General features: G+C 71.2%; 104 protein-coding genes, 2 tRNA genes and 1 pseudogene (1 of these 107 cut by a window edge). 39 read left to right on the top strand and 68 right to left on the bottom strand.

From position 1 onward, the window contains the following. Positions 1–591, bottom strand: partial view of a cell wall hydrolase gene (locus G4G93_RS12025; RefSeq protein WP_165084500.1) — the 5' portion only. The gene continues 126 nt to the left of window position 1, outside the view; the window shows 591 of its 717 coding nt (coding positions 1–591); the start codon lies at positions 589–591; the stop codon falls past the left edge of the window. Positions 592–815: 224 nt separating this feature from the next. Then, a complete protein-coding gene (locus tag G4G93_RS12020; RefSeq protein ID WP_165084498.1) occupies positions 816–1,175 on the bottom strand; it encodes a DUF1127 domain-containing protein in 360 nt (119 codons plus the stop codon). Between the two features lie 172 nt (positions 1,176–1,347). Here G4G93_RS12020 and G4G93_RS12015 point away from each other — a divergent pair, with 172 nt between their 5' ends. Next, entirely contained in the window at positions 1,348–2,067 is a 720-nt protein-coding gene (locus G4G93_RS12015; protein WP_165084496.1) for an ArsR/SmtB family transcription factor, read from the top strand. Positions 2,068–2,175: 108 nt separating this feature from the next. Here G4G93_RS12015 and G4G93_RS12010 read toward each other — a convergent pair whose 3' ends face one another. From G4G93_RS12010 to G4G93_RS12000, 3 genes are all read right to left on the bottom strand, one after another. Next, entirely contained in the window at positions 2,176–2,490 is a 315-nt protein-coding gene (locus tag G4G93_RS12010; protein ID WP_165084494.1) for a hypothetical protein, read from the bottom strand. A 49-nt stretch (positions 2,491–2,539) separates the two neighbouring features. Further along, positions 2,540–3,163 carry an acyl-homoserine-lactone synthase gene (locus tag G4G93_RS12005; protein WP_165084492.1) on the bottom strand — a complete coding sequence of 208 codons (624 nt, stop codon included), beginning with the start codon at positions 3,161–3,163 and terminating at the stop codon, positions 2,540–2,542. Between the two features lie 93 nt (positions 3,164–3,256). After that, positions 3,257–3,985, bottom strand: coding sequence for an autoinducer binding domain-containing protein (locus G4G93_RS12000; RefSeq protein WP_165084490.1), 729 nt, complete (start codon positions 3,983–3,985; stop codon positions 3,257–3,259). A gap of 374 nt (positions 3,986–4,359) precedes the next feature. On the opposite strand from G4G93_RS12000, the gene G4G93_RS11995 reads away from it, so the two are divergent. Then, positions 4,360–4,833, top strand: coding sequence for a hypothetical protein (locus tag G4G93_RS11995; RefSeq protein ID WP_165084488.1), 474 nt, complete (start codon positions 4,360–4,362; stop codon positions 4,831–4,833). Positions 4,834–5,077: 244 nt separating this feature from the next. On the opposite strand, the gene G4G93_RS11990 is transcribed toward G4G93_RS11995, so the two are convergent. Next, on the bottom strand, positions 5,078–5,749 hold the full coding sequence (locus tag G4G93_RS11990; protein WP_165084486.1) for a substrate-binding domain-containing protein: 672 nt from the start codon (positions 5,747–5,749) through the stop codon (positions 5,078–5,080). Positions 5,750–6,017: 268 nt separating this feature from the next. On the opposite strand from G4G93_RS11990, the gene G4G93_RS11985 reads away from it, so the two are divergent. Together G4G93_RS11985 and G4G93_RS11980 are read left to right on the top strand one after the other, a co-directional pair. Next, on the top strand, positions 6,018–7,316 hold the full coding sequence (locus G4G93_RS11985; RefSeq protein WP_165084484.1) for a solute carrier family 23 protein: 1,299 nt from the start codon (positions 6,018–6,020) through the stop codon (positions 7,314–7,316). Between the two features lie 173 nt (positions 7,317–7,489). Beyond that, positions 7,490–8,914: an adenylate/guanylate cyclase domain-containing protein gene (locus tag G4G93_RS11980; protein ID WP_165084482.1), complete on the top strand. Its 1,425-nt coding sequence runs from the start codon at positions 7,490–7,492 to the stop codon at positions 8,912–8,914. Positions 8,915–8,958: 44 nt separating this feature from the next. On the opposite strand, the gene G4G93_RS11975 is transcribed toward G4G93_RS11980, so the two are convergent. Then, positions 8,959–9,117, bottom strand: a complete 159-nt coding sequence (locus tag G4G93_RS11975) for a hypothetical protein (protein ID WP_165084480.1) — start codon at positions 9,115–9,117, stop codon at positions 8,959–8,961. Between the two features lie 792 nt (positions 9,118–9,909). Here G4G93_RS11975 and G4G93_RS11970 point away from each other — a divergent pair. Further along, positions 9,910–10,191, top strand: a complete 282-nt coding sequence (locus tag G4G93_RS11970) for a hypothetical protein (protein ID WP_165084478.1) — start codon at positions 9,910–9,912, stop codon at positions 10,189–10,191. A gap of 443 nt (positions 10,192–10,634) precedes the next feature. Here G4G93_RS11970 and dapA read toward each other — a convergent pair whose 3' ends face one another. The 4 genes from dapA to G4G93_RS11950 form a co-directional block, all read right to left on the bottom strand. Continuing rightward, positions 10,635–11,582 (bottom strand): 4-hydroxy-tetrahydrodipicolinate synthase, encoded by a 948-nt coding sequence (gene dapA / locus G4G93_RS11965; RefSeq protein ID WP_165084476.1) that lies wholly within the window; start codon positions 11,580–11,582, stop codon positions 10,635–10,637. After that, a complete protein-coding gene (locus G4G93_RS11960; RefSeq protein WP_165084474.1) occupies positions 11,579–11,794 on the bottom strand; it encodes a hypothetical protein in 216 nt (71 codons plus the stop codon). The genes dapA and G4G93_RS11960 overlap by 4 nt, the downstream gene beginning before the upstream one ends. 370 nt (positions 11,795–12,164) lie before the next feature. Further along, a complete protein-coding gene (locus tag G4G93_RS11955; protein WP_165084472.1) occupies positions 12,165–12,707 on the bottom strand; it encodes a winged helix-turn-helix domain-containing protein in 543 nt (180 codons plus the stop codon). A gap of 593 nt (positions 12,708–13,300) precedes the next feature. Beyond that, positions 13,301–14,398, bottom strand: a complete 1,098-nt coding sequence (locus G4G93_RS11950; protein ID WP_165084470.1) for a replication protein RepA — start codon at positions 14,396–14,398, stop codon at positions 13,301–13,303. A gap of 917 nt (positions 14,399–15,315) precedes the next feature. On the opposite strand from G4G93_RS11950, the gene mazG reads away from it, so the two are divergent. The 6 genes from mazG to G4G93_RS35880 all read left to right on the top strand — a co-directional run bounded on the left by mazG (position 15,316) and on the right by G4G93_RS35880 (position 19,994). Continuing rightward, positions 15,316–16,119: a nucleoside triphosphate pyrophosphohydrolase gene (gene mazG, locus G4G93_RS11945; protein WP_165084468.1), complete on the top strand. Its 804-nt coding sequence runs from the start codon at positions 15,316–15,318 to the stop codon at positions 16,117–16,119. Between the two features lie 170 nt (positions 16,120–16,289). Further along, positions 16,290–16,886 (top strand): helix-turn-helix domain-containing protein, encoded by a 597-nt coding sequence (locus tag G4G93_RS11940; protein WP_165084465.1) that lies wholly within the window; start codon positions 16,290–16,292, stop codon positions 16,884–16,886. An 11-nt stretch (positions 16,887–16,897) separates the two neighbouring features. Next, positions 16,898–17,413 carry a GNAT family N-acetyltransferase gene (locus G4G93_RS11935; RefSeq protein WP_165084463.1) on the top strand — a complete coding sequence of 172 codons (516 nt, stop codon included), beginning with the start codon at positions 16,898–16,900 and terminating at the stop codon, positions 17,411–17,413. Positions 17,414–17,528: 115 nt separating this feature from the next. Then, positions 17,529–18,533, top strand: coding sequence for a catalase family peroxidase (locus G4G93_RS11930; protein WP_165084461.1), 1,005 nt, complete (start codon positions 17,529–17,531; stop codon positions 18,531–18,533). 244 nt (positions 18,534–18,777) lie between these two features. Then, positions 18,778–19,737 carry an MFS transporter gene (locus G4G93_RS11925; protein ID WP_246736714.1) on the top strand — a complete coding sequence of 320 codons (960 nt, stop codon included), beginning with the start codon at positions 18,778–18,780 and terminating at the stop codon, positions 19,735–19,737. Further along, the gene (locus tag G4G93_RS35880) at positions 19,683–19,994 is read left to right on the top strand and encodes a hypothetical protein (RefSeq protein ID WP_246736713.1); all 312 of its coding nucleotides are present in this window, start codon (positions 19,683–19,685) and stop codon (positions 19,992–19,994) included. Before G4G93_RS11925 ends, G4G93_RS35880 begins: the two co-directional genes overlap by 55 nt. 15 nt (positions 19,995–20,009) lie before the next feature. Here the strand turns inward: G4G93_RS35880 and G4G93_RS11920 are convergent, their stop codons facing one another. From G4G93_RS11920 to dusB, 9 genes are all read right to left on the bottom strand, one after another. Further along, the gene (locus G4G93_RS11920; protein WP_165084459.1) at positions 20,010–21,149 is read right to left on the bottom strand and encodes an AAA family ATPase; all 1,140 of its coding nucleotides are present in this window, start codon (positions 21,147–21,149) and stop codon (positions 20,010–20,012) included. Positions 21,150–21,382: 233 nt separating this feature from the next. Beyond that, positions 21,383–22,765: a GTPase HflX gene (hflX, locus tag G4G93_RS11915; protein ID WP_246736712.1), complete on the bottom strand. Its 1,383-nt coding sequence runs from the start codon at positions 22,763–22,765 to the stop codon at positions 21,383–21,385. A gap of 263 nt (positions 22,766–23,028) precedes the next feature. Continuing rightward, positions 23,029–23,283, bottom strand: a complete 255-nt coding sequence (gene hfq, locus G4G93_RS11910) for an RNA chaperone Hfq (protein WP_048429571.1) — start codon at positions 23,281–23,283, stop codon at positions 23,029–23,031. Positions 23,284–23,555: 272 nt separating this feature from the next. Continuing rightward, entirely contained in the window at positions 23,556–24,926 is a 1,371-nt protein-coding gene (locus G4G93_RS11905) for a sigma-54 dependent transcriptional regulator (protein ID WP_165084454.1), read from the bottom strand. A 125-nt stretch (positions 24,927–25,051) separates the two neighbouring features. Beyond that, positions 25,052–27,361: a PAS domain-containing sensor histidine kinase gene (locus G4G93_RS11900; protein ID WP_165084452.1), complete on the bottom strand. Its 2,310-nt coding sequence runs from the start codon at positions 27,359–27,361 to the stop codon at positions 25,052–25,054. Positions 27,362–27,654: 293 nt separating this feature from the next. Beyond that, on the bottom strand, positions 27,655–28,092 hold the full coding sequence (locus G4G93_RS11895; RefSeq protein WP_165084450.1) for a MucR family transcriptional regulator: 438 nt from the start codon (positions 28,090–28,092) through the stop codon (positions 27,655–27,657). A gap of 866 nt (positions 28,093–28,958) precedes the next feature. After that, positions 28,959–30,416 (bottom strand): nitrogen regulation protein NR(I), encoded by a 1,458-nt coding sequence (gene ntrC, locus G4G93_RS11890; RefSeq protein WP_165084448.1) that lies wholly within the window; start codon positions 30,414–30,416, stop codon positions 28,959–28,961. Positions 30,417–30,421: 5 nt separating this feature from the next. Further along, the gene (locus tag G4G93_RS11885; protein WP_395413245.1) at positions 30,422–31,582 is read right to left on the bottom strand and encodes a two-component system sensor histidine kinase NtrB; all 1,161 of its coding nucleotides are present in this window, start codon (positions 31,580–31,582) and stop codon (positions 30,422–30,424) included. Beyond that, complete coding sequence (gene dusB / locus G4G93_RS11880; RefSeq protein ID WP_165084444.1) at positions 31,579–32,574, bottom strand: tRNA dihydrouridine synthase DusB; 996 nt, start codon at positions 32,572–32,574, stop codon at positions 31,579–31,581. The genes G4G93_RS11885 and dusB overlap by 4 nt, the downstream gene beginning before the upstream one ends. 503 nt (positions 32,575–33,077) lie before the next feature. On the opposite strand from dusB, the gene G4G93_RS11875 reads away from it, so the two are divergent. Beyond that, entirely contained in the window at positions 33,078–34,343 is a 1,266-nt protein-coding gene (locus G4G93_RS11875; RefSeq protein WP_206289715.1) for a bifunctional 2-C-methyl-D-erythritol 4-phosphate cytidylyltransferase/2-C-methyl-D-erythritol 2,4-cyclodiphosphate synthase, read from the top strand. Further along, positions 34,340–34,840 (top strand): CinA family protein, encoded by a 501-nt coding sequence (locus G4G93_RS11870; protein ID WP_165084815.1) that lies wholly within the window; start codon positions 34,340–34,342, stop codon positions 34,838–34,840. The genes G4G93_RS11875 and G4G93_RS11870 overlap by 4 nt, the downstream gene beginning before the upstream one ends. Before the next feature lie 127 nt (positions 34,841–34,967). Here the strand turns inward: G4G93_RS11870 and G4G93_RS11865 are convergent, their stop codons facing one another. The 5 genes from G4G93_RS11865 to G4G93_RS11845 all read right to left on the bottom strand — a co-directional run bounded on the left by G4G93_RS11865 (position 34,968) and on the right by G4G93_RS11845 (position 39,462). Beyond that, a complete protein-coding gene (locus G4G93_RS11865; RefSeq protein WP_165084442.1) occupies positions 34,968–35,903 on the bottom strand; it encodes a helix-turn-helix domain-containing GNAT family N-acetyltransferase in 936 nt (311 codons plus the stop codon). A 48-nt stretch (positions 35,904–35,951) separates the two neighbouring features. Then, a complete protein-coding gene (locus G4G93_RS11860) occupies positions 35,952–36,314 on the bottom strand; it encodes a response regulator (protein ID WP_312891943.1) in 363 nt (120 codons plus the stop codon). Positions 36,315–36,327: 13 nt separating this feature from the next. Beyond that, positions 36,328–37,872, bottom strand: a complete 1,545-nt coding sequence (locus tag G4G93_RS11855) for an ATPase domain-containing protein (protein ID WP_165084438.1) — start codon at positions 37,870–37,872, stop codon at positions 36,328–36,330. A gap of 87 nt (positions 37,873–37,959) precedes the next feature. Then, positions 37,960–38,784 (bottom strand): sensor histidine kinase, encoded by an 825-nt coding sequence (locus G4G93_RS11850; RefSeq protein ID WP_246736711.1) that lies wholly within the window; start codon positions 38,782–38,784, stop codon positions 37,960–37,962. A gap of 189 nt (positions 38,785–38,973) precedes the next feature. After that, the gene (locus tag G4G93_RS11845) at positions 38,974–39,462 is read right to left on the bottom strand and encodes a hypothetical protein (protein ID WP_165084433.1); all 489 of its coding nucleotides are present in this window, start codon (positions 39,460–39,462) and stop codon (positions 38,974–38,976) included. 845 nt (positions 39,463–40,307) lie between these two features. Here G4G93_RS11845 and G4G93_RS11840 point away from each other — a divergent pair. After that, entirely contained in the window at positions 40,308–41,960 is a 1,653-nt protein-coding gene (locus G4G93_RS11840) for an MFS transporter (RefSeq protein WP_165084813.1), read from the top strand. A gap of 271 nt (positions 41,961–42,231) precedes the next feature. On the opposite strand, the gene G4G93_RS11835 is transcribed toward G4G93_RS11840, so the two are convergent. The 6 genes from G4G93_RS11835 to G4G93_RS11810 form a co-directional block, all read right to left on the bottom strand. Beyond that, the gene (locus G4G93_RS11835) at positions 42,232–42,495 is read right to left on the bottom strand and encodes a hypothetical protein (protein WP_165084431.1); all 264 of its coding nucleotides are present in this window, start codon (positions 42,493–42,495) and stop codon (positions 42,232–42,234) included. Between the two features lie 335 nt (positions 42,496–42,830). Beyond that, a complete protein-coding gene (locus G4G93_RS11830; RefSeq protein ID WP_165084811.1) occupies positions 42,831–44,045 on the bottom strand; it encodes an MFS transporter in 1,215 nt (404 codons plus the stop codon). Positions 44,046–44,218: 173 nt separating this feature from the next. Next, complete coding sequence (locus G4G93_RS11825) at positions 44,219–44,560, bottom strand: DUF6883 domain-containing protein (RefSeq protein ID WP_165084429.1); 342 nt, start codon at positions 44,558–44,560, stop codon at positions 44,219–44,221. 54 nt (positions 44,561–44,614) lie between these two features. Further along, on the bottom strand, positions 44,615–45,385 hold the full coding sequence (locus G4G93_RS11820; protein ID WP_246736710.1) for an ATP-binding cassette domain-containing protein: 771 nt from the start codon (positions 45,383–45,385) through the stop codon (positions 44,615–44,617). Further along, the gene (locus G4G93_RS11815; protein WP_165084427.1) at positions 45,376–46,110 is read right to left on the bottom strand and encodes an ABC transporter permease; all 735 of its coding nucleotides are present in this window, start codon (positions 46,108–46,110) and stop codon (positions 45,376–45,378) included. The genes G4G93_RS11820 and G4G93_RS11815 overlap by 10 nt, the downstream gene beginning before the upstream one ends. Before the next feature lie 18 nt (positions 46,111–46,128). Further along, the gene (locus tag G4G93_RS11810; protein ID WP_165084425.1) at positions 46,129–47,127 is read right to left on the bottom strand and encodes an ABC transporter substrate-binding protein; all 999 of its coding nucleotides are present in this window, start codon (positions 47,125–47,127) and stop codon (positions 46,129–46,131) included. 161 nt (positions 47,128–47,288) lie between these two features. Here G4G93_RS11810 and G4G93_RS11805 point away from each other — a divergent pair, with 161 nt between their 5' ends. Further along, entirely contained in the window at positions 47,289–47,657 is a 369-nt protein-coding gene (locus G4G93_RS11805; RefSeq protein WP_165084423.1) for a 4a-hydroxytetrahydrobiopterin dehydratase, read from the top strand. A gap of 3 nt (positions 47,658–47,660) precedes the next feature. Here G4G93_RS11805 and G4G93_RS11800 read toward each other — a convergent pair whose 3' ends face one another. The 8 genes from G4G93_RS11800 to G4G93_RS11765 form a co-directional block, all read right to left on the bottom strand. After that, on the bottom strand, positions 47,661–49,157 hold the full coding sequence (locus tag G4G93_RS11800) for a GGDEF domain-containing protein (protein WP_206289714.1): 1,497 nt from the start codon (positions 49,155–49,157) through the stop codon (positions 47,661–47,663). Between the two features lie 173 nt (positions 49,158–49,330). Then, the gene (locus tag G4G93_RS11795) at positions 49,331–49,582 is read right to left on the bottom strand and encodes a hypothetical protein (RefSeq protein WP_165084421.1); all 252 of its coding nucleotides are present in this window, start codon (positions 49,580–49,582) and stop codon (positions 49,331–49,333) included. 324 nt (positions 49,583–49,906) lie between these two features. Then, positions 49,907–50,758, bottom strand: a complete 852-nt coding sequence (locus G4G93_RS11790; protein WP_165084419.1) for a metallophosphoesterase — start codon at positions 50,756–50,758, stop codon at positions 49,907–49,909. Between the two features lie 6 nt (positions 50,759–50,764). Continuing rightward, the gene (locus tag G4G93_RS11785; RefSeq protein WP_165084417.1) at positions 50,765–51,802 is read right to left on the bottom strand and encodes a DNA polymerase III subunit delta'; all 1,038 of its coding nucleotides are present in this window, start codon (positions 51,800–51,802) and stop codon (positions 50,765–50,767) included. Then, positions 51,792–52,505, bottom strand: a complete 714-nt coding sequence (gene tmk, locus G4G93_RS11780) for a dTMP kinase (protein ID WP_312891912.1) — start codon at positions 52,503–52,505, stop codon at positions 51,792–51,794. Before tmk ends, G4G93_RS11785 begins: the two co-directional genes overlap by 11 nt. Further along, a complete protein-coding gene (locus tag G4G93_RS11775; protein ID WP_165084415.1) occupies positions 52,502–53,743 on the bottom strand; it encodes a D-alanyl-D-alanine carboxypeptidase family protein in 1,242 nt (413 codons plus the stop codon). The genes tmk and G4G93_RS11775 overlap by 4 nt, the downstream gene beginning before the upstream one ends. Before the next feature lie 244 nt (positions 53,744–53,987). After that, positions 53,988–55,232 carry a septal ring lytic transglycosylase RlpA family protein gene (locus G4G93_RS11770; protein ID WP_246736709.1) on the bottom strand — a complete coding sequence of 415 codons (1,245 nt, stop codon included), beginning with the start codon at positions 55,230–55,232 and terminating at the stop codon, positions 53,988–53,990. A gap of 245 nt (positions 55,233–55,477) precedes the next feature. Continuing rightward, positions 55,478–58,639, bottom strand: coding sequence for an efflux RND transporter permease subunit (locus G4G93_RS11765; RefSeq protein WP_165084410.1), 3,162 nt, complete (start codon positions 58,637–58,639; stop codon positions 55,478–55,480). Positions 58,640–58,885: 246 nt separating this feature from the next. Between G4G93_RS11765 and G4G93_RS11760 the strand changes: the two genes are divergently transcribed. Next, entirely contained in the window at positions 58,886–60,130 is a 1,245-nt protein-coding gene (locus G4G93_RS11760; RefSeq protein ID WP_165084408.1) for an efflux RND transporter periplasmic adaptor subunit, read from the top strand. Between the two features lie 194 nt (positions 60,131–60,324). Next, the gene (locus tag G4G93_RS11755) at positions 60,325–60,801 is read left to right on the top strand and encodes a hypothetical protein (protein ID WP_165084406.1); all 477 of its coding nucleotides are present in this window, start codon (positions 60,325–60,327) and stop codon (positions 60,799–60,801) included. Here G4G93_RS11755 and G4G93_RS11750 read toward each other — a convergent pair. The 6 genes from G4G93_RS11750 to G4G93_RS11725 all read right to left on the bottom strand — a co-directional run bounded on the left by G4G93_RS11750 (position 60,789) and on the right by G4G93_RS11725 (position 68,170). Beyond that, entirely contained in the window at positions 60,789–61,535 is a 747-nt protein-coding gene (locus G4G93_RS11750; RefSeq protein WP_312891910.1) for a DUF2459 domain-containing protein, read from the bottom strand. The two genes, G4G93_RS11755 and G4G93_RS11750, sit on opposite strands and share 13 nt — an antisense overlap. A gap of 31 nt (positions 61,536–61,566) precedes the next feature. Continuing rightward, positions 61,567–64,278: a valine--tRNA ligase gene (locus G4G93_RS11745; protein ID WP_165084404.1), complete on the bottom strand. Its 2,712-nt coding sequence runs from the start codon at positions 64,276–64,278 to the stop codon at positions 61,567–61,569. Between the two features lie 211 nt (positions 64,279–64,489). Further along, positions 64,490–65,158 (bottom strand): PopZ family protein, encoded by a 669-nt coding sequence (locus G4G93_RS11740; protein ID WP_246736708.1) that lies wholly within the window; start codon positions 65,156–65,158, stop codon positions 64,490–64,492. 145 nt (positions 65,159–65,303) lie between these two features. Then, complete coding sequence (locus G4G93_RS11735; protein WP_165084394.1) at positions 65,304–66,716, bottom strand: TolC family outer membrane protein; 1,413 nt, start codon at positions 66,714–66,716, stop codon at positions 65,304–65,306. A 545-nt stretch (positions 66,717–67,261) separates the two neighbouring features. Next, a complete protein-coding gene (locus G4G93_RS11730; protein WP_165084392.1) occupies positions 67,262–67,915 on the bottom strand; it encodes a protein-L-isoaspartate O-methyltransferase in 654 nt (217 codons plus the stop codon). A 181-nt stretch (positions 67,916–68,096) separates the two neighbouring features. Then, positions 68,097–68,170: transfer RNA gene (locus G4G93_RS11725), tRNA-Cys, on the bottom strand. 227 nt (positions 68,171–68,397) lie between these two features. Here G4G93_RS11725 and G4G93_RS11720 point away from each other — a divergent pair. Together G4G93_RS11720 and G4G93_RS11715 are read left to right on the top strand one after the other, a co-directional pair. Beyond that, positions 68,398–68,473: transfer RNA gene (locus G4G93_RS11720), tRNA-Asn, on the top strand. A 215-nt stretch (positions 68,474–68,688) separates the two neighbouring features. After that, positions 68,689–68,865: a DUF1328 domain-containing protein gene (locus tag G4G93_RS11715; RefSeq protein WP_048431004.1), complete on the top strand. Its 177-nt coding sequence runs from the start codon at positions 68,689–68,691 to the stop codon at positions 68,863–68,865. A 76-nt stretch (positions 68,866–68,941) separates the two neighbouring features. Here G4G93_RS11715 and G4G93_RS11710 read toward each other — a convergent pair whose 3' ends face one another. Further along, a complete protein-coding gene (locus G4G93_RS11710) occupies positions 68,942–69,184 on the bottom strand; it encodes a hypothetical protein (protein ID WP_165084390.1) in 243 nt (80 codons plus the stop codon). Between the two features lie 542 nt (positions 69,185–69,726). Between G4G93_RS11710 and sseA the strand changes: the two genes are divergently transcribed. After that, on the top strand, positions 69,727–70,569 hold the full coding sequence (sseA, locus tag G4G93_RS11705) for a 3-mercaptopyruvate sulfurtransferase (RefSeq protein ID WP_165084388.1): 843 nt from the start codon (positions 69,727–69,729) through the stop codon (positions 70,567–70,569). A gap of 98 nt (positions 70,570–70,667) precedes the next feature. On the opposite strand, the gene G4G93_RS11700 is transcribed toward sseA, so the two are convergent. The 4 genes from G4G93_RS11700 to G4G93_RS11685 all read right to left on the bottom strand — a co-directional run bounded on the left by G4G93_RS11700 (position 70,668) and on the right by G4G93_RS11685 (position 74,997). Beyond that, entirely contained in the window at positions 70,668–71,492 is an 825-nt protein-coding gene (locus G4G93_RS11700) for an amino acid ABC transporter ATP-binding protein (RefSeq protein ID WP_165084386.1), read from the bottom strand. A gap of 8 nt (positions 71,493–71,500) precedes the next feature. Then, positions 71,501–72,652 (bottom strand): amino acid ABC transporter permease, encoded by a 1,152-nt coding sequence (locus tag G4G93_RS11695; RefSeq protein WP_165084383.1) that lies wholly within the window; start codon positions 72,650–72,652, stop codon positions 71,501–71,503. Positions 72,653–72,659: 7 nt separating this feature from the next. Continuing rightward, positions 72,660–73,871, bottom strand: a complete 1,212-nt coding sequence (locus tag G4G93_RS11690) for an amino acid ABC transporter permease (RefSeq protein WP_165084381.1) — start codon at positions 73,869–73,871, stop codon at positions 72,660–72,662. Between the two features lie 103 nt (positions 73,872–73,974). Next, a complete protein-coding gene (locus G4G93_RS11685; RefSeq protein ID WP_165084379.1) occupies positions 73,975–74,997 on the bottom strand; it encodes an amino acid ABC transporter substrate-binding protein in 1,023 nt (340 codons plus the stop codon). Positions 74,998–75,276: 279 nt separating this feature from the next. Here G4G93_RS11685 and metC point away from each other — a divergent pair, with 279 nt between their 5' ends. Next, a complete protein-coding gene (gene metC / locus G4G93_RS11680; protein ID WP_165084377.1) occupies positions 75,277–76,464 on the top strand; it encodes a cystathionine beta-lyase in 1,188 nt (395 codons plus the stop codon). Positions 76,465–76,816: 352 nt separating this feature from the next. Here the strand turns inward: metC and G4G93_RS11675 are convergent, their stop codons facing one another. Beyond that, positions 76,817–77,410, bottom strand: a complete 594-nt coding sequence (locus G4G93_RS11675) for a pyridoxamine 5'-phosphate oxidase family protein (RefSeq protein ID WP_165084375.1) — start codon at positions 77,408–77,410, stop codon at positions 76,817–76,819. Positions 77,411–77,517: 107 nt separating this feature from the next. On the opposite strand from G4G93_RS11675, the gene G4G93_RS11670 reads away from it, so the two are divergent. Beyond that, positions 77,518–77,880, top strand: a complete 363-nt coding sequence (locus tag G4G93_RS11670; protein WP_165084373.1) for a hypothetical protein — start codon at positions 77,518–77,520, stop codon at positions 77,878–77,880. Here the strand turns inward: G4G93_RS11670 and G4G93_RS11665 are convergent. After that, entirely contained in the window at positions 77,835–78,575 is a 741-nt protein-coding gene (locus G4G93_RS11665; protein WP_165084371.1) for a gamma-glutamylcyclotransferase, read from the bottom strand. The two genes, G4G93_RS11670 and G4G93_RS11665, sit on opposite strands and share 46 nt — an antisense overlap. A 144-nt stretch (positions 78,576–78,719) precedes the next feature. Here G4G93_RS11665 and G4G93_RS11660 point away from each other — a divergent pair, with 144 nt between their 5' ends. Both G4G93_RS11660 and G4G93_RS11655 read left to right on the top strand, forming a co-directional pair. Then, entirely contained in the window at positions 78,720–79,034 is a 315-nt protein-coding gene (locus G4G93_RS11660) for a hypothetical protein (RefSeq protein WP_165084369.1), read from the top strand. A 94-nt stretch (positions 79,035–79,128) separates the two neighbouring features. Then, positions 79,129–79,413 carry a hypothetical protein gene (locus G4G93_RS11655; protein WP_165084367.1) on the top strand — a complete coding sequence of 95 codons (285 nt, stop codon included), beginning with the start codon at positions 79,129–79,131 and terminating at the stop codon, positions 79,411–79,413. A gap of 69 nt (positions 79,414–79,482) precedes the next feature. Here G4G93_RS11655 and G4G93_RS11650 read toward each other — a convergent pair whose 3' ends face one another. Together G4G93_RS11650 and G4G93_RS11645 are read right to left on the bottom strand one after the other, a co-directional pair. Then, a complete protein-coding gene (locus tag G4G93_RS11650; protein ID WP_165084365.1) occupies positions 79,483–80,214 on the bottom strand; it encodes an alpha/beta hydrolase family protein in 732 nt (243 codons plus the stop codon). A gap of 77 nt (positions 80,215–80,291) precedes the next feature. Next, a complete protein-coding gene (locus tag G4G93_RS11645) occupies positions 80,292–80,768 on the bottom strand; it encodes a hypothetical protein (RefSeq protein WP_165084363.1) in 477 nt (158 codons plus the stop codon). A 297-nt stretch (positions 80,769–81,065) separates the two neighbouring features. Between G4G93_RS11645 and G4G93_RS11640 the strand changes: the two genes are divergently transcribed. Next, positions 81,066–82,457, top strand: coding sequence for a GDSL-type esterase/lipase family protein (locus tag G4G93_RS11640; protein ID WP_165084361.1), 1,392 nt, complete (start codon positions 81,066–81,068; stop codon positions 82,455–82,457). Between the two features lie 115 nt (positions 82,458–82,572). Here the strand turns inward: G4G93_RS11640 and G4G93_RS11635 are convergent, their stop codons facing one another. The 3 genes from G4G93_RS11635 to G4G93_RS11625 form a co-directional block, all read right to left on the bottom strand. Then, entirely contained in the window at positions 82,573–83,028 is a 456-nt protein-coding gene (locus tag G4G93_RS11635; protein WP_099952508.1) for a type II toxin-antitoxin system RatA family toxin, read from the bottom strand. 4 nt (positions 83,029–83,032) lie between these two features. Beyond that, a complete protein-coding gene (gene lipA / locus G4G93_RS11630) occupies positions 83,033–83,995 on the bottom strand; it encodes a lipoyl synthase (protein WP_165084359.1) in 963 nt (320 codons plus the stop codon). A gap of 239 nt (positions 83,996–84,234) precedes the next feature. Further along, on the bottom strand, positions 84,235–84,522 hold the full coding sequence (locus G4G93_RS11625) for a GlsB/YeaQ/YmgE family stress response membrane protein (RefSeq protein ID WP_165084357.1): 288 nt from the start codon (positions 84,520–84,522) through the stop codon (positions 84,235–84,237). Positions 84,523–84,745: 223 nt separating this feature from the next. Between G4G93_RS11625 and G4G93_RS11620 the strand changes: the two genes are divergently transcribed. Continuing rightward, positions 84,746–85,186, top strand: a complete 441-nt coding sequence (locus G4G93_RS11620; RefSeq protein WP_165084355.1) for a PRC-barrel domain-containing protein — start codon at positions 84,746–84,748, stop codon at positions 85,184–85,186. Between the two features lie 201 nt (positions 85,187–85,387). On the opposite strand, the gene G4G93_RS11615 is transcribed toward G4G93_RS11620, so the two are convergent. From G4G93_RS11615 to G4G93_RS11600, 4 genes are all read right to left on the bottom strand, one after another. Beyond that, positions 85,388–85,714, bottom strand: coding sequence for a lipid-A-disaccharide synthase N-terminal domain-containing protein (locus G4G93_RS11615; protein WP_165084353.1), 327 nt, complete (start codon positions 85,712–85,714; stop codon positions 85,388–85,390). 4 nt (positions 85,715–85,718) lie between these two features. Further along, entirely contained in the window at positions 85,719–86,465 is a 747-nt protein-coding gene (locus G4G93_RS11610; RefSeq protein WP_165084351.1) for a glycosyltransferase family 2 protein, read from the bottom strand. A gap of 26 nt (positions 86,466–86,491) precedes the next feature. After that, positions 86,492–88,222, bottom strand: a complete 1,731-nt coding sequence (locus tag G4G93_RS11605) for a glycosyltransferase family 39 protein (RefSeq protein WP_165084349.1) — start codon at positions 88,220–88,222, stop codon at positions 86,492–86,494. Positions 88,223–88,481: 259 nt separating this feature from the next. Continuing rightward, positions 88,482–88,871 (bottom strand): hypothetical protein, encoded by a 390-nt coding sequence (locus G4G93_RS11600; RefSeq protein ID WP_165084347.1) that lies wholly within the window; start codon positions 88,869–88,871, stop codon positions 88,482–88,484. Positions 88,872–89,096: 225 nt separating this feature from the next. Between G4G93_RS11600 and G4G93_RS11595 the strand changes: the two genes are divergently transcribed. From G4G93_RS11595 to G4G93_RS11585, 3 genes are all read left to right on the top strand, one after another. Next, positions 89,097–90,167, top strand: coding sequence for an ABC transporter ATP-binding protein (locus G4G93_RS11595; protein ID WP_165084345.1), 1,071 nt, complete (start codon positions 89,097–89,099; stop codon positions 90,165–90,167). A gap of 111 nt (positions 90,168–90,278) precedes the next feature. Further along, positions 90,279–91,292: an extracellular solute-binding protein gene (locus G4G93_RS11590; protein ID WP_395413822.1), complete on the top strand. Its 1,014-nt coding sequence runs from the start codon at positions 90,279–90,281 to the stop codon at positions 91,290–91,292. A 120-nt stretch (positions 91,293–91,412) separates the two neighbouring features. Beyond that, entirely contained in the window at positions 91,413–93,074 is a 1,662-nt protein-coding gene (locus G4G93_RS11585; protein ID WP_206289724.1) for an ABC transporter permease, read from the top strand. 170 nt (positions 93,075–93,244) lie between these two features. Here G4G93_RS11585 and G4G93_RS11580 read toward each other — a convergent pair whose 3' ends face one another. Further along, a complete protein-coding gene (locus G4G93_RS11580) occupies positions 93,245–94,669 on the bottom strand; it encodes a PHB depolymerase family esterase (RefSeq protein ID WP_246736707.1) in 1,425 nt (474 codons plus the stop codon). Positions 94,670–94,695: 26 nt separating this feature from the next. After that, positions 94,696–95,115: a CopG family transcriptional regulator gene (locus G4G93_RS11575; RefSeq protein WP_165084339.1), complete on the bottom strand. Its 420-nt coding sequence runs from the start codon at positions 95,113–95,115 to the stop codon at positions 94,696–94,698. A gap of 224 nt (positions 95,116–95,339) precedes the next feature. Here G4G93_RS11575 and G4G93_RS11570 point away from each other — a divergent pair, with 224 nt between their 5' ends. The 8 genes and pseudogenes from G4G93_RS11570 to G4G93_RS11535 all read left to right on the top strand — a co-directional run bounded on the left by G4G93_RS11570 (position 95,340) and on the right by G4G93_RS11535 (position 104,020). Next, positions 95,340–96,665 (top strand): adenylate/guanylate cyclase domain-containing protein, encoded by a 1,326-nt coding sequence (locus G4G93_RS11570; protein WP_165084337.1) that lies wholly within the window; start codon positions 95,340–95,342, stop codon positions 96,663–96,665. Between the two features lie 11 nt (positions 96,666–96,676). After that, entirely contained in the window at positions 96,677–97,597 is a 921-nt protein-coding gene (locus G4G93_RS11565; RefSeq protein WP_165084335.1) for an amidoligase family protein, read from the top strand. A 196-nt stretch (positions 97,598–97,793) separates the two neighbouring features. Further along, positions 97,794–98,798, top strand: coding sequence for a tryptophan--tRNA ligase (trpS, locus tag G4G93_RS11560; RefSeq protein WP_165084333.1), 1,005 nt, complete (start codon positions 97,794–97,796; stop codon positions 98,796–98,798). 190 nt (positions 98,799–98,988) lie between these two features. Then, entirely contained in the window at positions 98,989–100,014 is a 1,026-nt protein-coding gene (locus G4G93_RS11555) for an LLM class flavin-dependent oxidoreductase (protein ID WP_165084331.1), read from the top strand. A gap of 117 nt (positions 100,015–100,131) precedes the next feature. After that, the gene (locus tag G4G93_RS11550) at positions 100,132–101,253 is read left to right on the top strand and encodes a metallophosphoesterase (protein WP_165084796.1); all 1,122 of its coding nucleotides are present in this window, start codon (positions 100,132–100,134) and stop codon (positions 101,251–101,253) included. Positions 101,254–101,405: 152 nt separating this feature from the next. Further along, the gene (locus G4G93_RS11545) at positions 101,406–102,023 is read left to right on the top strand and encodes a glutathione S-transferase family protein (RefSeq protein WP_165084329.1); all 618 of its coding nucleotides are present in this window, start codon (positions 101,406–101,408) and stop codon (positions 102,021–102,023) included. Positions 102,024–102,057: 34 nt separating this feature from the next. Next, positions 102,058–103,020: pseudogene (locus G4G93_RS11540) on the top strand (pyridoxamine 5'-phosphate oxidase family protein); the annotation flags it as partial. A 121-nt stretch (positions 103,021–103,141) separates the two neighbouring features. Continuing rightward, positions 103,142–104,020: a LysR family transcriptional regulator gene (locus G4G93_RS11535; protein WP_165084325.1), complete on the top strand. Its 879-nt coding sequence runs from the start codon at positions 103,142–103,144 to the stop codon at positions 104,018–104,020. A gap of 221 nt (positions 104,021–104,241) precedes the next feature. Here the strand turns inward: G4G93_RS11535 and G4G93_RS11530 are convergent, their stop codons facing one another. After that, a complete protein-coding gene (locus tag G4G93_RS11530) occupies positions 104,242–107,340 on the bottom strand; it encodes an ATP-binding protein (RefSeq protein WP_165084323.1) in 3,099 nt (1,032 codons plus the stop codon). Positions 107,341–108,290: 950 nt separating this feature from the next. Between G4G93_RS11530 and G4G93_RS11525 the strand changes: the two genes are divergently transcribed. Together G4G93_RS11525 and G4G93_RS11520 are read left to right on the top strand one after the other, a co-directional pair. Further along, positions 108,291–109,298: a TRAP transporter substrate-binding protein gene (locus G4G93_RS11525; protein ID WP_165084321.1), complete on the top strand. Its 1,008-nt coding sequence runs from the start codon at positions 108,291–108,293 to the stop codon at positions 109,296–109,298. Positions 109,299–109,397: 99 nt separating this feature from the next. Then, positions 109,398–110,252 carry an alpha/beta fold hydrolase gene (locus G4G93_RS11520; protein ID WP_165084319.1) on the top strand — a complete coding sequence of 285 codons (855 nt, stop codon included), beginning with the start codon at positions 109,398–109,400 and terminating at the stop codon, positions 110,250–110,252. Positions 110,253–110,268: 16 nt separating this feature from the next. On the opposite strand, the gene G4G93_RS11515 is transcribed toward G4G93_RS11520, so the two are convergent. From G4G93_RS11515 to G4G93_RS11500, 4 genes are all read right to left on the bottom strand, one after another. Next, positions 110,269–110,598 (bottom strand): hypothetical protein, encoded by a 330-nt coding sequence (locus tag G4G93_RS11515; protein ID WP_165084317.1) that lies wholly within the window; start codon positions 110,596–110,598, stop codon positions 110,269–110,271. A gap of 4 nt (positions 110,599–110,602) precedes the next feature. Continuing rightward, a complete protein-coding gene (locus G4G93_RS11510) occupies positions 110,603–110,872 on the bottom strand; it encodes a hypothetical protein (protein ID WP_165084315.1) in 270 nt (89 codons plus the stop codon). 39 nt (positions 110,873–110,911) lie between these two features. Further along, entirely contained in the window at positions 110,912–111,487 is a 576-nt protein-coding gene (locus tag G4G93_RS11505) for a glycoside hydrolase family 108 protein (RefSeq protein ID WP_165084313.1), read from the bottom strand. Positions 111,488–111,561: 74 nt separating this feature from the next. Continuing rightward, the gene (locus G4G93_RS11500; RefSeq protein WP_165084311.1) at positions 111,562–112,176 is read right to left on the bottom strand and encodes a hypothetical protein; all 615 of its coding nucleotides are present in this window, start codon (positions 112,174–112,176) and stop codon (positions 111,562–111,564) included. Positions 112,177–112,333: the final 157 nt, after the last annotated feature.

Raw genomic sequence — 112,333 nt, 5'->3', positions numbered from 1 at the left:
GCTGCCGGCCGAGCCGGACTGGAGCTGGGCGAGCTGGGTCGCGGCGGCGGGCGTCCGGCGCGCGGTCATGCCCTCGCGGTCGTACCACGGGCGCTTCTCGTAGAAGGCGTTGCCGCCGGCGAGCGCGACGTAGTGCATGTTGCGGTAGGAGAAGGTGTAGCCGGCGGTGTGGAAGAACATCGCGCCGCCGACCTTCTCGTGGCGCTCGCCGGCCAGGATCGCGTCGGCGACCTGCACGGCCTTCTCGCGCTCACGATCGCGCATCGGCTTGTGCAGCACGCCGGCGGCGAACTGGCGCTTCTGGCCGACCACGCCGCAGATCGTGTTCGGGTAGGCCGGCGCCTCGAGCCGGTTCATCACCACGGTGCCGACCGCCAGCAGGCCCTCCTCGCTCGAGCGGTTGGACTCGAAATACATCGCCCGGGCGAGGCAGTCCCGGTCGGCGCTGGTGACGGCGGCGAGCTGCTTGCGGTCCGGAAGGCTTCCCGTCGTCTCGACCCCGCCCGGCATCATTCCGCAGGCCCCGAGCTGGGGCGCCGTGGCGAGAACCGCGAGGGCGGCGGTGATGGGGAAAGTCCGGTTCCGCGTCATGCAGGCCCCTCTCGTTGCATTGGCCGAGCCCGGCCGGAACGGCCGCGCTCCAAGTCAAGCTTGGGGCGGAATGTGGCGAAGACGGGGCACGGATACGGTTCGTAAACCAATCCGCGAGCGTGGCAGTCAGATACCGGGGGCGTGGTGCAAACGGGAAACACCGCCGGCTCGCCGCCACGATGTCGCGCGCCTTGGGTGAAGACGGCGGCGCGATCACGGCCCGATCATGGCCGGTCGATGGCACCGTGGCGTTGCGACGAAGTCGCGGCGGGCCCGGCTCCGGACAGGGTCCGGCAGTCGCCGGAGGCCGGCGCAAGCTTTGCCGTGGCGGCCGGATCGGCGGATGACAGGGGCACGAAGTCGAGCCCGGATACGGAGACCTCGCGCCGCAATCCCATGTCGCGCAGCAACCGGTCGTCGAGGCCGGCCAATCTGGTGCGGTCGCAGGCCTGCCGCAGCTGTCGCGCCCACGCGCCCTCCCCGGGCGGGCCGCCCGCAGGCCTGCGCGGGCGGAGACGCGCGAGGAGGCCGCGAATCAGCGGCACCTTGGCGAGGGTCTCGATGAGGGTCTCGATGAGGGTCATGGCGGGGTCGTCCGGTTGCGGCTGGGACGACCCTCGCCCAGGCTCCGGGCCCCGTGCTTCGGCGCAGGCCGAAGCACGGCCTCTCAGGCTTCGGCGTCGGCCGAAGCGTCGGACGACGCGCCGGCCTATGCTGCACGACCCGAGGGACATGCCGCCCGAGAGGAGAGCCGCCATGGTGACCGTGACCGCGCTGGCCCGCACCGCCGCCCTGGTGGGCGATCCGGCCCGCGCCGGCATGCTGGCCGTGCTGATGGACGGACGGGCGCTGACCGCGTCGGAACTCGCCCGCGCCGCCGGCGTCACGCCGCAGACCGCGAGCGGCCATCTCGCGCAGCTGACCGAGGCCGGCCTCCTGGCGGTGGCGCGCCAGGGGCGCCACCGCTACCACCGCCTCGCCTCCCCGGCGGTGGCGCGGATGCTGGAGGGCGTGATGGCGGTGGCGGCGGGCCCGGATCCCGTCCGCGCCCCTTCGCCCCGTTTCCCCCGCGACGCCGCCCTGCGGGAGGCCCGCACCTGCTACGACCACCTCGCCGGCCGCCTCGCCGTCGCGATGGCGGATGCGCTCGTGGCGCGCGGCGCGGTCGAGCTCGGGGCCGATGGCGGCGCCGTCACCCCGGCGGGCGAGGCGTTCCTGCGCGGGCTCGGGGTCGATCTCGCCGAGTCCGCCCGGACCGGCTCGTCCCGCCGGCGGGTGTTCTGCCGCCCCTGCCTCGACTGGAGCGAGCGCCGGCCCCACATCGCCGGCACCCTCGGAGCGGCCCTGCTGGCGACCTGCCTCGATCGCGGCTGGCTGCGCCGGAACGAGGGCAGCCGGGCCGTGACGGTGACGCCCGGCGGGCGCCTCGCCCTCAGGCACGCCTTCGGGCCGGGCTGCGCCTGCGGGGAGGCCTGATACGCCTTCCGGGAGAGTCCGTCCGGAAGGCGTATCACCAGCCCGCGCGGTCCTTGAGCGGAGCCGGTTTCCGCGTCGCGAGGCGATCGGTCGGAAATCGGATGACCCTCACGCCGCCGGCATGGCCTCGTCCAGGGTCCCGCCGGCGATCCCGCCGTCGCCCCGGTCGAGGGACGGCAGGGGCACGCTGCCGCGGCCGGTGCGGCGGCGCGCCGTCGCCTCCTGCATCATCGCGTGGGCGTACTCGGTCAGGGTGTGGCCGAGATCGGCCAGGGTGTCGGCGGTGCTCTCCTGGACGTTGGTGGCGTGGCAGGCCACGTCCACCAGGCCCTCCATCATGTCGACGATCTCGCCCAGCGCGCGGACCAGGGGCGGCAGGATGTCGGCCATCTCGTCGATGGTGGGTGGGGGGCGGCGGCTCATGATCTCTCTCATCGTCTTCACTCGCAGGATGGTTCGGGCGACGACCGGCTCAGGCCATCAGGTAGGTCGGCGAGGTCGGGGCCAGGACCGAGGCGCTGGTGCCCCGGATCTCCCGCAGCTTGCGCAGGGTGCGGGCGTCGAAGCGGGCCTCCACGGCGATGATCCGCTCGCCGTCGATCTCCGCCGGCACGCCGAGCGGCACCGCCCGGAAATGCAGCTGGAGGACGTGCAGCAGGTAGACGATCGGCATCTGGGCGAGGAAGCAGGTCACCCCGTTCTCCAGGCCCCATTCGACGATGCCGGTCATCACCTCGAGGGAGACCGGGTGGTTCTTGCCGCGGGTGCGGCGGCTCGGCGCCACCGCCTGGCGGGTCCATTCCCAGATCTGCGGGCCGACCGGCCGGTCGCCCTCGCACAGTTCCGGCAGCACGTCCGAGAGCAGGTGCGGCCGGGTCGTCGGCAGGAGGCGGCTGTAGCCGATCACCTCGCCGTCCTCGATCGCCAGGAAATGGGCGGCGTGGGGCGTGTCGAACTGGTCGATCTCGCGCCCGTCCGGCCGGCGCAGGGCGGTCCAGCCCTTCTCCTCGACGAAGACGCGGTGGCGCAGGCGCCACACCTCCTCCATCTCCGCGGCGTAGCGGTCCTGGTTGGCGGCGGTGACGACGTGGATCATGGGAAAGGGCTCCTGTTTCGGGACCCTTTCTCCATGCTCTGACGGCTCGGCCGTACTGGGGAATTCCCTAGCCCGGGCCCCGCTTGTGAGATCTTACGAGATCAGCCCGCGCCGGAGCGCCACCGCCACCGACTGGGTGCTGTTGAGCGTGCCGAGCTTGTCCCGGGCCGAGCGCAGGTGGTGCTCGACGCCCTTGGAGGAGATCGACAGGATCTCGCCGACCTCCCAGTTCGTCTTGCCCTCGGCGACCCATTGCAGCACCTCGCGCTCGCGCGGCGACAGGCGGATCTCGGCGCCGGCCTCCGAGCGCAGCAGCACGAGCTGGGCGAAGGCGTAGGTCGCCACGAGCTGCAGCGTGCCGAGATCCTCCGGCGAGACCTCGATCCGCGCGCCCGAGAAGCTGAACCCCGCGAGCTGCCCGTCCAGGGTCAGGAGCGGCACGGTGACCCCGTGGCGCAGGCCGTGCTCGCCGGCCTCGTCCATCACCCGCAGGGCCGCCGGGTCCTCGCGGTAGCGCTCCGCGACCTCGGTCCAGGCGAAGGGCGCGTTCGTTCCGGGAAGGTGGCGCACCGTGGCGTCGCGGAAGAGGTAGCCGCGGGACAGGTAGCGGGTCTTCCAGTCCGGCGGCATCGCGTCGAGCAGGGCGTGCTCGTATTGCTGCCGGGGCTTGGCGCCGATGATCGGCAGGGTTCCGGCCAGCGCATGCTCGATGCCGAAGCGGCCGAGGAGCTTCAGCAGCAGCTCGGACACGTCCTGCGCGCTCGCCGTCCGGTCGAGGGAGCGCAGGAAGGCGAGGGTCAGGTCGAGGCGCTTGCGGCTCATGCAACCTGACTAGCGCGTTGAGACATCCGGTGACATCGATGGTTGTGGCCGCGGGCCGGGAGACACAGTGTCGCGGATCCCGGGGCGGGGGGCAAGATCCGCCCCGCCCGTGTCCCGGCGTCCGGGCCCGCCTGCCCGCGCGAGGCCGCCGGCGGCTTCCCTGCGTCACCCCGTCCGTCCGGCCGCGGCGACGGTCCGGAACCTTGCGGAACGTCGACGGGCGACTGGGGAACCGGCGGCAATCGATCCTCCGGCAAGAGATCCTGCGGCAAGAGATCCTGCGGCAAGCGATCCTGCGGCAAGGCCTTGAAGATCCGGCGCAGGCCCGCCACCTGCCGGTTGCGCCTGCGGTTGGGCGCTCTTCGGAGAAGATCATGCCGCACCACGACACCACGGCCCTCTCGGGCACGATCCAGCACGTCTTTTCGCATCGCTTCACCCTGGAGGCGGACGGCGCGGTCCACCTCGCCGATCTCGGGCCGAAGGGCGCGGAGGCCTTTCCCCTCGCCGCCGGCCTGCAGGTGACCCTCGAGGGCGAGCGCCGCCCCTCCGAGATCAAGGTCACGCGGATCGCCGCCCCGGGACGCGAGCCGGTCGAGATCCACCACAAGAAGCCGCACCATCCGGGCAAGCCGCGCCGGGACGCGGTCCATCCCGACCTCGCCCTCGCCGCCGTCACGGCGGCGGGCTGGACGCCCGCAGGCGCGCCGTTGCGCAAGCCCAAGCACGCCGAGGTGCTGGCGCGCCGGGGCGACGGGGCCTGGACCGAGCTCCACGTCGATGCCGCCGGCACGATCACCAGGGAGACGGCGCCCGACACCGAGAAGTGGGGCCCTGCCCTCGCCTGATTCCATCGGGGGCCGCGCCCGGGCGCGGTCCCTCATGCGACATCCGGCCGGTCGCTTCCGTCGATCCGACCGGATCGCTCTCGCAAGGCGAATTTCGGCGAATTCCGGCTTCGCTCAGGCGCCGCGCGGGCTTTGGCGCCGTTGCCGGACGTCATCGTCCGGAAACCGCATCACCCCCGCGCGACCGGCTCCATCCCGGTCCGCCGGATCGCCGCCGCCGCCTCGCCCGAGACGAGGTGGGCGATCAGCCGCCCGCCGGTTCGACCGCACCCGAGCCCGCGACCAGAGCCGCCGTGAAGGTCTGGACGAGCTGGACCTCGTCGGGCAGCGGCCCGACCACGTCGATCCCCGGCACGTCGACGAGTTCGCTCACCGGCCCGAGGGCGAGGTCGGCCTCGCCCGCCGCCAGGGCGGCGGCGGAGTCGGTGCCGCGGGGCAGCATCGTCACCCGCGCCGCCCCGGCGAGGCCGAGCCGGGGCAACACGCTGTCCCGGATGAACAGGCCGCTGGTGCTGCCCGGCATCACGATGCGGCGGGCTTGCGCCAGGGTGCGGGTCAGCGCCGCGACGGTGCCGATCGCCGGCCTCGCGGCACCGGTCCGCACCGCGGCGGCGAGCGGGGCGGTGGCAAGCTCGACCGCCGACCCCGCGACGATCCTTCCGTCCTCCGTCAGCTCGTGCAGGCCCTCGTTGGAGAGGATCACCACGTCGACGCGCGCGCCGTGGGCGAGCTGGTGGCGGATGGTCCGCGGCCCCTGCCCCTGCGAGGCGCCGGACAGGGTCCGGACCGCGAGCCCCGTGGCGCGCCCGAAATCCGGCAGCACCGCCCGATAGGCCAGCGCGAAACCGCCCGAGATCATGACGGTGAGGTCGGCGGTCCCGTCATGCGCAGCAATCCCGTCACTCGTAGCAATCATGCCGCGCCCCCCGATCTTTTCCCATCATCGGCCTGCCGAGGACCATCCGCCGCCAAGGACAGTCGCGGGATCCCCTCTCCGGGCGATCCCGGGATCGCCCGCGGGGATCGCCCGGAGAGGGGAACGGCGCTCGACCCGGACGCGGCATCTGGCTCGGACGCGCGCATCCGCGCAAGCTCAGGGCACGATCGGCGCCCCGCTCCTATTCCCGGACCCGTACCGGATCCTCTAAGGCCCTCCCCGGACGACACGATCGGGGGGAGACACGATGGAACCGGCGGAACGGATGGAGGAGCGGGGCTTTCCCCGCTGGCGGCTCGCCCGCGGGGCGGTGGTGCTGCCGGACGAGCGGCCGCCGCTCGGGCAGGCCGTGGTGCTGGCGCTCCAGCACGTGGTGGCGATGTTCGGCTCGACCGCGCTCGCCCCCCTGCTGATGGGCTTCGACCCCAACCTCGCGATCCTGTTCTCAGGGCTCGCGACGCTCCTGTTCTTCGTCGTGGTCGGTGGGCGGGTGCCGAGCTATCTCGGCTCCAGCTTCGCCTTCATCGCCGTGGTGATCGCGGCGACCGGCTACGCGGGCAGCGGCCCGAACCCGAACCTGCCGGTCGCCCTCGGGGGCATCGTGGCGGCGGGCGCGGTCTACGCCCTGATCGGGATCGCCGTGATGCGGGCGGGCGATGCCTGGATCGGCCGGCTGATGCCGCCGGCCGTCACCGGGGCGATCGTCGGGGCGATCGGCCTCAACCTCGCGCCGATCGGCGTGAAGGGCATCTCGGGATCGGGCCTCGACATCGGGGTCGGGCTGTTCACGGTGCTGGCGGTGGGGCTCAGCGCCTCCTACCTGCCGGGCGCGGCGCGGCGCCTGCCGCTCCTCATCGGGGCATTGGCCGCCACCCTGCTCTACGGCGTGCTGGCGAACGGGCTCGGGCTGGCCAAGCCCCTCGATGTCGGGCGGATCGCGGCGGCGCCTTGGTTCGGCTGGCCGCATGTCACCGCGCCGGTCTTCGAGCCCTCCGCGATCTGGCTGATCGCCCCCGTCGCCCTGGTGCTGGTCGCCGAGAATCTCGGCCACGTGAAGGCGATCGGGGCGATGACCGGGCGCAACCTCGACCCGTATCTCGGCCGCGCCTTCCTGGGCGACGGGCTCGCCACGATGCTGTCGGGGTTCTTCGGCGGCACCGGCGTGACCACCTACGCCGAGAACATGGGCGTGATGGCGGTGACCCGGATCTACTCGACCCTGGTCTTCGCCTTCGCCGGGGTGGTCGCGATCCTGTTCGGGCTGTCGCCGAAATTCGGCGCCGCGATCCTGGTGATCCCCGGCCCGGTGATCGGCGGCCTGTCGGTGGTGGTGTTCGGGCTCATCACCGCCGCGGCCGGGCGGATCTTCGTCGAGAACCGGGTCGACTTCTCGCGCAGCCGGGTCCTGCTCACCGTCGGCACGGCGCTCGTGCTCGGCGCCGGCGACTTCACGGTCAGCCTCGGCAGCTTCAAGCTCGGCGGCATCGGCACCGCGACGGCGGCGGCGATCCTGCTCTACCACCTCCTGCGCGACGAGCCGGCCTGAGCCGGACGTCCGGCAAGGCCAGAGCCTGCATTTCCGGCCTGTCCGCACCCCGGATGCCAGCTTCAGGATAGCTGGCATCCGGGCGATATCAGTCCAGCCCCAGTAGCCGCCCGATCGCGACCATGCTCTAATCAGGCCTTTCTCCCCCCGCTCCGGGACATCAGGAGGCCGGCATGCAGCCAGGACTGCGCGCAGAGCAGCATCCGCCGCACGAGGCCGCACCGCTCCTCCGCCAGCGGGCGGGCCCTGCCGCCGACCTGCTCGCCAACCCGCTGGCGACCCCGCTCGCGGGCGATCTCGTCGCCGGGCTGATGCGCCGCCACGAGGTCGCGGCCGAGCGGCTGATCGGCTGGCTGCGGGTGGGGATCGGGGCCTGCGTCTTCGTCACGGTGATCCTCGCCAGCGAGCTGCTGCACGATCTGGCGGGGGTGTCGCTCGGGATCTTCCAGCGCAACGCCTGGATCGCCGCCCTGGGCTTCCTCGGCATCGGCGCCGCCAGCATCGTGCTCGCGGTGCCGCAGCGCTGGCGCCACGGCTACGCCTACCTGTTCATGGCGCTGGATGTCGGGCTGGTGCTCGCCATCGTCGTCCTCGCCCTCGGCGAGCGCGACCTGCCGGGCAACGCCGTGCCCTCCGCCCCGATCGCCTGGGCGATTCCCGTGGTCCTGGCGGTGGGGGCGCTGCGCTACGACGTGAAGGTCCAGCTCTGTGCCATCGCGCTCCTGGGCCTCGGCCTCGTCGGGATCGCGGCCGGGCTCGAGCACCACCTGGTCCTCGATCCGGCCGCCGCCGGCCGGCCGGCCTGGACCCAGCTGTTCTCGATGCCCGTCAACGTGATGCGGCTGACGCTGCTGCTGCTCGCAGGCGCCGCCACGGCCTTCGGCATCGTGCGCTCGCGGCGGCTGCTCGCCTCGGCGGTCCGCGACGCGGTCGGGCGGGCCAGCCTGTCGCGCTTCCTGCCGGCCGAGATCGCGCCGCGCCTCGCGGCGGGCGACGCCGCGCTCCGCCGCGGCCGGCGCCAGCGGGCGGTGATCGTGTTCGTGGACATCCGCGACTCGACCGGGATGGCGGAGGGCATGGACCCGGAGGGCCTGTCGCGGTTCTTCACCGCCTTCCGCACCCGCATCCTGGCCTGCGTGCGCCGGCATCACGGCTTCGTCGACAAGTTCATCGGCGACGGCGCCCTGATCCTGTTCGGCGTCCCCGACGAGGGCGGCGACGACGCGGCCCGGGGGCTGGCCTTCGCGCAGGACCTCACCGGCATCGTCGAGGCCTGGAACGAGAGCCGGGAATGGCCCCGGGCGATCCGGATCGGCATCGGCATCCACGTCGGCGAGGTCTTCTGCGGCATCGTCGGCGACGAGGAGCGGATGGAGTTCACGGTTTTGGGCGACGCGGTGAACGTCGCCTCGCGCCTCGAACAGGCGACCAAGCGCTACGGCGCGGCGGTGCTCGCCTCCGAGGCCGCCGTCGCCGGCTCGTCGGACCCCGGCGCCTGGCGCGAGGTCGGCCGCGAGCCCCTTGCCGGCCGCACGCAGGCCATCGCGATCTTCGCCCCGGCGGTGCCGCTCGCGGCGGAGCCGGGCCGGCCCGGGTAAGGAGGAAGGCCCCGCGCCGGCGGGGCGTCCCGTCGGGTCGCCGGTCAGTCGCGCCCGGGGCGCAGCCGCACCGCCTGGGCCAGGCGAATCAGCTCGCGCGCGGTCAGGCCGCGGCTGTCCTGCTCGGACCAGATCTCCCCCCGGATCTCCCCGTCGGGCCGCGCCGGGCCGTGGTCCCGGCCTCCCTGTCCCCGCCCCGGCATCTCGCCGCTTCGCGTCTCGCAGGATCGGTCGGACCGGCGCCCCGCCCCCGAAGATCCGGCCCCGATCCGGTCGGCTCTCGCTGCCGTTCTCATGCGTGCTCCCATGCGAACCTCTCGGCGAACCGGGGACATGGTTAGCGAAGCGTGGCTGTTTGCGAAATTCTTGAAGTGGCGCGGCGGCGCCCTACCCGGCCCGTCGGGAGAGTGACGATCGGGCGGGGCGAATGTGTGGGCCATCAGCCGGCGACGCGGTTCCTGTTCCCCGCTGCGCCGACCCTCCCGCAACCACCCGGCCCACTGAGCCTCACAGGCTGGCGGGGAGAACTGGTCCACCGCCAACTCGTCGTCACGAGCTCCCTCACGGTCCAGCCTGTCGGCGGAGCCGGAGCGCCACAGGGTACGTCCACGAGGGAGACGTGTCGTCTAACAGGTCGTCGGACAGGAACAAGAGGCGGTTTGCCGCCCTTCCGGAACGTCTCCCTCGGCGCCATGCGCCGCAAGCATGGCCGTCGCGCGGGACGCCCGGTTGCGTTGTGCGATGCAGCATGAGAAAACGTTTTCGCACCGCAGCGATGGCGTCGCGGCGGTGCAGCCCTCTTTGGGCGTTTCCTCCCTAGACTTCGGGCCGCCTCGCAAGGGCGGCCTTTTTTTCTTTCGCGCAGGATTCCCCGAGGGGTTCCCCCCGACGATCCCCAAGGATCCCTCCAAGAATTCTCGTTGCGTCCCGGCCCCGGAGGGCGACACTGGCCGGTGCGGGCGGTCTGGCGGCCCGGGCAGACGAGGACAGGTGCGATGGAACGGCCGCGAAGCGTCGGCATCGCCTGGTACGAGCCGGGCGACTATCCGCGGATCCGCGCGGTGATGGCGGATTCCGGCCTGCCCGAGAGCTACGCGACCTGGCAGATGTCGGCGGTGCAGGTCGAGCGCGAGGTCGCGCGCAGCGGGGTCGCGGTCGCCCGCATCCGGATCGAGCCGGAGGCCTTCGTCGCCTGGTGCGACGCGAAAGGCCTCGCGCCCGACGCGAAGGCGCGGGCCGCCTTCGTCCGCGAGACGCACGAGGCGGGAGGAGCCTGAGCGGAGATCCGCTCCCTCCCGCACGAGGCAGAATCGCCGGCGGCCCTGCGACCTCGTCCCGAAGTCGCGACCGCGTGGCCGTCGAGGCGCAGGATCACGGGGCGACGGCGAGGTCGGATCCGCGCCAGCCCGGGATCGCGGCCCCGCTCACCTGCCCCGTATCGCACCCGACATCGGCGACCGCCGCCGCGGGGCCGGGGCACGGAGTCGGGCAGGCGCCGGCCGAGCACCGGCAGGCCGAGCCGGCCGGACAGGACCGCGCCGGTGAGCGTGCGGGCCGTCGTCGCCGCGAGGCTGCCCTCCGCACGGCCTCGCCGGCGGCGGGCACCGCTTCGGCCTGCACCGCCGCGGGGTCGTCGAGGAGGCCGGGATCGGCCGTCGCCGTGCCGGTGCGCCGGGCCAGGGCGAGACACCCGGCCGAGGGCGCGGACGGCCGTCCTCGCTCAACCCGCCATCTCGCAACCCGCCACCTTCCGCTCGCCGTCCGGCATGGCCGCGCCGGGATCGAACGCCGCCAGGGCCGCCGCCAGGGCCGCCTCCGTCTCCGGCCGCGGCCGCACCAGGGGCAGGCGCAGGTCGGGGGCGAAGCCCGGCCGCAGCAGCGCCAGGGCCAGCTTGACCGGGCCCGGATCGGTCTCCCGCGACAGGGCGGCGACCAGCGGCCCCAGCCCGGCCTGGAGCGCCCGGGCGCGGGCGCGGTCGCCGGCCCGGGCGGCGCGCTGCAGGGCGGCGCAGGCGCCCGGCACCAGGTTGGCGACGACCGAGACGCAGCCCCGCCCGCCGATCAGCGTGTGGGCGGCGGCGGTGGCGTCGTCGCCGGAGAGCTGGAGGAAATCCGGGCCGGCGGCCCGCTCGACGGTCGCGAGCCGGGCGAGGTCGCCGGTCGAATCCACCAGCCCGGCGATCCCCGGCAGGGCGGCGAGGCGCGCCAGGGTGTCGGCAAGGCAGTCGATGCCGGTGCGGGCCGGGATGGCGTGGACGAGGAGCGGCAGGTCGGCGGCGGCGGCGATCGCCGCGTAGTGCCGGATGAGCCCCTCCTGCATCGGCCGGTTGTAGTAGGGCGTCACCGAGAGCGCGGCGGCAGCGCCGGCGGCGGCGGCGGCCTGGGTCCGGGCGATCGCCGTGCGGGTGCAGTTGCCGCCGGTGGCGGCGATCACCGGCACACGGGCCCCCGCCGCCTCGAGGGCGACGCGCAAGGCCCGGTCGCGCTCGGGCTCCGTCAGGGTCGGCCCCTCGCCGGTGGTCCCGCCGACCACCAGACCCTCCGTGCCTTGCGCGACCTGCCAGGCGACGAGGTCGCCGAGCGTCCGCTCGTCGAGCCGGGTCCCGCCCGCCGCGAAGGGCGTGACGAGGGCGGTGAGCGCACCGCCGAGCCTGTGGGCGGGCGTCACGGGGCGAGGGAGATCGGGGTGCTGGACAGGCGTACCGCGTCGGGCCGGCGGCCGGTCTCGGCGGTGGCGTAATGCAGCGCGTCCCGGCGGCTGCGGAAGATGCCGCCGCCGAGGCCGTGGGTCTCGACCGCGAGCCAGTGGCCCTCGGCATTCTGGCCGACCAGGAAGGCGAGCGGGAGACGGGCGGGGGCGGTGCTCGGGGATTGGGGCATCGGGGGGATCGGGTTCGCGCGGCCGTCCCGCGGCCGCACCCTCAAGATGTCCCGGGCGCCGTCAAGGATCGAGGCGGACGGGGCGGCCCCGGTATCAGGATCCCGTATGGTTTTGCCCGCACCCCGCCGGCGCTCCCCCACAGGGCGATGCCCCCGCGGAGGACCGCGAGGGCGAGGACGAGACCGGCGATGAGGCGGATGAGGCCCATGGACGTCCATCAGGGTTTCAGGGCGGCACGATGGACACCTGGGTCCGGAGCGGCGCGAAAGCGATGCCGAGCGCCCCCGTCACCGTGAAGACGTGGTGCCACGTGCCGGCGGCATCAACCAGGGCCTGACAAGACGTCGGACGGCCGCGATGACGGGGGTGTCAGGAGGCAAGCCCGTAGACCGCGTCGCCGAGGCGGCGGAAGACGCCGCCTCCTCGCGCACGCTTCCACAGCCGGGTGTTGAGGGCGGCGACCGGGTCGTGGCCCGGCAGGGTCAGGCCGCGGGCGGCGAGCCGCTCCCAGATCTCGGCGGCGTGCATCGGCCGCCCGGCCTCGCCCAGGATTTCTTCGGCCGCCTCGATCAGCCGGCGGCCCTCCCGGCGCGCGGCGGCGCCCGGGGGCTCGGCCTCGGGACCGGGCTCGGCCGGATCGGGCCCCGGGACAGGCGCCGCGGCGGGCGCGGCCCGACCCGGCTGAGAACGCGGCGGTTCGGCGAAGGTCGGTTCTGAATGCGGAGCCGGGTCCGGGCGCGGGGTCTGCACCGGGGCGGGCGCGGGACGGAGCGGCTCCACGGCGCCCGGCCGGGCGAGCCGGCGGCCGAGATCGAGGTAGAGCTCGTGCTCGGCGATGGCCCGGTCGAGGGCGGCGCGCTGGCGCCGCAGCTCGTCGAGCCGGGCCTCCGTTTCCGCTTCCGACAGGAACATGGCGCCCTCTTGGAATATTCCATATTCCCGAAGATGCCTGATCCTCGGGAGGCCTCAGAATAAGAATATTCCACCCATGTGCAAGGCCGTCGTCGCGCATTCCGGACGCGTTCCACGACCGAACGGCGATCGTCGGGCGGCGCCTCCCCCGCACGAGCCGGCTCCGACCCGTAGGTGCCGGACGGAAAGAATTCGAAACATTCCATATTCCAGGAGGATGCTTCGCGTCGCGACCGGCCATTCCCCTTCCCGGCCTCCCGAACGGCATGACGAGACGGGACTCGGTGGTCGCGAGAGATCGTGCCGGCCGAGCGGACGACCCATGGGAGGTCGTCCCCCCTTCCGCCGACGCTTCGATCGGCCCGGACGACGGAGGCCTGCGGTGGAGACCGGTTCGATCCGCACGGCGAGCCCGCCGCCGTCATGCCCCGTGGCCCGCTCGGGCCGAGGACCCGTTCGACGGTCGGCCGCGGCGACGATACCCGCCATGGCGTTCCGGGCTCCGCTGCGCGGCCCCGGAACGACGCCGGAGAACTCGAGTTCGGTCGACCAGGCACCGGTCCGCGTCGTCCCGGGTGCCGAGGCGGCGCCCCTCAGGCCGCCCCTGCCCCGGCCGCCGCGGCCTTGCGGCGGGCGGGTTTCGGCGGCACCAGGAGGGAGCCGGGATCGGTCGGCATCAGCTGCAGGCCGGCCTCGTCGAGGCTGATCGGCAGCTTCGGGAAGACCTCCTTGACGTGGGCGACGTCGGCCTTGAACGCCTGGCGGAAGCTGCGCAGGGAGGCGTTGTCGGCGCCGAACTGCTTGTGGACCGTGTCCCAGCTCAGGCGCAGGGGGCGCTGGAGGCTGCGCAGGCGGTAGCCGATCCAGAACAGCAGGTCGAGCTTGCGCGCCGAGCCCGAGAAGGCGCGGGCGGCGCGGATGTCGACCGGCAGGGCGTGCTGGACCAGGTTGTCGTAGAAATCCTGGTGGAACTGCACCGTCTTCGACCAGGCGATGCCGTCCTGGCCGCCAGAGCGCCAAAGGTCGAGCTGGCGGAAGGGCGGCATGGTGATGGTCGAGGAGCGCGACTGCCCGTCCCACAGGCCGATCTGCATCGTGCAGGCGGCCAGCCGATGCAGCTGCTCCTTGAACTGCCGGATCGTGCCGCGCTCGCCGCCCGTGACGGCGAAACCCATCTCGCGCATGAAGCCCGACAGGCTGTCGGCGACCTCGACCGTGGGGCTGCGCTGGCGCACCGCCTCGGTGCAGAGATGCAGCAGCACCAGCCGGGCCTTGGGGCCGTAGGGCAGCCCCTGCAGCTCCATCTGGCCGGTCGCCGGGTTCTTCAGCCGGCCGGCCAGGATACTCAGCGTGTTGCGGCCGTATTCCCGGAAGAATTCCCGCTCGTCGCCGGGATCGCGGTAGGGCAGCCCGCAGAGCGCCAGGACGGAATGGATGTGCTGGATCGTGTCCGGGGTGACGGGCTCGGCCTCGATCACCATCCGGACCGCGTCGCGCCGGCGCTGGTCGCGCCCCATCGCGGCGCGGGCATCCTGCTTGCGGCCGGCCTCCGCCAGCTCGGCGTCGCGCAGGGCCTGGCGGTGGGCGATGTGCTCGACGATGACCGCGAACAGGAACCCGCCCCGGGCCGCTTCCAGCTCGGCCAGCAGGTCCTCGTCGTGGATCGCCGCGATCTTGGCCTCGATGCTCATGCCTGCCGGTGTCGCCTGGTGCCGCGGCGCTCCCGCCGGTGTGGTCCCAAACCTTCATGCACGATTCGGCTCCCGGGATTCCGTGGCCCCGGGGGGGTTATCCCAGGATTCCCACCACTCATCCCCGTTATCCCGCCGTTCTCCCGCGAAGATTCCCGACCCTGCCGCCCGCGAAGGCCTGTGGAGGCTCTCCGGGAGCCCGTGGAGCCCGATCCGGGGCCGCCCGGCCCTGGGACCGCTCCCGGCGCCCTCCCGGCCCGGACGGGCCTGTGGGCGGCCTGTGCACGGTCCTGTGGGCCGGGCGGGACGAAGCCTGTGGCCAGTCCTGTGGCGATCCCTGTGGGCGGCAGGGGCCCGAGCCGGTGGAGACCCGGTGCACGGGCGGCGCAGAGTTCGATACGGGGCCGGTCCGCGGGCCGGGTCCCCGCGCAGAGTTCGATACGCGGGGGCGGATCGAAACCGGCCGGATTCCGAGGGGTTGGGCGAGGCCCGGCGCCGAATCCGATGCGCGGCCACGCCGAATCCGATGCGCGAACCCCCGGAATCCCCGCAGACTTCGATGCGCATCCCCGCAGAGTCCGATGCCGATCCACGCAGAGCCCTATGCGCAACCACCCCGCAAACCTCTGACGGACAAGAGGAATTCGCCCCTCCATATAATCCACATAACTGACTCTCTGAGAATCCATGACTGATAAGTCACCTATAGGCCCGAGAGAGAGTTCGTTTCGACGAACGATCGGCTGCGCCTTCGGCGCCGATTGGATACAATCGCCAGAAGTATGGAATTTTTGGAATAAGCAAGGAATATCAGGGCCCTGCCCTGCCGGCTGCGGTGCTTCACAGAAAGCCGGTCCGGCGCCTATGAGCAGGGTCGAGCCGCCGCCGGGTGCGGCGGGCACGGATGGCGAGCGGATATGAGCACCACCCCGATCGCGCGACTCCTCGGGATCATGGCTTCCTTGCGCGACCCGGAGGGCGGCTGCCCCTGGGACCTGGCCCAGACCCATGCCAGCATCGTCCCCTACACGATCGAGGAGGCCTACGAGGTCGCCGACGCGGTCGAGGGCGGCGACCCGGAGGAGCTGCGCGACGAACTCGGCGACCTCCTGTTCCAGGTCGTGTTCCAGGCCCGGATCGCCGAGGAGGCCGGCCGATTCGCCTTCGACGACGTGGCCACCGCCATCGCCGACAAGATGGTGCGCCGCCACCCCCACATCTTCGGCGAGGTTCGCGGCCTCGATTCCGATGGGGTGAACGCCCAATGGGCGGCGATCAAGGCCGAGGAACGGGCCGCGAAAGCCCGCTCCGGCCGTCCTGCGCCACAGGGGACGCTCGCCGGCGTCCCTCTCGCGCTCCCCGCCCTCGCCCGGGCCGAAAAGATCTCCCGCAAGGCGGCCTCGGTCGGATTCGACTGGCCGGATGCCGCGGAGGTCATCGCCAAGGTGCGCGAGGAGACCGACGAGGTGGCGCAGGCGCTCGACGGCGAGGGCCCGGAGGCGGTGGCCGAGGAGATCGGCGACCTCCTGTTCTCGGTCGCCAACCTCGCCCGCCACGCCGGCGTCGATCCGGAGGAGGCCCTGCGGCGGGCGAACCTGAAGTTCCAGCGCCGCTTTGACGCGATGGAGGCGGAGGTGACCCAGGACGGCCGCACCCTGCCGGAGGCCGGCCTCGCCGCCATGGAGGCGGCCTGGGTCGCGGTGAAGCGGCGGGAGCGCTGATCGCGGCGTCCTCATAAAGAAGGCCGGCCGGTCGTTCGGGATCGGCAGGCATGACGCGGGGGGGGGCGAGAAGCACCGGCGCGACGGCCTTGCGCCGATTGGACGGGCTTCGACGGAGATCCAACCCACCGGGCTTGACCGCCGATCGAATGCGAGAGAATTTCTCATTCATGAGAGACGCTCCCGCTCCCGAGCCCCTGCCCGGGACTCAGGCCTCCGATATCGACCTGCGCCTCGCCGCCCGGCTCGCCTCGTTGCGCCAGGAGCACGGCCTGTCCCTCGACGCCCTCGCCGCGAGCAGCGGCATCAGCCGGGCGACCCTGTCGCGGCTGGAGCGGGCTGAGACCAGCCCGACCGCCTCGCTGCTCGGCCGGCTCTGCACCGTCTACGGCCGGCCGATGTCGCGGCTCTTGGCCGAGATCGAGGCCGATCCGGCCCAGGTGGTGCGCCACGACGACCAGGGCGTGTGGGTCGATCCCGAGACGGGGTTCCGCCGCCGGGGCGTCTCGCCGCCGGCGCGCGGGTTCTCGGCGGAACTCGTCCTCGGCACCCTGCCGGAGGGCGCGGCCATCGCGTACGCGGCGCCGCCGGTCGGCGGCCTCGAGCATCACCTCTGGATGCTGGCGGGCCGGCTCGACCTCACCCTCGACGGCGTGACCCACGCCCTCTCGCCGGGGGATTGCCTGCGCTACCAGCTCGCCGGCGCCTCGCGCTTTTCCTGCCCGGGCCCGGAGGCCCGCTACCTCATCGCGATCTGCCGGCCGTGAGACCCGACGTCATGATCCCCATCGAGACCCTCTCCCCCGCCGAGGCCGAGGCCGCCCTGCCGGACCTCGCCGCCCTGCTCCATGCCTGCGTCCTCGACGGGGCCAGCATCGGCTTCGTGCTGCCGTTCGCCCTGCCCGAGGCCGAGGCGTTCTGGCGCGACGGGCTGCCGGCCCTGCGGAGCGGCGCGCGCCGGCTGCTGGTGGCGCGACAGGACGGGCGCATCCTCGGCAGCGCCCAGGTCGGCCTCGCCGGCCCCCCGAACGGCCGCCACCGGGCCGAGATCACCAAGGTGCTGGTCCATCCGGCGGCGCGCCGCCGCGGCCTCGGCCGGGCGCTGATGCTGGACGCCGAGCGGGTCGCCGCCGCCGAGGGGCGCACGCTCCTGATCCTCGACACCCGCGCCGACGATGCCGGCGAGGCGCTCTACCGATCCCTCGGCTACGCCGTCACCGGGGTGGTGCCGGATTACGCCTGCTCGCCGGCGGGGGTGCCGGAGCCCTGCACCTTCATGCACAAGCGGCTGTGATCCGGACGCCAGTTTGGAACTTGACGAATTTTTGATGGGCGATCGCTTGCGCGCAATCGAATCCTCGGGTCATGTCGCGCCGGGCCGAATCGGCCCTGTGAGGGGATCACCGACCATGACCCACGCCACCATCCGGCGCGCGCTGCTCGGCGCCGTGCTGACGCTCGCCGCGCCGGCCGCCTTCGCCCAGAATGCCCCCGCCCAGGATGCGTCGTCCACGGCCGAGCAGACCATCGCGGCGATGACCAAGATCTTCGGCGACCATCCGGGCAAGCGCTCGAACCATGCCAAGGGCGTGGTGGTGGAGGGCAGCTTCACCCCCTCGAAGGACGCCGCCGCCTTGAGCAAGGCGAGCGTGTTCTCCGGCGCCGCCGTGCCGGTGACCGTGCGCTTCTCCGACGCGACCGGCCTGCCGGAGATCCCGGACGGCGCGCCCGAGGCCAACCCGCACGGCCTGTCGATCAAGTTCAGGCCCGCCGACGGCTCCGAGATGGACGTCGTCACCAACTCGCTGAAGTTCTTCCCCGTCGCGACCGGCGAGGAATTCCGCGATCTCCTGGTGGCGATCACCAGGAGCGGCCCCGGCGCGGCGAAGCCGACCCCGGTCGAGCAGTTCATGGCCGCGCATCCGGCCGCCCCGAAGGCGCTCGCCACCGCCAGGACCCCGTCGAGCTTCGGCCGCCAGGTCTACAACGGCGTCAACGCCTTCGTGCTGGTCGACGCCGCCGGCAAGCGCACCCCCTTCCGCTACCGCATCGTGCCGGTGGCCGGCGAGGAGATCCTGAGCGCCGACGACGCCAAGGCCAAGGGCCCGAACTACCTCGTCGAGGAGATGCCGGCGCGGCTGGCCAAGGGCCCGGCGGCGTTCCGGGTCGAGGCGCAGATCGCCCAACCGGGCGATTCCACCAAGGATTCGACGATCCCCTGGCCGGAGGACCGCCGCTTCGTCGATCTCGGCACCCTGACCCTGACCAAGGCGGTGCCCGACAGCCAGACCGCCGAGAAGGCGCTCTTGTTCATGCCCAACAACCTGCCGGACGGCGTCGAGGTCTCGGACGACCCGCTGATCGACGCCCGGGTCCAGGCCTACGCGATCTCGTTCGGTCGCCGCTCGCAGTAAGGGCCGAGGCGCGCGGCCCGGGGATGGACCGGGCCGCGCGCCGGGATCGACCTTCCGTCCGATCCATCCTCCGACGGAGTTGAAGCCCGCCATGTCGTTCCGGGGCCGCGCAAGCGGCGCCCGGAACGACGCCGAGGAGCGGGAACGGAGGCGACGCCTCTGCACGCCGCCAGGGTCGCACGATCTCTCCGATGCGAGGAGATCGTCGTTGCGGGAGGAACATCCCCCCGCTACGCCCACCCCCATGACCCCCTTCCTCAAGGCCAACCTGCGCTGGCTCGCGGCCGGGTTCCTGCTCCTGTTCTGCGGCTGCTTCGGCCAGACCTTCGTGGTCGCCCTGTCGGGCGGAGCGATCCGGCGGGAGTTCGGGCTGTCGGACGGGGCGTTCGGGGCGCTCTATGCCGGCGTCACCCTGGCCGCGGCCCTGGCGCTCGCGGGGCTCGGCGGGCTCATCGACCGCTGGCCGGCGCAACGGGTGGTGCGCCTCGCGGCCGGGCTGCTGGCCATGGGGGCCGCCGGCCTCGGGCTGTCGCCGAACCTCCCGGTCCTGGCCTCGAGCCTGTTCCTGCTCCGCCTCGCCGGCCAGGGGCTGATGCTGCAGACCGCCTACACGCTCCTCGGGCGCTGGTTCGCGGCGGAGCGCGGCCGGGCGGTATCGCTCGCCGCCCTCGGGCTCAATGCCGGCCAGGCCTGCCTGCCCCTCGGCGTCGTCGCGGCAGCAGGTGTCCTCGGCTGGCGCGGGGCCTGGCTCGGCATCGCCTTGCTCCTGGTCCTCGTCGCCCTGCCCCTCGCCCGCCATCTCGTGCGGCGCGAGCGGGTGCCGGAGGAGACCGCGCTCTCCGGCCCGGCCGAGGGGGCGACGCGCGCCCAGGCCCTCGCCGACCCGTATCTCCACGGGCTGCTCGCAGCGATGCCGCCGCCCTCCTTCATCAGCAACACGATCTTCTTCCACCAGGTGCATCTGGCCGAGAGCCGGGGCTGGCCGCCGGAGCTGCTGGCCGCCGCCTTCCCGCCCTACGCGGTCGCGGCCGTCCTGTGCCTGCTCCTCGCCGGCCGCCTCGTCGACCGGTTCTCGGCCCTGGCTTTGCTGCCCCTCTACCTGGTGCCGTTCGGCCTCGCCTGCCTGATCCTCGGCGGGGTCGGCGCGCCATGGGCGCCTTCGCCTTCATGCTGCTCTACGGCGTCACCGACGGGATCTCGCTGACCCTGTTCGGTGCCCTCTGGCCGGAGGTCTACGGCACCCGCCATCTCGGGGCGATCCGCGGCGCCGTCGTGGCGATCATGGTGCTCGGCACGGCCCTGGGGCCCTTTCTGTCGGGCCTGCTCATCGATGCCGGCGTGCCTTTCGCCGGGATCGTCATCGGGATGGGGCTCTATTGCCTTGGCGTCTCCGGCGCCCTGCTCCTGGTCCGGCGCCGCTTCATCGGGCATCTGCGCCGGCGTCGCTTCGCCGCCGCGTGACGCACCGCTCCGGCCCTACCGCTTGGGCCAGGTCCAGGACGGCGGGTCGTGGTCCGGCGCCAGGGTCTCGCCGAGGCGCTTGTCGAGGGTGATGCGGGCCGCCCCCTCCCGCTCCAGGGCCGCCACCAGGGCGGCGGCGTGCGACACCACCAGGACCTGCGTGCTCTCCGCCGCCCGCGCGATCAGCGCGGCCAGCGGCGCCAAGAGGTCGGCATGCAGGCTGGTCTCGGGCTCGTTGAGCACCATCAGCTCGGGCGGGCGCGGCGACAGGAGGGCCGCGGCGAGCAGGATGTAGCGCAGGGTCCCGTCCGAGAGCTCGGGCCCGCGTAAACGACGCAGCAGCCCGTGCTGGCCGAGTTCGAGCGAGAAGTGGCCCTCGCTCGCCGCCACCGACAGCTCCGCCCCCGGGAACGCCTCGGCGATGGTCGCGTCGAGGGCGTCGCGGTCGCCGATCTCGATGATCGTCTGGATCGCCGCCGCCACGTCGGCGCCGTCGCCGGCCAGCACCGGCGTGCGGGTCCCGATCTGCGGCCGGCGGGCCGGGGCGTCCCGGTCGGTGCGGAAATGGTCGTAGAAGCGCCAGGCCCGCATCCGCTCGCGCAGTACCAGGACGTCGAGGGCGTCGCGGGGATCGGCGCCGTGGGTCATCAGGCTGTCGAAGGCGGCGAGCTCGCGAAAGGCCTCGGTCCAGGTGCCGGACCCGTCGCGCAGGCGCACCAGCGGCCCGCGCCGCTCGGCGAAGACGTTGGCGCGCCCGACGATCGGCCCGGTCCAGACGCTCTCGGCCTTGATCTCGGGGTCCTGGGAAAAGAACGTGCCCGCATAGGTCGGGGCCGGCAGGCCGAGGGCGACGGCGTAGCCGTAATCGTCGTCCGAGAAGCCGAGCTTCAGCTCGACCGGGTTCCGCCGCACCGTGCCCTCGACCTGGCGCCCGAACGCCTCCGGCCCCGCCCACAGCGCCGAGGCAAAGCCCCCTTCCCGGGCGAGCGACGGGATCGCCCGCCCTTGGGCGACCTCGGCGAGGAGCCGAAGGGCGCGGTAGAGGCTCGACTTGCCGCTGCCGTTCGCCCCCGTCACCACGGTCAGCCGGTCGAGGCCGAGCACGCTATCGCGCAAGCTGCGGTAGCCGGAGATGGCGAGGCGGTGGATCGGCATGGGGCCCAAGGGTTTAGCCGAGATCGACAAGTTGAGCGCGTTCCCCTCTCTCGTGTGGGAGAGGGGTTAGGGGTGAGGGTGACACGGTTCTGAGTCCAGCTAGAAATTCTCAGCTGCCAGCACGACGCTCTCAGTTTTGCACTGAAGCGTGTCACGGGAGAGGGGATCCCGTGACTTATCTTTATTACTGGAGATCAAGTGAAAATATTTGTGCGACGAGGTCCGATGGTACCTCACCCACCCCCACGCAACCGCCGCGCCGCCCCGAACCGGTTGAGGAACCGCGGCTCCTTCTCCGGCGCGACCCGGACCACGAGGTGCATCGCGCCCGACGCATCCTCGCGGCGGTCGAGCACCTCGGCATTCTCGTAGAGCCAGTGCAGCTCGGCGCCTTGCGCCGGTTCCAGGATCACCGCGAAGCTCGTGCGGGCCGCCGCGATCCGGGCCTCGATCCGGCTCATCAGGCGGTCGATGCCCTCGCCGGTGAGCGCCGAGAGCAGGACCGGCCCGGTCCCCCCCTTGGCGCCGTTCGGCCGGCTCAGGTTGAGCAGGCGTTCGCGCTCCGCCTCGTCGAGGAGGTCGGCCTTGTTCCAGACCTCGATGATGCGGTCGGCGTCGGGCTCGATGCCGAGTTCGGCGAGCACCTGCGCCACGTCGGCGCCTTGCGCCTCCGCGTCCTCGTGGGCGATGTCGCGGACGTGGAGCAGGATGTCGGCCTCGATCACGTCCTCCAGCGTCGCCCGGAAGGCGGCGATCAGCATGGTCGGCAGGTCGGAGATGAAGCCGACGGTGTCGGACAGGATCGCGGTCTCGCCGTGCGGCAGCTTGATCGCCCGCGCGGTCGGGTCGAGGGTGGCGAACAGCATGTTCTCCGCCAGCACCTCGGCCCGGGTCAGGCGGTTGAACAGGGTCGACTTGCCGGCATTGGTGTAGCCGACGAGCGCGACGATCGGGTACGGCACCCGGCGGCGGGAGCGGCGGTGCAGGCCGCGGGTGCGGGTGACGGTCTCCAGATCGCGCTCGATCCGGGTCATCCGCTCCTGGATCATCCGCCGGTCGGCCTCGATCTGGGTCTCGCCCGGGCCGCCGAGGAAGCCGAAGCCGCCGCGCTGGCGCTCGAGATGGGTCCAGGACCGGACGAGGCGGCTGCGCTGGTAGGCCAGATGCGCGTGCTCGACCTGCAGCGTGCCCTCGCGGGTCGAGGCGCGCCGCCCGAAGATCTCCAGGATCAGGCCGGTGCGGTCGATGACCTTGACGCCCCAGGCCTTCTCCAGGTTGCGCTGCTGCACCGGCGAGAGCGCGCAATCCATCACCACGAGGCGGATGCCGTCGGCCTCGATCCGCCCGGCGATCTCCTCCACCCGGCCCTTGCCGAGATAGGTCGAGGGCCGGATCTGCTGGACGGTGACGAGGAGCTTGTCGGCGACGTCGAGCTCGATCGCGGCGGCGAGGCCCACCGCCTCGTCGAGGCGGGCGAGGGCTGGGCGTGGCTCGGCCCCGGCGTCGCGCTTGGTGTGGTAGGGGCCGATCACCAGCGTGCGGGTCTCGGCCGCGATCGCGGCCTCCGGCTCGGCCTGGCGCTGCAGGCGGATCTCGCCCGGTGTCCGCGGTTCCATCGTCTCTCCGGCTGCTCCCGGAATCGGTCGGGAGTCCATCGGACAGAGGTTGGATGGAGGCGTGAGATAATCAAGCCGCAGGGCGCGTCCGCGGCGCGTGATTCGACGCCCTCACCCTTGAAAGACGGCGCCGGAAAAAAACAGGCCGCGAGACGCGGCCTGGACATTCGCCGGACGTGAATGTTCGGGAGAAGGCATGGAAGCGCGAGCGGGGCCCGCATCGACGGGCCCGCGGCGCGCGCGCCGGTTCCTCCGCGACGGGATCAGGCCTTCTCGGCCCCCTCCTCGCCCTGCTCGAACAGCTGCACCGGATGGCCGGGCATGATCGTCGAGATCGCGTGCTTGTAGACCAGCTGCGAGTGGCCGTCACGCCGCAGCAGCACGCAGAAGTTGTCGAACCAAGTCACGACACCCTGCAACTTCACGCCGTTGACCAAGAAGATCGTCAGCGGGATCTTGTTCTTGCGAACGTGGTTGAGGAAGGTGTCCTGCAGATTCTGAGCGCGTTCGCCCGCCATTCTTCTTGTCCTTTGAACCCGCTGCCAGTCCTGTCGACGGGTCGGTCCGTGTTGTCGTTGTGCGGGAGGCGCGACGCGCCGCCCCGGGATCCGGCCGCCCCATTACACGGTGAAGCTCGCCCGGGCGCAAGTGCAGACTGGCCGCAGGGGAGATCCCCCGGGCCGCCGAATCCGCCGCGTCCGGCCGTGCCCGCGATCCTGTCGTGCCCCGGCCACGGGCCGGCTTAGCAGACAAACCGGAGCTTGACACTCACAAAAGCGGGCTTCGGGAATCAGGCACCGATGCCGAGGGACTTGAGCTTCCGGTGCAGGGCCGAGCGCTCCATGCCGATGAACTCGGCGGTGCGAGAGATGTTGCCGGAGAACCGGGCGATCTGCGCCACCAGGTACTCGCGCTCGAAGATCTCCCGCGCCTCGCGGAGCGCCAGGCTCATCAGCTTCTCGCCGCCGGCGCCGCTCGGGGTGGTGGGGACCAGCGCGCCGACCTCGCTCGGCAGCATCTCGGTCGTGACCTCGGTCTCGGGGTCGCCCTGCGTCAGGATCATCAGCCGTTCGACGTTGTTGCGCAGCTGGCGGACGTTGCCGGGCCAGTCGTGCGACTGCAGCACCGCCATGGCGTCGGCGGCGATGCGGCGTTGCGGCAGGCCGGTGGCGGCCGAGATCTGCTCCATGAAGAACGCGATCAGTTCCGGCACGTCCTCGCGCCGCTCGGCGAGCGAGGGGATGCGGATCGGCACGACGCTCAGGCGGTGGAAGAGGTCCTCGCGGAAGCGGCCGCCGGCGATCTCCTCGGCGAGGTCGCGCGACGAGGACGAGATGATCCGCACGTCGACATGGACCCGGGTGGTGCCGCCGACGCGCTGGAAGTTCTGGTCGACGAGGACCCGCAGGATGCGGTTCTGGGTCTCGCGCGGCATGTCCGCGACCTCGTCGATGTAGAGGCTGCCGCCATGGGCCTCCTCGAGCGCCCCGACCCGGCGCGGCTTGCCGTCGGCCGCCTCGACGCCGAACAGCTCGGCCTCCATCGTGTCGGGCGTGATCGTGGCGGCGTTGATCACCACGAAGGGACCGCTCGCCCGCGACGAGGCGGCGTGGATGGTGCGGGCCGACAGCTCCTTGCCGGAGCCCGGCGCGCCGGAGATCATCACCCGGGCATTGGTGGGGGCGACGCGCTCGACGGTCTGGCGCAGCTGGTTGGCCGCCACCGAGGCGCCGACGATGCGGCTCGCCTGGCCGGAGCGCGCCTTGAGGTCGCGCACCTCGCGCTTGAGCCGCGAGGCCTCCAGCGCCCGCTCGGCGACCAGGATCAGCCGGTCGGCCTTGAACGGCTTCTCGATGAAGTCGTAGGCGCCCGCCTTGATCGCCGAGACGGCGGTCTCGATGTTGCCGTGGCCCGAGATCATCACCACCGGCAGGTCCGGGGCCTGGGCCTTGATGACGTCGAGCACCTGCAGCCCGTCGAGGCGCGAGCCCTGGAGCCAGATGTCGAGGAAGACGAGGTGCGGGCGGCGCGCCTCGATCGCCGACAGGGCCTCGTCGGAGGAGCCGGCGGTGCGGGTGCGGTGGCCCTCGTCGTCGAGGATGCCGGCGACGAGTTCGCGGATGTCGGCCTCGTCATCGACGATCAGAATGTCGGCGCTCATGGCTCAGGGCCTCCCCGCGGCGCTGATGGCGGTCCCGGAGGCCGCGCACCCGCTGCTGTATCGAATTGGGCTGTGTGGAAATGGGCTGTGCGCGGTCCGGCGCGCCCGGCGGCGGGCCGGGCGCGTCACGCGGCGGGCTCCGGCGAGGCCTGCGGCGAGATCTGCTGGGCTTGCGCCGGCCGCGCGGGCCGGCTCGCGCCGCCGTCGGGGCCTGCGTCGCGCCGCACCTCCCTGAGGACCCGCATGCGCACCTGCCCGCCGCGCCCCCGCGGGTTGTCGTTCAGCTCGATGCCGCCGCCGTGCTCTTCCAAGACCTTGCTCACGATCGCCAATCCGAGGCCCGTGCCCCCCTCGCGGGTGGTCATATAGGGTTCGAGCAGCCGCTGGCGCCCTTCCTGCGGGAATCCCTTGCCGGTATCGGTGATCTCGATCACCGCCGCCTCGCCCTCCTCGTAGAGGCGCACGGCGACCAGGCTCTCACCGCGCACGTCCTCCGGCACCGCCTGCACCGCCTCGACGGCGTTCTTGAGGATGTTGGTGATCGCCTGCGACAGGAGCCGGGTGTCGAAGGCGGCGCTGACGCGGTTCGCGCCCTCCTCCAGCGTGAAGGTCACGTCGGGATGGGCCACCCGCATCATGAACAGGTTCTGCTTGACGATCTCGGTCAGGTCGTTGCGGGCGATCGCGGGCTTCGGCATCCGGGCGAAGGACGAGAACTCGTCCACCATCCGCTTGATGTCGTCGACCTGGCGCACGATCGTGGCGACGCACTGCTCGAAGATCTCCTTGTCGGCGGTGATGACCTTCCCGTACTTGCGCCGGATGCGCTCGGCCGAGAGCTGGATCGGGGTCAGCGGGTTCTTGATCTCGTGGGCGATGCGGCGCGCGACGTCGGCCCAGGCCGAGGTGCGCTGCGCCGTGACGAGGTCGGTGATGTCGTCGAGGGTGACGACGTAGCCGCGGTCGCCGTCCTGCGACTGCTCGCTCGTGGTGCGCACGTCGATGGTGCGCTCGCGGCCGTTGCGGGCGATCTGGATCTGCTGCTGCGTCGGGCGGGCCCGGGCGTCGCCCGGCAGGCCGCCGAGCTCGGGCATCACCGCCTCCAGGGGCTCGCCGACGAGGTCGGCGACCGAGCGCCCGAGCATCCGCTCGACGGAGGGGTTGGCGATGGTGATGACCCCGCGCCCGTCGACGCCGATCACGCCCGCCGGCACCCCGGCGAGCACCGCCTCGGTGAAGCGGCGGCGGCTGTCGATCTGCTCGCTCTGCTCGATCAGGGTGGTGCGCTGGCGGCTCAGCTCCTGCGTCATCTTGTTGAAGCTCTCGCCGAGATGCTGCAGGTCGCCCTCCGTCTTCCGGAACGGCACCTGGGCGTAGTAGTTGCCGGACGCGACCTGGTCGGCGGCGTTGATCAGCCGGCGGATCGGCACCACGAAGCGGTTGGCGAAGTTGAGCCCGAACCACACCGCCGACAGGAGCGCGATCAGGGCGATCAGCGCGAACATCGTCGCGAAGGCGATCTGCACGCTGCGCCGCCCGGCATCGATGGTCAGGAACTCGGTCGCGGCGGCCCGCGACACCCCCGGGAACTCGACGGCGAGCCGCGTCACCTCGCGCTCGACCAGCAGGAAGGCGTCGTCGTAGGCCGGCAGCCGCATCAGCGTGCCGAACACCCGCCCCTCCCGCGGCAGCAGGCAGGTGGCGTCGGCGGATTTCGCGGCCTCCTCGAAGTCGCTGGCCGAGGGCAGCGGCGGGTCCTTGAGGATGTCGATATTGGCCCGCGCCACGGTCTCGGTCGGCGAGCGCATGATCCGGGCGATCGGCAGGCCGAGGGAGGCGGCCCGGGCCGTCAGGAAGCTCTCGAACCAGACGCGCTCGACGTCGAAGGCGGGCCGCGCCCGGGTCAGGTCGTCGGAGAGGATCCGGGCCTCGCGGGCGAGGCTCTGGCACTGGTTGGTCAGGTAGGCGTCGGCCACGTCGACCGACATCAGCACGACGTTGCGCATCCGGTCCGAGAACCAGGGCGACAGGCCGCGCTCGAGCGTGATCGACGCCACCACGGCGAGCAGCACCGTCGGCAGGGTCGCGATCAGGCTGAACAGGCCGACGATGCGGGTGTGCAGCCGCGCGGCGGCCGCGTTGGCGCGCCGCGCCCGCAGGAAGACCCGCGCCTCCCAGGCGATCACCACGACGAGGAGCAGCACCAGGACGACGTTGCTGAGCAGCAGCGCCACCACCACGGTGTGGGTCGGCGCGATCGCGGTGGCGCCGACCAGGATCAGGAAGGTGGCGAGGGCCAGCGCCAGGGCGACGATGACCGCCAGGGCCCCGAACCAGCCCGGACCCCGCGGGGCGGCGTCCGGAATCGGCCCGGGGGTGGGACCGGCTGCGCCGGAGGGGGGCGCCGAAGCCCGGGGGCGTCGTGTGAACAACATCCGTGGTGCAAGGCCACTACAGTGTGGCGAAATTAATACGGATGCCGCCGCGGCGGCACTCGCGGCCGCGGGGATCGGGCCCGCGCGGGGAGCATCCGGTGCGGCCTCGCGCCCGGATGGGCGAGCGCCGGGTCATACGACATCCGATCGGCGGCCTCCGGCGATCCCGTCGGATCGCTTTCGCCCGATCGCCGTCGCGATGCGGATTTCGATCCCGCCCGGGCGGGCGGAGCGACGCTCCGCCGTCGCGGGCCGGTGATCCCGTTTCCGGAAGGACCCTTCCGGAGACGGTCTCAGGCGGCCTGCGTCGAGCGCGGGCGGCGGACCACCGGCTTCTGGCCCAGCCCGATGCTCTTGGCGAGCTCGGAGCGCTGGGCGGCGTAGTTCGCGGCGACCATCGGATAGTCGGGCGGCAGGCCCCACTTCGTCCGGTACTGCTCGGGCGTAAGGCCGCGCCCGGCGAGGTGGCGCTTCAGCGTCCGGTACCGGCGCCCGTCCTCCAGGCTGATCAGGTAGTCGGGCGAGACGGTCTTCTTGATCGGCACCGGCGGGACCAGCCGCTCGGGCTCCGCCGGCGCGGCCGTGCCGAGCCGGGCCACCGCCTCGTGGACGCTGCGGATCAGGCTCGACAGCTCGCCCACCGGGACGCTGTTGTTCGACACGTAGGCCGATACAATATCGGACACCAGGCCGATCATCTGAGGCGTTTCGACGTGGTCAGCTGAACTCATTGCGGTCCTCGAGAAGTGCGGGCCCCCGTCCGAGGTGATGGATGTTACGCCAGTCTCCGTCAACTGCAAGGTGTCTGGATCAACACAAGAGATGGAACTGCTTTAGTGTAACCTGTTACCGTAGCGTCAACCATGCCGGCCGGAGCGGTGCTCCGGCGCTGCCTCGCGCGGGGGTAGGAGGGTGTGCGGATCGGTCCCGGAGCACAGTGGGATTCCGGGAAACCCATTTTCAATCAGTGGCTTGGTATGGGTATCCGAGGTCCCGCGCCGGCCGGTCGCGGGCCGGCGGGACGGGCCGGCCGGGCGTCGCAGCCCCGGCCGGGGGTCACTTAATAATCGGTAAAAAGAGCGAATTAATACGTTTTCGCCGTGGGAGCCGGCGCGCAGAGATCCAATCCAGTCCCGCATTCCCCGGCCACCGCAGACCGGCTTGATCGGTCGAGACCGGGCCGCGCCCACGAATTCACGGTTGTGTCCGCTTCATATCGCGACGATCGGTTGTCCTCATGCGCTAACGCAGACTATTTCGCCGGCACCTGTCCCGGACTCGATTGCGCATCGTCCGGGGCAGGCAAAGTAAAAACTTCCCTTATTGCTGCCGCAACGGGTTTGAATCAGTGGCCGGGCGGTGCAGGGCCGAGCTTGAGCATGGGCGCGACACGAGAACGCGGTGCGGCGAAACGATCGCCCGCGACATCGGGTCGGGCCGAAACCGGGCCAGGCCGGCCCGGCTCGGTTCGCCCTTGCCAGATTGTCCCGCCAAATTATCCCGACAGGCACGCACGCACGAAGGGTGTCTCTACCGATGCGTCGGAATGCCGCGCGCAGTCGGGTCGGTTCGCCACCCGGCCGCGCGGGTCCGCCGTTCAGCGCGGGGTGCGGAAGACCTGCAGGTCGAGGTCGCGCACCTTCTTGCGCAGGGTGTTGCGGTTCACCCCCAGCAATTCGGCGGCCCGGATCTGGTTGCCGCGGGTCGCCGCCAGCGCCGCGCCGATCAGCGGTCCCTCGATCTCGCGCAGGATGCGGTGATAGAGGCCGGGCGGCGGCAGGGTGTCCCGGTAGCCGGAGAAATACTCCGACAGGTGCCGCTCCACCGCCGCCGACAGGCCCTCGGATTCCCCGTTCCCCTTGCGCGCCGTCCCGCCTTGGGCGGGGGCGGCGAGCGGCAGGGTGTCGAGCTCGGCCTCGATCACCGGGCCGGTGATCGTCTCCTGGGGATAGAGCGCCGCCAGGCGCCGCACCAGGTTCTCGAGCTCGCGCACGTTGCCGGGCCAGCGGTAGCGCTTGAGCTTCTCCATGGCGTCGCCGTCGAGCTGCTTGCGCGTCAGGCCCTCGCGCTCGACCAGCACGAAGAAGTGGCGCACCAGGTCCGGCACGTCCTCGGAGCGCTCGCGCAGGGCCGGCAGGCGCAACGGCACGACGTTGAGGCGGAAGAACAGGTCCTCGCGGAAGATCCCCTGCTGGATCGAGACCCGCAGGTCCTTGTTGGTCGCCGCGATGATGCGGACATTGGTCTTGATCGGCACCCGGCCGCCGACGGTGGTGTACTCGCCCTGTTGCAGCACCCGCAGGAGCCGGGTCTGGGCCTCCATCGGCATGTCGCCGATCTCGTCGAGGAAGAGCGTGCCGCCCTCGGCCTGCTCGAAGCGGCCGGCGGAGCGCGCGGTCGCGCCCGTGAAGGCCCCCTTCTCGTGGCCGAACAGCTCGGATTCGATCAGGTCGCGGGGGATCGCCGCCATGTTGACCGGCACGAACGGCCCCGAGCGGCGCCGTCCGTAATCGTGGAGCGCCCGGGCCACCAGCTCCTTGCCGGTGCCGGATTCGCCGGTGATCATCACCGTGAGGTCGGTCGGCATCAGGCGGGCGAGCGCGCGGTAGATCTCCTGCATCGCCGGCGAGCGGCCGACGAGCGGGATATCCTCGTTCTCCGGCGCCGCGCCCGGGGCGGCGCTGCCGCGCGGACGCGACAGGGCACGGCCGACGATCGCCGTCAGCTCCTTCAGGTCGAAGGGCTTGGGGAGATATTCGTAGGCGCCGCGCTCGGACGCGCGGATCGCCGTCATGAAGGTGTTCTGCGCGCTCATCACGATGATCGGCAGGTCCGGCCGCACCCGCTTGATCCGCGGCAGCAGGTCGAAGGCGTTCTCGTCGGGCATCACCACGTCGGTGATGACGAGGTCGCCCTCCCCTTGTGCCACCCAGCGCCACAGGGTGGCGGCGTTGCCGGTCGAGCGGACCTCGTAGCCGGCGCGCGACAGCGCCTGGTTGAGCACGGTGCGGATGGCGGCGTCGTCGTCCGCCACGATGATGTGTCCGTTCGGCATGGCGCTCACTCGGTCTCGGCGGAGGATTCGCGCCCGTCGCGGGCATGCGACATCGGCAGGAGGACGCGGAAGGTGGTGCGGCGGGGGGCGGGATCGCACTCGACGATGCCGCCATGGTCGCCGACGATCTTGGCCACCAGCGCGAGGCCGAGGCCCGAGCCTTGCGCCTTGGTGGTGACGAAGGGGTCGAACAGGTCCGGCAGCAGCTCGGCGGTGACGCCGGGGCCGTTGTCGCGCACCGCGACCTCGATCGGCAGGCTGACCCGCTCGCGCGAGCCCGGCACCTGGAGGCGAAGCCCGGTGCGGAAGGCGGTCGACAGGATGATCTCGCCGTCGACCGCGTCGGCGCCGATCGCCTCGGCGGCGTTCTTGACGAGGTTCAGGATGACCTGGATCAGCTGGTCGCGGTTGCCGAGGACCGGCGGCAGCGAGGGATCGTAGTTCTCGACGAAGCGGATGTGGCGGGCGAAGCCCGACTGGGCCGAGCGCTTGACCTGGTCGAGGACGCCGTGGACGTTGACGGGCCCACGCTCGACCGGGCGCTCGTCGCCGAAGAGCTCCATCCGCTCGACGATACGGACGATCCGGTCGGATTCGTCGCAGATCAGCCGGGTCAGGAGGCGGTCGTCCTCGGCGGCCGACTGCTCGAGGAGCTGGGCCGCGCCGCGGATGCCGGCGAGCGGGTTCTTGATCTCGTGGGCCAGCATCGCGCCGAGCGCCACCATCGAGCGGGCCGCACCCCGATGGGTGAGCTGGCGGTTCATCTTGTCGGCGATGGTGCGCTCCTGGAGCATCAGCACCACGAGGTCGTCGTCGAGATGGGTCGCGAACACGTCGACGCTGCGCTCGATGCCGCTGCGCGGCGAGGCCAGTTCCACCCGGTACTCGCTGACGCTGGCCCGGCGCCGGCGCACCTCGTTCACGAGCGCGATGATCGGCGAGGAGAACGGGATGATGTCGCGCAGGCGCTGGCGCTGCATCATCCGGCGCGAATAGTCGAAGAAGTGCTCGGCCGCCATGTTGACCTGCAGGATCCGCTCGTCCGGACCGATGGTCAGGACGGGCAGCGGCAGGGCGTTGATGATCATCTCGCTCGTCGGGTCGCTCATGAACGACGCCTTCCGGGTGCGGGCGGCAGGGGGGGCTGGCGCATCGCTCATCCTCATGCGGCCTGAGATGCAGGCCGTGCGGCCGGGCCCTCGAAGGCGCGCCGCAGCAGCCGCGCGGCCTCGTCCGGGTCGGTGGTGGTGACGAGCCGGGTCCGCTCAGGCGCGGAGAGCCCACCGGCATGGTCGGCATAGGCCGCGAGGTGCTTGCGGGCGTGACGCACGCCCATCCGGGCGCCGTAGAGCGAGAGCAACCCCTCGTAATGCTCGGCGGCCAGCGCCGCCCGGGCGGCAGCGTCGGGCTCCCGGACGGTCTCGCCGGCAAGCCCCGCCGCCACCGCGGCGACGAGCCAGGGCCGCCCGACCGCCGCGCGCCCGATCATCACCGCGTCGGCGCCCGACGCCGCCAGGCAGGCCCGGGCCTCGTCGAGGCTGCCGACGTCGCCGTTGGCGACGACCGGGATCGCCACCGCTTGCGCCACGGCGCGGATCGCCGCCCAGTCGGCCCGGCCGGTATAGAATTGCTGCCGGGTGCGCCCGTGCACCGTGACGGCGGCGTAGCCGAGCCGCTCGGCCCGCCGCGCCAGGTCCGGGGCGTTGCGGGTGGCGTCGTCCCAGCCGAGGCGCATCTTGACGGTGACCGGCACCGACACCGCCTCGCGCACCGCGGCGAGCAGGCGCTCGGCATGGTCGAGGTCGCGCATCAGCGCCGAGCCGGCCTGGCCGCCGGTCACGGCCTTGGCCGGGCAGCCCATGTTGACGTCGATCACGTCGGCGCCGTTCGCCGCGGCGAGGCGGGCGCCCTCCGCCATCCAGCGCGGGTCGCAGCCGGCGAGCTGGACGATGTGGGGCAGCACGCCCTCCCCCTCGGCCCGCAGGCGCGCCTCCTCGGTGCCGCGGGCGAAATCCTCCGCCGCCACCATCTCGGACACGGTCGCGGTGGCACCGAGCCGGCGGGCGATGCGGCGCATATGCAGGTCGGTAACGCCGGAAAGGGGTGCGAGCAGCGCCCCGTGCGTACCGAAAAGGGGCGCGAGGAGCGCCCCGTGCATGCCGGAAAGCGGCGCGAGCGGCGCCCCGCATGCGCGCCGCGTCCCGCACGCCGGCAGACCGCCTGCGGACGGCGATCCTGTTGGCAGCGCTGCCGGCCCGGCCCCCGGCGCCGCGACGCTCAAATAATGGTCAGTCGTCATTGTGCACAGCAAATAGCCAAAACCCGGTCATACGCAAGCGCGTTCGGCTTTCGATCCCCGAATTGCCCGCGAATTGTCGGTCGGTGGAACCCTGCCCGGGCCTCGGGCACCGGAACGGTGCCGGCGGGTCGGCTCGCGGTGGCGTTCCGCGCCGGTTCGGGCTTGTCGGGATCAGGATAGCGGCGGGCGGCCTGGGATTGGAAGCGGTGGAACCCGACTTTGTTGCAGTGCGAGATCGCATCGCAGCAAGGGCTGCGTTGCCAAGGGACGCCCCCTTCCCACGCGGCACCGCCCTTCCCCCGGTGCATTTGCCTCGCCGGACCGCCCCGGCTAAGGAGCGGGCAACCCCGGGAGCGACCCTTTTGACCCTTCCCCAGATCGCCGCGGTGGTCGTCGCCGCGGGGCGCGGCATCCGCGTCGGCGGCGACACGCCCAAGCAGTATCGCCGCGTCGGCGGCCAGGCGGTCCTGACCCGGACCCTGGCGGCGCTCGCCGCCCATCCGGGCGTCACGCGGATCCAGGTGGTGATCGCCGCCGACGCCGCTGCCTTCTACGACGAGTGCCTGGGCGACCTTCCGCCGGCGGTGCAGGCCAAGCTCGCCCGGCCGGTCGAGGGCGGCGCCACCCGGCAGGCTTCGGTCCGGGCCGGGATCGTGGCGTTGTCCGGCCATGACGCCCCCGGGCTGGTGCTGGTGCACGACGCCGCCCGCCCCTTCGTCGACGCGGCGCTGATCGACCGGGCGATCGCGGCGGCGCAAGCCCACGGCGCCGCCGTGCCGGGCGTGCCGGTCAGCGACACCATCAAGGTGGTCGAGCCGGACGGCCGGGTGCGCGAGACCCCGAAGCGGGAGGATCTGCGGGCGGTCCAGACCCCGCAGGCGTTCCGCTTCGCGCTCCTGCACGAGGCGCACGGCCGCGCCGCCGCGGAAGGGCTCGACGGGTTCACCGATGACGGGGCGCTCGCCGAATGGGCCGGCCTGCCGGTGGCGGTCTTCCCCGGAGACCTGCGCAACCGCAAGATCACCCAGGCCGCCGACCTCGTCGAGGCGGACCGCGCCTTCTCGCCGGAGCCTCGCTCCGGGTCGGGGTCCAGCCCCGCCGCCCAGGATGACGCCATGACCGCCGCAACGACGACCCTTCTGACCCGCCTCGGCACCGGCTTCGACGTGCACGCCTTCACGGAGGGCGACCATGTGTGGCTCGGCGGCGTGCGCATCCCGGCCGATCGCGGCGTGCTCGCCCATTCGGACGGCGACGTGGTGCTGCACGCGCTGACCGACGCGATCCTCGGCGCGCTCGCCGACGGCGATATCGGCGTGCATTTCCCGCCGAGCGACCCGCGCTGGCGCGGCGCCTCCTCCGACCGGTTCCTCGCCGATGCGGTGCGGCGGGTGACCGAGCGCGGCGGGGTGATCGACCACCTCGACATCACGGTCCTGGCCGAGGCGCCACGCATCGGTGCCCATCGCGAGGCGATCCGCACCCGGATCGCCGAGATCGCCGGGGTGCCGCTCTCGGCGGTGTCGATCAAGGCGACCACGACGGAGAAGCTCGGCTTCGTCGGCCGGGCCGAGGGCCTGGCCGCCCAGGCCGCCGCCACGATCCGGCTGCCGGAGGCGCGCGCCTGATGTTCGATGCCGCCCTCATCACCCGGGCGAGCGTGCTGATCGCCGCCTATCGCGAGCGCCAGGCCCGCCTCGTCACCGCCGAATCCTGCACCGGCGGCCTCGTCGCCGCCCTGCTCACCGAGGTGGCGGGCTCGTCGCAGGTGGTGGAGCGCGGCTTCGTCACCTATTCCAACGAAGCGAAGGCCGAGATCCTCGGCGTCGACTTCAACCTGATCTCGGCCCACGGCGCGGTGAGCGAGCCGGTGGCCCGGGCGATGGCCGAAGGGGCGCTCGCCCATTCCCGCGCCGACGTCGCCCTGGCCATCACCGGCATCGCGGGCCCCGGCGGCGCGACGGCGACGAAGCCCGTGGGCCTCGTCCATTTCGGCCTCGTCGCCGCCGGCCGGGCGACCCGGCACATCGAGCGCCGCTACGGCGACCTCGGCCGCTCCGAGGTCCGGCGCTGCGCCGTCGAGGATGCGCTGGGCTTCCTGGAGATGGCGCTGCAGAAGGTGTGAGGGCGGAACGCGCCGCAGTCGATCGGTTCGCAGGGGCGCGTCCGGGGTCAAACTCCTGATCCCTCCCACGGACCTCGGGATGGGGTCGTGGGCAGGATGGTGCGATGCGGGCGGCTCGACCCTGCCCTCACACGTCCAGCACCCAGGTCTCCCCCACCAGATCTTGCCCGAACGACCGGTGCGGCGCGCTCTCGACCAGGCGGAAGCCCGCTTGCGCGTAGATCCGCCGGGCGGCCGCGAGCACGTCGTTGGTCCAGAGGCTCAGGCGCCGGTAGCCGCGCTCGCGGGCGCCGGCGATGCAGGCCTCGGTCAGGCGCCGGCCGAGGCCCTGGCCCCGGGCGGCGGGCTCGACGTAGAGAAGGCGCAGCTTCGCGGTCCCCTCCGAGCCTGGCGCCAGGAACACGCTTCCCACGACCTCGCCCTCCTGCTCGGCGATCCAGGCTCCGGCCCGGGCCGGATCGAAGTCGCGCACGAACCCGGCCAGGATCTCGGCCACCAGGGCCTCGAAGGAGAGGTCGAAGCCGTATTCGCCGGCGTAGAGCAGGCCCTGGCGGTGGGTGATCCAGCCGAGATCGCCGGGCGCCAAGTCGCGCAGGATTGCCGGCCCCCGCTCCTGCGCGGGATCGCCGAGAAGCCGGCGCATCCGGGCCATCGCGCTAACGAGGGAGGCCAGGTCGCCGGCCGGGAGCCGCGCCAGAAGGGCACCGATCTCGGCCCGCGACGCCGCGTCGAGGGGCGCGAAGGCGGCCTGTCCGTCGGGGGTCAGGGTCAGGACCTGGCGCCGCCCGTCGCCCGCGGCGGTCCGGCGGGTCACCAGGCCCTGGTCCTCGAAGCGCTTGAGCAGGCGGCTCAGATAGCCCGCGTCGAGGCCGAGATCCTGGCCCAGGACCGAGGCGGTGAGCCCGTCGCGATGGGCGAGCTCGTAGAGCACCCGCGCCTCGGTGAGCGAGAAGGCGCTGCGGTGCAGCCCCTCCTCCAGTAGGCCGATCTGCCGGGTGTAGAACCGGCCGAAGGCCCGCATCGCCCCGACCGTCGTCTCGTCGACCAAGCCCTCATGCGCCATCGGCCCGCCTCCTGTCCGGGGGCAGGATCGTTCGATTGGTTGACTCAGTCAAGTATCATCGCGACCGGGCGCCAGCTGCACGACGAGGTCGCGCAGCTGCTTGAGGCGGAAGGGTTTGCGCAGGAAGGCGGCGTGCCCGGAGGCACGCTCGCGCACCGTCTCCTCGGGCATCGAGCTCATCAGCACGACCGGGATGCCGCAGGCCTCGGGGTCGGCCGTGAGGGCGGCCAGCATCGCCGGCCCGTCCATCACCGGCATCATGAAGTCGAGGAAGATCAGGTCGGGCCGGCCCGCCGCGACGCGGGCGAGGCCCTGCCGGCCGTTGGCCGCGGTGACCACCGTGTGGCCGTCATCGGACAGGACGGCGTCCAGCAATTCGGCGATGCCGAACTCGTCGTCCACGATGAGCACCGTCGCCAAGGGCCTATTCCCCGCCGCTTCGCGTGAGGTCGCGGTCGGCCAGGAGCGCCTCGGCCCGGTCCGGGCCGTCGTCGACCGCCAGGCCGCCGGCTCCGATATCGAAGGCGCGCAGGCGCGGGTCGATGCGGGAATCCCGGGCCTTGGCGACGGCGATCAGGCGGTGGAAGCCGGAGCGCAGGGCGCAGGACCGCATCAGCACCACGTTCTCGGCGACGCTGGAGGTCTGTCTCAGGGACGGGCCGCCGGAGGGCGCATCATCGAGGAAGGTGCCGCGCAGATCGGTCTCCCGGGTGTACATCGCGGTCACGCCCAACGCCCTCAGCTCGGCCGTGAGAGCGGCGAAGATGCGGACGATCCGGTCCTGATCCCCGGCGATCCGGCACATCGCGTCCAGACCGTCGATGAACACGCGCCGGACCCCCCGGTTCCGGATCGCGTCGAGGAGACCGGCGCAGATCTCGTCGATCAGCCCCTCGGTCGCCGGTTGCCAGGTCACCGCGACCCGGCCGTCCTCGATCAGGCCGGCGACCGGCAGCCGCAGGGCGCGGGCCTTGGCGAGGATCGCGGCCTCGCTCTCGTAGAAGCCGCATAGCAGGCCCGGCGCCGCCGGGTCGGCGCCGAGGAACTGCAGGCCGAGCGTCGTCTTGCCGATGCCGGCCGGGCCGCCGACCAGGGTGGTCGAATGGTGCGGCAGGCCGCCGCCCAGCATCGCGTCGAGGGCGGCGATCCCCGTGGTCAGCGGGGGGCCCTCGACGTGGTCGCGCCGGCTCGGCAGCCGCAAGCGCGCCTCGATGCGCGGGAACACCCGGACCCCGTCGTCGGTGATGCGGAAGGCGTGGCGCCCGCGCAGGAAGCCGCTGCCGCGGAACTTGCGCACCTCCAGTTCGCGCTCGGCCCGCCACCCGGTGAGCCGGCTCGACAGGGCGATCAGCCCGTCCACCATCGTGTGCTCGGCCGCCACCATGTCGGCCCCGGCCGAGGCGCTGGTGAGGAGGAGCACGGTGGCACCGGTGGCGGCGGCCTGGGTCTGCAATTCGTGGATGAAGGTCTTGAACTCGAGGGTCGAGGCGGCCGTCTCCTCCGCCGCCACCAGGCCGTCGAGGACGAGCAGGCTCGCCTCGCGGGCGGCCGTCTCGCGGCGCAACAGGGTCAGGAGGCCGGCCAGCCCCTCGTCCTGCAGGGTGCGGAAGGCGCTGAGATACGTGATCCGGTCGGGGATCAGCGCGGGGTCGAAGAAGCCGAGCGGCGCGATGTGGCCGAGCATCCGCGCATGGCTCTCGGCCAGCAGCGTGACGTAGAGCGCCCGGTGCCCGGGCGAGGCGCCGGCCAGGGAGTCTCCAAGGGAGCCCGCAAGGGAGCCTGCATGCGTGTAGCAGGCCTGGTTGCCGAAGATGGTTTTCCCGGAGCCCGGCGTGCCCTGGACGATGTAGACGCCGCCGCGAAACAGCCCGCCGCCGAGGATCTCGTCGAGGCCGGCGATCCCGGTCGGGACCCGCTCCAGTCCGCCATAGGCCCCGGACTGCCCCCTGCTCGGTCCCGCCCCCGTCATCCGCATGCTCGGTCGCTGTCTCGTCTGGAGCATCTTCCGACGGGGCGGAGACCGGCTCGTCGAAGAAAATGCGGCACAATCAAAGATCTAGAGGGCCGTCCGATCGCCGGGCGATCGGGCGGCGCTCTGGTCGTGGAGAGGCAGGGTTACCGTGAAGGTCGCGCCTTCGCCAGGGCTGCTCTCGACCGCGACCGCGCCGCCCATCGCCTCGGCGAGGCGGCGCACCAGCCACAGGCCGACCCCGAAGCCCGTCGGCGCCGTCCCGGGATCGGCCACCGCGCGCTCGAATCGCTCGAAGATGCGGGCCTGGTCCGCCGGCGGGATGCCGATGCCCTGGTCGCTCACCCGGATCCGCGCCGCCCCGGCCTCGCGGAACCCCGAGACGACGATCGCGCCGCCGTCGCCGTACTTGATCGCGTTGGTGATCAGGTTGTCGAGGATCTGGTCGAGGGCGAGACGCTCGCAGGACAGGACCAGGTCCTCCGGCACCGTCACGGTGACCGTGCTGCCCGCATGGGCCGCCATCGGGGCAAGGGCATCCACGACCTCGGCCACCACCTCGGCGAGGGGCACGGGGGCGGCGAGCAGGGCGAGCTGCCCGGTCTGGGCCCGGGAGACGTCGAGGAGGGTCGTCGCCCGGCGCACGTAGCGCTCGACGAGCCAGCGCAGCTGCGCCAGCCCCTGCGCCACCCGGCCCTCCGGATCGTCGCGCTCGGCGGCACCCTGCAGGCGCTCGACCTGGCCGAGGATCGGGGTCATCGGGTTGCGCAATTCGTGCGCCACGCCGGCCAGGAAGGCGTCGCGCTCGGCCAGCGCCCGGCGCAGGGCCGCGACCTCGCGGCGCAAGGAGGCCGCCTCCTCCGCCGGATCGGCGGCCGGAAGCCCGGCCCGCGTCGTCGCCTGCGCGTTCATGCGGCCTTGCATCCGCGCCGGGAGCGGATCCTGGGTCGCGGCGTCGGCGGCGCGGGGGGCGAGGTCGGCATCACCCGGTTGGCATAACAAATCGCACCCGCGCAGGCGAGCGCCCGAGCTTGCGCGCGTCGGCGCCATCCCGTCACGGTTCCTGCGGGCTAAGGTCGCGGCGATCCGAGATCGCGGGGCTCAGCGCCGCGGCGCCTCGACCGGCACCACCCGCGCGCCGCCGACCGACCGCTCGCCGCCGTTGATGACGTAGAGCACCGGATCGGCCTTCGGCTGGGGCGGGATGCCGGCGACGGTCGGGATGCCGTAGGTGCCCTCGCCCCAGGCGGAGGGCACCAGCTCGCTCGGCCGCGGCAACTTGAAAGAGGGCTCGGCGACGAGGCCGGGCTCCAGCGCGCCGCCCGCGCCGTAGAGGCCGAGCGGGGCCGCGACGGTGGTGCCGCCATAGGCCGCGAAGCGCCGGCTATGGACCAATCCGCCCCGACCGTGACGGCCGCGGACATCGTAGATGGCGGCACGGCCGCCCCGGACCGGCTGGAACTGAAGGCGCCCGGCCTGCCCCACGGTGCCCTGAGTACCCGCCTGTCCCGCGCCGCGCAGCGGCTGCGCCTCGGCGCTGGCGCCCACCAGGGTGCCGGCAAGGGTGAGGACGATCAGGTCGCGACGCATGGCTTGTCTTCCCGGCTCCCGGTACTCGCTCGAGGATCAATCCCGGGGCGCCATCCTCGTTCCCGCGGGGGAGCCGCGCCAGCCGTGGCAGAGTACGGATGGACGAATTCTCGCGGATCGCACCATCGACCGGTCAAGGAGCGGGGATCTGTACCTCGCGCCTCAAGTTGCTGCCGTCGCGCCAACCGTCGCCCCGCGGGGTACTTTCACCGCCGTCTCGTTCGCGCGCTCCGTTGTCCATAGCAAATCATCATGACGAAGTTCGCCGTGAACAGCGCTACACCAACCAAGCCGGCATAATGCCCCAATGCATCAAAAATTCCGAGTACGGTCAGCGCGACTGCCGATGCAAATCCATTCAAAATCATTTTTTTCAAAAGTGAAAATTTTTTCGGGAAATTTTCAAATAATTCTGTCAATAAAATTCAACCACTCATGATAAATCTCGCGACCTGGAGTGGAATCGGCCTAGGCCGGATTAATTTTTCTTTCGTGACGCTGCATGTGATGACCGCGCGGTATGCCGCCGTCGTGCCGCAGCACACGGCTGCCTCCGACGGAAGTCTCACGACCTAAGTCTCACGACGAATTGTCGGATGGGCCGGACGGCACGGCTGGCTTAACGATTCGCGTCAGCGGCGGATCACGCGCGAGCGGGCGGTTCCCATCCCCCCGCCCGGCGTAAAACGCGCCGCCACCCGGTTCACCCCAACGCGACGTCCCCGACGCGGCGAAGATCCGCGCGGTCGACGCGTGCCGTCCCTTACGGAAACGCTCCCCCAAGGAGGAACACACCCATGGCAAGCTCAGCCGCCCTCGGGCAAAGCGGCGATGCCGCGCGCCCGATGACGCGGGAGGAGAAGAAGGTCATCCTGGCCTCCTCCCTCGGCACCGTGTTCGAGTGGTACGACTTCTACCTCTACGGCTCGCTCGCCGGCATCATCGGCGCGCAGTTCTTCTCGTCCTACCCGCCGGCGACCCGGGACATCTTCGCGCTGCTCGCCTTCGCGGCGGGCTTCCTGGTGCGGCCGTTCGGCGCCCTGGTGTTCGGGCGCGTCGGCGACATCGTCGGACGCAAGTACACCTTCCTGGTCACCATCCTGATCATGGGCCTGTCGACCTTCATCGTCGGCATCCTGCCCAACGCCGCGCAGATCGGCATCGCGGCGCCGATCATCCTGATCGTGCTGCGCCTCGCGCAAGGCCTGGCCCTCGGCGGCGAGTACGGCGGGGCCGCGACCTACGTCGCCGAGCACGCGCCGCAGGGCCGGCGCGGCTTCTACACCAGCTGGATCCAGACCACGGCGACGCTCGGCCTGTTCCTGTCGCTGGTGGTGATCCTGGCGGTGCGCTCCTTCACCGGCGAGGCCGCCTTCGCCGAATGGGGCTGGCGCATCCCGTTCCTGGTCTCGGTGCTGCTGCTCGGCATCTCGCTCTGGATCCGCCTCCAGCTCAGCGAGTCCCCGGCCTTCCAGCGCATGAAGGACGAGGGCAAGACCTCGAAGGCGCCCCTCACCGAGGCCTTCGGCCAGTGGCGCAACGCCAAGATCGCCTTGATCGCGCTGCTCGGCCTCGTCGCCGGCCAGGGCGTGGTCTGGTACACGGGCCAGTTCTACGCCTTGTTCTTCCTGCAATCGATCCTGAAGGTCGACGGCTACACCGCCAACCTCCTGATCGCCTGGGCGCTGCTCTTGGGCACCGGCTTCTTCGTGGTGTTCGGCTGGCTCTCGGACAAGATCGGCCGCAAGCCGATCATCCTGGCCGGCTGCCTGATCGCGGCCTTGAGCTTCTTCCCGGTGTTCAAGCAGATCACCACGCTCGCCAACCCCGCCCTCGAGAAGGCGATCGAAAACGTCAAGGTGACCGTGGTGGCCGATCCGGCCCAGTGCGGCAGCCTGTTCAACCCCGTCGGTACGCGGGTCTTCTCGGCGCCCTGCGACCTCGCCCGCGACTACCTCGCCAAGTCCTCGGTGCGCTACTCCACCGAGGCCGCGCCCGCCGGCCAGCCGACGGTGGTGCGGATCAACGGCACCGACGTTCCGTTCGCGGCCGGGGCCCCGGCGGCGGAGTTCAACAAGGCGGCGGCGGCCGCGCTCCAGGCGGCGGGCTACCCGAAGGCCGGCGACGCCCAGGTCGTCAAGATGGCGAACCCGTTCGACATCTTCCGCCCGCAGGTGGCCGGCGTGATCGGGCTGCTCTTCGTCCTCGTGCTCTTCGTCACGATGGTCTACGGCCCGATCGCCGCGGCCCTGGTCGAGCTGTTCCCGACCCGGATCCGCTACACCTCGATGTCCCTGCCCTACCATATCGGCAACGGCTGGTTCGGCGGCCTCTTGCCGGCCACCGCCTTCGCCATGGTGGCCCAGACCGGCGACATCTATTACGGCCTCTGGTACCCGATCGTCATCGCCCTGATGACCTTCGTGCTCGGCCTGCTGCTGGTGCCCGAGACCAAGGATCGGGACATCTTCGACGAGCGGGATACCGCCGCGCACTGAGCGAGGATGGTGCGATCTGAGAAAGGCGCCCGCGGCGGAAGCTGCGGGCGCCTTTCTCGTGGCTGCTTCAGGATTTTCCGATCGGACTGGGGAGGTCTCGTCCCCCTGCGTCGCTCCGGGCTTCGCTGCGCGGCCCCAGGACGAGGCGGAGGATGTCAGGACCACCGCGCAAAATCGCAGCCGGCACCGAACGGGAAATCCAACGCAAAAGGCCCGCCTCACCGAGACGGGCCCCCGAAGAAACCGTGCTGCCGTCATCCCGCCGCGGCGATCACCGGCAGGTCGTCACCCGGCGCACGATCCAGCCCTCGCCGTCGACGAAGAGCTTCTTGCGGGAGGTGGAGCACTGGGCGTCGTCCGCCTCGGCGGGGGTGGCGACGCTCGACGTCGCGGCGACGTCGCGGGTGGTGCCGGGTCCGGCCTTCGGCGCCTTGTCGACCGCGGGCGCGGCGCTCGCGACGAGCGGGGCACCGGCCGTGGCCAGGGCGGCCAGGAGGGCGAACAGGGGCAGTCGGGCGCAGGGACGCGCACGCATGGTGAATGATCCCATCGGTTGGATGCCGAGCGGCATTGTCCGGCGAGGTAGCTCTGGACCGCTCTCTCTTGCCATGGATAAGTCGCCAGCGCCCGAAGAGTTGCGCCGTCCCGGCGTCTCCGCTGGAAAAACGGTAAACACGCGGAGGCGACGCCACGGTGACACATCGCACCGCGGCGCGGGATTGCCGGAGCGGCCGAGCCGAATCGGTCCTGGATTGGCGCCGATTGTCGCGTGAGCCGCAATGGACTTCGAACGAGCGAAATGCGGGCCGGTTCCTTCCGCACGGTCGGACAGAGGAACCGGACCTCGACTTCGTCTGATCTCGCTCCCGCTCAGGCGAGCGCCGGCCGCCCCTGCCCGGCCCGGCGCTGCACCAGCCAGAGCGAGATGGCGACGTTGAGCAGGTTCCAGCCGATGCCGTTGGCGAAGGCCGCCGCGTAGGAGCCGCTGAGATCGAAGATCACGCCCGAGAGCCAGCCGCCGAGCGCCATGCCGAACAGGGTCGCCATGATGACCACCCCGACCCGGCCGCCGGCCTCGCTCGCCGGAAACAGCTCGCGCACGATGATCGCATAGGCCGGCACGATGCCGCCCTGGAACAGGCCGAACAGGGCCGAGATCACGTAGAGCGAGGTCAGCCCGTCGAAGGCGAGGTAGAGCAGGAGCGCGACGCCCTGGAGCACCGAGCCGACGAGGAGCGTCGGCAGCCCGCCGATCCGGTCGGCGAGGAAGCCGGAGGCGACCCGGCTGACGATGCCGAAGCCGAGCATCAGGGACAGCATCTCGGCGCCGCGGGCGACGCCGTAGCCGAGGTCGCCGCAATAGGCGACGATGTGGACCTGCGGCATCGACATCGCGACGCAGCAGGCGAGCCCCGCGACCACGAGCAGGCCCTGGAGAACGTTCGGCGGCAGCCCCAGCGTGCCGCCCGCCCCCGCCGTCCCGCCCCGCTCCGAGGCCGCGACCGGCGGACGCCGGCGCATCAGGAGGGCGAGGGGCAGCATGGTGGCGAGGCAGAACAGCCCGATGCCGGCTTGCGTCGGGCGCCAGCCGTAGGTCGACACCGCGTGCTGGACCAGCGGCGGCCAGAGGGTGCCGGCGAGGTAGTTGCCCGCGGCGCAGATCGAGACCGCGATGCCGCGCCGGCGGGCGAACCACAGCGAGATGTCGGCCATCAAGGGCCCGAAGGCGGCGGAGGAGCCGAGCAGCCCGATCAGGATCCCGTGCGCCAGGGCGAACTGCCACAGGCTGGTCGCGAGCGCGGTGGCGCCGTAGCCGAAGAACAGGCAGATGCCGCCGAGGACCAGCGGCGTCAGGATGCCGAACCGGTCGCCGAGCCGGCCCATCAGCACGCCCCCGAAGGCGAAGCCGACCATGGTCAGGGTGTAGGGCAAGGCGGCCGCACCCCGGGCAGCCCCGAACTCCGCCTGCACGGCGGGCAGCACCACCACCACCGACCACATGCCGACGCCCCCGATGGTGGTCAGCAGCACGGAGACGACGAGGCGGCGCCAGGCGGCGGCGGAATCGAGCCCGTCGGCGGGCATCGGGCGGGTCACGGGCGGTTTCCTCGATGTCTTTGGATTTCCCTTCGCTGTAGCAGCCGGCCCGGCGCCCGAGGAGCGACCGGAATGCAACCCACTGCCCCGCTCTGCGAGGTGAACGCCCCGCTCCGCGAGGGCATGGCTCCGTGCTGCGCGATCCTGTCCGATATGCCGGTTCAGGACGGATACGCCGTCACCAATCTGGCACTGTGCCGCGGATTGCCGGCGGGGACGTGCCAGGCCGACAGGATGGAGGGCTCGGTTCCGTTCGGTGTCCGGATCGGCCCTTCGAAGACGAGGTTCAGCCCGAAGGGAACGACCCGAGCGGGCATGGAATGCTCCGGCTTGGCGTGTCGCCACAGGGCTTGGGCCGGTTCTGTCGGCGCATTCCGATGGAAGCCGTGCTTGACGAAGAGCTTCGCCTTCGCTGGAGCCGCCCCTTCCGCGTGCAGCCGAGAGTGGATGAGCTTCGGAAAGGGGATGACGAAGTTCAGCGGCGCGCAGAGGCCGGCAGGCACCTACCCGGCTCGCCGGCACGAACCGATCGTCAAGGCGGCACATCCTCCGCGTGGTCAGCCCTCGGCGATCGTTCCAGGGTATCGGGCCGCGAGGTCCCGCCGCATCGCCTCCGCCCAGTCGCGGCCGCGCTCCTCCTTCGGCGTCGGGATCGGCACCGCGGCCACCAGGCTCGCCGGCCGGCCGGAGAGCAGCAGCAGCCGGTCGGCCGCCGCCAGGGCCTCCGGCACGTTGTGGGTCACCATCAGCACTGCCGCGCCGCGGGAGGCCGCGCTGCCGAACACGGCGGCCCGCAGGGACGCCGCCGCCGCGTCGTCGAGGGAGACGAAGGGCTCGTCGAGGACGAGGAGGCGCGGCGCGAGCGCCAGGGCGCGGGCGAGCGCCACCCGGCGGGCCATGCCGAGCGAGAGCGCCCGGGGATAGCGCCCGCGCCAGGCCGTCAGGCCCAGCTCCTCGAACAGCGCGTCGAGGGATTGCCCGCGCTCGCCCCGCGGCAGCGAGAGCCGCACGTTCTCCTCGACGGTCCGCCAGGGCAGGAGCCGCGGCTCCTGGAACACCATGCCGATGCGAAGGCCGGAATCGGCGGTCAGGCTGCCCTCGAAGTCGCGGTCGAGGCCGAGCAGGATGCGCAGGGTCGTGGTCTTGCCCGCTCCCGAGGGGCCGATCAGGCACAGGGTCTCGCCGGCCCGGACCGAGACGACGAGGTCGCGCACCGCCTCGACCGGCTCGGACCTTTCCGGGCGGTAGACCTTGCGGCGCACCGTCAGGGTGAGGATCGGGGCGGCCGCCTCGCGGCGGAGGTCGGCGCCGGGCATGGTCAGCGCCATCGGCGGGCACGGGCATCGAGGGGGCGGAGCAGCAGGGCGTCGACCGCCAGCATCACGGCGCTGAACACGAGGCTGTAGCCGATCAGCGCCGCGACGTCGAAGAGCTGGAAATAGTACGAGATCGCGTAGCCGACGCCGTTCGGCCGCCCGAGCAGCTCGACCACCAGCACGATCTTCCAGGCGAGCGAGATGCCGGAGCGCGCCGCCGCCACCGCGAAGGGCTCGAGCTGGGGGATGAGCACGTGGCGGATCCAGGTGCGGCGATCGTACCGGAAGGCCTCCGCCATCTCCTCCAGGCCCGGATCGAGCCCGCGGGCACCCTCGCGCAGGATCACCGCGACGTTCGGCATCTTGTTGAGGGCGACCGCCAGGATCGCCGCGGTCTCGGTCAGGCCGAGCCAGATATAGGCGAGCACCGTGATGACGAGCGCCGGGGTGTTGAGCAGCACGAGGAGCGGCGTGTCGAGGAACCGGTCGGCGGCCCGCGAGCGGCCCAGCGCGATGCCGAGCACCGCCCCGGTCGCCATGGCGAGGCAGAACGAGGCCGCGACCCGCCACAGCGTGATGCCGATGTTGCGCAACAGGTCGCCCGAGGCCGCCTCCCGCACCACGAACGCCGCCACCGCCTCCGGCGACGGCAGTGTGCGGGGATCGGTGACGCGGCTCGCCAGCCACCAGCAGGCCAGCAGCAGGACGAGCGATCCGAGGCGGGCGAGGAGGGCCATCAGGCGATCGGACGCCGCTCAGCCATTCGGCCCGCCATCCCAGTACAGCCCCTCCGGCAGGGTCGTGGCGGCCCCGACCAGCCGCTCGCCGCCGAGCCGCGCCAGCACCGCGTAGAGGCGCTCGGCGTCCGTGCGCTCGGCGGAGGCCGTCCGGCGCGGGATGCCCTCCACGAAGGCGCGCTTGAGGGTGGCGTAGGTCGCCTCGTCCTCCGCCGCCATCAGCGGGCGCACGGGCGCCCAGGCCGCCTCGCCGCCGGCGAGCGCCTGCTTGGCCCGGGCCGAGGCGCGGGCGAAGCCCGCGACGGTGTGGGGCTGGCGCTGCAGCAGGGCCTCGTCGAAGACGTAGCCGAGGAGCGCGATCGGGCCTTCGACCCCGAAGGCCTCGGCGATGCCGTCGGCGCCGATCAGGCGGCGGAAGCCCCGCGCCTCGAGCCGGGCGCAGAAGGTCCAGTACAGGAGCGCGGCGTCGAGCTCGCCGGATTCGAGCTTGCGCATCAGCAGCGGCGGCGCGCCGAAGACCGGCTGCGCCTCGCGCTCCAGGTCGAGTCCGTCCTTCTCGCGGGCGCGGGCCCGCAGCAGCAGCCAGTTCTTGTCGAGCGGTCCTCCCGCCACGCCGATGCGCTTGCCGGCGAGATCCGAGACGGAGCGCAGGGCGCTTCCTCCGGGCACCATCAGGGCGCCCTCGGTCGAGGAGTAGGGCAGGAACTTCACCGCCCGGCCCTCGGCGCGCAGGCGCGCGGCCCAGAGCAGGTCGGACACGATGGTGTCGACCTGGCCGCCCTGGAACGCGATGCGGGCGGCGTCGCTGCCGGCGAGGCGCACGCCGTCGAGGGACAGCCCTTCCGCCGCGTCGATCCCCTCCGCCTTGATCACCGCCGCCTCCCACGAGACGGTGCCGAAGGGCAGGAGCCCGACCTTGAGGGTCGCGGTCGGCGGGGAGGCCGGCTGCGCCTCGGCCGCACGGAGCGCGATCGGCCACAGCCCGGCCGCCGCCATCAATCCGCGCCGTGAGAGCATGGGGCCCCTCCTCCTGTCCCCGACCGTGTCGCCGGCCGTTCCCCCGGAGAGGTAGGCAGCGCGGGCGGCGGCGTCCACCGCTTGCGCGCGGGGCTCGGAGGCCGCACCCTGGGCGGGTCCGCCGCCGCGGTCACTTGTACTCTCGTCGGGACGATGACGACATGCCGAAAGACCAGGTTCTCGACTCCGACACGATCGCCGCGCGCCTCGCCGATCTGCCGGCCTGGAAGGAGTCCGACGGCTGGATCACCCGCACCTACCGGACGAACAGCTGGAAGGGCACCCTGATGGTGATCAACGCCGTCGGCCACCTCGCCGAGGCGGCCTGGCACCACCCGGACCTCACCGCCTCCTATGCCTGGGTCGAGGTGCGGCTCACCACCCACTCGGCCAAGGGCCTGACCGAGAAGGACTTCGCCCTGGCCCGCAAGATCGAGGAGGTGGTCGGCTGGCAGCCCGGGCTGGAGGGCGGTGCGCTCGAGGGCACGCCGAGCGACCCGCGCTTCGCCTACATCAAGCACGACCGCTGACGATCACGCGGACTGCGCCACCTCCCGTCCTGCGCGCTTCGCCCGGTACAGCGCCGTGTCGGCCGCATGCACGAAATCCTCGAAGCCCATCCCGTCCCGGTACGACGCGGCGCCGCAGGACATCGAGAGGGTGAGGACGGTGCCGTCGTCGAGGGTCAGCGGCGTGCGGCGCAAGGCCTCGCGCAGGCGCGCCGCGATCGCCCCCGCCCGGTCGAGGTCGGTCCCGGGGAGCAGGACCAGGAACTCGTCGCCGCCGACGCGCCCGATCGCGTCGGGCCCGCGCAGGCCCGCGCGCAGGATCGCGACGAGGTGGACCAGCGCCCGGTCCCCCGCCCGGTGGCCGTGCCGGTCGTTGACCGCCTTGAACAGGTCGAGGTCGATGGCGATCAGGCTCAGCGGCGGCCCGTCCGGGCCCTGCCCCGCCGCGTTGCGCATCGCCAGGAGCGAGCATTCGCGGAACGCCGCGCGGTTGAGCGCCCCGGTCAGGTCGTCGATGGCGGCCCGGTGCGCCAGCTCGGCCCCCTGCACCCGCAGGGCCTCGGCGCTCCGCGCCAGGGCGGCGAGCGCCTCCTCCCGGGCGGTGAGAGCCGCGGCCACCGGCAGGCAGGTCAGCAGCAGGCCGGCCAGGAAGGCCTGGAACAGCAGGGCCTGCTCGCGGGGATCCGGCGTGACCATCGCGATCGGGCCCTGGCCGCGCAGGGTCGCGACCGTGCCGACCACCGCGACGATCATCACCGACGCCTCCGCGCCCAGCCGCCCGACCCGGAAGGTCGCCAGCATCACCGGCCCGAACAGCGCGAACAGCAGCGGCCGCGCGGCGACGAAGAACACCCCGCAGGCGGCGGCCGCCGTCAGCATCTGCAGGCCGGCGGCCTCCGCGCGCTGGCGCCAGTCCTTGTTCGAGAGGCATCGCCCGTAATCGCCGCGCAGGAGGGCGAAGAAGAACGGCGTGAAGATCAGGAGGCCCAGGCTGTCGCTCGCGACCCAGGCGGCGAAGGCCCGGCCCAGATCCTGCCCGAACAGGGCCCAGGCCGTCGCCGCGCCGCCGAGCCCGCTGATCGCCGGGGCCGCGAGCCCGCAGACCAGGATGAAGCGCCCGACGACCCGGCGCGCGCCCAGCAGGCCCTCGCCGTTCGAGGCGGGCCGCAGCAGGTGGGCGGCGACGCAGATCTCCACGAGGTTGCAGACGCCGAGGAGGAACGGGCCGGCGCTGAGCCCGCGCGTCAGCATGTTCGCCGCCACGTTCGCGACGTACCCGGCCGCGAGCACGGCCGCCCATGCGCCGGGACGGCGATCGGGCGGGACGGCCGGGGAGACGATCAGGAGGACGGCCAGGAGGACGGCGTTGGCCGGCCAGACCGCCGCGATATCGCGCCCGTCGCTCGTCAGGTGGATCGTCCCGGCCGCGAGTCCGAACGACAGGATGCCGGCGATAAGAGCGGCCTGCCCGACCTTCATGGAGCGCCCTTCCGGACTCATTGCGGCCTTGTTCTGCGCCATGCGGCGCGCTCATGGATCAAGTGCAGTGAGGCATTTTTGTTCTTTATGATGGCCTAAAGACGGGGTGGGCTAGTCGAAATGCGCAAGACTAGGACATCGTGATTAGGCCGCCAGCAAGACGTTCTCGCTGTCGGGACAATGCAACCGACGGTCCGCGCGACGAGGACGCTCGGTCAGTTCCCGCGGGCGGGGTCGACCCGTCCTCCCGGGACCGGCTTCACCCGCCTGCACTGCGTCTTCAGGTAGGCCGTCCGCCCCACCCCTTCGCGGACCTCCGAGCGGGCGATGATCTCCTGCCAGCCGGTGGCGCAGCCGATCTCGCTCGCGACCCGGGTCTTGAACACGTCGGTGGCGGTCGCCTCCTCGCAATCCTGCACCGGGACCGTCGCCGCGCAGATCAGCACCACCGCCAGGAAGCCGTTCATGACCCGTATCCTCCGCCGCGGGATCAGGATGGGGCGCGGCGGCGGACGGCCAACCCGTACCGTGGTCCGATGGTCGAAACGTGTTCGGCCGGCTTCCGCCGCCTGTCGTGCCAGCGGCCCAGGATGCCGACGCATCGCTTCGATCCCGGGCAGGCCCGGGATCCATCCATTCGATCTCGGGCAAGCCCCAGATTCATCCGTTCGATCTCGGGCAAGCCCGAGATCGACGGGGCCGTCGATCCATCTCGCATTGTCGATGCGGGGATTCGAGGCCAAGCCCAGAACTCCGGGACCTCGGGCCCGGCGACAATTCGGGACGGACCGTCAGACGGCGACCTCCGCCACCAACCCCGGCGCGAAGGTCCGGCCCTCGACGGGGTTGGACAGGCAGCGCGTGCCGTGGAGCGCCATGTCGTGGCCGGCGTGGAAATGGCCCGAGACCCACAGGGCCGGCCGGTGCGCTGCCGGCAGGTCGGCGAGCAGGGTGGTGGCGTAGAAGGCCGGCACCCACCAGGGCACGCCGGGGGCATCGCGGTACCGGTCGGCGGCGTCGGGAATCGGCGGGTGGTGGGTGACCGCGACGGTCGGGCCCGGATGCGGCCGGGCGAGCGCCGCCATCATCGCCGCCCGGTCGGCGGCGTGGGCCGCCATCGCGGCCTGCGGCGTCCAGGGCGTGCCGTCGCCGAGGCGGATCGCCCGGTACTCGCGCGAGCCGGTCGCCGGGTCGGTCATGCGGGCGGCGGCGAAGGCCACCGGGTCCTCGGGGCGGTCGGGCGTGCCTGGCGACAGCCAGCGCCCGGCGAGCTGCCAGTCGCTCCACAGGGTCGCGCCGACGAAGCGCACGCCGTCGACGACGCGGGTCCCGCCGCCTTCGAGCAGCACCACCCGCTCGCGGGCGGCCTCCCGGTTGACCGCCGCCACCCCGGCCCGGAGCGCCGCCAGCAGCGCCGGGGCGGTGCGGGGATCGCCCGTGGGCGCGTAGCGTTCGTGGTTGCCCGGCACCAGCACCACCGGCCGTTCGCCGGCAAGCTCCAGCAGGGCGGCGAGGCCCCGCTCCGGCTCGCCCTCCCAGACGTCGCCGGCGCAGACCATCAGGTCGAAGCCTTGCGTCGGGACCGGCACGGCCGCGAGGGGCCGGCGCTCGAGATGCAGGTCGGAGAGCGGGAAGACGCGCATGGGGGATCAGGCGCCGAACAGCGACAGCACGACCGGCCGCCGGTCGAGATTGTAGACCTGCGCCTCCCGGGCGGCCCTGGCGGCGCGCTCGGCGGCGTCGGCCAGCGCCGCGAGGCGGGCCGGCGGCTCGTTGGGGCGCTGCTCGATCTCGGCGGCGAGCCGCCGCTGCACCGTGTCGAGGGCGGCGGCGTAGAGCCCGTCGGCGTCGCGGCCGGCGAGGCGCTCGGCGAGCCGCAGGGCCCGGCGCCAGTCCGGCCGGTCGCCCTGGCCCAACAGCGCCTCGACCTCGTCGACCACCGCGAGGGTGTCGGGGTCGAGAAGGTCGAGGGCGCGGGCGACCGAGCCTTCGCTGAGGTCCGCCGCCCGCTCGATCAGCGCCGGCGGATGCCCGGCCTGCGGGCCCCCGAGGCTGCGCAGCACCTGGGCCACGATCCCGGTCGGGAGCGGCTTCAGGGAGAGGCGGCGGCAGCGCGAGCGGATCGTCGGCAGCAGGCGGCCGGGGGCGTGGCTGACGATCAGGAACAGCGAGCGCGGCGGCGGCTCCTCGATCACCTTCAGGAGCGCGTTGGCGCTGGCGAGGTTCAGCTCGTCGGCGCAGTCGACGATGCAGATCCGGTAGCCCGCATCCGCCGAGGTCGCCGAGAAGAGGTGGAGGGCGCGCCGCGCGGCGTCGACGCCGATCTGGGTCGGGATCGTCTTGGATCCCGGCGCCTTCTGGCGGCGCAGCAGCACGAGGTTCGGATGCGCCAGGCCGGCGACCTGGCGCGCCACGGTGTGGCCGGGGGGCAGCGCCAGGGTCTCGGGCGTGCCCGCGCGATCGCCGCAGGCGAGCAGGTGGCGGGCGACCCGGAAGGCGAGCGTCGCCTTGCCGATGCCCTTCGGCCCGCCCAGCAGCCAGGCATGGTGCAGCCGCCCGGCGCCGATCGCCTCGCGGAAGGCGCGCTCGGCCGCCTCCTGGCCGAGGAGGTCCTGCCGCTCGCGCGGGCGCGGGACGCCCGGGATCTCGCCGATCTCGAGCTCGTCGTCACCCCTCTCAGGCGGCATCGGCGGCTCCGCGGGCGAGGTGCGGCAGCCGGGCGGCGACGGCATCGCGGATCGCCTGGGCGACGCTCTCGGGCGTCCCGCGCGCGTCGATCACCGCGCAGCGGGCCGGCTCGGCCTCGGCGATGGCGAGGAAGGCCGCCCGCAGGCGCTGGTGGAAGCCCAGGGCCTCGGCCTCGAACCGGTCGGGCCCGCGGGCGGCGGCACGGTCGCGCTGGCGGGCGCGGGCGAGGCCGGCCTCCGGCGGCAGGTCGAGGATCAGGGTCAGGTCCGGCCGGGTCGCGCCGACCACCACGCGCTCCAGGGCGGCCAGCGTTTCGGCATCGACCCCGCCCGCGGCGCCCTGGTAGGCCCGGGTCGAGTCGCTGAAGCGGTCGCACAGGACCACGGCGCCGCGGGCGAGGCTCGGGCGGATCAGGGTGGCGAGGTGGTCGAGGCGGGCGGCGGCGAACATCAGCGCCTCGGCGAAGGGGCCGTAGGGCTTGCCCGCGCCGGCCAGCACCGCGGCGCGGATCCGCTCGGCCCGGGGCGAGCCGCCGGGCTCGCGGGTGGTCACCACCTCACGGCCTTCCGCGCCGGCGCGCAGCCAGGCGGCGAGCTTCGCGATCTGGGTCGACTTGCCGGCGCCCTCGCCGCCCTCGAAGGTGATGAAGCAGCCGGGACGCAAGGATTCTTCCCTCTCCGTCGCGATGGGCGCGCCGGTCACGACTTGCTGGTGATCCGGCTGAGGGCCTGGCGGAACCAGCCGGTGCCGACCTCGAGCGCCGCGTCGAGGGCGCGCTGGGTCATGGTGCCGGCCGGCACGGCTTCGGCGGTGTAGAGCGGCATGTCGAGCACCACCTGCTCGCCGCGGGTGACCTTGAGCCGGCCGACCTCGCGCCCCTCCTCCACCGGCGCGGTGAGCGGGCCCTGGTAGGTGGCGCGAGCCACCAGCCGGTCGCCGTTGCCCCGCGGCAGCATGAGCCGCACCGGCTTCTTCGTCACCAGCGCCACCCGGCCCTTCTCGGCGCCGTAGGTCTCGGCCTCGGCCACGGTCTCGCCGGCATTGAAGATCTGGCGCGCCTCGAAGGCGCGGAACCCCCATTCGAGGAGCTTGCGCGATTCCGCGGCGCGGTCGCGGGCGGTCTTGAGGCCGCTCACCACCAGGACCAGGCGCTGGCCGTTCTGCACCGCCGAGCCGGTCAGGCCGTAGCCGGATTCCTCGAGGTAGCCGGTCTTCAGCCCGTCGGCGCCGATGTCGAGGGTGAGGAGCGGGTTGCGGTTCTGCTGGCGGATCTTGTTCCAGGTGAACTCGCGCTCGGCGAACAGCTTGTACTGTTCGGGATAGGTCTCGATCAGGTGGATGGCGAGCTTCGACATGTCCCGGGCCGTCACCTTCTGGTCGGGCGCCGAGTAGCCGGTGGCGTTGCGGAAGGTCGAGCGATCGAGCCCGATCTCCTTGGCGTGCCGGTTCATGATCTGGGCGAAGTTGTCCTCGGTGCCGGCGACGCCCTCGGCCGCCGCGATCGCCGCGTCGTTGCCGGACTGCACGACGATGCCGCGCAGGAGGTCGGGCAGCTTCACCTTGCTGTTGAGCTGGGCGAACATCGACGAGCCGCCGCCCCCGGCGCCGCCGCGCCGCCAGGCGTTCTCGCTGATGGTGAACTCGGTGTCGGGGCCGAGCTTGCCCTTGCGCATCTCGTCGAAGAGCACTTCGACGGTCATCAGCTTGGCCATGCTGGCGGGCGAGAACTGCTCGTCGGCGCCCTTCTCGAACAGGATCGCGCCGGTATCGGCGTCGATCAGGATCGCGTGCGGCGCAAGGGTCTGGAAGGCGGGATTCTGGGACGACTGCGCCCGTGCATCGGAGACCGCGACGGCGGCCCCGAGGAGGGCTGCCAGGGCGAAGGCGGCGGCGCGGCGCGCGCGCGCCCTGCCCGCTCCGGTGGTCGCTGTCACACGCATGAACCTGCCACCTTGCCCGTATCGCTCGAAACCCCGGCCAACCGGGAGACCTGCCGCACTTTGCCGCTCCGCTCGAGGACGCGCAACCGCGCCTGTGCCGCAGTGCGGAACGGGAACCGTCGCGGGTGTCGGATCTGGCCGGCGGATCGCCTCGACCCGTCCATCCATCCACGACCTCAGGATGAGGCCGCGGATGGGACGCCGGAGGTCTCCGGCATCCCTCGCCCGAGGGCCGTGCCCACCCTCAATACATCCCCGCCACCTTCGAGCGGGACGTCATGCCGGGCTTGCGGCCGGTCTCCTTCGCGTCCTCCCGGTCGCCCTTCTGCGCGCCGGCGAGCCGCAGGGGCGGCGCGATCGGCGGCGGGGCGCCCTTCGCAACGACGGTCGTCCGCGCGGCCTTGGCCGGCATCGCGGCAGCGTGCATCGCCTGGGCGAGCGAGGCGCGGTCCGGCGCCGGATGGCCCGCGAAGGCGAGGGCCCGGCTCGGAAGGGGTTGGCTCGGAACGGGTTGGCTTGGGGGCGCGGCTTTGCGGGCGGAGGCGGCGGGCGCCACGGACGGCTTCGCGGCGCGGGGCGCAGCGAGGCCCGGGTTCAGGCCCTCGACGGCGGCCATGCGGACCGCAGCCGCGCCGGGCAGGTGGACCGGTGCCTTGAGCGGCGGTACCGCCTCGGCGACCCGGACCGGGGCGGCGCGGACGGGCGCCGGGCGGCGGATCTCCGGCTCGGCATCGGCGACCTGCACCGGGGCGATCACCCGCGGCTTCTCGACGATCGGCCGCACGGCCTCCGGCTCGGGCCGGCGGAACGCGAACGGCTTCGCGTCGTCGGCGGCATCCTGGCCGGCATCCGCCACCATGATGTTGGCGCCCATCGGCGAGCCGGCCGGCGTGCCGTCGGTGCGCAAGGTGGCCATCAGCTTGCGGTCGTCGCTGCCGCCGACCGAGGCCTTGCCGACATACTCGACCCGGACCTTGGTGGTGCCGCGGCGGCGGAAATCGAGGGCCTCGGCCACCGCCTGCGAGACGTCCATCAGCCGGTCGGCGTGGTAGGGCCCGCGGTCGTTGACCCGCACCACCATCGAGTGGCCGTTCGCCATGTTGGTGACCCGGGCATAGCTCGGCAGCGGCAGCGTCGGGTGCGCGGCGGCGACCGAGAAGCGGTCGAAGATCTCGCCGTTGGCGGTCATCCGGCCGTGGAAGGCGGTGCCGTACCAGGAGGCCAGGCCCTCGCGCACGTAGCCGCGGGCATCCTGGCGCGGCACGTAGGTGCGGCCGGCGACCATGTAGGGCTTGCCGGTCATCTGCCGGCCGCCGCCCTTCGGGATCTTGTCGTTCTCGCCGTAGAGCCGCGGGCTCGCGGCGACGCCGTATTTCGGATCGATCTCGCGGCTGCCGCTGCGCGCCGCCAGGTTCTTGGGCGTCGGCCCGGCGCAATTGGCCGCCGCCAGCGCGATTCCCGCCACCGCGGCCCACCGCACGACCGGCATCGGCCGGAGGGCCCCCCGCTCCGTCCCCGGACGCGCGGCGCCGCTCTTCGAAGATCCCGCCATCGACCCCTCGGATCCCGTGCCGCCCGAGGCCGCCGCCCGCCCGGAAGGGTCGGGATGCGGGCCTCAAGGCCGCACAGGGTTACGCTGCACTTGAGAGGACCCTGCCGGCCTTGCGTAAATGAAAGCGTAACGGTCGTTCCCGCGCGAGTCCCCTCCACCGCCGTCCACAGGCTTGAAGCCGCCTACTCCGCCGGATGCGGCGCCCCGCGCGGCGTCTCCTGCGCCTCCTCGTCCGCCGCCTTGCGCGTGCGGCCTGCCGCCAGCCGCTCGGCCGCGACGTAGAAGACCGGGGTGACGAACAGGGTGAGCAGCGTCGCGACGAGAAGGCCGCCGATCACCACCGTGCCCATCGAGATCCGGGCATTGGCGCTGGCGCCGCTGGCGACGGCGAGCGGCACCGAGCCGAGGATGAAGGCGAAGGAGGTCATCAGGATCGGCCGCATCCGAAGGCGCACCGCGCCTTTCGCCGCCGTGACCGCGTCCTCGCCCTTCTCCCGCAGGTCGCGGGCGAAGGAGACGAGCAGGATCGCGTTCTTGGCCGCCAGCCCCACGAGGAGCAGGAGCCCGATCTGCCCGAAGATGTCGAGGGGGAGGTCACGCAGCGCCAGCGCCCCGACGGCGCCGAACAGGGCGAGCGGCGTCACCAGGATCACCACGAAGGGCAGCCGCAGGCTCTCGTACTGGCCGGCGAGCAGCAGCACGATCATCACCACGCCGAGCCCGAAGATCAGCGGCGCCCAGCCGCCGGCGATCTTTTCCTGGTAGGCGACCTCGGTCCACTCCACCGCGTAGTCGGTCGGCAGCGCCGTGTCGGCCAGGCGCTCGACGGCGGCGATGGCCGCGCCCGAGCTGGCCGTCTCGGCGGTGTCGAGCGCGATCTCGATCGCCGGATAGGTGTTGTAGGACAGGACCGCCGTCGGCCCGCTGACGAAATGCGGCGTGACGAGCGCGCCGATCTGCACCGGCTCGCCGCGGTTGTTCGGCACCGTCAGCCGCGACAGGTCCTGGATCGTGCGCCTGCCTTGCGACTCGCTCTGGACGTAGACCTGGTAGACGAAGCCGAACTTGTTGAAGAGGTTGACGAAGGACGAGCCGACATAGGTGCCGAGCGCGTCGAACAAGGACGGCAGGCTGACGCCGAGCTGCTCGGCCTTGGCGCGGTCGATGTCGAGGCGCAGCTGCGGCACGCCGTAGCTCGTGGTGGCGGTGGCGCCGCCGATCTCCGGCAGTTTCTTCAGTTGCGCGATGAAGCCCTCGGCGGTCCGGGCGAGCGTGAGCCCGCCCTCGCCGCTGCGGTCCTGCAATTCCAGCGTCAGGCCGCCGCGGGAGCCGAGGCCCGGCAGCGGCGACGGGTCGACGATGCGCAGCACCCCGTCCGGATGGGTCTTGAACTGCTTGCGCAGCCGCCCGATCACCTCGGCGACCGTCTCCTCGCGCTCGTCCCAGGGCTTCAGGGTCGGGATCTGGAAGCCGTAGAACGGCGCCGTGACGTCGGCCAGGATGCCACGCCCGGCGACCCCGATCGTGCCGGCGGCCGAGGGCTGGTCGAGGACCGCCCGGCCGACCTCCTCCACCATCGCGGCGGTGCGGCCGACGGAGGCGCCCTTCGGCATCGCGATGTCGGCGAAGAAGTAGCCCTGGTCCTCCTGCGGCACGAAGGCGCTCGGGCGGCTCGCGACCATCCAGGCCGTCAATCCGGCCAGACCCAGGAAGACCAGCCCCGTCGCCACGAGGTGGCGCGACAGCCGCCCCGCCGAGCCGACCGCGAACCCGGTCGCCCGGTCGAGGGCGGCGTTGAACCAGCGCAGGGGGGCCCGCCAGCGGCTCCGGTGCGCTTGCCTGTCGTGGGGCTTGAGCAGCAGCGCGCAGAGCGCCGGCGTGAGCGTGAGCGAGACCAGAGCCGAGATCAGCACCGAGATCGCGATGGTGAGCGCGAACTGGTTGTAGAGCTGGCCGGTCAGCCCCGGGATGAAGGCGACCGGCACGAACAGGGCGGCGAGCACCAGGGTGGTGGCGATGACGGGTCCCGCCACCTCGTTCACCGCCTCGCGGGCGGCCTCGCGGGGTTCCTGTCCCTCCTCCATCAGCCGCTCGGTGTTCTCGACCACGATGATCGCGTCGTCGACCACGAGCCCCACCGCCAGGACGAGGCCGAGCAGGCTCAAGGTGTTGAACGAGAAGCCGAGCACGGCCATCGGCCCGAAGGTGCCGATCAGGGCCACCGGCACCGCGATTGCCGGGATCAGGGTCGCGCGCCAGCTCTGGAGAAAGAGGTAGGTGATGACGACGACCAGCACGATCGCCTCGATCAGGGTCTTGATGACCTCGTGGATCGAGGCGGTGACGAACTCGGTGCGGTCGAGGGCGATCTTGTATTGCAGGCCCGGGGGAAAGCGCTTGGCCAGGTCCTTCATGGTGGCGTGGACGCCCTTCATCACCTCGACGGCGTTGGCCTCCGGGTTCTGGAACAGGCCGAGCGAGGCGGCGGGCTTGTTGTCGTAGGTCGAGCGGCTGCCATACTGCTCCGAGCCGAGCTCGACCCGGCCGACGTCGCGGATGCGCACCACCGAGCCGTCGGGATTGGCCCGGATCACGACGTCGGCGAACTCCCTGGGCTCGGTCAGGCGGCCCTTGGTGACGATCTGCAACTCGAAGGCGGGGGCGTCGCGCACCGGCTCCTTGCCGAGCGAGCCGACGGTGATCTGGGCGTTCTGCTGCTCGACCGCCTGGACGATCTGGCTCGGGCCGATGCCGAGCGACTCCATCCGGGCCGGGTCGAGCCAGACCCGCATCGCGTAGCGCTTGTTCGAGAAGTTGACGATACGACCCATGCCGGTGACCCGGCGCAGGGGCTTGATCACCTGGGTCTCGGCCCAGTTCGACAGGAACAGCTCGTCGTAGCGGTTGTCGTCGCTGTAGAGCACGACGTTGCCGAGGCGCTGGCGCGACGACTTCACGATCTCGAGGCCCTGGTCGCGCACCGCCTGCGGCAGGCGCGATTCGGCGCGCTGGGCCCGGGTCAGCACGTCGGCGGCGGCCGCGTTGAGGTCGGAGCCGACCTCGAAGGTCGCGTCCACGTTCACGCTGCCGTCGGCGTTGCTGGTCGAGCTGATGTAGATCAGGTCCTGGGCGCCGTTGATCTCCTGCTCGAGCGGGATCGCGATCGCCTCGTAGGCCTGCTGCGCCGTGGCGCCCGGATAGGTCGCCTGGATGTTGATGATCGGCGGCGCGATCTCGGGAAACTGCGCGATCGGCAGGGAGAACCCCGCCACGGCCCCGATCAGGGTGACGAGCACCGAGATCACGCCCGCCAGGACGGGCCGGTCGACGAAGTAGGCGAACATCCCGCGTCCCGGTGAGCCGCCGGGCCGCCGCGAGGGCCGCCGCCGCGAGCCCGGCTCGGGGGTCGGGCCCCGGGGCCTGCGACGGTATGGTGATGACGTCTCGTGCAACGCGATCGCGTTCTAGAGAGTTCCCCATACGGTTACCTTGCGGATACGATCCGGAAACTGCGCCGCATCATCCGTCGTTGTCTTCGTCGTTCATCGTCGTCCAGGGCGGCCCTGCCCCTCGACAGGAGGTCCAGCATCGTGCGAGCGGGTTTTCGCTACGGCCTCGTCGGCCTGACCGCCGTCGCCGCCGGGGCCGGCCTGTGGTGGGGGATCGGCCATCCGCTGCCGGCCGGCGTCTCCGGCGCCCTGCCCGGTCCGGTGGCGCAATTCCTGGCGCCGCCGGCCCCGCCGAAGGCGGAGCCCGAGGCGCCCGAGTTCGACGTCGCGGTGGCGCGGGCCGCCCCCGAGACCGTGCCGGTCGCCTTCTCGTATACCGGCACGGTGATCTCGCCGAAGGACGCCGCGCTCCAGCCCCGGGTCACCGGCGTGGTGGTGGAGCGGCCGTTCGAGCCGGGCGGCCACGTCAAGCGGGGCCAGGTGCTGTTCCGCATCGACCCGCGGCCGTTCGAGGTGGCGTTGCGCACGGCCGAGGCCCAGCGCGAGCAGGCGGCGGCGCAACTCGCCTTCGCGGAGACCGAGGTCGACCGCACCCAGACCCTTGCCGACAAGGGCTACGCCTCCGAGCAGCGCTACCAGCAGCTCGAGAGCAACCGCCAGGTCGCCCGCAGCCGGGTGCAGGAGGCGGAGGCCGCGATCGCCCGTCAGAAGCTCAACCTGGAATACGCGGTGTTGCGCGCGCCCTTCGACGGGCGCTCCAGCCTCTCCGACGTCAATGTCGGCGACCACGTCAACGAGAACGCCACCCAGCTCGTCAGCGTGGTCCAGGTCGATCCGATCGAGGTGCAGGTGGCGCTCTCGGTGGAGGATTCGGAGGCCGTGCGCGCGGCGCTCAAGGAGAACCGCGCCTTCATCCAGACCCTCGATGTCCAGGGAAGGCCGGAGCGGAAGGCGACGGTCTACAAGCTCGACAACCGCTTCGACCCCCGCACCGCCCGCCGCCTGATCCGGGCCTGGCTGCCCAACGCCGACGAGCGCTACCTGCCGGGCGAGTTCGTGCGCACCCGGGTGCAGGTCGGCACGGAGGAGCGCCTGCTGGTGCCGACGGTTGCGCTCTCGGCCCAGCTCGACCAGCGCATCGTCTGGCGCGTCGCCGATGACGGCAGGGTGGCGATGACGCCCGTCGAGACCGGCGAGGAGTTCGGCGACCGTACGGCGATCCTGAAGGGCCTGAAGGCCGGCGACCGGATCGCCACCGACCATCTCCAGCTCCTGCGCCAGGACCAGCGGGTCGGGATCAAGCCGGAGGGCCAGGCCAAGCAAGAGGGCAAGGCCAGGCAAGCCTCCAACACTCCCGGCGACCCACCCGGCGACACGGTGCGCTGACGCACGGCGTCAGCGCTTGCCCCGACGAAAGGCCAGACGCTACGGTTGGCGGGACGATCCCGCCACGGCACGCGAGCGACCGGCCCTGCATGACCTCTTCCGAGACCGCGTCTCCTGAGGCTTCGATTCCTCCCGAGGTTTCGAAGCCTCCCGGGGCTTCGACCTCCGCCGACGCATCGAAGCCCGCCGAGGCCGTGCCCCCTGCCGCGGCGGCGCCGGCTCCCGGGACTGCGCCCGGCGGCGCGCCGCGCTTCTCGGTCGTGACCGCCGGACCGGACGAGGTCGAGCTCGTGGTGGCGTTCGGGCCGCGGGACTACGCGATCCGGCTCGCTCCCGCCGAGGCCGCCGAGCTCGGCGTGGCGCTGCTCGCCACCGCCTCCGTGGCGGCGGATGCGGCGCAGGACGTGCCGGCGGGCACGCGGGTCGAGAACTGCTTCTTCCCGGTCCTCGGCTGGACGGCCGGCGAGGTCGCCCCCGGGGTGCCGGCCCTCGCGCTCCGGCTCGCCGAGGGTACCGAGATCGCCTTCCAGTTCGACCGCGCCACGGCCCGGACCTGCGGCCGCGACCTCGCCCGCAGCGGCCGGGTGCCGTTTCGCGAGCGGCTGAGGGGCGTCCTGTGGCGTGCCCTCCGGCGCGGGGCTCCGACGCCCGCCGATCCTCAGGGCGCGTGAGCGCCCGCGCCCCACGCGAGATCGAGGACGAGGCCCCGGGGCAATGTGTCGAGGAGCGGCGTGACCGGGAGGCCGGCTTCGTTGAGGAGCCCGGCGCTCCAGTGGTTGCAGACGTGAAGCAGGCCGAAGCGCCCTTGCGCGGCGTAGAACAGGCTCGGGCCGTAGAGGCCGGGACCCAGCACCACCGGGTGGCCGTCCCGCGCGCCGACCGCGCGGCCGAGCGCCGCCGCGAGGCGGCGAAAGCCCGCCCGCGACAGGTGCAGCGTCACGATCTCGGCTCCCGGAAAAGCGGCTTCGGGCGCGGCCGCGACCCCGACCACGTGCAGGACCGCCGGGCGTCCGCCCGGGGTGAACAGCGCCCGGAGCGCCAGCCGCCAGTCGAGGGCCTCGATCGTCGGCACGGTGCGGTAGAAGCCGGCATCGCCCCAGCCGATCTCGAGGGCCGGATAGGCGCCGAAGCGCTCCGTCACCTCCACCAGCGCCCCGTCCCCGGCCTCGGCCGCCGCCCGGGCCAGATCCTCGCGCGGCAGCAGCAGGCCGGAATGCCAGGCCTGGGCGACGAGCCGCACCGTGACCGTCTCCGCGCCGGGCGCCGGCGGATAGAGGGCCGGATCGCCCGGCCGGGCGGTGAGCCAAGCCGCCACCGTGAGCGTGGCGGCGAGCACGGCCGCGAGGGCGGTGGCCCGCCGCCCGAGGCGGCGCAACGCGGCCAGTCCGCCACGGCGGGCAGCCACCGCGGAGGCCGTCGCGTCGCGGTGCCGGCCGTCAACCCTGGAGCCGCGTCAGGGCCTCGCGCACCTTCTCGCGGCGGGCGATGGCCGCCTCGCGGCGCTCGCGCTGCTCCTCCACCACCTCCTCGGGCGCACGGGCGAGGAAGTCGGCATTGCCGAGCTTGGCGTCGATCTTGCCCACCTCGCCGCCGAGCTTGGCATCCTCCTTCGTCAGCCGCGCCACCTCGGCGGCGAGGTCGACCACGCCTTCGAGCGGCAGGGCCGCGACCTCGCCGCGCACGATCAGCTGCACGGCGTTGCGCGGGCTGCCCTCGGCGATTGCGATCGAGGCGATGCGGCCCAGCCGCCGCACGGTGTCGCCCCAGCGCGAGACGCGCTCGCGCACCGCCTCGCTCGGGGCCACCAGCACCAGGGGGATCTGGGCGCCGGCCGGCACGTTCGTCTCCGAACGGGCCGAGCGGATCTCCGAGACGAGGTCGACGACCCAGCCGATCTCGGCTTCCGCCTCGGGTTTCGCCAGCGCGCCGAGATCCGGCCAGGCGGCGAGCGCGAGAAGCCCGCGCTCGATCCCGGCCTCGCGCGCCTTGGTCGCCCACAATTCCTCGGTGAGGAACGGCATGAACGGGTGCAGCAGCACGCAGATCTGGTCGATCAGACAGGCGATCGTCCGCTGCGTCTCCTCCTTCGCCGGCCCGTCCTCGCCCTGGAGCACGGGCTTGGCCAGTTCCAGGTACCAGTCGCAGAAGACGTTCCAGACGAAGCGGTAGGCGGCGTTGGCGGCGTCGTTGAAGCGGTAGGCCTCGATGGCGCCGGTCACCTCGGCCACCGCCCGCGCGGCCTCGCCGAGCGCCCAGGCGTTCAGTGTCTGGGTCACGCCGGCCGGCGCGAAGGCCGGGTCGAGCCGGCAGCCGTTCATCTCGGCGAAGCGGGCGGCGTTCCAGAGCTTCGTGGCGAAGTTCCGATAGCCCTCAACGCGTTGCACCGAGAGCTTGATGTCGCGTCCCTGCGCCGCCATGGCCGCCAGGGTGAAGCGCAGGGCATCCGCGCCGTAGCGGTCGACGAGGTCGAGGGGATCGACCACGTTGCCCTTGGACTTCGACATCTTGGCGCCCTTCTCGTCGCGGACGAGGGCGTGGATGTAGACGGTCCGGAACGGCACTTCATCGAGGGCGTGAAGGCCGAGCATCATCATCCTGGCAACCCAGAAGAAAATGATGTCGAAGCCCGTCACCAGGGCGCTGGTCGGGTAGTAGCGGGCCAGCTCCGGCGTGGCGTCGGGCCAGCCGAGGGTCGAGAACGGCCACAGGCCGGACGAGAACCAGGTGTCGAGCACGTCCTCGTCGCGGCGCAAGGCGACGGCGCGGCCGTGCTTCTCGGCGGCTTTCGCCAGGGCCTCCTCTTCCGTGTGGGCGACGAAGCAGTTCCCCTCCGGGTCGTACCAGGCCGGGATCTGGTGGCCCCACCACAGCTGGCGCGAGATGCACCACGGCTCGATGTTCTCGAGCCACTGGAAGTAGGTCTTCTCGTAGGTCTCGGGCACGAAGCGGGTGCGCCCGTCGCGCACCGCCTGCAGCGCCCGCTCGGCCAGCGGCTTGACGTTCACGTACCACTGGTCGGTCAGGTAGGGCTCGATCACCACGCCCGAGCGGTCGCCGTGCGGCACCGCGTGGGCGTTGGGCTCGATGGTCACCAGCCGGCCGCGCTCCTCCATGAGCGCGACGACCGTCTCGCGGGCCTTGAAGCGATCGAGGCCGTGCAGCGCCAGGGCCTCGGGCTCCGGCGCCGAACCTTCCAGGAAGTCCGCATTGCCGTCGAGGTTTATGCGGGCTTCCTCGTCCAGGATATTGATCTGCGCGAGTCCGTGCCGGCGGCCGACCTCGAAGTCGTTGAAATCGTGCGCCGGCGTGATCTTGACCGCACCGGTGCCCTTCTCGGGATCGGAATACTCGTCGGCGACGACGGGGATCAGGCGGCCGACCAGCGGCAGGCGCAGGCGCTTGCCGACCAGCGCCCGGTAGCGCTCGTCCTCGGGGTGGACCGCGACGGCGGTGTCGCCCAGCATGGTCTCGGGCCGGGTCGTGGCCACCGTGATGGTCTCGCCGGTCTCGTGGCCCGCGTCGTCCACCACCGGATAGGCGAAGTGCCAGAGATGGCCCTTCACCTCGACCTGCTGCACCTCGAGGTCGGAGATCGCGGTCTGGAACTTCGGGTCCCAGTTCACCAGGCGCTTGTCGCGGTAGATCAGGCCTTGCGCGTGCAGGTCGACGAAGACCTTCAGGACCGCCTTCGACAGGCCCTCGTCCATGGTGAAGCGCTCCCGCGACCAGTCGCAGGAGGCACCGAGGCGCTTCAACTGGTTGACGATGGTGCCGCCGGATTCCGCCTTCCACTCCCAGACCCGGCGGACGAACTCCGCCCGGCCCAAGGAGCGGCGGTCGGGCTGCTGCTGCTCGGCGAGACGGCGCTCCACCACCATCTGGGTGGCGATGCCGGCGTGATCGGTGCCGGGCTGCCACAGCACGTCCTTGCCGCGCAGGCGCTCGAAGCGGGCGAGCACGTCCTGCAGCGTGTTGTTGAGGGCGTGGCCCATATGCAGCGAGCCCGTCACGTTCGGCGGCGGGATCATGATGCTGTAGGGCTCGGCGCCGGCGCGGTCCGGGCGCCCGGCCCGGAAGGCCTGCGCCTCCTCCCACTCTGCGGCGATGCGCGCCTCGACGGCGGCGGGATCGAAGGTCTTGTCCATCATCGCTGACACAGCCACTCGCACGGCGCCGCCTCGGGTCGCGGCCTCAAGGGCGCGTCCCGCCGGCGGACGATGGCCCCGGGACGCCGGGACCAGAAACGAACGAGGCCGGCCGCGCGAGCGGCCGGCCCCCGAGCCCGCTTTCAAGCGGACCCGCACCGTTCCGTCAACTGGAGGGCGTCCAGATCACCGACCCGAACGGACCGTCCGCGATTCAACGGCCTCTCGCGACGCGCTCGATCTCGGCGCGGACCAGCCGCTCGACCAGGACCGGCAGGTTGTCGTCGAGCCAGGATTTCAGCATCGGACGCAGCATGTCCTGCACCAGATCCTCGATGGTGCGGGCGTTGCGGGTCAGCACCGTGCTGGCGAGGAGGTCGAAGGCGTGGGTGACCGTGGCGTCGGTCGCCTGCGACAGGAGCCGGTCCTCGACGCTCGGACGCGGCGGCTCCGGCGGCGGCGCGGGCGGGGCCACGGCCTTCGGGGGCTCCGGCGGCGGGGCGGCCTTCACCGGCTCCGGCTCGATCTCGATGGCGTCGAAATCCATCGGCTCGTCGCGGAAGGCGATCTCCGACATCGGGTCGAACTGCTCGTCGAAGCTCGGCGCGGGCTCCGGCGGGGCCTTGGCGACCGGTTCGGGCTTCGGCGCGGGGGCCGGGGCCGGCTTGGGCGCGGGCTTGGGCAGCGGGGCCGCGATCCCGGCGAGGTCGAGCACGTCGTCCTCCTCCGGCTCGGGGTCCGGCACCGCCACGGGCCGCGACCCGGCGGCGGGCGGCTCGGCCGGCTTCTGGTCGTCGGCGATGATGCGGCGGATGGAGGCGAGGATCTCCTCCATCGAGGGTTCCTGCGTCTTGTCCTGCGTCTTGGGGCTCGCGGCGCTCATCCGGCTCAACGCTCGAGTGCAGAGGATCGGGGGGTCGAGATACGCAGTATTCCACAGGGCCGGCCCCGCACAAGCGAGACGGCCCGCAACTCACAGGGAGGCATCGCGCCCCCGGCAGGGAGCACCAGCCCCCCGGCCGCCGCGATCAGCGGCCGTCCGGCGTGCGCACGCCGTACCAGAGGTCCTTGACCTGGTCGTAATGCTGCTTGGCGCTGTACTGCGCCACCGGGACCGAGATGAAGCGGGTGGTGAGGCGGCCGACGGTCTGCACCACCTGGTAGGAGCCCACCACCCGGTCGCGCTGGGCGGCGATCAGGCTGACGCGGGCGGTCAGCAGTTCCTGCTGGGCGTTCAGCACGTCGAGGGTCGTGCGCTGGCCGACCCGGGCCTCCTCGCGCACGCCGTTCAGCGCCACCTCGTTGGCCTGGACCTGGGCCTGCGAGGCGATGACGCGGGCCTTGGCCGCCTCGAGGGCGCCCCAGGCGGTGACGATGCCGGCGCGGACCTGATCGCGGGTGAACTCGGCCTGGAGCCGGGCCTGGCCGACCTGCTCCTTGGCCTGGCGGATCTGGGCGTATTCGGCGCCGCCCTGGTAGAGCGGAACCGAGAGCTGGCCGATGATCGAGCCCTGGAAGTAGCGCGTGCCGGCGATCTGCTGGTCGAGGGTCTGCGCCGCGTTCCCGGTGATGGTCGCCGTCGGGTAGAGCGTCGATTCGGCGATCTTCACCTGCGCCTCCGCCGCGTCCACGGCGTGGAGGGCGGAGAGGATCGCCGGGTGCTCGGCGAGCCCGATATCGACCGCCGCCGTCAGCGTGCCCGGCACGTAGCGGTCGATCGGGCGGCCGGGGGCGAGCTGGCGCGGCTCGACGCCGATCACCTGCCGGAAGGTCGCGATGCTGGTGCGCAGGTTCGCCTCGGCCAGGCTGACCTGGGCCCGGGCGCCGGCGAGCCGCGCCTCGGCCTGGGCGACGTCGGTGCGGGTGACCTCGCCGACGTTGAAGCGGTCGCGGGTCTGGCGGAGCTGCTCCTCGAGCACCTCGACGTTGTTGCGGTTGAGCTCGAGCGTGGCGGTGTCCGCCAGCACGTTCATGTAGGCCTGTGCCGCCGAGAACAGCGTCTGCATCTCGGTGTTGCGCAGGGTCTCCCGGCCGCCCAGCACCTGAGATTCGGCCTGGCGGGTCTGGTTGTCGGTTCGAAAGCCGTTGAACAGGGTCTGCTGCACGCCGATGCCGACGGAGCGCGGGTAGAGCGTCTCCTGGACGCCGCCACCGCCGGCGCCCGCCGCCAGGGCGCTGAGCTTGCCCGAGATGTACGAGACGCCCGCGCTCGCGGAGCCGGTGACGGTCGGACGGTAGCCCGCCAGGGCCCGCGGCACGTTCTCGTCGGTGGCGCGCTGACCGGCGCGCTGCGCGTTGAGCGTCGGGTTGCCCGCATAGGCCCGCGCGAGAGCGGTCTCCAGGGTTTCCGCGGCCGCGCCCTGGCCCGCCATGGCGAGCACCATGGCGGCGAACCCGCCCAGCCGAAGCCCGCGGAACGCCCGAGTTCCTGTGTCAGTCACGCCTGTCTACCCTGTGCGGCTAGCCCACAATCGACCGCCTCTGCGCCACCGGGCGTCGGAGCCGGCTCTTCATATCGCTGTGCCCACCTCGAGCGAGACCTTAGCCGAGGGCGGTTCCGGGGGCACCGTCCCCTCGCTGTGGACGGCTGTGTTTGGCCGCCAGTGCCGCAAAAAAGCGACAGGTGCCTCTGGGGAAATCGGGGGGTGCGGCCCGGCGCGGGAGGGCGATTCGCCCTGTCGCCCCGGCCGGGCCGCGGCGGGGTCGGTGCAACCTGCAAGCCATTGATGAAGGAAGTGCTTCCGCGAGGCGATGTCGCCCCTGCCGGGCGAGCCGCCGCAGCCGGCCGGTCCGGGCTGCCGCCGCGGGGATGCGGGCCACCGGATCGGGCACCAAGGAAATTCGGCCTCGGAATCCCCGCCGGAGCGGCCGGCCGGCGCCGTATTTCGGCGGCGGGCCTACCCCTTTCGGGGATGGCGTCGGGCGCGGAGCGTCGCGCCCGAGGGCGTGTCGCAGGATGTCCGGAAGCAACCTTCCGGACATCGCATTAGAACGCGAAGCCGGCCTCGACCGCGAAGGCGCGCAGCGGCGGCAGGGTGGCGTCGAAGAGCGGGCGCGAGCCGAAGGCGTCGCCGGAGCGGACCCATAGGGTCGCCTTGGCCGGACGGCCCTGCCCCTGGACGCAGGCGAGGCGCCCGCCGTCGGCGAGCTGGTCCAGCAGGGCTTGCGGGCGCTGCTCGACCTGACCCTCGACCAGGATCGCGTCGTAGGGGCCGTGGCCGGCCGCGCCCTTGTCGAGCGGGCCGGTCTCGACGGTGACGCCGCCGCCCAGGGTCTCGCGCGCCGCCGCCGCGAGGCCGGGGAGCGATTCGAGGGCGACGACCTCGACGCCGAGGCGATGCAGGATCGCGGCGCCGTAGCCGAGGCCGGACCCGACATCGAGGACGCGGTTGCCGGGCTTCAGGCTGAGCGCCTGGATCAGGCGGGCCAGCACCATCGGGGCCGGCATGAAGCGGGTCTCGCCGTCCTCGGTCCCGACCGCCTGGGGCTGGTCGATATAGGCGAAGGCCGCACGGTCCGCCGGCAGGAACCGCTCGCGCGGGACGGCGTCGAATGCGTCGAGGAGCGCGATGTCGGTCACGTCGAACGTGCGGAGCTGGCAATCGACCATGAGGCGGCGCGCTTGCGCGTAGTCGAGCATGAACGTCTCTGGGGAGCTTGGGCGACGGTCAAGCCGTCGGGCGACGCGGTTGTGGTGGATCCCCGGGCAAAAGGCAAGGATCCGGGGATCCGCGCTGCCTCGCGGCCGGGATCGGATTCCTCGAGCAACCTGGGCGAACCCGTCGCCCTTACGCTCTACCGTGAGATGGGATGAGAAGAGATGGAGGCCTCGCCCGGAATCGAACCGGGGTGCAAGGATTTGCAGTCCTCTGCGTAACCACTCCGCCACGAGGCCATCCGGGTCGGTCTCGACCGACGATCGGGCGTGCCGGGCGCTTCAGGCCGGCTGCACCGTCTCCCCGGCGTCGGGCGGACAACCCGGGGACGAGGGCTCTCTAGCAGAGCCCGCCCCGGCTCCGCAACAGGCTCCGGCGGCAAAAACCGCGATCCGCGGCACGAATGGAGCCGGCTCGCAAAACCCCTTGCGCCCCCTGCCCGCCTCGGCTAGATGTCCCGCCGCGATCCCCGATAGCTCAGTTGGTAGAGCAGGCGACTGTTAATCGCCTTGTCGCAGGTTCGAGTCCTGCTCGGGGAGCCACTCCCTCTCGCACAGCGTTGGACAGTTGGTGCGCCGCCCGTTCCGGGCCGGCGCCTCTCGTGCGTGGCGTAGGTCTCACGGCCGGCAAGCGGGTTTCATCCGAAAAAATCCGCGGAACCTGTCGCCCGGTCCGGTGGTTTCTCGTTCAACTTGCTGCAACGCTTCCCTGCACGGCGCCGCGAAGCAATCCAGCAGCCTTCGAACGGGAGTTTCCAATGATCGGCTGGGCTATCACCTTCCTCGTCGTCGCCCTCGTCGCGGCTCTGCTGGGCTTCGGCGGTATCGCCGGCACCGCCATGGAGGCGGCCAAGATCGTGTTCTTCGTGGCGATCGTGCTGTTCGCCGTCTCGGCCATCTTCGGCCTGATGCGCGGCCGCTCGCCGCGAATCTGACCCCGGGGCGCGACCGGCGGGCTCGCTTGAGCCCGCCTCCCCGATCGAGGCGGCCGAGAGGCCGCCTTTTTCGCGTTCAGGCTTCGGCCGCCCGGCGCAGGCCGTCCGACGGCACCGGCGTCAGCCGCGGCCGCGCCCGGCGCGGCACCAGCCGGTGCACGGTCGCGGAGGGCAGCGTCTCATGGTGCCTCCCCTGCAGCGTCCCTTGCCGTGTTCCGTGCCGCCCGGCGAGAAGGATCGCCGCGGCGAGGTAGCCGAGGGACGAGACCTCGATCCGGTCGGGCCGGATCGGCCATTCGAAACGGGCCGTCGCGTTCATCGCACCCTCCCTGTCGCGCGCGGGCTCGCGCGCCGGTCGCCCGAGGCGGCAGCCCCGCGACACCCGGGCGGGCCCGCATAGCGCAGGGATCCACGCTCGGTCCATCGCCGCGGACGGGCGGGCCAGGCAGCCCTCGGAGTCTCACTGCCTGGCCCGTCGACCACGCCCGGCCGTGCAAGGGAGAGTGGACACGGCGGGTGCAGTGCAGGGTGTTTCGCAAGCACCGTGCCAAGCACCGTGACAGGGGCGGCCGAGGTGACGGAAACGAGGCAGGGGACGGAGGACGCGGCGGGCATCGGGCTCTTTCGCCTCTCGCGGGTGGACGGACGCCCCGTTCTAGGCAGGCCCTGCCGCCGCCTCACTCTCATTCGATAGGACTTCACTCCCGCCGGGAGAGGCGGCCCGTCCGGCGCGAAACGCCGCTTTCGCGCCCGGACGGGTGGCGGCGGCGCCCGGAATTCGGGCAGAATGCACCGGATAGGCGCCGGGGCCCCCATGAATGGTCCTTTCCCCGGGCGCGCCCCTTTCGGAGACACAGCAGCATGTCGATCGGCCCCTTTGTCACGACGGACTGGCTCGCAGAGCGGCTCGCGGCGCCCGACATCGTCGTGCTCGACGGTTCCTGGTACCTGCCGGCCATGGGGCGTGACGCCGAGGCCGAGTACCGCGCCGGCCACATCCCGGGGGCGATCCGCTTCGACATCGATGCGGTCCGCGACGAGGCGAGCGCCCTGCCGCACATGCTGCCCTCGCCCGAGGCCTTCGCCTCGCGGATGCGCCAGATGGGCATCGGCGACGGCATGACCATCGTGGTCTATGACGGGATGGGCCTGTTTTCCGCCCCGCGGGTGCGCTGGACCCTGAAGGCGTTCGGCGCCCGCGAGGTCGCGATCCTCGAAGGCGGCTTCCCGGCCTGGGTCGCCGGCGGTCACCCGGTCGAGGAAGGCGAGGCCCGCCCGCGCGACCGGCGCCACTTCACCGCCCGCCTCGACCACTCGGCCGTGGCGAATGTCGGCGACGTGCAGCGGGCGCTCGCCGGCCAGGCCCAGGTGGTCGATGCCCGCTCAGGTCCCCGCTTCGCCGGCGAGGAGCCCGAGCCGCGCCCCGGCGTGCGCCCCGGCCACATGCCCGGCGCCCTGAACCTCCACTACGCGGCGCTCCAGGAGAACGGCCGGCTCAAGGACGAGGCGCGTTTGCGCGAGGCGGTGGCCCAGGCCGGCATCGACCTCGACCGCCCGGTGGTCACCACCTGCGGCTCCGGCGTCACCGCGGCGATCGTGAGCATCGCCCTCGAGACCCTCGGCCGGCCGCCCCGCGCCCTGTACGACGGCTCCTGGTCGGAATGGGGGTCGCGCGAGGACCTGCCGGTCGCGACGGGGCGGTAGAACCGCCCTCGTTCCGCCGGCGCCATCCGCGACGGTTTCGACGCCGAGAGGTGTCGATGGGGCGCCCGTCCGGCCTGCGTCGGGCGCCCGTCCCGTCCTCAATGCAGGATCTGGCTCAGGAACAGCCGGGTCCGCTCGTGCGCCGGCGCGCGGAAGAACGCCTCCGGGGTGTTCGATTCGACGATCTGGCCCTCGTCCATGAAGATCACCCGGTCGGCGACCTGGCGGGCGAAGCCCATCTCGTGGGTGACGCAGAGCATGGTCATGCCCTCGTCGGCCAGCCCCACCATCGTGTCGAGCACCTCCTTGACCATCTCGGGATCCAGCGCCGAGGTCGGCTCGTCGAACAGCATGATCTTGGGCGCCATGCACAGCGAGCGGGCGATCGCCACGCGCTGCTGCTGGCCGCCGGAGAGCTGGCCCGGATACTTGTGCGCCTGATTGGGGATCTTCACCCGGGTCAGGTACTGCATGGCGATCGCCTCGGCCTCGGCCTTCGGCATCTTCTTCACCCAGATCGGCGCGAGCGTGCAGTTCTCGAGCACGGTCAGGTGCGGAAACAGGTTGAAGTGCTGGAAGACCATGCCGACCTCGCGGCGGATCTCGTCGATCCGCTTGAGGTCGTTGGTGAGCTCGATGCCGTCGACCACGATGCGGCCGGCCTGGTGCTCCTCCAGGCGGTTGATGCAGCGGATCAGGGTCGACTTGCCGGAGCCCGAGGGGCCGCAGATCACGATCCGCTCGCCCTTGCGCACGGTGAGATCGACGTCGCGCAGGACGTGGAAGGCGCCGTACCACTTGTTGACCCGTTCCAGCGACACCGCCGTCGGCGCGCTGGCCAGCCGCGTCGCCGAGGTGTTGCGGGGCGCGAGGTCCGGATCGGCCTCAGGGAGAGTCGGGGTCGGGACGGGGGAGGAAGCCATCGGGGAACTCACCGTGTCTGGCCGGCCGCGAGCCGCCGCTCCATGAAGCGGGCGTAGCGCGACATGCCGAAGCAGAAGACGAAGTAGAACAGGGCCGCGAAGGCGTAGCCGGTCATCACCACCGTCGGCGCCGCCCAGGTCGGATCGACCCGGGCCGATTCGATCGTGCGGATGAAGTCGAAGATGCCGACGATCGAGACGAGGCTGGTATCCTTGAACAGGGCGATGAAGCTGTTGACGATGCCCGGGATCACGATGCGCAGGGCCTGCGGCAGGATGATCAGGCGCATCCGGTGCCAGGGGCTCAAGCCCAAGGACATCGCCCCTTCCGTCTGCCCGCGGGGGATCGCCTGGAGGCCGCCGCGCACCGTCTCGGCCATGTAGGCGGCCGAGAACAGCGCGATGCCGACGAGCGGCCGCACCAGCCGGTCGATCGTGACGTCGCCGGGCAGGAACAGCGGCAGCATCACGTTGGCCATGAACAGCACGGTGATGAGCGGCACGCCGCGCCAGAACTCGATGAAGATGACGCAGAACAAGCGCACGATCGGCAGCCGCGAGCGCCGCCCGAGCGCCAGCAGGATGCCGAGCGGCAGCGAGGCGACGATGCCGACGAGCGACACGATCAGCGTCACCAGCATGCCGCCCCACAGCGAAGTCGGCACGGACGAAAGTCCGAGCGCCGGCACGCCGGCGAGCAGCGCGTAGGAGACGACCGGGAACACGACGAAGAAGTAGAGTGCGCCCCACGCCCGCTTCGGCGCGTCGAGCCACAGCATCCAGCCGACCCCGACCGCCATCAGGGCGAAGAAGACGTTGGGGCGCCAGCGCTCCTCGATCGGGTAGGAGCCGTAGACGAAGTAGTTGATCTTGTTCGCCACGAAGGCCCAGCAGGCGCCGACCGGCCGTCCGATCACCTCGGGCCGGCAGGCGTCGCGGTTCTGGCCGGTCCAGACCGCGTCGATCACGAGGAAGCGTAGGAGCGGCGGCACTACGAGTGCGATGACGGCGAGCGCCGCCAGCGTCATCACGGCGTTGGCGGGGCTGGAGAAGAGGTTCCGGCGCAGCCAGGCGAGCGGCCCGGCGACGAGGGAGGGCGGGGCTGAGGCGGGCACCGCCTCGCGGCGGACGAAGGTGAGCGGCTGGGCTCCGGCGGTCATGTTTGCCTCACCGCTCGATCAGCGCGACGCGCCGGTTGTAGAGGTTCATCACGAAGGCCGTGACGAGGCTGATCGTCAGGTAGACCGCCATGGTGATCGCCACGACTTCCACCGCCTGCCCGGTCTGGTTCAGCACCGTGCCCATGAAGACCTGGACGAGGTCCGGGTAGCCGATGGCGACGGCCAGCGACGAGTTCTTGGTCAGGTTCAGGAACTGGCTGGTCAGCGGCGGCACGATCACCCGCATCGCCTGCGGGATCACCACCAGCCGCATCGTCGGGCCGGGTTGCAGGCCGAGCGCGCGGGCCGCCTCGGTCTGGCCCTTGCTGACGGCCTGGATGCCGGCCCGCACCACCTCGGCGATGAAGGCGGCGGTGTAGACCGTGAGCCCGAGCACCAGGGCGACGAATTCGGGATAGAGCTGCATCCCGCCGCGCAGGTTGAAGGTCCCCTTCACCGGATATTCGAGCGCCACCGGGGCGATGCCGAGGAGCGCCAGCACCCCGTAGGCCAGGAGCGGCAGGCCGAGGATGAGGACGAGACCCACCGTGAGCACCGGCAGGCGCCGGCCGGTCCGCGCCTGCTCGCGCTTCGCGTAGGTGCGGAACGCCAGGGTGCCGACGAGGCCGATCGCGAGGGCGATGGGGAGGGCCCAGGCATCCGCCGCCAGCAGGGGCCTGGGCAGGTAGAGGCCGCGCTGGTTGAGGAAGACGGAGGTGCCGAGCGCGTAGGAATCGCGCGCCGACGGCAGGCTCGCCAGCACCGCGACGTACCAGAACAGCAATTGCAGCAGCAGCGGGATGTTGCGCAGGACCTCGACGTAGACGGTGGCGAGCGTGCGCACGATCCAGTTCGGCGACAGCCGCGCCACGCCGACCGTGAAGCCGAGGATCGTCGCCAGCACGATGCCGATCACCGACACCATCAGGGTGTTGGTGAGCCCGACCAGGAAGGCGGTGCCGTAGGTCGAGGTCGCGGCCGTGAACGGGATCACCGTCTGGTTGACGTCGAAACCCGCGGTATTGTTGAGGAAGCCGAAGCCCGAGGCGACGCGGGCGTTGCGCAGGTTCTCGGCGGCGTTGCCGATCGCGATCCAGGCCACCAGCCCGACCGCGAGCAGCAGCAGGATCTGGTAGGCCGCCCCGCGGAAGCGGGGATCGTAGAGGGGCGAGACCCGGGGCGGCCTGGAAGCTGGATCGGCCGGAAGCTGCGTCGGCAAGTGGTGTGCTCGCGTCTGTGGTGTCCAGGGACGACGTCCGGGACCGCCCGGGCGCCGATGGTTTCCGGCGCCCGGGCGGTCCCGGGCGCCGCGTGTCAGGGGCTCAGCGGATCGGCGGGCCGTATTGCAGGCCGCCCTTCGACCACAGGGCGTTGAGGCCGCGCTGGATCTTCAGGGGCGAGCCCTGGCCGACGTTGCGCTCGAACACCTCGCCGTAATTGCCGACGAGCTTGATGATGCGGTAGGCCCAGTCGTTGGTCAGCCCGATATCGGCGCCGTACTTGCCCTCGGTGCCGAGGATGCGCTTGATGTCCGGGTTGTCGGTGGACTTCACCAGCTGGTCGACGTTTCCTTGGGTGATGCCGGCCTCCTCGGCGTTCAGCATCGCGTAGTGGGTCCAGCGGACGATGTCGGCCCATTGGGCGTCGCCCTGGCGGACCGCCGGCGCGAGCGGCTCCTTCGAGATGATCTCGGGCAGCACGATGTTGTCGTCGGGGACCGCGGCGCGCAGGCGCTCGGCGTAGAGGCCCGAGGCGTCGGTGGTGAAGGCGTCGCAGCGGCCGGCATCGTAGGCCTTGAAGGTCTCGTCGGCGCTGGCGAAGGCCACCACCTCGTACTTCATCTTGTTGGCCCGGAAGTAGTCGGCCAGGTTCAGCTCGGTGGTGGTGCCCTGCTGGGTGCAGATCGAAGCGCCGTCGAGCTGCTTGGCCGAGGTGATGCCGAGCTTCTTCTTCACCATGAAGCCCTGACCATCGTAGAAGTTGACGGCCGGGAAGTCGAGCCCGAGGGCCGTGTCGCGCGACATCGTCCAGGTGGTGTTGCGCGACAGGATGTCGACCTCGCCCGACTGGAGCGCCGTGAAGCGGTCCTTGGCCGAGAGCGGGATGAAGCGGACCTTCGTGACGTCGTTGAAGATCGCCGCGGACAGGGCCCGGCAGAAATCGACGTCGAGCCCTGTCCAGCGCCCCTGCGCGTCCGGCACGCCGAAGCCGGCGAGGCCCGGGTTCGAGCCGCAGGAGATGTAGCCCTTCTGCTTGATGCTGTTCAGCGTCCCCTGGGCCTGGGCGGCGCCCGCCAGCAGGGTGGCGCCGAGCCCGAAGGCCAGGGTCGCGACGATTGTCTTCATGGGGTCTTGCGTCTCCCGTTCCGGTCGCGGCTCCCGTCGGCCGCCGCCCGTTTGCTCAAGCACGGACGATGCCTAAGCAAGAGGCATTCCAGGCGAAGCGGGCTGCCCGGTCAAGGGGTTGGCGCGATAGACGAACAGCGTAGACGGGATACCGCCGGGGTTGCGGCGGCCGCAAGGCTCCCGCAGGCCAGGCTTGACGGGGCCGGGCGGCCCGGGATGTGCTGCGCCCAGATTTCCTGTCCGGTTTCCCCGCACGCCCCCTGCCACGCCAGAGGCCCGATGAGCATCACCCCGCCCCGCGACAAGAGCCGCCTCGGCACCCGCACCCGCCTGGTCCATGCCGGCCGCGACCCGTCGCAGCAGCACGGTTTCGTCAACACCCCGATCTATCGCGGCTCGACGGTGCTCTACGAGAGCTACGACGCGCTCAAGAACCGGCGGGCGGAGTACACCTACGGCACCACCGGCACGCCGACGGTCCGCGCCCTCGAAGCCGCCTGGACCGAGCTCGCCGGGGCCGCCGGCACGGTGCTGACGCCCTCGGGCCTCGCCGCGGTCACGGTCGGGCTCCTCTCCTGCCTCAAGGCCGGCGACCACCTGCTGGTCAGCGATTCCGCCTACCGCCCGACCCGGATCTTCTGCGACGGCTTCCTGACGCGGTTCGGGGTCGAGACGACCTATTACGACCCGACGGTCGGCGCCGGCATCGCGGAGCTCATGCGCGAGAACACCGCCGCGGTGCTCACCGAGGCGCCGGGCTCGCAGAGCTTCGAGATGCAGGACATCCCGGCGATCGCGCAGGCGGCGCACGCGCGCGGCGCCTGCGTGCTGATGGACAACACCTGGGCGACGCCGCTCCTGTTCCCGCCGCACGAGCGCGGCGTCGACATCGCCATCGAGGCCGGCACCAAGTACCTGTCGGGCGGCTCGGACCTGCTGCTCGGCCTCACGTCCGCCAACGCCCGATACTGGCCGGCCCTGCGGCGGACCTTCGACCAGTTCGCGATGTGCGCCGGGGCCGAGGACGTCTTTCTCGCGCTGCGCGGCCTGCGCACCCTCCCCTTGCGCCTGCGCGAGCACGGCGAGCAGGCGCTCACGCTCGCCCGCTGGTTCCAGGGCCGGCCCGAGGTCGCCCGGGTGCTGCACCCGGCCCTGCCGGAGGATCCCGGCCACGCGATCTGGTCCCGCGACTTCCTGGGGTCCTCGGGCCTGTTCTCGATCATCCTCAAGCCCTGCCCGGAGGCCGCGGTGGCGGCGATGCTCGACGGGCTGGAGCTGTTCGGGATGGGCTTCTCCTGGGGCGGCTTCGAGAGCCTGGTGATCCCCTTCGACTGCGCGCCCTACCGCACCGCCACCCCCTGGGCGCCGGGCGGGCCGGGCCTGCGGTTCCAGGTCGGGCTGGAGGACATGGACGACCTGACGCGGGACCTGGAGGCCGGGTTCGCGCGGCTGCGGGCAGCGAGCTGAGGGCCTGTTCGACGGGGCCTGACGGAAACGGCGCCCTCCGCGTCGTCCCGGGGCCGCGACGGCGGAGCCCGGGACCCGGCATTCATCGACGCGGCCGTCGTGGCGATGGGGAACGCCCAGCCGGCCCGGGCGGCAGAGGCAGGCGCCGCCGATCCAGGAGACGCTGCCGTGCCGGAGCTGAGGATCCGCGCGACGGACGCCCGGAGCCGCCAGGCCCCGGGTCGCGCTGGAACGGCTCGGCGGCCAATGCCCTGCCGGGCTGGCTCGCCTGCCGGAGACCTGGCCCGGCGCCGTCGAGGCGTGGCGCGCTCCGAAGGCGCAGCCGGCGGCCCAGGCCGGCGGGCATCGCGCCTCACGGCGCCAGCCACGTCGCCGTCTCCGCGTCCCCGTCCCAGGAGAACGAGGCCCGCCGGTGCCCCTGGCGGGCGAGGTACAGGAATTCCAGCCGGGCCGCGGTCAGGACGATGACGCGGAACTCCGACAAGCCCGCCTCCGCCGCTTCGTCGTCCCGCGGCTGGGCGTAGGCGCCGCCCGCCGGCAAGGGCGTGCCGGGGCCGGGCGTCGTGCCGTAGCAGACCCGGCTCATCGGCCGCGACGCCGCCCAGGCGGCGCGGGCGACCTCATCGCCGCCGTGCAGGCGGGCCGTGCCCTCGATCCGCACCTGGATCTTCGCCTTCGGGTCGTAGGCGTGGAGCGACACCCGGGGATCGGCGGCGATCTCGGCGGCCTTGTCGGAGCGGGCGTCGCAATGGACCCGCAAGGATCGGCTCTCCCTGTCGACCCCGCGCAGGACCACCGTACGCAGGCGCGGGGCGCCGTCGCGGCCGAGGGTCGCCAGCGCCGGGGTGTGGAAGCCGCTCTGGTGCGCCGCCCCCTCCTCCAGCCGGCGCCAGGCCTCGGCGAGGCAGCCCGCGAGGTCGTCGTAGAACGGCGGCAACTCGGTCATGCGGGCCTGCGTCTCCGGTTCGTTCACCAATCTAGGTCACGATCCGGGGAACCGGGATGCCCCGGCGAAGCTTGTCCGTACGACCGTTCCTGCCGAGGTTCCGACCCATGACGCTCCGCACGACGCCGGCCTGGTTGGCCCTGGCGGCCGCCCTCACGGCCCTGCCGGCGATGGCCGCCGACATGCCCGAAGGCTATGCGGGGCAAGGCTATGCAGGGCAAGGCTACGCGGCGCGCGGCGGGGCCGGGTTCGCCGCCGGATGGAGCGCGCCGCTGCCCCCGCCACCCCCGCCGCCGGTGGCGGTCGAGGCGGAGGCCGAAATCCAAGGGGGCGTCATCGTGGCCGTGCCCCCGCCGCGCCGGCTCCTCGGCTTCGGCTACGCGCCGGTCCTGCCCTATTACGGCGTCTCGACCGGGCCCTACGGCTACCCGCCGCGGCCCCAGCCCGGGGTCGGCGTCGGGCTGTTCTGATCCCCGCGGGCCGCGAGCCGCGCGGCGACCAGCGCCTGCATGGCGAAGAGGTGGCGGTCGCGGATGCCCATCGCCTCGCAGGCCGCCACCGTGTTCAGCAGGTACTCGGCGCTCGGGCCCGTGGGGCCGCAGGCCGCGGCGATGCGCGCGGCGATCGCCTCGTCCGGCAGCCGCCCGGCATAGCGCGTCCCCGCCCGGTCGGCGACGAAGGCGAGGACCGGGACCGGGCCGTCCGCCGTCTCGGCGGTGAGCCAGCGCGAGGCGTAGCCGCGCCCCCGCATCTCCCGCCGCCAGACCGGCCGCACCGCTTCCCGCGGATCGTCGCCGGCGATGCGGTAGGCGAGCCCCCGGCACTGCCCGCCCCGGTCGAGGGCGAGCATCACGCCGGGGCGTTCCGGCGTGCCGCGAAAGCCCGGCTGCCACAGGCAGAAGCGGCGGTGCCAGCCCCGCACCCGGGCCTCGCGCCGCTCGGCGAACGGGAATTCCGGCCGCCACATCAGGGCGCCGTAGGCGAACAGCCACAGGGCGCCGGGATCGCCGGGCGCCGTAGCCAGGGCCGCGTCGAGCCGCGCATCGGCCTCCGCCTCGCCCATCAGCGCCATGCCGTAGCCCGGGCCGCGCCCGTCATGGGCCACGGGGTGCGGATGGGCCCGGGCGATCAGCGCGGCGTCGAGCGTGAGGGAGCGTTTGGGCATCGCAACCGTTAGTCCGATGGGGTGCGGCCGCGCCGCGGTGGAAAATCGATCGGACCGATCGGCTTTCCAGCCAAGCCTGCCGCCCCATGTTAGTGCCGTGCTAAGCCGCACGGGTCCAGGTTGTCCGGGAATGGAGGACGCGTCATGGCCATCACGGGTCGCTTCAATTTCCGCAAGACCCTCACCGGCAAGCTCGTCCTGCAGGTCGAGACCGAGCGCCGCTCCTGGTGGCCCTTCGCCCGCAAAGCCTCGCCGGGCCATGTCTGGCGCGACGCCACGCCGAAGGACCTGACCGCGGTGGAGCTGCAGCAGCTCCTGAACCTGCGCCGCAACCCCGGCTACATGCCGCGCAGCCCGGTGATCTTCATGATGGGCCGGGATCAGAAGGGGGAGGCTCCTTCCGCCGAGGTGGTGACGCTCGCCGCCCACCGTGCCGCCGGACAGCAGCAGGCGGGCTGACGGCGCGAGGGCACCGCTCGCGCGCGGCCGCGTTGTCCCGGTCAACGGGGACAACCCTCGAAGGGGGCGACCCAGCCGAACGGGAGAGCGCAGCATGGGCATGACCTCCGTGAACCAAGCGGTGATCGAGGCCCTGTCGGAGCAGATCGTCACGGCCTATTGCGACGCCGGCGAGCCCGCCGGGGGCAAGGCCCGCGCGCGGCTGATGGACGAGATCAGGCATGCCATCGAGGAGCCGGTCGGCACCCGTACCCTGGCCGAGGCGGGGCCGGAGCGGGTCAACGCCGTTCTCGCCGACTGGGAGGCGCAGGAGGGCCGCAGCTTCGGCCTGCGGCTGATCGAGATCGATCCCGGCCGCACCGTGGTGACGATGGGATAATCGATCTGGCCGCGTCCGGTCGGGAGAGCCGGGGAAACGTCCTGGACGAGCCGCGTTTCGGACCGGGCATCAGACCCCGTCACGCCCAAGCTCCACCAGCATCTCGGCGAGCGGGCCCGGCGCGCTCACCATCGCGTCGTGGCCCGTCGCGAGATCGCGCCAGCCCCAGTCGGGCTGGCGCCGCACCCAGTCCTTGACGCCGTCGAGGGTGGGGTAGGACGGCGCGGTGCAATCGACGTAGGTGCGCGGCAGGCCGTTGCCGACCGGGCCGCGGATCGGCAGCGGGCTCTCGTAGGTGCTCAAGGGGTGCGGGGTCAGGCGGCGCTCCACCCAGGCGGCGTCCGCCGGATCGAGCACCCCGAAGGCCTCGGCCGGCGGCGGCGGCAGGCTCAGGCCCCCGCTCGACTCCGCGGCGGCGCGGCGGCGGGCCGCCGCCACCTCCGGCGGCACCCCGTCGAACGGCGCGCGGCCGGCCTGGACGATCAGCGCGTCGAGATAGACGAGGTGGCGCAGCCGCTCGGGCATGGCCTCGGCGACGCCGCTGACCACCAGGCCCCCGAAGGAATGCCCGACCAGCACGACATCCGTCAGTTCCTCGGCCGCGATCACCCCGGCGACGTCCCGCACGAAGGTGTCGAGGGTGATGGTCTCGGAGAGGAGATGCGCCCGCTCGCCGAGGCCGGTGCAGGTCGGGGTGAAGACCCGGTGGCCCCGTGCCCGCAAGCGGTCGACCACCCGGACCCAGCACCAGCCGCCGTGCCAGGCGCCGTGCACCAGCACGAAGGTCAGCCCGTCGCTCATCGCGTCCCTCCCGTCATCGTCGGGGGAAGCCAAGCGTGAACGGGCCCGGCATGCAAGGGACTCTCTGCCGTGGGCGCTTACTCCCCGGCCTCGTCCCGGTCGTGGCGGTTCGCGTCGAAGCCTGCGATCATCCGCTCCAGGGACTGGAAGCTGCGGACCGCCTCCTGGGTACGGCCGGCGGCGCACTTGCCCTCCGCCGAGCGGTACCACAGCAGCATGCTGTTGAAGGCGTGCTGGTGCGGCGCCTCCGCCACGCGGGCGCGCCGCGCGGTCTCGGCGTCGAACCAGACCCGGACCGCATGGCCCGCATTGGTGCAGACGTCGGCCGAGGGCGGCAGGGCGGCGCGGGAGACGGTCGGGTCGCACAGCATGGCGAACCAGATCGCGCCGGCCGCCAGGCTGGACGCCCCAACCATGCCGGCGGCGCCGCGCAGGCGCCGGCGCCAATCGGGCCGCGCCGTCTCGGAGGCCGGCAGGGACTCCACCGTCTCGGGCCAGCAATGGGTGTAGTGCACCGAACCGTCGGTGTGATGGTGGGGCCACGGATGGGTCATCGAGCACCCCCTTCGGGCAAGGTGGGACTCCGGAGCCTCGCGTGGGCGATCAAGGGGGCCGGGTCGTTTCGGGCGGGTCGCGGCGGAACGAACGGAGCCGCGGCCGACCGCCGAACGATCTGCAGCGGCATCGGACCCTCGCGAAGTAGCCCGACGATAGGCTCGGGGGCCCGCTCCCGGCGTGCTCCAGCGCACATGGCATGAGCAGGCGCTGGCGATTTTCCGGCCGACATGCTCTCCCTGTCGGCAAGGGGCGCGACGACAGCGCCCATGGAACTTGCGGTGGGAGGATTTGCGATGCGCTGGCGCGATGCGGCCGTGGCCGCTCTCTGTCTCGGGATCCTCTGCGCCGCGCCGGTTCGGGCGCAGGAAACCCGGGCGCAGGAAACCCGGGCGCAGGAAACTCGGGCGCAGGAAACCCAGGCGCAAGGCACGCCGCGATGGGCGACCGCCTGGGCCGGCTCGGCCCAGGGCCCCTACCCGGTCGGCAACCCCTCGGCCCAGCCCGACCAGAGCTTCGCTTTCCCCGATCCGGCCGAGGGCGCCCGCGACCAGACCCTGCGGCTGGTCCTGCGGCCGGACGTGTGGGGCCGCGAGGCCCGCCTGCGGATCTCCAACGCCTTCGGCACCCGGGCCCTCACCCTCGACGGCGTCCATGCCGGGCTGCAGCTCGGCGGCGCGGCCCTGGTGCCGGGGACGAACCGCCCGGTGCTGTTTTCCGGCCGCGACCGGGTCACGGTTCCGCCCGGGGGCGAGGTCTGGTCCGACCCGGTCGCCCTGCCGTTCGCGGCCGATCCGGAGGCGCCGCTGCTGGCCGGGCGCAAGCTCGCGGTCTCGCTCCACGTCGTGGGGTCGAGCGGACCGATGACCTGGCACGCCAAGGCGCTCCAGACCTCCTACGTCACGGCACCCGGCGCCGGCGCGCACGGGGCGGACGAGGGCGAGGCCGCCTTCCCGTTCTCTACCGCCTCGTGGTTCTTCCTCGACGCCGTCGACATGGCGGTGGGGGCGCCCACCCCGGTCGTGGTCGCCTTCGGCGATTCGATCACCGACGGCACCGCCTCGACGATGAACGGCGACGATCGTTGGCCCGACGTGCTGTCGCGCCGGCTGCACGCGCGGTTCGGCAACCGGGTGTCCGTCGTCAATGCCGGCATCGGCGGCAACCAGGTGGTCGGCCCGGCTTCCTACGGCCCGCAGAAGCCCTTTCCGGGCGGACCCTCGGCCCTCTCCCGGCTCGACCGCGACGTGATCGGGCTGTCGGGCGTGGCCAGCGTGATCTGGCTCGAGGGCATCAACGATTTCAGCCGCAACGGCGAGGCCAGCCTTCAGGCGGTGCAGGACGGGATGCGCGAGGGCGTCGCCCGCCTGCGCGCCCGCATCCCGGGCGTGCGGGTGGTCGGCGCCACCCTCACCTCGGCCAAGGGCAGTTCCAGCCCCGCCCACGGCCATCCCGAGCAGGACGAGAAGCGCCGCGGGCTCAACGCTTTCCTGCGGGATTCCGGCGTGTTCGACGGCGTGGTCGATTTCGACGCCGCCACCCTCGACCCGGCGACCGGGTCTTTACGCCCCGAGATGGTCCCGGAGAGCACCACCGGCGGCAAGGGCGACCGGCTGCACCCGAACCGGGCGGGCTACGTGGCGATGGGGAGCGGGATCGATCTCGGGGTGGTGCTCAAGGGGCGGTAGGCGGCGCGGTCGTCCCGACGCACGCAGACCCGTCCACCCCACGGGGTTCATCCCGGGGCCGCGCAGCGGGGCCCGGGATGACGATGGAGGGTGGAGGCTCGGTCGGAGCGAGGTCTCACGCCCGCGCGTACAACCGATCCGCCCGGCTCTCGAACGCATCCGTGAACTTGCGGAACGCCCGGTCGAACATCTTGCCCATGAGCAGGCCGAGCGCCAGGCTCTTGAACTCGTAGGTGATGAAGAACTCGACCGTGCAGCCGCCGTTCGGGGCCTCGCGAAACGTCCAGCGGTTCTCCAGGTGCCGGAACGGGCCGTCGATGTATTCGGCCAGGATCTTCAGGTTCGGGCGGTCGAGGCGGACCCGGGTGGTGAAGTGCTCCGAGATCGCCTTGTAGCCGACGCCCATGTCGGCCACGAGGGTCTCGGTGCCGTCCTCGCCCTCCTGCCGGCGCAGCACCCGCAGGGAGTCGCAGAGCGGCAGGAATTCGGGGTAGCGCTCGACATCGGCGACGAGGTCGAACATCTCCGTCGCGCTGTGGCGGACGGTGCGGGTGGTGCGGAAGCTCGGCATCGGGTCAGACGGTCCCCAGCCGGTCGAGCCGGGCCTGCTTGAGCCGGGCGAAATCCTCGCCGGCATGGTGGGAGGAGCGGGTGAGCGGCGTCGCCGAGACGAGCAGGAAGCCCTTGGCGTAGGCCGTGGTCTCGTAGGCATTGAACGCGTCCGGCGTCACGAAGGACAGGACCGGGTGGTGCTTCTTCGTCGGCTGCAGGTACTGGCCGATGGTCAGGAAGTCGACCTCGGCCGAGCGCAGGTCGTCCATCAGCTGGAGCACCTCGTTGCGCTCCTCGCCGAGTCCCACCATGATCCCCGACTTGGTGAAGATGGTGGGATCGAGTTCCTTGACCCGCTGCAGCAGGCGGATCGAGTGGAAGTAGCGGGCGCCGGGGCGGACCGTCAGGTATTTCGACGGCACGGTCTCGAGATTGTGGTTGAACACGTCGGGGCGCGCCGCGACCACGATTTCCAGGGCGCCGTCCTTGCGCAGGAAGTCGGGGGTCAGGATCTCGACGGTGGTGGTGGGGCTCAGGCGCCGGATCGCGCCGATCACCGCCGCGAAATGCGCCGCACCGCCGTCCTTGAGGTCGTCGCGGTCGACCGAGGTGATGACGACGTGGTGCAGGCCGAGCTTGGCCACGGCTTCCGCCACCCGCTCGGGCTCGGCCGCGTCGAGGGCGTCCGGCATCCCGGTGCGCACGTTGCAGAACGCGCAGGCCCGGGTGCAGGTGTCCCCCATGATCATGAAGGTGGCGTGCTTCTTCTCCCAGCACTCGCCGATATTGGGGCAGCCCGCCTCCTCGCACACCGTCACGAGCTTGTTCTCGCGCACGATGGCGTTGGTCTCGGCCCATTTCGGTGAGCCCGGCGCCTTGACGCGGATCCAGTCCGGCTTGCGCAGGATCGGCTGGTCGGGCCGGTGCGCCTTCTCCGGGTGGCGGGGGCGCTGGTCGTTGCGCAGGAGATCGAGGACGACGGCCATGGAATCCGGGGCGGCAAGGGGTTTCGAGACGAAGACGCGTCCGCGAACCCCTCGCGGCGCGAGGATGACTTAAGATGTCCGGGCCGCCGGGGCAAATGGGGCGTGACGCGCCGCCGCGCGGCGCGTCAGACATGGCTGTCGTCGCGGGACCGCGCGGGCGTCCGGCACAGGCGTGCCGGCGCCCGTCCGGGCTTGCCTTCGCAAGACGGTGCGGTGTCCGGCGCGTCGGCGGACGACGGTCAGTAGCGCCGCTCGCCCCGGACCGCCCGCACCACCGTGATGATGATGACCGCCCCGATGGTGGCGGAGATCAGGTTGCGCCAGAACCCGAAGATCGGGATGTGGAACTGGGCCGCCAGGAAGTTGCCGACCACGCCGCCGATGATGCCGAGCACGATGTTGCCGAGCAGGCCCATGCTCGAATTCATGAAGCGCTCCGCCAGCCAGCCCGCCAGCGCCCCGATGACGATGGCCATCAGGAGGCCGACGCCCGGCTGTCCGAGCGCCCCGTACACGTGACCGTCCATGGTGTTCCCCTGTCTCGCCGCCCGTCGCGGCTCGGCTCCTAGATGGGGCAGGCGTGGCCGCGTTGCACCAGGCCGGGGCCGATCGGCCGCCGAAATGCCCGACGCCGGAAAATGCATGACGCGGTGCAATACATGCCGTTGGGGAACCTCGGCGGTTCAGGCCCGTTCTGCGGAAGGCCCGCGCCGCCCCACGGGCGCCGGCCTCCTCGGAGAGCTCGAACCCATGACGCTGAAGACCGCCCTCGCGACGACCGCCCTCGTGCTCGCCACCGGGTCGATCCTGTCCCTGCCCGCCCTGGCCCAGACCGCGACGCAGCAGACCGCGACCGGCGCGACGACCCAGCCGGCCAAGACCGCCACGGTGCAGTTCGTCACCGTTCAGCCCAATGCGGCGGTGACCTCGCGCATCCTCGGCACCAAGGTGACCAACACCCAGAACGAGTCGATCGGCGACATCGCCGACCTCGTCATCGTCGACGGCAAGACCGTGCAGGCGGTGATCCTCGGCGTCGGCGGCTTCCTCGGCATCGGCGAGCGCTACGTCGCGGTCAGTCCCGACAGCGTCGTCCTAACCCGGGACGGCGACGGCTGGAAGGCGACCGTGAATGCCACCAAGGACGACCTCAACAAGGCCCCGGCCTTCGACTACAAGCGGAAGAGCTGATCGACGGGAGCAGCGCCCGATCGCCGTACCGTCGAACGCTGCTCCCGGTCTTCGATGGTGCCGCATCGTCTGCGCCGAACCGGTATCCGCTTCGTCGCGGACGATGCTCTCGGGCACCCCGGCCTGCCGGGGGTGCCTCTCGTCTTTCCACCCTGGCCTGCCGGGGTGCCTCTCGTCTCTCCGCTCCGGCCCGGCTGCCCGTTACGCGCGCGTGTTCCGCCGCTCGCGGAACACCAGGGCGAGGTTGCGCAGGTAGATCACCGTGCCGAGGCTCTGGCCGAGGATGAAGACCGGGTCGCGGCGGTAGAGCGCGTAGCCGAGCAGTACCGCCGAGCCGCCGAGCGACAGGAACCAGAACGAGAGCGGGATCACGCTGCGCCCCGCCCGCTCGCTGGCGATCCACTGCACCAGGAAGCGGGCGGTGAACAGGCCCTGGCCGACGAGGCCGACCAGCAGCACGAGGTCGAGGGGGCCGGTGAACAGCGACCAGAAATAGGCGCTGAGCCCGTGCATGATGTCGGCGACCATCGGTCTACTCCGTCCCGCCCCGCTCGACCTGCGGCACCCGGCGCCGGCGGCGGATCAGCCACCACACCCCGGCGAGGTCGAGGATGCCGACCCAGAGCCGGTCGAACAGGCCGTAATTCGAGTGCCCGGTGAGCCGCGGCCGGTCGACCACGTCGCCGTGGACGACCCCGAATCCCTCGCGGGCGACGAGGGCCGGCATGAAGCGGTGCAGCGCGTCGAAATACGGCAGGCGCAGGTACACCGCCCGGCGGAAGACCTTGAGGCCGCAGCCGGTATCCCGCGTGGCGTCCTTGAGGATGCGGCCGCGCACCCCGTTGGCGATGCGCGACTGGATCATCTTGCGCCGCCCGTCCTTGCGGCCGACCCGCTGGCCCTGGGCCAGCCCCGCCCCCGGGCCCGCCGCGACGAGGGCGGCCGCCAGCGCCGGGATGAAGGCCGGGTCGTTCTGGCCGTCGCCGTCGAGGGTCGCAACCAGCTCGCCGCGGGCCGCCAGAACCCCGGTGCGGACCGCCGCGCTCTGGCCGCAGCTCTCGCGGTGGCGCAGCACCCGCAATTCCGGATGGCGCGCCCCGGCCTCGGCCAGCACGGCCGGGGTGGCGTCGGTCGAGCCGTCGTCGACGTAGAGGATCTCGAACGGGCGCAACGGCGCGCAGGCCGTCGCGATCTCGGCGAGGAGGGGCGCGATGTTGCCGGCCTCGTTCTTCACCGGCACCACGACGCTGAGGCGGATCGCCTCCTGATCCGATGTCACGTGCGCGCTCTCGGGCTGGATCTGGGTCACGGCGTCACCGCATAGGCCGACAGGCCGACCGGCTTGCCGCCGTTGATGTTGAAGCCGGTCACGCGGCCGATCTGTCGCGGTGGGGCGCCGGCCCCGGCGGCGCCGGCCTCGGCGGCCGCGAAGGCCTTGGCGAAGCGGTCCTCGACATAGACGAGGCGGCAGCCGCCTCGCGCCAGGAACGCCGCGGCCTCCTCGGCGGAATCGAGCATCGCGAGGTCGGTGCCGATCAGGAAGACCAGGCTCGGCTCACGGTAGCCGAGGGTCGCGACCTTGCGATTCGGGCAGGGCAGCGCGTCGCGGAGGGCGGCGAGCCGCGGCGAGACCTTGAGGGCGGCGAGCGCCGGCTGGGTCAGCCCGAACACCGCCGGCCCGAGCAGCGCGCCGGCCAGCACCGCGACGGCGAGGGCGCGCTCGGGGAAGCCGTCCACGAAGGCGCGCCAGGCCAGGAACGCCACCGCGCACGCAGCGAGAAGCAGCGGCAGGCCGGCCCACGGAATCACCCCGTCGAGGCGCCAGGTGGCGATGCAGAGGCCGACCGTGAGGCCGGCGGGGATGAACGGCACCAGCAAAGCCACCCACCGCGCCCCCGGCCGGTCGCGGTGCACCGCCCCGCGGGCGACCGCCGTCACGGCGAGGATCGCCAGGGCGGAGCAGAGCGGCAGCACGTAATGCGGCAGCTTGGTCGGCACCGCCTCGAAGACCAGCCAGGACGGCAGCACCCAGGCGATCAGGAAGGCGATCCCGTCCTCGCGGCGGTTGGCCCAGGCGAAGGGGATCGCCATCGCGGCGAAGGCCGCCGCCGGCCAGAAGGTGGCGAAGATCACGAGGAGGTAGGTGCCGGGCGGGGCCCAGTGCTGGGTTTGGGCGGTGCCGACCTTGCCGAGCATGTCGTGGCCGACCGCCTCGCCGTAGAAGGCGCCGCCGCTCTTCAGCGTGATGGCGACGAACCAGGGCGCGACGAGGACCAGCACCAGGACGAGGCCGAGGCCCGGCCGCAGCGCCCTCAGCCAGGCGCCGGAGCGCGCGAAGACGGACAGGCACAGGGCCGCGAGGCCGGCGAACATCGGCACCATCGGCCCCTTGACCAGGATGCCGAGCGCCACCGCGAGCCAGAATGCCAGGACCGTACCGGTCGGCAGGCGGGTTTGCGCGGCGCGGGTGAGCCAGGCCCGGGCGAGCCCCCCCATGGCGGCGACCGCGCAGGCGGTGAGCAGCGCGTCGGTCTTGGCGAGCCGCGCCTCGGCCGACAGCATGACGCTCGCCCCGACGAGCGCCGCGGCCAGGAAGGCCTGGCGCCGCGGCAGGAAGGCGAGCGCGGCCCAGTAGCCGAGCAGCACCGTGGCGACGGCGCCGAGGAGCGAGGGGATGCGGTAGAGCCAGATCGCCGTGCGGGCGCCCGGCACGCCGAGCGCCTCGCCGGCGGCGACGACTGCGCTCTGGGCCCAGTAGATGCCGACCGGCTTCTTGTGCCGGGCCTCGCCCTGGAAGCGGATATCGACGAGGTCGCCCGATTCGAGCATCTGCTTCGAGGCCTGGGCGAAGCGCGGCTCGTCCCGGTCCATCGGCTGGAGCGAGGAAAAGCCCGGCAGGAAGCAGGCCAGCGACAGCACGACGAGCAGCGCGCAGGCCGCCCCGTGGCTGCGCGACCCGAGATCGAGGAGGCGCTCCGCGAGGGATCCCACGGAGGCGGCGCGGCCGGGGCGGCGCCCGGCGGCAAGGCTCGTCAATGCACTGCTCCGAACCGGGAATCCCGACGCCCGCGGCGCCGGCCGGGCCGCCCGACCGGCGCCGGTCGCGGCGGGCGCCCGTGTCGGTGATCCGGGTCGGAAAGTCAATTTTTGCCGGGTGGGCGGAGCCGGACGACGTCGAACCGGAGGGCTCGGGGCCGCGCTTCCCGGTCGCGCGGTCGTCGCTCTCGACGCGGTTGGCGTCAGGCGCCCCGTGCGGGCCGGAGCGGTGCGCGTATGGCGCGCGCGTCAGGCGTCCTCACGCCATCTCGAACAGGAACCCGTCCCGGGCGGGAATCGGCACCGACAGGCTCACCCCGCGCGAGGCCCGCGACAGGCGCCAGGGGCGGTCGCGGCCGGCGCGGATCGCCTCGGACGGGCGCAGGCGGCGGCTGGCGCCGTCCTCGCCGACCTCGTCGATGGTCAGGAAGCCGTAGACCAGCAGGCGCGAGGCGAGGAGCTTGGTCTCGCGGTCCCCGGCCGCCACCGGCAGGGTGCCGGCCTCGTAGACCGTGTCCATCAGGCTGCGCTGGTCGCGCCGCGCGGCGGCGATCCGGGGGCTCGGGGCCAGTTCGTGATCCACCGGCGCGGCCCGCTCCTTGCGCCGGAACGCCACCACCGTTCCGCTCTCGCCCGACAGGTTACGCATACGCCCGATACCCTTCACGACCGCGCCGCCGGCGCTCGAAGGCCGCGGCGATGCAGAGGATTCGACGAATCGGCTTAACGCCCGATTGACCCTGGCGCGGCGCTTCCCGTGCCGGATCGGTGCAGGGCCCCACCCTCGCGTGCCTGCCTTCACCTGCCTGCCCTCGCCCGTGGCATCCGGCCCGTGTATGAGCGCCCTGCGTCCCGACCCAGCGAGGATCCCCGCATGACCGATCCGGCCCCGTCCCGCCCGGCGCCCGCCCTGGCGGTGGAGGACGTGGCTTGCCGCTTCGGCCGGGTGCAGGCGCTCGCCGGCGTCTCGCTCACCGTGCGGCCCGGCGAGGTGATGGCGCTCTTAGGCGATTCCGGCTGCGGCAAGAGCACGCTGCTGCGGGTGGTGGCGGGGCTGGAGACGCCGGATTCCGGCATCGTGCGGCTCGACGGGCGCCTCGTCGCCGGCGAGGGCACGGTCGTGCCGCCGGAGGCGCGCGGCGTCGGGCTGATGTTCCAGGACTACGCCCTGTTTCCCCACCTCACGGTGCGCGAGAACATCCGCTTCGGACTCAAGGGCCAGCCGCCGGCCGCCCGCGAGGCCGCCGACGAGCTGCTGGAGCAGGTCGGCCTCGCCGGCCATGCCGGCAGCTATCCCCAGACCCTGTCGGGCGGCGAGCAGCAGCGCGTCGCGCTCGTGCGGGCGCTGGCGCCGGGACCGCGGCTCCTCCTCCTCGACGAGCCGTTCTCCAACCTCGACCGGCGAATGCGCGACCGGGTGCGGGAGGACACCGTGGCGCTCCTGCGCCGCACCGGCACCACCGCCCTGATGGTGACGCACGATCCCGAGGAGGCCCTGGCGGTGGCGACCCGCATCGCGCTCATGCGCCGCGGCCGCATCGTCCAGGTCGCCACCGGCGAGGCCCTGTACCGCCGCCCCGAGAGCCTGTTCGCCGCCCGCTTCCTCGCCGACGCGGCCGAGATCCCGGCCCGCATCCGCGACGGCCGGGCCGGGACGCCGCTCGGCGCGGTGCCCGCACCCCACCTGCCCGAGGGCGCCCCGGTGCGGGTCTGCCTGCGGCCCGAGGCCCTGCGGGTCGGCCCCCCGGGCGAGGGCATCGCGGCGCAGGTCGCGCGCCGCACCTTCCTGGGGGCGGCGAGCGTGCTGCATCTCGGGGTGCCGGGCGTCGAGGGGAGCGTGCGCGCCCGCCTGCCGGGCCCGGGGACCTACGGCCCGGGCGACGCCGTCGGGGTGACGCTGGTGCCGGACGCCGTGCTGGTCCTGCCCGACGAGGAGGCGGCCTGACCGGTAGACTTGCCCGGCCTTACATTGAAACAATGAAAATCTAGCGCGCTTGCTTTCGTTTCGGGTTTGCTTCTCAAGGAGGCACCATTCTCGGGAGACGCCCCCTTGTCCCTGTCACGCACCGCGCTCAGCGTCCTCGGTCTCCTCGCCCTCGCGGCTCCCGCCAGAGCCGAGGGCGAGGTGAACCTCTACACCACCCGCGAGCCCGGCCTGATCCGCCCGCTCCTCGACGCCTTCACGAAGGCGAGCGGCGTGAAGGTCAACACGGTGTTCGTCGACAAGGGCCTGGCCGAGCGCGTCGCCGCCGAGGGCGCCCGCTCCGCCGCCGACGTCGTGATGACGGTCGATATCGGCAACCTGATCGAGCTCGTCGACCGCGACCTCGCCCAGCCGGTCCGCTCGCCCGTCCTCGAGGCGGCGATTCCCGCGACTCTGCGCGACTCCGAGGGGCGCTGGTTCGCCCTCTCGACCCGCGCCCGGGTGGCCTATGCCGATCCCGACCTGCGCGACCTCGCCGGGCTGACCTACGAGGACCTGGCCGACCCGAAATGGAAGGGCAAGGTCTGCCTGCGCTCCGGCCAGCACCCCTACAACACCGCGCTGATCGCCGCCTACCTGATCAAGCACGGCGAGGCGAAGACCGAGGCCTGGCTGCGCGGCGTGAAGGACAACCTCGCCCGCAAGGCCGCCGGCGGCGACCGCGACGTCGCCCGCGACATCGTCGCCGACCTCTGCGACGTGGGCCTGGGCAATTCCTACTATGTCGGCCTGATGCGCAGCGGCCGCGGCGGGCCCGAGCAGAAGAAATGGGGCGAGGGCATCCAGGTGGTGCTGCCGACGTTCCAGGGCGGCGGCACCCACGTCAACGTCTCGGGCGCGGTGGTGGCGAAGTCCGCCCCGAACCGCGACAATGCCGTCAAGCTGCTCGAATACCTCGTCTCCGACGACGCTCAAGGCCTCTACGCCAAGGCCGATTACGAGTACCCGGTGAAGCCCGGCGTCGCAGCCGACCCGCTGCTCGCGGCGCTCGGCCCGCTCAAGGTCGACACCACCTCGCTCGTCGAGATCGCCCGCAACCGCAAGGCGGCGAGCCTGCTCGTCGACAAGGTCGGGTTCGACCGGTAAGGCCTCCGGCCCCGCCCGACGCGGGGCCGTCCCTTGATCCAGAGACCGGAGCGGGCGAGCGACGTGGAGGGAAGAGCTTTCGTGCCGTCGGGCCCGCCGGCGGTCGCGCGCCGGGGCGCCCTGCCCCGTCCCGCTCCGGTCGTCCGATCGCCGGGGCCCCGGCTCTCGGCCTGGAGCCTCGCCGCCGGGCTCGTCGCCCTGCTGGTCCTCGCGCCGGTCGCGGCGCTCGCCGTCGAGGCGCTGCAGGGCTCGGGCGGGCTGTGGCCCCACCTCCTCGCCCACGTCCTGCCGCCGGCTCTGCGCGAGACCGCCCTGCTCCTCGCCGGGGTCGGGGTCGTCGTCGTCCTGGTCGGCACCGGGGCGGCCTGGCTCGTCGCGGCCTACGAGTTCCCAGGGAGGCGCTGGCTCGACTGGGCGCTGCTGCTGCCGCTGTCCGTCCCGACCTACATCGCGGCCTACGCCTATCTCGACCTGCTGCACCCGGTCGGCCCGGTCCAGGGCGCGGTCCGCGCCGTGCTCGGCTATGCCCGTCCGCGCGACCTGATCCTGCCGGACCTGCGCTCGTTGCCCGGCTGCATCCTGCTCCTCGGCTTCGTGCTCTACCCCTACGTCTACCTGCCGACCCGGGCGCTGTTCCTGATGCAGTCGGCGACGCTGGTCGAGGCCGGGCGCAGCCTCGGGGCCGGGCCGGGGGCGGTGTTCCTGCGGGTCGCCCTGCCGCTCGCCCGCCCGGCCATCGCCCTCGGCGCCAGCCTGGCGCTCCTGGAGGCGCTCAACGACATCGGCGCCGCGGAATTCCTGGGCGTTCGCACCCTCACGGTCTCGATCTACGACACCTGGGTCAACCGCTCCGACTTGCCGGGCGCCGCCGGGCTCGCCCTCGTGATGCTCGCCGCCTGCCTCGGCCTGATCGCGGTCGAGCGCCGGGCCCGGCGCGGGCGCGGCTATGCCGGGGCGGCGCAGCGTCCGCGGCGGATGAGCCGCACGCCTCTCGCCGGCCCGGCGGCGCTCGCGGCCCTGGCCCTGGGCCTCGTGCCGGTCGCACTCGGCTTCCTGGCGCCGGCGAGCTACCTGGCGGTCGAGGCGGGCAAGCGGCTGCACTTCGCCGGCCTGTCCGGGGCGATCCTGTCCGAGGGCCTCAACACCCTGCTCTATGCCGGCATGGCGACGGTGATCGCCACCGCCCTCGGCCTTCTGGTGGCGGCCGGCCCGCGGCTCCTCGGCGGCCGCTGGCGCGGCCTGCTCCTGCGCTGCGCCACCTTCGGCTACGCGGTGCCGGGCGCGATCCTGGCGATCGGCCTGCTGCCGCCGCTCGCTGCCCTCGACGGCCTGCTCGACGGCCTGAGCCGGGCGCTCGCCGGCCCGCCCCTCGCGGCGATGGGCCTCGGCACCGGGGCGGCCCTCGTCTACGCCTACGTGGTGCGCTTCCTCGCCGTCACGGCGGGCAGCAGCGAGGCGGGGCTCGCCCGGGTGCCGCGCTCGCTCGGCGACGCCGCCCGGGTGCTCGGCCGCGGCCCGGCCGGTGCCCTGGCGCAGGTCCACCTGCCGCTGACCTGGCCGGCCCTGCTCGGCGGCGCGCTCCTGGTCTTCGTCGATTGCGTCAAGGAACTGCCCGCGACCCTGATCCTGCGCCCGCTCAACGTCGAGACCCTGGCGACCCATCTCTACGGCGAGGCCGCCCGCGGCACCTACGAGGACGGCGCGGTCGCCGCCCTGCTGATCGTCGCGGTCGGGCTCCTGCCGGTGGCCCTGCTGCTCCGGGTCTCGACCCCGAAGGCATAGAGAGGTCGGGTTCGCCCGCCTGTTATAACGTCGAGGTCGCCATCCCCTTTCCCGGACGACTGGGGCGCCAGCGGAAGGCGACCCGGGACAGGGGAGAGGTTGCGAAGGGCCCCGAGGACGGCATGAAAGGGACGCCGAAGGTCGCGATCGACGACCTTCGGCGCGAGCCCTTACCGGGGCTGTTCGGTCCGGGCCTGCGCCAGGAAGAACCGCAGCATCTCGGCGCTGGCATCGGGGCCCCGCGGCTCGGTGTAGGAGCCGTCGGGGCTGCCGCCCGACCAGGCGTGGCCGACCCCGTGCAGCACCCATGTCTCCACGATCCCCCGCCCCGTCGCGTCGGCATGGACGCCGCGGGTATAGGGAATCCCGCCCGGCGACGTCCCCCGCGTCACGGTCTCGGTCAGGCCTCCGCCCGGCATCGCCTGGCCGGCGACGCGCTCGCCGTTGAGCGGATGCACCGTCCGGTCGCCATCGCCGTGGAAGACGATGGTCGGCACGGTCGCGCCGGTCCGCGGCGGGGCCGCTCCGCCCTGGCCCATCGCCGCGAGGGCGGAGGGCAGGTCGCGGGCCGCGCCGCAGGCCAGCCCCGAATGGATCCCGGCCGCCGCGAACACGTCCGGATAGGTCGCGGCCAGGATCGCCGCCGCCGCGCCGCCGGCCGAGAGCCCGGCGACGAAGACTCGGGTGGGATCGGCCCCGAACTCCTCCACCACGGCCCGGGCGATGCCGGCGATCAGCGCCGGCTCGCCGGCGCCGCGGCCCTGGTCGCCGGGCTGGAACCAGTTCCAGCATTTCTGCGCGTTGGCCGCGCGCTCCTGGCGCGGATAGACGACGAGGGCGCCCTCTTTCTCCGCGAGGTCGTTCATCCGCGTGCCGAGGGCGAAATCGTCCGGGTCCTGGGTGCAGCCGTGCAGCATCACCACCACCGGAAGCGTCCGAGGCAGCCCCTCGCCCTGCGGGCCGCGCGGCACGTAGACCTTGTAGGTCAGGCTGCCGGCGGCGCCGGACAGGCGCCGCTCCTCGAACCGGGCGCCTTCCGGCACCGGCACGGGCCGGCGCGGCTTCAGCCCGGCACCCGGAAGGCCTCCCGGGAGGCCGCCGCCCAGGGCTTCTCCCAGGCCCTGGTTCAAGCCTTGGCCCAGATTCTGGCTCAAGCCTTGGAGGCCCTCGCGGAGCTTGCCGGCCAGGCCTGATCCGGCCTCGCGCAGGGTCCGCATCGCCTCGGGCAGATCCGCGAGGCCCGGAGCGGGGAAACCTTGGCCGGGGGAACCTTGGCCGGGGGAACCTTGGCCGGGGGAACCTTGGCCTGGGAGAGCTTGGCTTGGCGAGCCTTGGCGGGAGGAGCCTTGACCCGCGGAGTTCTGCCCCGTCGGCGCCGTCCAGGCCCCGCCGGGCTCGGTGGGCGCCACGAGGTCGATGGCGGGCTCGGAGCCCCGCGGCGACGGCGGGGTCGACGGCGATGCGGGCTCGGGCGCCGAGGCGCGGCCCTGGATCAGCGCCATCGCCTCGGCGAGGCGGCCGGCGCGGGTGAGGCGGGTCACCTCGGCCATATCGACCGAGGGGCCGACTCCGGAAATTCGATCGAACGGATTCATGAGCGTGGTCCTGCGGGAGGGTTGGGTCAGGCGATACGGTCGGCCAGCGCCGCCTTCACGGCGGCGCTGGCATGGAAGGCGCCGAGCACGTGGATCGACGCGATCGCGGCGCGGGCGAGCTCGGGGGTGACGTCGTCGGCGATGCTGGCGAGCCCGAGAACCTGGAGCTTGAGCGGCGTCCCGGCCGCCCGCGCCGCCTCGAGCTCGGCCTTCGTGATGTGGGTCAGGCCGAGGCTGAGCTGGCGCCGCGCCATCGACTGGCGCAGGGCCTCGTCCTGCCGGTCGAGCTGGTTGCGCACCGCCGTGCGGATGAAGTCGGCCCGGTTGGCGTAGAAGCCGTCCCGCACCATCAGGTCGATGCGGCCGAGATCGACGAAGCCGAGATTGACCGTCACCTTCTCGCTGTCCGGCAGCCGCGGCCGTAATTCGTGAACCTTGTCTGCCATCCCGATGCCATCCCCATGCCATCCAACCGGATGGTCTGAAGATGGAGAGGGGAGCCCGCCCGCGCAAGGGGCGGCCTGCGCCGGAACGGAAGCCCCGGCGCCCCGTTCCCCTCGCGGGCACCGGCACCCGCGTCGGGATCCGGGCCATCGGGCGCGCGCTCCGGCGCTGCACGCCCCCCCCGGCCTCGACGCATCCGCCGCCCGCGCGTAAGGCTTGCGCCAGCATGACCACACGACAGCCGAGCCCGCCGGGCAGGACGGCGGCGCCGCGCCCCGCCGAGGAGACTCCTCCGCTGGACAGGCCCCCGCTGGACAGGTCCAACCTGGCCGACGCCCTCGCGGCCGGCACCGCCGTGCGCGTGCTGGCGATGCGGCTGGTGATGCTGGGGGTGCTGGGGGTCTCGGCCTCGCTCAGCGACGGCGTGCTGCATGCCGGCAGCCACTGGTTCATCCTCGGCGGCTACGCCCTGTCCTCGCTCTGGATCGCCGCCACGGTGCGGCGGCGCAACAGCGCCCGGCTCGCCTGGATCGCCACGCTGCTCGATGCAGGCCTCGCCGCCTACATCGTGCTCGAATACATGATGGCCGCGTCCGAGTTCGCCGACGAGCCCGGGACGCTGGCGAGCCGGTTGCCGGCCTTCCTGCTGCTGCTCGAATCCGGCCTGACCCTGCGGCCGCGCCACACCGCGGTCTTCGCCGCCCTGGTCGCCGGGGTGTGGTCCGGCGCGCTGGGCCTCGGCTTCCTGAACCCGCATCTCGGCCTGCCGCCGGCGGGGCCGCAGGTGTTCGGGCTCCTGTCCTTCCTGGTGGCGAGCACCTTCGTGATCGAGGGAGCGTTCCGCCTGCGCCGGGGCTTCGCCGCGATGCTGCGCCTCGAGCACGAGCGCGCCACCCTCGCGCGCTTCGTGCCGGCGGGGATCGACCTCGTGCGCCGCGACGGGCCGACGGCGCTCCAGCCGCGCCATGCCTGCCTGCTCGCCCTCGACATCCGGGGCTTCTCGGCGCTCACCCGGGCCTGGGGCGAGGCCCGGGTGCTGGACTGGCTGCTGGCGGTACGGGCGCTCGCCCACGCGGCGGTCACCCAGCATGGCGGCCTCGTCGACAAGTATGTCGGCGACGGGGTGCTGGCGCAGTTCGTCGACGGCACGCCGGCCGAGCAGGCGGCGGCGGCGCTCGCCTGCGTGCGCGAGATCGAGGCGCGGATGGACCGGATGAACGAGGCCCGCCGGCACCGGGACCTGCCGCCGCTGGCCCTCACCGCCTCCCTGCATGCCGGCGAGGTGCTGGTCGGCGTGCTCGACGACGGGTTGCGGGCCGAGTTCACGGTGCTCGGCCCGGCGATGAACGCCCTCGCCCGGGTCGAGGCCCGGGCCAAGCGGGAGAACCTCTCCGTCGCCGTCTCGAAGCGCGTGATGCGCCTCCTCGGCCCCGCCGCGCCCGCAGGGCACCGCCTGCCGCGTCGGCCCGGCGAGGAAGATTGCCCGGACCTGTTCGGGCTCGAGCCCGTTTCTCTGGCCAAGCCATCGCCTGTCCCGATGGCGGTGTCGTGAGCGGATCCTGCATGACCGAGTTTCTTTCTCCGCCCCGCCCCCTGCGGGCCGACGGGACGCCGCGCCGGGTTGGGGTCGAGATCGAGTTCATCGGTCCCTCGGCCCGGATCGCCGCGGCGGCCCTCGCCGCCGGGCTCGGCGGGCGCGTCGCCGAGGAGGACCCGCACGCCTTCACGGTCGAAGGCTCGTCCCTCGGCGACGTCCGGGTCGAGCTCGACCTGCGCGCCGCCCACCCGCAGCGCCGGGTGGCGGATCCGGACGTGCCGCCCGGCCTGCCGGTCCGCGCCGCCGGCCGCACGCTGGCGGCCCTGCTGAGCCCGGTGGTGCCGCGCGAGGCGATCACCGGCCCCCTCGCCTTCGACCGCCTGCCCGAGATCGACCGGATGGCCGCCCTGCTGAACGGCGCCGGCGGGCGCGGCCGCGGCGCTGTGCTGCTCGGCTCGCTCGGCCTGCACTTCAACGTCGAGCCGCCCGACCTCGAGGCCGACACCCTCGCGGGCCTGCTCAAGGCCTATCTCCGCTCCGAGCCGGCCTTGCGCCGGGCGACCGCCGCCGGCGGCTTCCTCGCCGCCCGCGGGCTGCCGCCGCCCTTCCCCGCGCCCTACGCCGCCAAGGTGCTCGATCCGGCCTACCGCCCCGACCTCGACGCCCTCGCCCGGGATTACCTCTCTGCCAACCCGACCCGCCACCGCGGCCTCGACCTGCTGCCGCTGCTGGCCCACCGCGACGAGGCCGGCGTGCGGGCGGCCCTGCCGCCGGACGAGAAGGTCAGCCCGCGCCCCGTGCTGCATTACCGGATGCCCCAGGCGCATGTGGGCCTGCCGGGCTGGAGCGTGGCGCCGGCCTGGAACCTGTGGGTGGGGGTGGAGGAGATGGCGGAGCGGGGCGCGGCGAGCGGGGCGCGGCAGGCGGCGGGGTCCGGTGCCGCTTGAACCGGGCGGGAGGGTCGCTTAAGCTCCGTGCCGATGACCGACCGCCGCTCCCCCCGCGCGACCCTGTGGTGGCGCTTCCTCTGAGGAAGCGGCCGTCGTCATCTTGTCACGACCGATGCCGCCGTCTGGCGGGCACGGTTGGTCTCCGAGGATCCGGCACTCGTCAGCGCGGCGGCTTTCCCCCGGAGAGCCCCCGATGTCGTCCCGCCCCGTCATCCTCACCGGCGACCGCACCACGGGTCCCCTGCATCTCGGCCATTATGCCGGCTCGCTGCGCAACCGCGTCGCGCTGCAGCACAGCCACCGCCAGACCCTGCTCCTCGCCGACGCGCAGGCGCTGACCGACAACGCCCACGACCCGGCCCGCATCGCCCGCAACGTGATCGCGGTCGCGACCGACTATCTGGCGGTCGGCATCGATCCGGCCGTCACCACGATCTGCGTGCAATCCGCCCTGCCGGCTCTGGCCGAGCTGACCCTGCTCTACCTGAACTTCGTCACGGTGGCGCGGTTGGAGCGCAACCCGACGATCAAGGACGAGATCCAGGCCCGCGGCTTCGGCCGCGACATCCCGGCGGGCTTCCTGTGCTACCCGGCGGCCCAGGCGGCCGACATCACGGCGTTCCGGGCGACCCTGGTGCCGGTGGGCGAGGACCAGGCCCCCCTGATCGAGCAGACCAACGAGATCGTCCGCCGCCTCAACCGTCAGGTCGGTCGCGAGATCCTGCCCGAGGCGCGGGCGCTGATCCCGGAGGTGGGGCGGCTGCCCGGTGTCGACGGACGGGCCAAGATGAGCAAGTCGGGCGGCAACGCGCTGCCGCTCTCGGCTTCGGATGCCGAGATCGCGGCGGCGGTGCAGCGGATGTACACCGATCCCGGCCATCTGCGCGCCAGCGACCCGGGCCGGGTCGAGGGCAACGTGGTCTTCACCTATCTGGACGCCTTCGACCCCGATCCGGAGGCGGTCGCCTCGCTCAAGGCCCATTACCGCCGCGGCGGCCTCGGCGATTCCGCGCTCAAAGGCCGCCTCACGGGCGTGCTCTGCGACCTTCTCGGGCCGATCCGCGAGCGCCGGGCCGAGATCGCCCGCGATCCCGACCACGTCGCCGACGTGCTGCGTACCGGCACGGCGCGGGCGAAGGCGCTGACCGCGGAGACCCTGGGCGCGGTGCAGGACGCCCTGGGGCTGTTCCGGTTCTGAGAGGCGGTTTCGCCTCGCTCGGTGGTTTCCGCCCTCCGCGTCGTCCCGGGCTCCGCTGCGCGGCCTCGGGATGACCAGGAGGATGTGACGGCTTGGAAGAAGCACCCGGTCCCTCCCATGCGTGCCTGCAAGCCCATCCTTGCACGGCTGCGCATTTCAAACTCGCGCCCACGCGTCCATCTTGCCCGCCATGACACAGACTCTCCAATTCGGCCTCGACACGTTCGGGGACATCACGGCCCGGAACGGCGAGCCCCTGCCTCACGGCCAGGTCATCCGCGACGTGGTCGCGGAGGGCGTCCTGGCCGACCGGGTCGGGCTCGACTTCTTCGGCATCGGCGAGCACCACCGCGAGGATTTCGCCGTCTCCGCGCCCGAGATCGTGCTCGCGGCGATCGCCGCGCGGACGGAACGGATCCGCCTCGGCTCGGCCGTGACGGTGCTGAGTTCCGACGACCCGGTGCGGGTCTATCAGCGCTTCTCGACCCTGCAGGGGATCTCGAACGGCCGCGCCGAGGTCATCCTCGGCCGCGGCTCGTTCACCGAGTCGTTCCCGCTCTTCGGCTACGCCCTCGACCAGTACGAGACCCTGTTCGAGGAGAAGCTGGGCCTGTTCGCCGCGCTGCTGGCCGGCGGCCCGGTGACCTGGCAGGGCACCACCCGGGCGCCGCTCGAGAACCAGTCAGTCTATCCCACGCCGGAGACCCCGCCGACCACCTGGATCGGCGTCGGCGGCAGCCCGAACTCGGTGGTGCGGGCGGTCCACCACGACCTGCCCCTGATGCTCGCCATCATCGGCGGCGAGCCGCAGCGCTTCCGGCCTTACGTCGATCTCTACCACCGCGCCTGCGCCCAGCTCGGCCGGACGGTCCGGCCGATCGGCGTCCACTCCCCGGGCTATGTCGGCGAGACCGACGCGGGCGCACGCGACGAATTCTTCGCCGATTACAAGCGGATGCGCGACCGTATCGGCGCCGAGCGCGGCTGGCCGCCGATGACGCGCCAGGAATTCGACCGCGAGGCCGATCACGGCTCGCTCTATATCGGCGGCCCGGAGACGGTGGCGCGGAAGATCGCCGCGACGGTGAAGGGCCTCGGCCTCGGCCGGTTCCAGCTCAAGTACAGCGCCGGCCCGCTGCCGCACGAGCGGCTAATGCGCTCGATCGAGCTCTACGGCACCAGGGTCGCGCCGCTGGTGCGGGAGATGCTGGGCTGAAAGGACCGCGTCCGCCTCGCGAGCGGCGGGCGCGGTTCCGTCGCGGCGGCGCGGCGCTGGCACGGGCGGCGAAACGTGGCATGGCATCGGGCGCGTCCACCACGACAGGAGCCCGCCATCTTCCACCTCATCTTCGCGGTGCCGTGCCTCGTGGTGATCGCCCGCTGGCTCGCGCCCCTCGGGCTGCCGCTCGCCGTCAAGGGCGGGCTCGCCCTGCTGCTGCTGCTCGCCTCGCAGTTCCACCTCTGGAACCGGCTCTCCTCCGGCTCGGTCTTCGCGCCCGAATTCCCCCGCGCGGTCGTGCTGCTGCTCAACTGGGCCTTCGGGGCCCTTGTGCTGCTCGCCGTCATGCAGATCGCCCTCGATCTCGGCGCCCTGGCGACCGCGATCGTGCGGCGCGGCATCGTGACCATCCCGGACGGGCTGCGCTACGCGGCGGCCGGGCTCGCCGGCCTGCTGGCGGCACTCGGCGTCGCCAACGCCGTGCGGGTGCCGCCGGTCCGCGACGTCGCGGTGGCGGTGTCCGGCCTGCCGCCGGCCTTCGAGGGCTACCGGCTGCTCCAGCTCACCGACCTGCATCTGAGCCGCCTGTTCCCGGCGTCCTGGGCGGAGGCCGTGGTGGAGCGCGCCAACGCGGCGGGCGCCGACCTGATCGTGGTGACCGGTGACTTCATCGACGGCTCGGTCGCGATGCGCCGGGACGACGTGGCGCCGCTGCGGATCCTCCGCGCCCCGGACGGCGTCCTGGGCATCCCGGGCAACCACGAATACTTCTTCGACTATCCGGCCTGGATGCAGCACCTCGCCGGCCTCGGCCTGCGGATGCTGCCGAACGCCCATGCGGTGCTGGCCCGGGGCGAAGCCCGCCTCGTCGTCGCCGGCGTCACCGACGCCTCGGCCCCCGGGGCGGGCGAGGCCGGCCCCGACCTGGCGGCGGCTTTGGCCGGTGCCCCGCCCGGCGCCCCGGTCGTGCTCCTCGACCACCAGCCGCGCGCCGCGAAGCGGGCGGCGTCGCGCGGCGTCGCGCTCCAGCTCTCCGGCCACACCCATGGCGGCATGATCCTCGGCCTCGACCGGCTGGTGGCGCGGGGCAATAACGGCTTCGTGTCCGGGCGTTACGAGGTCGGCGGCATGGTTCTCTACGTCGGCAACGGCACCGGGATCTGGCCAGGCTTCGCGCTCCGCCTCGGCCGGCCCTCCGAGATGACCCGCTTCACCCTGCGGGCTGCCGGCGGCTGATCCCGTTCACGGAAAACACCTTTCCTGAGGTGGAATTATTCTTCCCCGGGCAATGATGAACTGCCGAGGGCGGGTGTTCTCTTCGCGTGGGGAGTGCGGTCATCTGGGGGGGCAACGCGGGGTCGACGACCCCGCCGCCGGGGACCGCGATCATGAAGCTCTACCACCATCCCCTGTCCGGCCACGCCCACCGGGCGCGGCTGTTCCTGTCGCTGCTCGGCGTCCCGCACGAGGCGGTCGCCCTCGACCTGAAGGCCGGCGCGCACACGACGCCGGACTTCCTGGCGCTCAATCCGTTCGGCCAGGTGCCGGTGCTCGACGACGACGGCACGGTGATCGCCGATTCGAACGCCATCCTGGTCTACCTGGCCAAGACGTTCGGGCGCAGCGACTGGCTGCCCGAGGACCCGCAGGGCGCCGCCCTGGTGCAGCGCTGGCTCTCGGTCGCCGCCGGCGAGCTCGCCTACGGCCCGGCCGCCGCGCGGCTCGTCACGGTGTTCGGCGCCGCCTTCGATCCGGGCGAGGTGATCGCCCGGGCGCACGTGCTGCTCCGCCGCCTGGAGGCGCATCTCGCCGGCCGCGACTGGCTGGTGGGCACCCGCCCGACCATCGCCGACGTCGCGCTCTACAGCTACCTGGCCCGCGCGCCGGAGGGCAACGTCGACCTCTCGGGCTACGAGGCCGTCCGCGCCTTCCTGCGCCGGATCGAGGCCCTGCCGGGCTTCCTCCCCTTCGCCGAGACGCGCGCCGGCCTCGCGGCCGCCGCGTGACACGCGCCCGGCTCGAAACCGACGGGAGGACGACATGAGCGACACCGCGACAGCCTCGCCCTGGCACCCGGGCGAGACCGCCATCCAGGCGACGGTCGGCGCCGCCGGGCGCATGGCGGAGATCGGCCGCCGGGTGGTGCGGGCGGCCATGCCCGACCCGCACCGGGCCTTCTTCGCGAGCCTTCCCGTCGTCGTCGCCGGCAGCGTCGACGACGCGGGCGAGGCCTGGGCGACCCTGCTCGCCGGCCTCCCCGGCTTCGTCGCCGCGCCGACGCCGACGCGCCTGACCCTCGCCGCCCGGCCCGATCCCGCCGACCCCGCCGCCGCGGGCCTGCGCCCCGGCGAGGCGGTCGGGCTCCTCGGCATCGAACTGCACACCCGCCGCCGCAACCGGGTCAACGGGATCCTGGAGGCCTCCGCCGGCGGGGCCCTGCACCTCGCGGTGGAGCAGAGCTTCGGCAACTGCCCGCAATACATCACCCTGCGCGACGCCGCCCTCGTCGCCGATCCCGCCGCGCCGTCCACCGGCGCGGTCGAGGAGAGCGCCGGGCTCGACGAGGCGGCGCGGGCGGCGATCGCCGCAGCCGACACCTTCTTCGTCGCGACCTACGCCGACCAGGCAGGAGACCGGGGTGTCCATCGCCAGGTCGACGTCTCGCATCGCGGCGGCAAGCCCGGCTTCGTCCGGGTCGATCCGGACGGCACGCTGACCGTCCCGGACTTCTCCGGCAACCTGTTCTTCAACACCCTCGGCAACATCTGGCTCAACGGCCGGGCCGGCTTGGTCTTCCCGGATTTCGCGACCGGCGACCTGTTGCAGATGACCGGCGCGGCCGCCGTGATCCTCGACGGGCCCGAGATCGCGGCCTTCCGCGGCGCCGAGCGCCTCTGGACCTTCCGCCCGCGCCGGGTCGTGCGCCGCCGCGCCGCGCTGCCCCTGCGCTGGGCGGCCCGGGACGGCGGCGCCTCGCCGCAATCGCTCCGGACCGGCGACTGGCCGGGGTGACGCCGCGCGCGCATCCGTCCCCCGGCGCGCACGCGCGTCCTCCCGGTTGACGCCCGGCGGGACCGCGGCATTCCTGGTGGCGGAAGAGCCGTCGTCGCGGCCGGGAGGGGCCATGGATCGCCTGCAGGCCATGCGGATCGTCGTCAGGATCGCCGAGACGCAGAGCTTCGCCCAGGCCGGGCGCCACCTGAACATGAGCCCGCCGGCGGTGACGCGGGCGGTGGCGGCGCTCGAGGCGACGATCGGCGCCCGGCTCTTCCTGCGCACCACCCGCACCGTCCGGCTCACCGAGGCCGGGAGCCGCTACGTCGCGGAGTGCCGGCGCCTCCTCGTCGAGATCGCCGAGGCCGAGGCCGCGGCGGCGGGCTATACCGGGATGGTGACCGGCACGCTCTCGGTCACCGCCTCGGTGCTGTTCGGGCGGCTCCACGTCCTGCCGATCCTCACCGACTATCTCGACGCCTATCCGGCGATGACGGCCCGCACGCTGTTCGTCGACCGCCCGGTGAACATCGTCGAGGAGGGCATCGACGTCGCGATCCGCATCGGCCACCTCGCCGATTCCGGCCTCACCGCGATCCGGGTCGGCGCCGTGCGCCGCGTCGTCTGCGGCGCGCCCGGCTACTTCGCCCGCCACGGCGTTCCGAAAACCCCCGCCGACCTCAAGGCCCACCGCATCGCCGTCTCGACCGGCGCCTGGCCCTCCCCCGAATGGCGCTTTCGCGATGACGAGCGGGTGACGCTGCACCCGACTTTGGAGTGCAACACCGGCGAGGCGCCGATCGACGCGGCGCTCGCCGGGTGGGGGCTGACGCGGGTGCTGAGCTATCAGATCGGGCCGGCCGTGCAGGAGGGGCGCCTCCGGATCGTGCTGGAGGAGTACGAGGAGGCGCCGTTGCCGATCCACGTGGTGTTTCCGGAGGGGCGGAATGCGGCGATGAAGGTCAGGACGTTTGTGGATTTGGTGGTGGGGCGACTTCAAAAGAAATAGTATAAATATTTTACGTTTTTGTATTCATATAGTGTAATTAAAAAATTATCTTTACCTTGAATTGTTACAAAATATGCAGCAGCTAATTCGTAAATATATATATCCATAAAACAACCACTTCACGCAAATTTCGAAGAGCAGTCTATCGAATGTTAACGTGAACACGATAGACCGCTTTCGGTATTTTTTGATTCTGCGTTTAGGATTTTTACAATTGTTATTTAGAATGGTATATCATCGTCGTCGAAATGATCACGTAAACTCCAGGATAGCGGATCAAAAACATTCATCGTATTTTGCATATCTATAAATGTTTGCCGAAGTGGATCTATTGGAGGCAAGTAGCGTTGGATTCCTGGCGAAGACAAAGAGCGAAAATATCTTTCGATTGCCTCGGATGGGTCGAGATCATAAATGCTACTAATATTTACGAAATAATTTGCGGAATGCATATAAATGTATTGTTCAAATAACTGATTTAATTTATTTGAGGAAGTAGGATTTTCAATTAATTTTGCAAGAGGTGTATTTGGAAGTATATAAATCTTGCCATCGGTCCTGACGGCCGCATAACCGTCAAGATTTTTGATTATTACATTAGATCTAGCCGAAGAAATTTGATTTGGAGATCTATGGCGAGAATTTTCTTGTATTACGCTTATAATATCTTGTAGACCATAGTCGTAAAGTTGCGACGATATCTTTTCGTTTGTCAACCAGCTACCGTTTGAAGGTCGCCACCTTATATCTAATCTCCGGTCAGGAATATTTCCGACAATTTCTACAGGCTCAAATTCGCGTTGAAATGCCTGCTGCACTAAATCTGCTCTGTGGCTATTAGCCAATAAATTACCATTCGGAATGGCGGACGTCGTTCCCTGACTCGTAACTATTAGATCTCCGGCGGTTACCTCGGAACGAGCCTCTCTGACGAAGTCTTCTACAGATCTCATCAATTGTGAATCAACCGTCCAAAACTCTCCGGCTGAATGAAGATCTTCCAATGAGCAAGCGATTCTCTGATGATTTCTCTCCAAAAGAAACATCGGTACATTACTAAAAGTTTTTTGATAGACATCTTTATATATTCTATTAACCTTATCCAATATAGTGATCGGCCTTAATAAATAAGGTATCTGCTCAACTGACCAAGTTAACGAATATCCCTCTTTTTCTTTTAACCTCCGCGCCTCATCTGCGATACTATCAAAAAATATTTTGTAAATATTTCGAACAGCATTTTCCTTTTCAGCTGTTATTTCAACAAGAGATCGCGCCACATTTGTTCGAGGTGCTTCGCGTCCAGTAATATTTGCTACAGCTAATATCGTAGACCCAATAAATCCGGGACTATCAAATTCAACGGCAATTCCCTCTACACAAGTTGCAACAGGTGAATAATCAATTTGTGGTCTTCCTGATCTACGCATTGTCTCTGGCGCAGCAACAAATCCCCAGTCACGATAATGAGGACTAAATTCAATTGCATATGCTACGGTCACACCATTAAATTCACGTTCTTCCACTCGTACCATAGATCGTTCGTAAAGCCTCCGCTTAAAAATTCTGAGGAACTCATCAAGAGCATTCTTCGGCGAGTGGAAGCCAATCTTTTCAGGAGAAGCTCCATCTACTTCAACACAAACATTGCATCTAGGAAACATAATCCATTTTCGAACTGTCTCTAAGACATTAATTGGCTTCGCAGTGCTACGAAAACGCAGCTTAAAAGATGTTCCATGTTGTCCTAGAGTGCTAGCATCTAAATCTACATGTTTATCTAGTAATTTAATTAGATATTTACCATGAACAGATCTTAATGATATCTTTCTTGCTTCGGTTTCTTCTTGTGAAACCGTGACAATTTCCACTGAGTCAGCCACCATAAATGATGATAATACCCCGATTCCAAAACGACTTATAGGATTAAAATTTGGATAATTTTCTTTAAATTTAGGATCTTGATAGCGAGACGATCCTACTTTAAGTAGATGATTTTCAATTACTTCTTGAGTCATTCCTGTGCCATTATCTGTAATAGTCAATTCATTTAATGAATTATCCCATTTTATGTGAATTTTGCCAAATTTGGCGGAGTCAAGGTTTTGTATCGCACATTGTAATCTAACAGCGTCAATCGCGTTTTGCGTTAATTCTCGAACTACAACATCACTATCATTGTAGAGTGTATGTCCAGTAAGAAGATTTAAAATCTTTTCTTGATCAATTTCAAAACCAAAAGGAGTAGTTAGAAATCCCTCGACACCAACATTCGAGCTATCAATATACCGCCATGGAAAATAGTAATTTTTTGGCTGTAGCTTCTGTGAAGATCTTAGTATACTATAGGTAGATCCAATTTGATCTTCTACATATTTAAGATATGAAGTTAATCCGAAAAAACTATTTTCTTCTTTGAAATTTGCAAAAATTTCGATTGTCTGACTCTGTATGGTTGTAGTCGCATTTCCTTCTCTATCAACTTCTGGCTTGGCTCTTATACGACGAACAGCATTCTGCTTTGACCACTCATGCTGACTTATTGGGTCAGACGGATCGATTAACCTCAAAAGAACGGTAGGAGCACGTTTCTCTGTTACTTGAAGTAGGTCAACAGTTCGTAAAATTCCGGCACAAAACTGAACGTTGGCCGTTTCGTCATCGCTATTCCCATACGGCTGCGATACAGGATATTTTTTTGTATTTTCAATATCGTCTAAGTTGTGACTTTCGCATACAAGTGCAAGATCTCGGCGAAACTCTGGTACTAAAGGAGATAAAAGACGATCAACCTCTCCTATTTGAGATTTTGAAAAACCTAGATGATATATATTTTTGCCTTCTATCCACCCTTTAACTCTCTTTGCATGATTAAATCTAACAAATTCCTGATACAAAAATCGCTCTTTTTTATCAGAAGATAGCGTTTCTATTTTTGATTTATAATCTGCTCCTGCCGACCCTTCGAATAAGATATTTTGCGCGAATTCTCTAAATCCAGATTTTTCTCTTTCGCTATATTCTCTTTCTGTTACTATCAGTCCCATGTCATGAAAATATATAGATAATACTATCATTAGCCAATCGGCGGCCGACATAATAGATTTTGTGGTATCTGGTATAATCCACTCTAACTGCGCAAGCATATCATCAACATGACGAATGTCATGCACGGTATATTCACTAAATATCTGGGCTCTACCAAACATACTAAGTATTTCTGATATTGTCCTTTTGACATCTTTTAGTTTTACTGGGAAGGCGGGCAGATTTGTTGCAGCGTCGGCTCGGATCTCGGCTTTGCTAAATTCTCTGTCCATAGCTCTACGATCACCTAGCTGATTCGATGGTCATCTTGTTGCTTAGCGCAGTCTAGTCAATATCACGGCGAATATGTTTTTACGCTAAAAATTCAGATGTTAATTACTGTATCGTATACAATATCTCATCTAAAGCAATTTATGATTTAATTTTAGCATAGATTATATATTGAAATATTTCAAAAAAATTATATTTATATTGCAGTAATATCATACTTTAGTCACTTGTTAAGTCATATATCAGTCAGTGAATAATCATTTTAAAAATAAATATTCGTATCTATAGTGCAATAAAAAATATGAAGAATATAATTTACATCAAAGAGAGTAACACTATTTGTTTTTATTATAACAATGAGATCAGATTTCAAAGGGAAAAAGCTCGATGTAGTGATAATTTACATTCTTGGTGCCCACAAATTTATCCGGTTTCGATCGATTTAATAAGACGAAGTATAAAATACGTTTCGCATGTAAATAAACAACCGCTCTGCCGCGGCAAATTGAATTGGCGGAAGGGGTGGGATTCAAGCGGCCGGCTGCTATATTCTAAACTGCTGATAAAGATGAGAAATCTGAGATCGCCCTGGAGTGCTTTTGCACGTTTTGTTGCACACGGCCAGACCCTCCCGGACTAGCTGTCCTGCAGCATCTCGAATCCGTTGGCAGGCGGCAATCCCGGCGTGAAGCGGTGAGGTTTCCTCACAGGCAGCGGCGAAGATGTCGAGTTCCCGGAAGGCCCGTGGTGTGCCACCTTCCCCAGAACCAGAACGGTCCGGGTCAAACGCCCGCGATCCGGATCCTCGACGGTCCGGACGACCGCAGCAGGGAGAGACGCGATGGCGTGCACCGCCGCATCCGCCCCGTGCCGACAGGACGACGCACCCGGTGCGGACCGGTCCCTCGTCACCTTGCCCCGATTCCCGTCCACGCCTCCGAGGAATCCCGCCATGTCGCGTCCGACCCGCCGCATCCTCCTCACCGGTGGGGCTGCATGCCTCGCCGCCCCGTACGTGGCCCGCGCCGCCGAGCCGGACTTCCGGCTGAAGTTCGGCAACATCGTCTCCGGCGACCACCCGCTCAACATCGCCATGGGCCGCGTGCGCGACCGCGTCGCGCGGGAGACCGACGGCAAGGTGATGATCGAGCTGTTTCCGAAAAACCAGCTCGGCTCGGACGCCGATATGCTGAGCCAGCTGCGCTCGGGCGCCCTCGAGCTCTTCGCCCAGACCGGGGTGCTGATGTCGACGCTGGTGCCGGTCGCCTCGATCAGCGGCGTCGGCTTCGCCTTTCCGACCTACGGCAAGGTCTGGGAGGCCCTCGACGGACCGCTCGGGCGGCACGTCCGGGGCGCCTTCGAGAAGGCCAATCTCGTCTGCATGGAGAAGTCCTACAACCACGGCTTCCGGCAGACCACCTCGTCCACGAAGCCGATCCGCACCCCGGCCGACTTCTCCGGATTCAAGATCCGGGTCCCGCCCTCCCCGCTCTGGACCTCGATGTTCAAATCCTTCGGGGCGGCGCCGGTCTCGATTCCCTGGGCCGAGACCTACTCGGCGATGCAGACGCGGATCGCGGACGGGCTGGAGCAGCCGTTGATCGGGCTGCTCGTCGACAAGATGTACGAGGTGCAGAAATACTGCTCGCTCACCAACCACATGTGGGACGGGTTCTGGGTGCTGGCCAACCGCAAGGCCTGGGAGCGCATCCCGCCGAACCTGCGCGACATCCTCGAGCGCAACATCAATGAGGAGGCCCTGGTGCAGCGACGCGAGGTCGAGCACATGAACGCGACGCTGCAATCCAAGCTGCAGACGCTTGGCCTGCTGTTCTACGAGGTCGAGAACGCCGCCTTCCGGGAGCGCCTTGTTTCCTCGGGCTTCTACCAGGAATGGCGCAAGCGCTACGGGGACGAGGCCTGGGGGCTGCTTGAGGCGACGACGGGCAAGCTCGGGTGACAGCAGCGCGGGCCCGCTCCCGGGCGGACCCGAAGCCTGCAGCATCCCCGAGGACCCGACTGGCGAAACTGTCCTGCCCCGTCACCTGGAGACCCGAGCATGACCCCGATCGCGAGCCGCTTTGCCGATCTCGACGGCGCGAGCCTGCACTACCTCGATGCCGGTGCGGGCGACGTCGTCGTCCTCGTGCACGGCATCCCGCAGACCTCGTACGAGTGGCGTCACATCATGCCGCGCCTCACCGAGCGCTACCGGGTAATCGCCCCGGACCTGCGCGGGCTCGGCGACTCCTCGCGGCCCGCCACGGGCTACGACAAGAAGACGCTCGCGCACGACGTCTGGCAGCTCGTGCACGACCACCTCGGCATCGAGCGCTTCTTCCTGGTCGGGCACGACTGGGGCGGGCCGGTGGCGTTCTCGCTCGCTGCCCAGCACCGGGAGGCCGTGCGCCGCCTCGCCATCCTCGACGTGGTCATCCCGGGCGACGGGGCGGATTTTTCGCAGGGCGGCCGGCGCTGGCACCATGCCTTCTTCCGCACCCTCGACCTGCCGGAGGCGCTCTGCGCCGGCCGCGAGGACCTCGTGGTGCGCTGGCTGTTCGACCATTATGGATACCGGCCGACCGCGATCCCGGAGGTCGACCAGCGCGAGTACCTGCGCACCTACACGACCTTCGGGGCCTTCCGGGCAATGCTCGCCTTCTATCGCGCCCTGCCCCAGGACGCGGAGGACAACCGGGCGATGCTCGACCGCGACGGCAAGCTCAAGATGCCGGTGCTGGCGCTCGGCGGCGACCGGAGCTTCGGGCGCGGCCTGGAATGCATCGAGTCCCTGCGCCGCGTCGCCGAGGACGTGCGCGGAGGCTTCGTGGAGGCGTGCGGCCACTGGATCCCAGAGGAGCAGCCAGAGGTCCTGAGCGAAGAACTGCTTCGTTTCTTCGGGGAGGACGGCTGATCCCTCGGCCCACGGATCAGCGCCGGGGCGGCGGGCGGATCTCCTGCCGGATCTCGCGCAACAGGTCGGTCGCGATCCGCACCTGCTCCTCCAGGCGCACCAGCCGGTCGCGGTCACGCTCGAGGCTCTCGAGGCGGCCGAGGACGAGGCCGTAGCGCTCGTCGTCCCGCTTGGTCTGCCGCAGATCGGAGGCGGCCAGATCCTCGAGCCGGGCGTCGATCCGGGCCGCATAGGAGCCGACCCAGAGGAGTTGCCCGGCGAGCCCGACCACCAGGGTGGTCATGGCCCAGAACGAGGTCCGTCGTGGCAGGATGATGACGCCCTCGGCGTCGTCGGGAGGAGGCACTGGGCTACTCCGCAGGCTGAACCTTGGCGCTCGGGATCGCGTTCGCGGTCAGCGGATCCGCCAGGATCGCCTTGACGGCCGGCACCGCGGCCGCGGCGGCGACGAGGCCGGCGTTGCGCCGCACGTAGAGGCCCCAGGCGGTGACGATCAGCGTCACCAGCGCGCCGGTCAGCGCGGTGGAGGTCTCGGCATCGATCCAGCCGCGCCCGACGGCGATGCCGCCTCCGAACTGCAGCAGGGTGCGCAGCAAGGCGGTGAGCTGTTCCTGGTTCATTGCGGTCTCCCGATGAGCTTATTTTGTGGGATCGGTGCGTCAGGCCGCGACGGGCTTGCCGCAGGTGGGGCAAGGGAGCGGTGCGACGGGCCGCCCGGGGACTGCGTGGAGCCCGAGCGCCGCCGCCCGCACCTCCTCGACCCGCCGGGCCCAGCCGCGCCCGAACCGCGGCCAGGTCGACAGCGCCCGCAGGAACGTCAGCCGCCCGTCGCACAGGGCTTCGATCAGCGCCGGAACGTCCCGGCCGGACAGCGCCCCCAGCGTCACCGGACCGAGATGCCCGTCATCCGCCACCCCCAGCGCCCGCTGGAGCCCGATGACGGCGCGCCGCGGGCCGCTGTTCACCGCGAAGTCGAACAGCGCGTAATCCAGCCCGGTCGGCAGTGCGTCGCCCTGGATCGCGTCCCAGAACCGCCGGCGATAGAGAGGCGCCACGCTCGCCGGCGTCAGCGCCCGCACCTCCGCCCGCGTCGCCGGCCGGCCGAGCCACAGGCTCAAGGTGCCGATCGTCACCCCGAGGTTCGTCGCGCCCCCCGGGTCGTGCGGATCGTCGGCCCATCCGCCCTCGTGTGTCAGGACGAGCGAAAGCCCCCGCTCGAACGTGCTCGCGGTCATCGGTCTCTCCGGTGTGTGGGTAGAGGGTCGTGCGCGGGGCGCCGGCCGGTCGGCCCGGGCGCGTCAGACCGCGATCAGAGGGCGCAGGCCCGGCGCCACAGCGCGTCCAGAGCCGCCGCGTCGTAGCCGAGCGCCGCGCCGAGCTGCGCCACCATCGGGTGGCCGCGCTCGAACGCCGTGGCGCCCGACAGCAGCATCCGGGCGGCAAACTGCTCGGCCGCCGGAAGGGCCGCCACCGCCGCCTCGATCCGCGCCGGCAGCGTGCCCGTCATCACCGCCGCCAGCGCCTCGTCCGGGTCGATCGCGCCGCCGTCCGCCAGCGCCTGGAAAAACTGCCGGTCCGACACCGCCGGCAGGCCTGCGGCCGGCGCGCGCGCGGCGAGCTGCGCCGCCAGGTCGTCGCGTTCCGCCACCGCCGCGTCCCGCTTCCGCCGCGCCGCCTCCGCTTCCGCCACGGCCGCGTCCCGCCCCGCCAGCGCCGCCGCGTCGATCCCCGCCAGCACCGCCGCGAGCGGGAACCCCGCGGCTTCCGCCTGCGCCGGGGTCAGCGCCGCGCTCGCCACGAACTGCGCCGCGCTCGCCCCCGGCGGCGTCACGTGCTGGCCCAGCACCACGTGCCAGGCCGGCGCCTCGGCCGAGCCCGCCGGCCGGCCGCGATACAGGAACTCGTAGAGGAATGGCTGTCCCATGGGGCCCTCACGCCGCGACCGGGCCGTCATCCGACAGCCGCCGCCAGTTGCCGTTGGAGTAGTAGGAGAGGACGCCCGTCCCCGAGCCCGCCGCCTCGCCGACCTTGCGGGCGTTCGAGACATGGACGAGGTCGCCCGCCACGCCGGCGGGGACCGT

This window comes from Methylobacterium sp. DB0501, from assembly GCF_011043735.1.
Lineage (GTDB): Bacteria > Pseudomonadota > Alphaproteobacteria > Rhizobiales > Beijerinckiaceae > Methylobacterium > Methylobacterium alsaeris.
The sequence above is the reverse complement of the archived record's forward strand: the minus strand, read 5'-3'. Positions and strand labels throughout refer to the sequence as shown.

Bases quoted from the DNA above. Each gene is read 5' to 3' on its own strand.
- G4G93_RS11980 (WP_165084482.1), top strand. From the start codon at position 7,490: ATGCAGCCAGGACTGCGCGCAGAGCAGCATCCGCCGCACGAGGCCGCA.
- G4G93_RS11935 (WP_165084463.1), top strand. From the start codon at position 16,898: ATGATCCCCATCGAGACCCTCTCCCCCGCCGAGGCCGAGGCCGCCCTG.
- G4G93_RS11645 (WP_165084363.1), bottom strand. From the start codon at position 80,768: ATGACCCATCCGTGGCCCCACCATCACACCGACGGTTCGGTGCACTAC.
- G4G93_RS11805 (WP_165084423.1), top strand. From the start codon at position 47,289: ATGCCGAAAGACCAGGTTCTCGACTCCGACACGATCGCCGCGCGCCTC.
- trpS (WP_165084333.1), top strand. From the start codon at position 97,794: ATGTCGTCCCGCCCCGTCATCCTCACCGGCGACCGCACCACGGGTCCC.
- G4G93_RS11840 (WP_165084813.1), top strand. From the start codon at position 40,308: ATGACGCGGGAGGAGAAGAAGGTCATCCTGGCCTCCTCCCTCGGCACC.
- G4G93_RS11800 (WP_206289714.1), bottom strand. From the start codon at position 49,157: ATGGCGCAGAACAAGGCCGCAATGAGTCCGGAAGGGCGCTCCATGAAG.
- G4G93_RS11865 (WP_165084442.1), bottom strand. From the start codon at position 35,903: ATGGCGCATGAGGGCTTGGTCGACGAGACGACGGTCGGGGCGATGCGG.
- mazG (WP_165084468.1), top strand. From the start codon at position 15,316: ATGAGCACCACCCCGATCGCGCGACTCCTCGGGATCATGGCTTCCTTG.
- G4G93_RS11700 (WP_165084386.1), bottom strand. From the start codon at position 71,492: ATGGCTTCCTCCCCCGTCCCGACCCCGACTCTCCCTGAGGCCGATCCG.
- G4G93_RS11520 (WP_165084319.1), top strand. From the start codon at position 109,398: ATGACCCCGATCGCGAGCCGCTTTGCCGATCTCGACGGCGCGAGCCTG.
- G4G93_RS11765 (WP_165084410.1), bottom strand. From the start codon at position 58,639: ATGTTCGCCTACTTCGTCGACCGGCCCGTCCTGGCGGGCGTGATCTCG.
- G4G93_RS11995 (WP_165084488.1), top strand. From the start codon at position 4,360: ATGCCGCACCACGACACCACGGCCCTCTCGGGCACGATCCAGCACGTC.
- G4G93_RS11635 (WP_099952508.1), bottom strand. From the start codon at position 83,028: ATGCCGAGCTTCCGCACCACCCGCACCGTCCGCCACAGCGCGACGGAG.
- G4G93_RS11960 (WP_165084474.1), bottom strand. From the start codon at position 11,794: ATGCCCCAATCCCCGAGCACCGCCCCCGCCCGTCTCCCGCTCGCCTTC.
- G4G93_RS11595 (WP_165084345.1), top strand. From the start codon at position 89,097: ATGACCGATCCGGCCCCGTCCCGCCCGGCGCCCGCCCTGGCGGTGGAG.
- lipA (WP_165084359.1), bottom strand. From the start codon at position 83,995: ATGGCCGTCGTCCTCGATCTCCTGCGCAACGACCAGCGCCCCCGCCAC.
- G4G93_RS11905 (WP_165084454.1), bottom strand. From the start codon at position 24,926: ATGAGCGCCGACATTCTGATCGTCGATGACGAGGCCGACATCCGCGAA.
- G4G93_RS11950 (WP_165084470.1), bottom strand. From the start codon at position 14,398: ATGAGCATCGAGGCCAAGATCGCGGCGATCCACGACGAGGACCTGCTG.
- G4G93_RS11920 (WP_165084459.1), bottom strand. From the start codon at position 21,149: ATGCCGATCCACCGCCTCGCCATCTCCGGCTACCGCAGCTTGCGCGAT.
- G4G93_RS11555 (WP_165084331.1), top strand. From the start codon at position 98,989: ATGACACAGACTCTCCAATTCGGCCTCGACACGTTCGGGGACATCACG.
- G4G93_RS11650 (WP_165084365.1), bottom strand. From the start codon at position 80,214: ATGAGCGACGGGCTGACCTTCGTGCTGGTGCACGGCGCCTGGCACGGC.
- G4G93_RS11695 (WP_165084383.1), bottom strand. From the start codon at position 72,652: ATGACCGCCGGAGCCCAGCCGCTCACCTTCGTCCGCCGCGAGGCGGTG.
- G4G93_RS11640 (WP_165084361.1), top strand. From the start codon at position 81,066: ATGCGCTGGCGCGATGCGGCCGTGGCCGCTCTCTGTCTCGGGATCCTC.
- G4G93_RS11745 (WP_165084404.1), bottom strand. From the start codon at position 64,278: ATGATGGACAAGACCTTCGATCCCGCCGCCGTCGAGGCGCGCATCGCC.
- G4G93_RS11810 (WP_165084425.1), bottom strand. From the start codon at position 47,127: ATGCTCTCACGGCGCGGATTGATGGCGGCGGCCGGGCTGTGGCCGATC.
- G4G93_RS11620 (WP_165084355.1), top strand. From the start codon at position 84,746: ATGACGCTGAAGACCGCCCTCGCGACGACCGCCCTCGTGCTCGCCACC.
- G4G93_RS11785 (WP_165084417.1), bottom strand. From the start codon at position 51,802: ATGCCGCCTGAGAGGGGTGACGACGAGCTCGAGATCGGCGAGATCCCG.
- G4G93_RS11530 (WP_165084323.1), bottom strand. From the start codon at position 107,340: ATGGACAGAGAATTTAGCAAAGCCGAGATCCGAGCCGACGCTGCAACA.
- G4G93_RS11790 (WP_165084419.1), bottom strand. From the start codon at position 50,758: ATGCGCGTCTTCCCGCTCTCCGACCTGCATCTCGAGCGCCGGCCCCTC.
- G4G93_RS11510 (WP_165084315.1), bottom strand. From the start codon at position 110,872: ATGAACCAGGAACAGCTCACCGCCTTGCTGCGCACCCTGCTGCAGTTC.
- G4G93_RS11580 (WP_246736707.1), bottom strand. From the start codon at position 94,669: ATGAATCCGTTCGATCGAATTTCCGGAGTCGGCCCCTCGGTCGATATG.
- G4G93_RS11710 (WP_165084390.1), bottom strand. From the start codon at position 69,184: ATGAACGCGACGGCCCGTTTCGAATGGCCGATCCGGCCCGACCGGATC.
- G4G93_RS11930 (WP_165084461.1), top strand. From the start codon at position 17,529: ATGACCCACGCCACCATCCGGCGCGCGCTGCTCGGCGCCGTGCTGACG.
- G4G93_RS12005 (WP_165084492.1), bottom strand. From the start codon at position 3,163: ATGATCCACGTCGTCACCGCCGCCAACCAGGACCGCTACGCCGCGGAG.
- G4G93_RS11975 (WP_165084480.1), bottom strand. From the start codon at position 9,117: ATGCCGGGGCGGGGACAGGGAGGCCGGGACCACGGCCCGGCGCGGCCC.
- G4G93_RS11545 (WP_165084329.1), top strand. From the start codon at position 101,406: ATGAAGCTCTACCACCATCCCCTGTCCGGCCACGCCCACCGGGCGCGG.
- G4G93_RS11600 (WP_165084347.1), bottom strand. From the start codon at position 88,871: ATGCGTAACCTGTCGGGCGAGAGCGGAACGGTGGTGGCGTTCCGGCGC.
- G4G93_RS11970 (WP_165084478.1), top strand. From the start codon at position 9,910: ATGGAACGGCCGCGAAGCGTCGGCATCGCCTGGTACGAGCCGGGCGAC.
- ntrC (WP_165084448.1), bottom strand. From the start codon at position 30,416: ATGCCGAACGGACACATCATCGTGGCGGACGACGACGCCGCCATCCGC.
- dusB (WP_165084444.1), bottom strand. From the start codon at position 32,574: ATGCACGGGGCGCTCCTCGCGCCCCTTTTCGGTACGCACGGGGCGCTG.
- G4G93_RS11730 (WP_165084392.1), bottom strand. From the start codon at position 67,915: ATGCTCGACTACGCGCAAGCGCGCCGCCTCATGGTCGATTGCCAGCTC.
- G4G93_RS11625 (WP_165084357.1), bottom strand. From the start codon at position 84,522: ATGGACGGTCACGTGTACGGGGCGCTCGGACAGCCGGGCGTCGGCCTC.
- G4G93_RS11885 (WP_395413245.1), bottom strand. From the start codon at position 31,582: ATGAGGATGAGCGATGCGCCAGCCCCCCCTGCCGCCCGCACCCGGAAG.
- G4G93_RS12020 (WP_165084498.1), bottom strand. From the start codon at position 1,175: ATGACCCTCATCGAGACCCTCATCGAGACCCTCGCCAAGGTGCCGCTG.
- G4G93_RS11775 (WP_165084415.1), bottom strand. From the start codon at position 53,743: ATGCGTGTGACAGCGACCACCGGAGCGGGCAGGGCGCGCGCGCGCCGC.
- G4G93_RS11565 (WP_165084335.1), top strand. From the start codon at position 96,677: ATGACCGAGTTTCTTTCTCCGCCCCGCCCCCTGCGGGCCGACGGGACG.
- G4G93_RS11770 (WP_246736709.1), bottom strand. From the start codon at position 55,232: ATGCCGGTCGTGCGGTGGGCCGCGGTGGCGGGAATCGCGCTGGCGGCG.
- G4G93_RS11855 (WP_165084438.1), bottom strand. From the start codon at position 37,872: ATGACGGGGGCGGGACCGAGCAGGGGGCAGTCCGGGGCCTATGGCGGA.
- G4G93_RS11895 (WP_165084450.1), bottom strand. From the start codon at position 28,092: ATGAGTTCAGCTGACCACGTCGAAACGCCTCAGATGATCGGCCTGGTG.
- G4G93_RS11845 (WP_165084433.1), bottom strand. From the start codon at position 39,462: ATGCGTCGCGACCTGATCGTCCTCACCCTTGCCGGCACCCTGGTGGGC.
- G4G93_RS11505 (WP_165084313.1), bottom strand. From the start codon at position 111,487: ATGACCGCGAGCACGTTCGAGCGGGGGCTTTCGCTCGTCCTGACACAC.
- G4G93_RS11655 (WP_165084367.1), top strand. From the start codon at position 79,129: ATGGGCATGACCTCCGTGAACCAAGCGGTGATCGAGGCCCTGTCGGAG.
- G4G93_RS11940 (WP_165084465.1), top strand. From the start codon at position 16,290: ATGAGAGACGCTCCCGCTCCCGAGCCCCTGCCCGGGACTCAGGCCTCC.
- G4G93_RS11925 (WP_246736714.1), top strand. From the start codon at position 18,778: ATGACCCCCTTCCTCAAGGCCAACCTGCGCTGGCTCGCGGCCGGGTTC.
- G4G93_RS11830 (WP_165084811.1), bottom strand. From the start codon at position 44,045: ATGCCCGCCGACGGGCTCGATTCCGCCGCCGCCTGGCGCCGCCTCGTC.
- G4G93_RS11900 (WP_165084452.1), bottom strand. From the start codon at position 27,361: ATGTTGTTCACACGACGCCCCCGGGCTTCGGCGCCCCCCTCCGGCGCA.
- metC (WP_165084377.1), top strand. From the start codon at position 75,277: ATGAGCATCACCCCGCCCCGCGACAAGAGCCGCCTCGGCACCCGCACC.
- G4G93_RS11525 (WP_165084321.1), top strand. From the start codon at position 108,291: ATGTCGCGTCCGACCCGCCGCATCCTCCTCACCGGTGGGGCTGCATGC.
- G4G93_RS11575 (WP_165084339.1), bottom strand. From the start codon at position 95,115: ATGGCAGACAAGGTTCACGAATTACGGCCGCGGCTGCCGGACAGCGAG.
- G4G93_RS11985 (WP_165084484.1), top strand. From the start codon at position 6,018: ATGGAACCGGCGGAACGGATGGAGGAGCGGGGCTTTCCCCGCTGGCGG.
- sseA (WP_165084388.1), top strand. From the start codon at position 69,727: ATGTCGATCGGCCCCTTTGTCACGACGGACTGGCTCGCAGAGCGGCTC.
- hfq (WP_048429571.1), bottom strand. From the start codon at position 23,283: ATGGCGGGCGAACGCGCTCAGAATCTGCAGGACACCTTCCTCAACCAC.
- hflX (WP_246736712.1), bottom strand. From the start codon at position 22,765: ATGGAACCGCGGACACCGGGCGAGATCCGCCTGCAGCGCCAGGCCGAG.
- G4G93_RS11955 (WP_165084472.1), bottom strand. From the start codon at position 12,707: ATGTTCCTGTCGGAAGCGGAAACGGAGGCCCGGCTCGACGAGCTGCGG.
- G4G93_RS11740 (WP_246736708.1), bottom strand. From the start codon at position 65,158: ATGAGCGCCGCGAGCCCCAAGACGCAGGACAAGACGCAGGAACCCTCG.
- G4G93_RS12015 (WP_165084496.1), top strand. From the start codon at position 1,348: ATGGTGACCGTGACCGCGCTGGCCCGCACCGCCGCCCTGGTGGGCGAT.
- G4G93_RS11500 (WP_165084311.1), bottom strand. From the start codon at position 112,176: ATGGGACAGCCATTCCTCTACGAGTTCCTGTATCGCGGCCGGCCGGCG.
- G4G93_RS11835 (WP_165084431.1), bottom strand. From the start codon at position 42,495: ATGCGTGCGCGTCCCTGCGCCCGACTGCCCCTGTTCGCCCTCCTGGCC.
- G4G93_RS11685 (WP_165084379.1), bottom strand. From the start codon at position 74,997: ATGAAGACAATCGTCGCGACCCTGGCCTTCGGGCTCGGCGCCACCCTG.
- G4G93_RS11990 (WP_165084486.1), bottom strand. From the start codon at position 5,749: ATGATTGCTACGAGTGACGGGATTGCTGCGCATGACGGGACCGCCGAC.
- G4G93_RS12010 (WP_165084494.1), bottom strand. From the start codon at position 2,490: ATGAGCCGCCGCCCCCCACCCACCATCGACGAGATGGCCGACATCCTG.
- G4G93_RS11615 (WP_165084353.1), bottom strand. From the start codon at position 85,714: ATGGTCGCCGACATCATGCACGGGCTCAGCGCCTATTTCTGGTCGCTG.
- G4G93_RS11850 (WP_246736711.1), bottom strand. From the start codon at position 38,784: ATGAACGCGCAGGCGACGACGCGGGCCGGGCTTCCGGCCGCCGATCCG.
- G4G93_RS11570 (WP_165084337.1), top strand. From the start codon at position 95,340: ATGACCACACGACAGCCGAGCCCGCCGGGCAGGACGGCGGCGCCGCGC.
- G4G93_RS12000 (WP_165084490.1), bottom strand. From the start codon at position 3,985: ATGAGCCGCAAGCGCCTCGACCTGACCCTCGCCTTCCTGCGCTCCCTC.
- G4G93_RS11675 (WP_165084375.1), bottom strand. From the start codon at position 77,410: ATGACCGAGTTGCCGCCGTTCTACGACGACCTCGCGGGCTGCCTCGCC.
- G4G93_RS11665 (WP_165084371.1), bottom strand. From the start codon at position 78,575: ATGCCCAAACGCTCCCTCACGCTCGACGCCGCGCTGATCGCCCGGGCC.
- G4G93_RS11815 (WP_165084427.1), bottom strand. From the start codon at position 46,110: ATGGCCCTCCTCGCCCGCCTCGGATCGCTCGTCCTGCTGCTGGCCTGC.
- G4G93_RS35880 (WP_246736713.1), top strand. From the start codon at position 19,683: ATGGGCGCCTTCGCCTTCATGCTGCTCTACGGCGTCACCGACGGGATC.
- G4G93_RS11535 (WP_165084325.1), top strand. From the start codon at position 103,142: ATGGATCGCCTGCAGGCCATGCGGATCGTCGTCAGGATCGCCGAGACG.
- G4G93_RS11660 (WP_165084369.1), top strand. From the start codon at position 78,720: ATGGCCATCACGGGTCGCTTCAATTTCCGCAAGACCCTCACCGGCAAG.
- G4G93_RS11795 (WP_165084421.1), bottom strand. From the start codon at position 49,582: ATGAACGGCTTCCTGGCGGTGGTGCTGATCTGCGCGGCGACGGTCCCG.
- G4G93_RS11715 (WP_048431004.1), top strand. From the start codon at position 68,689: ATGATCGGCTGGGCTATCACCTTCCTCGTCGTCGCCCTCGTCGCGGCT.
- G4G93_RS11820 (WP_246736710.1), bottom strand. From the start codon at position 45,385: ATGGCGCTGACCATGCCCGGCGCCGACCTCCGCCGCGAGGCGGCCGCC.
- G4G93_RS11670 (WP_165084373.1), top strand. From the start codon at position 77,518: ATGACGCTCCGCACGACGCCGGCCTGGTTGGCCCTGGCGGCCGCCCTC.